The following is a 115,343-nucleotide window of genomic DNA, read 5'->3' on the forward strand; positions in this document are numbered from 1 at the left end:
GGGACTTAAGTCTCAGCTTGAGACCCTAGCCTTATAGGCTAAGTGCAAACCACCCGTTTGACGGGTGGTTTGTGATTCCGTTATTCCGACGCTTTCACGCTTACTGTTCCGCTCCAGACCGTCTCGCGAACAGTCTTGTTCACGCGTTTTCCATTTCCGCTTGCAGTCCTTAAAATCAGCGAGTAATTTTTTCCCTCGCTCACGCCGTCCGGCGGATAGAACTCAAGAAGAGATGGCGTGTTCGTCCCGATGTTCGTAACTTTGAGCCACTCGCTTTCATCTGCCGGATAAGAGCCGTTTTCGCCCTGCTCGGCAAAGAAAATTCCGATTTTGCTTTCGCTTTCATCTTTTCCGGCGATTTTTAGCCTGCGCCCCGTAAGACGAACCGCTTTTCCTTTGTAGCAAGTGCCGTCGGTCAAATAGCCGAAACGCTCCTCAAAGCCCGTCGTGATTGCGGATTCCGACTTTTCCTTGATTGCCTCTCCAACTTGAACCGCCCCAATCTCCGAAAGAAGCTCGTCAGACGCGCTGAATGCAACAGAGACCGAAGGAATTTCCGCCGCCGTAGGATTCTCGCCTTCGATGCTCCCCGTTACTTTCAGATACAAGACTCCGAGATTGAAGAGATTCACCGCGTAGCCCTTTCGTTTGCTTTCCTTGCTTTTACAATATTATCGTTTTGTCAATATTTTCTAATTTTGGGCAGACACCCTGCCCCAAAATTCTTTGTAAGGAGGTCTGCCCAGCACACGGCAGGTGTGCTGACAAGCTCTTGTCAGGGGGTGTTACAAAGACACGTCAGGCAGCCTGATGTGTACACGCAGGTTTATGTTTCAAATAAAGCTCAATAAACAAATCAAAACCACCGGCTCAGCCGGTGGTTTGTTCTGCGGGTATAACCCTTTGTTACCGGCCAGCGCTATAGCGCACTGAAACGACTGCCATGCGCACCACTTTTTCTGGCAGCTGCTAAAGCAGCCTCTTTTTCGAGCAGGCTTATTGCCTGGCTATTTTTTTTACTTGCCGCCTTTCGCCGGCTCACCCGTAAACGGGTCAAACAGTTCTTTCATTTCTAACTGTTCTAATGCCTTGTCCTCCATCAATTGATTCCTGATATACTTTTCTATCGCAGTTTTATTTCTTCCTACCGTGTCAACGAAATATCCCCGGCACCAAAACTGCCGGTTTCCATATTTGTATTTTAAATTTCCAAACCTATCGAATATCATAAGGCTGCTTTTTCCTTTTAGATACCCCATTATACTTGATATGCTGTATTTGGGCGGGATACTTACGGGCATGTGTATGTGGTCGGGACAGCATTCCGCCTCAATGATTTCCACACCTTTCCGTTCGCATAGATCTCTTAGTATTTTTCCTACTTCCCTTTTTATTTTTCCGTAAATTATCTGTCGCCTATACTTTGGCGCAAACACTACATGATATTTGCAATTCCATTTAGTATGGGCTAAACTTTGTTCATCCATTTGAACCTCCTGATTTTTCGTAATGCTTCTTGGCAGTCGCACTATGAATATTAGAAGGTTCTTTTTTCTGTGTATAGCTAAAGCTTTCTGAACCTCCAGCCGAGCTGGAGGTTTTCTTTCATACAAAAAAAACTGCCCTCTATTTCTAAAGGGCAGCCGTTTTATTTTAGCCTCATTTTTCAAAGTCGCCTCTAAAAGTTTTTGTTTTCAGAGGCACTCCAAAATTACTTGTTGTTTGTGATGAGCAGTGTCTTTGAGTCCAGCTTGAGTGTTGTTTCAATATCTGTGTTCTTGCCCATTTTTAGAATGCTCAGCTGAGTTACAGAATTCTTTGATGAAAGGTGAATCACAGCGGAGAAGTATGGAAGCAGTGCTTTTGGAGCTGAATCTTCAAGCTTGTCGCCTGCTGAAGTTGAGCTGAACCAGATTTTTGTCTTTGTTGCCTTTGCGTAGCTTGCGACTGTCTGCAAGTCTGCTTCCTTTACTTTTGAAAAATCAACATCATCGATAACAACTCCTGCAACTGCTGTTCCGCCAGCCTTGAGAGCGTTCAATGTGTTTACAACTTTTTCCAGGCTGATGTTGTCCTGGTTGAAATTCAAAATTGTTCTGTTGCGGAGAATCTGCTCCTTTACATCAGCGGCGTTTGCGATTGCCTTTTTCTTTGAAATTTCGTTGTAGATTCCGTCATACCAAGAAATTACGTTTTCGCTGTGCTGGTTGAATGAAACGTGGACAAGCTGCTTTCCGTTAAGAAGCGTGTCCATTCCAAACTGAACAAGCACAGAAGTTTTTCCAAGTCCCTTTTTTGCTGTAACAAGTCCTAGCTCTCCAGCCTTGAGTCCTCCGTTTGCCGCTTCGTCAAAAATGCGGATTGGGCTTCTTTCATATAATTCCTGCTTTGCCATAATGCTGCCTCCTGAATTTTTAGCTTGATTTTTTTAACTTTTGCAGAAAGTTTTGCGCTTCAAGATATTTTGTTTTGCAAAAAGTTCTGTGTCCGTTTGAATAAGTATAGCACATAAATTTTATTTTACAATAAAAAAATCTCCAGCAAAAGAAAATTCTTTCACTGGAGATTCTGCGGTCAAACTAGGCTTTTATAATTTTATTTTGCCTGTCCAGCCTTTTTCTTTTCTGCATAAGCCTTGATAAGCTCGTCGGCAACTGCATTTGGAACTTTGCTGTATTTTTCAAATTCCATTGTGAATTCTGCTTTTCCCTGTGTAGAAGAGCGGAGAATTGTTGAGAATCCGAACATTTCAGAAAGAGGAACTTCTGCGTTTACAGTTGAGTTTCCGTTTTCATCAGAAGAATCGATGATAACACCGCGTCTCTGGTTGATAAGTCCGAACATATTTCCCTGGAATTCTGTAGGTCCTGCAATCTGAACTTTCATGATTGGCTCAAGGATTGCTGGTTTTGCCTTTGCGTATCCTTCACGGAATGCGCCGATAGCAGCAGTCTGGAATGCGATGTCTGAAGAGTCAACCGGGTGGTACTGACCATCGTTGATTGTGCATCTTACGCCAACAACTGGTGCTCCAATGAGAGAGCCTTTTTCCATTGCTTTCTTGAAACCTTTGTCGCAAGAAGGAATGTATTCGTTTGGAATTGCTCCACCTTTGATTGAGTCAACAAACTCGTAGTCTTTTTCTGAAATTGGCTCCATGAAACCGGCAACGCGTCCGTACTGTCCTGAACCACCAGTCTGCTTTTTGTGAGTGTAGTTGAAGTCAGCGCGCTGTGTGATAGACTCGCGGTATGCAACTTCTGGCTGAGAAACTGTAACTTCGCATTTGTATTCACGTTTCATGCGCTCAACGTAAACTGCAAGGTGAAGCTCGCCCATTCCCTTGATGATTGTCTGGTTTGATTCAGGGTCAACATAAGTCTGGAATGTCGGGTCTTCCTTTGTAAAGCGGTTGAGAGCTTTTGACATATTCGCAGCGTCCTGCTTGTTTACAGGAGTGATTGCTTCTGAAATAACAGGCTCTGGAACGAACATAGAAGTCATTGCAATGTTGAGTCCGCCGCCGCAGAATGTGTCTCCTGATGCGCAGTCAACACCGAACAACGCGATGATGTCGCCTGGCTGACCTTCATTGATGTCTTCCATTGCTGCTGCGTTCATGCGGACAATGCGTCCAACCTTGAACTTTTTCTTTGCGCGTGTATTGTAAAGTTCATCGCCTTTTGTGATTTTTCCCTGATAAATGCGGACATAAGTAAGCTGGCCGTACTGACCATCGTCAAGTTTGAATGCGAGTGCAACACAAGGCTTGTTTTCAACATTGAAAAGCTCAACCTGCTCTTCATTCTTGTCAAGGTCAAGACCGTAGTTGTGAACTTCTGTCGGGTTAGGAAGATAGCGTACAACACCGTCAAGAACTGGCTGAATACCTTTGTTCATGTGCGCAGAACCGCAGAATACTGCTACGAAGTTTTCTTCAAGAGTTCCTTTGCGGATTGCGGCGATAATTTTTTCTTCTGGAATATCTTCTTTTTCTTCCATAAGATCTTCCATGAGCGAGTCGTCAAACATTGCGGCTGCTTCAAGAAGTTCTGCTCTCTTTTCTTTTGCCTGTTCTACAAGTTCTGCTGGAATTTCAGCAACGCGGATATCTTCACCGTCATGTCCTTCAAAATAGTAAGCCTTCATTGCGATGAGGTCTACAACGCCCTGAAGTTTGTCTTCAAGACCGATTGGAAGTTCTACCATGTATGCGTTTAATCCGAGCTTGTCGCGGAGCTGTGCGCATACACGAAGCGGATTTGCACCCTGGCGGTCGCATTTGTTTACGAAAGCGATGCGTGGAACATGGTAGCGTTTGAGCTGGCGGTCAACTGTGATTGACTGAGACTGAACACCTGCAACAGCGCAAAGAACAAGGATTGCTCCGTCAAGAACACGGAGTGAGCGTTCAACTTCAACTGTGAAGTCAACGTGGCCTGGAGTGTCGATAAGGTTGATTGTTGTGCCTTTCCAGTTTACCTGAGTCGCTGCTGACTGGATTGTGATTCCACGCTCGCGCTCCAAATCCATAGAATCCATTACAGCGCCTACACCGTCTTTGCCATGAACTTCATGGATCTGGTGAATCTTGTTGCAGTAGAACAAGATACGTTCTGATGTTGTTGTTTTACCAGAGTCAATGTGCGCACTGATACCGATATTACGTACTTTTGTAATATCAAAACCCATAGTGTATACCTCTCAAAAAAAAATTCGTGAGTCGGCAGAATACGAAATGCAAAGATTTCCGCATAATGCAATTAATTCAAGCAATTTTATTAAAAAATAGCGGTAAATTCAATAGGTCTTGGGCTGTTTTGAAGAAAGTTTAAAAATTTAATAGAAATGCTGTTTTTATGTTCCACTTAATCTTTCTGTTTCCGCCTTTAAAAACTGTAGTTGCTGAAGGACTGCATTTAAAGTCGCCTTCTTTTTCAGAAAATGAAAATCCGATTCCGGCTTGGCGCAGCATTGTTTTTTTAGGATAAACTGTGCTTGTGAATGAAAATGTGTTTTTCCCAGAGTCTTCTTTTTTATAGGAAAAAGTTGCGCTTGTAGATGAGCTTTTGAAATTTCTTGAAACCTTTATTTGCGCAGAATATTCTTTTTCGTTTTTTTCCGTGGAATAAATAAAAGCTGCGTTTGATGAAATTTTGAATTTTCCGCTTGAAACATTCAATGCTGTTTTTGCGCAGTATTCGTTGAAATCAGCTGGAAGTTTTTCGATTGTCTGTCTTTCCGCGGAATAAAAAAGAATTCCTGCGCTTGCTGAAGTTTTTCCGAACCAAAATGTGTACTGCGGATTTACTCCTGCTTGGGTTTTTATTCTGTTTTCAGTTTTGTCAGCGGTTATTAAAGATTCGTCTGCAATATAATAGAAAGAATGCAGCAAAAAATCGCCTAAAAGAATGAAATTTTGAAGCCTTGCCCAAAAGAAATTTCCGCCGAACGGGCTTTCGTGTATTCCTGCCGCTCCAGAAATTCTAAAATGCGGAAAAATAAAATTCAGTTCAGTTTCCGCCGCGCCCCGTTTTTCCGTAGAAAAAAATCTTTGCTTTTGAAACCAAGATGAAGTGTTTTCCCTTCCGTATTCAAAAAGTCCGCCTGAAAATGAAATGCTTGCGTTTGGAATGAATGGGGACGAAAATCTTTTGAAGGCAGACGCATAAAATTCCTTTGTTTCAAGAACAGAAAGTTGAATAGTTGGCAAAAATGAATTTTTGTTTCCTGGTGAAATTGAAATTGCCGCTGCCAGTGGAGTTTTCCCGGAAGTCCAGGAGGGTAGGCTTGGAGAAATTCCAGGTGCTAAAAGAGAAGGCTTTTTTAGCGCGCTCGGAACATAAAAATTTGGCTGCTTTAATCTTGAAATTCCCTGTGAAAAACGCAAGGTTCCTGCAAGAAAATCTGTGGCCGCGAATTTTGTTGCCGCTGAATATTTTATTCCGTAGCGGTATTTTTGCATCGCCTCAAATTCAGAAAACGAAGAGCTTGCAATGCCGTGAAAAGTTTCTGTTCCGATTCCTGCGACCCAAATGGCAGTCAGTCCGCGGAATTTTAACTTTGCGCCGGAATCATATTTCAGCGAAAAATTTTCTTTTCCGTCTTTTACAGGAAATTTTAAATTGTTCCCGGAATAAAATTCAATTTGCGCATGGCAAATACCTGCCGCCAAAATAATTGTTATAAAAGTGATTTTGTTTTTCATCACATTATTTATTTCTGAAAAAAATAATTTTCTGCATGGTTTTTGTGAAAAATAGAATTTATTTTGATAGAAAATTATGACATTTTTTGCGTTTTTGTGTTTTTTCGCTTGAATAACATTGAAAAATTTTATATACTCTGCGCTATATTTTATATCATCAGCATGTCAGATTGCAGCCGCTTCTTAGGCTTTGCCAGGTAAAAAGGAAAATCAAGTAAAAAAAGATATTTTCAAGCGGTTCCGGTCTTTCATGTAAGGAAAAGGGAATCGTTTATGGAAGATTTAGAAAACAAAATTAATGGGATTACTATGCCCGCAGAGGATTCGCAGGTTTCTGTGGAAAATTCAAATGAATCATCAAATGAGCCTGAGACAATTTCATTTGCAGACTTGGGACTTGATGAAATCACTCTTGCCGCTATTGAGAAAAAAGGATTTAAAGTTCCTTCACCAATTCAGGTTTTGGCAATTCCACGTCTTTTGAATGGAGATGCAAACGTTATTGCGAAGGCTCGCACTGGAACTGGAAAAACTGCCGCTTTTGGACTTCCGCTTGTTCAGGATTTGCGTGAAGAAAGCGACCATGTCCGCGCAATAATTCTTGAGCCTACACGCGAGCTTGCCATGCAGACTGCGACTGAAATGGCTTCGTTTGCAACTGGAAAATATCCGCGCACTGCTGTTGTTTACGGCGGAGCTTCGATGGGCGAGCAGATGAGAGCTTTGCGCCGCGGAGTTGAAATTGTTGTTGGAACTCCGGGACGTGTTCAGGATTTGATTGACCGCGGTGTTCTTGACATCAGCAAAATCGATTACTTTATTCTTGATGAAGGCGATGAAATGCTTGACATGGGATTCATCGAGGATATTGAAAATATTTTTGAATGCGCAAATCAGGATTGCCGTGTTCTTTTGTTCAGCGCGACAGTTCCAAAAGAAATTTTGAAAATTGCCCAGCGTTTTATGGGCGAGTATGAAATCGTTGAAGAAGAAGGCTTTGAAGAAGAGCCGCTTTTGATTGAGCAAAAATATTGGGTTGTTCGCGAAAGTGAAAAAGTCGAGGCTTTGGTTCGCCTTATCGATATTTCGCCGGATTTCTTCGGACTTGTTTTTGTTCAGAGAAAATCTGATGCTGACTATGTTTCAAAGTCGCTTGATGAGCGCGGATATGAAGCCGCCGCATTGCACGGAGATATTCCTCAGGGACAGCGTGAAAAAATTCTTGCAAGATTCCGTTCAAAGAAAACAAGAATTCTTGTTGCGACTGATGTTGCCGCGCGTGGAATTGATATTGAAGGCGTAACTCACGTTGTAAACTACGAGCTTCCTTTTGATGGTCCGACTTATGTTCACCGCATTGGACGTACTGGACGCGCCGGAGCTGCTGGAATGGCGGTTACTTTTGTAAAGCCGGAAGAAACTCGCAGACGTCTTAATTATCTTATCAACACTGTAAAGAAAAGTTCCAAGGGCGAAATTGTTGAAGACAAAGTTCCTTCAATAGAAGAAGTTCTTGAAGCAAAAAAGAGCCGCCTGTTTTCTGATATTAAAAACAAGCTTGGTCTTAATCAGGAAAAAACTGAATCTCAGACTGAAAGTGAAACTGATTCTGTTTCCGCGGATGAAAATGCTGAAAACAATATTTCCGCAGAGCCAAAAGTTCCTCACTTAAGAAAAGGCGATCCTATTTTTGACAAGCTTGCGGAAGAACTTTGCAACGGTCAGAATCCAGAGGAAGTTGTTGCTTCACTGCTTGCGGTTTCTTACGGCGGAATGCTGAACAAAAACCGCTACGGAAAAATCAATACTTATTCTGTTGAAAAGGGACGCGACAGAGACCGTGGCGGACGCCGTGAACGCGACCGTGGTTCAAGAAGAGGCGGAGATGTTTTTGTTGGCGACGACCAGCTTAGGCTTTATGTTCAGATGGGCTGGGACGATGGCTACAATCCAAGAAAAATTGCGGATTTCTTCCATGATTTGCTTGGTGTTCCGGGGCGCAAAGTTGATGCCATTGATATGGCTGACAAATTCTGTCTTCTTTCTTTGCCGGCTGACGACGGAAGAAGAGCCATTGAGCTTTCCGAGCGCGACCGTTCATTGCCGCACATGCACCTTGACACAAAAGTTACTGGCGGCGGACTTGGCGAGCGCGATTCATTTGGACGCGACCGTGGCTCAAGAAGAGGCGGAAGAGACAGAGGACGGGACCGCGACCGTGGATTTGGACGCGACAGAGACTTTGGCGGACGGCGCGAACGTGATAGAGACAGAGGATTCCGCGGAGGTTCTCATGCAAGAGCTGGAGTTCACACTGCTACACAGAGAAGCGGTTCATCTTCATTCTTCAAGAGATCTGACGCTCAGGAATACTAATTTTTAAGTTTAGATAAGAACGCTGCTAGAAATGGCGGCGTTTTTTTTATTCTAGTCGCATTGACTTCAATGCTGTTCATCAATAAAATAAAGAAATGTACGAAATAAAAGATTCAAAGCCGTTTGATACTGACGAAGAAGATTTTGATACTGTAATGGCTAGTGACATTTCATTTACAGGAAATATACGTTTTTCAAAGCCGTTTATGATAAAAGGAAAAATGAACGGAACAATCGAAGCTTCAAGCGATTTGCTTATCGATACAAATGCGGAAGTCAATGCTGACATTTCAACAGAGCGAGTTCTTGTCCGCGGAAAAGTTGTGGGAAATATAAATGGAAAAAAACTTGTTTATGTTGCTTCAACTGGTTCTGTAATTGGCGACATTTCTTCTGCGCAGGTTGTGCTTGAGCCGGGCTCTGTTTTTTCTGGAAAATGCTCAATGTCTGGAATGTAATTTTTCAAGTTGAATTTTCAAGGTGCTGATATGAATAAGAAAAATTGTTTTGCATTTATTATATTTTTTGTTTTTGTTTCCGCAGTTTTTTCGCAAGCCTCTCGTCCTGATGCCCTTAAGCTTTACCGTGAAGGAAAGTACAAGGATGCGGTTGCTGTCTGTGAAGTTGAAATTTCAAACAATCCGAACAACATGGATTCTTATGCGGTTTTGTGCTGGTCTTTGGTTGGAAACAAGCAGTACAGGGAAGCTGAGCTTAGAGCTACAGAAGCGCGCAAAATAAATTCCTATGATATTCGCTTGATGGAAGTTCTTGGCGAGGCAAAATTTTATCTTGGAAAAAACAATGAAGCGCTTGATATGTTTCAGCGTTATGTTGCGAATTCTTCGGAAACTGCGGCGCGGCTTGGAACTGCATATTATTACATGGGCGAAATTTATGTCCGCCAGACAAAATATGAGCACGCGGACATTTCTTTTAGCGCGGCCGTAAAATATGAGCCGACCTATAGCGCGCATTGGTGGACAAGACTTGGCTACGCGCGTGAAATGTGCGGCGACTTTAAAAATGCCGTTACAGCTTATGACAGAGCGCTTGGCTTGAATTCCCAGAATTACGACGCTGTCCGCGGAAAAAAAAGATGTCAGGATCGTCTTTAGTTTTTAGCTGATGAAAAATATTATTCATTTTGAAACTCTAGGCTGCAGGCTTAATCAGGACGAAACGGAAGGAGCCGCGCGTTCTTTTTCTGATGCTGGTTTTGCCTGTGAGCTGAATCCTGTTTCATCTGGAACAAATCCTTCTCAAGATGTAATTTTAAGCGTGATAAATACCTGCACGGTTACAGGCAAGGCTGAACAAAAAGCCCGGCGCATAATCAGGCTGCTTCTTGAAAAATTTTTTGATTCTCCTTTGATTGTTACCGGCTGCTATGCGGAGCTTGCTGATTCAGAAATAACTTCGATTTCCAAAAATAGAATTGTAATTGTTCCCGGCACAAAAAAATTTATTTTAAAGGAAATTGCCGTTGCAATGAATGGCGGCGAGCTTGATTTTAAAAGCGGAAAATTCAATTTTGAAAATCTAAAATCCTTTGTTAGCAAAAAAATTTTTTCATTTGAGAAAATCGATTCTGCAAAAAAAATTCCAATGGCGGTGAATCCGTTTGTTTTGTATACGCCTGTTTTTGAAAAGCATAGCCGGGCGACTTTGAAGATTCAAGACGGATGCAATAATTCATGCTCGTTCTGTAGAATTCATTTTGCCCGCGGAACTTCTGTTTCTCTTGAGCCTGAAAAAATTCTTGAGCGCGCAAAGGAAATTGAAAATTTAGGTTCTTCAGAAATTGTGCTTACAGGCGTTAACTTGAGCCAGTACGCAGGAAAATCAAATGACGGCGCAATTTTTGATTTTAAAGATTTGCTTTCATTTTTACTTTCTAATACAAAAAAAGTTAAATTTAGAATTTCTTCTTTTTATCCGCAGCATATAACAAAAGAGCTTTGTTCAGTTTTGTCTGACAAAAGAGTTCAGCCGTTTTTTCATTTGAGCATTCAGTCTGGAAGCGATTCTATTTTAAATTCCATGCGCCGGCCTTACAAACGTGAGCAAGTTGAAAATGCGGTTCAGCTTCTTAGAGAATGCAAAATGAATCCGTTTATTTCTTGTGATATAATCGCAGGATTTCCCGGAGAAACGGAAGATGATTTTGAGCGGACAAAGTCATTATGCAAGAAAATGAATTTCGCTTGGATTCACGCTTTTCCTTTTTCTGCAAGACCCGGAACATTGGCATTTTCTATGACTCCAAAAATTCCAGAGCGGATAAAAAATGAGCGCGTAAAGTGGCTTACTGAAATTGCTGTTTCTGGAAAAATTTCTTATATAAATTCTTTTAAAGAAAAAACTGTTGAAGCGACTGTTGAAAAAAAAGTTTTGCAGAAATCAGACGGAAAAAATATTTTTCATGCCGTTACCGAAAATTTTCTTCATGCTGAATTTGAATCTGAAAAAAAACTGGAAGCCGGAAGCGTTGTTCTGCTGAAAATAATTTCCGTGCTTGAAGACAGCATAAAATACGGAAGGGAAGAAGAGTGTTCCGCGGAATTTTTAAAATAAAAATGGACGCAATGGATTTTACCAAAGCGTCCGTTGTTTTTAATTTTAGAATTTGCAGTTTACACCAACATTTATAAAGCTGTTGTCTTTCCATTCGTAGAATTCGCTGTCTTCATCTTTGCAATGGATGTACATTCCGCTTAAAGTCAGTGTTAAATTTCCGTTTGGCTTGTATGCGATTTTAGGCTGAACAACAAGGTCGCCGCGTTCGATTCCCCAAAGCGCAGTAACTTCCGGCGCGATTTTATCATTCATCCAAGAATCTGTAATGTTTACGACAAGCTTGTTGTTTGTGTATCCAGTTTTGTCGTAGTCAACATCGTATGACTTTAATGCTGATTTCATTATGCCGTAACTAGAAAATCCTTCCGCGTCATCAATTTTGTCGCCTTTGAAAATGTAAGTTCCAGTTTCCTGAATGTTGATATTTATGTTGTTTACAGGAATGTCCACATCAAAGCCTGCAAGCCATGCGATGCTGTTGTTGTGAACCCAAGGATTGTCGCCTGCAACATCGTCAGTCAAATTGTAGGCAAGCTCGCCGCGCAAGTTGAATCTTCCAAGCACGGTCGCCGCTTCAAGTCCGAATGTCTGCTTCCAGTCATATTCAAGTGAAGGCATTGTTGTTTTTCCGCTTAGAATTGTTGCGCTTAAATCTGCGGAAGGCTGTTTGTAATGTCCGTAATAATAGCTTGCGCCCCAGTCGAATGAACCGAATGTGCCTGTGAGCCTAAGACCTGCTTGTGTGTACTTTAATTTTTGCGTGTCCGGGTACAAGTCGTCTTGGTCGAATTGCGCAGCTGCCATAAGTCCTGCTGTTCCGCTCGCTGCCCAGTTTGAAGCTATTTCAGTTACTGAATTTTTCAATTCAGTGTATGCGGCTGGCGTCCAAATTCCGTCTGTTGCGAATCTGTCTTTTTCCATGTACGGAGTCCAGATTCCTTCCAAGCGCAAATCATTTTTTTCAAAAGAATAAATTGCGCGGAACATCGGCGTGCTGAGCCTGCGGTCAATGTATTCTGGAACAATGAAGTCAGTGTAATCGTCCGCATTGAAATTATCCAGAACATGAAGCTTGTCGCCTTTTCCCCAGATAACTTTCATTTTTCCCGCTTCAAGTTTCAGCTTTCCAAAATATCCGCGGATTGTAAGCTCGTCAATTACGTCCTGTGGATAATCTTTAATTGCGCTTTCGTCAAATTTCAGCTGAATGTCCGCATCAACATTTGAGCCTGAAAAATTGATTCCAAGTTTTGCAGATGGAGTTGCGGTAACAGGAAAATCTGAAATTGAGTCGTAGTCTGAATCTTTCTGGCCTTCGTATTCCGGCTTGTCAAGATACATTCTGCCCTGAAGTTCTCCTTCGCCGCTGAATGTAATTGAAGGACTTGAGCCTCCGCCAAAACCGTCAGTGTCGTCAGAGAAACTTCCCCAGTCATCAAAATCCTGTGCAAATGCAAATGAACAGAAAATCATCGCAAGCGCAAAAATTTTGTTTTTCATATAAAGAAACTCCTTTGTTTTGCTTTTAGAATTTTCCTGTGTTTAAGAAGTCTTGTGTAAAGATTCTGTCTGGAAGAACTGACTTTACATCAACTTTATGAACTTTTATGGAAGTTGAATGTTTTGTCTGAACATTTTCCATTTTGTTTTCCATTGGAATATTGAAGCCGTCAACATTTTCAATTTTGAAAACAGTAAGAGTTTTTATGAGTTTTCCGTTTTTGTCAAAAAGCTCTGTGTAAACAGGATAGTCTGTTGCTTTGTCAACCCAAACCATTCTGTAGCTGTACTGGCTTGACTTTGGATCAATCGGTGTGTTTTTTACAACTTCGCAATTGAAACCGTTCTTTGTTTCTTCCTTTACGAATTCGTGAGTGTCTTCTTCCATTTCGCGTGTGGAAAGGTCATCGTAAGTTGCGTCAGTTCCCATGAAAGATTTTGAGCCTTCGCTTGAATTTACACGTCTTGTATTTTTCAATGCAGGAAGATAAATCCATTTGTCATCTGGCGCGCCTTTATTTTCAATCTGAAGAAATCTTGTGTCCTTTATGTTTGCCGGCGATTTGAAATCCATGACTGCGCTTGTTATGTCATTTTTGTTGCGTCCGTACTGAAGAACATTACGCTGCTCTGTGTTTCCGTTTTTGTCTGTTAAAAGCATTACAACTTGAGAGCGGCTGTAGTCTGGTTTTGCGACATCATGTGTTCTCTGCATGATTTCATCTCCGCGAGCATCTGCAAACGCTGCGAAAGTTCCTGCTGCAAGTGCTGCTGCCAATGTAAGTGTTTTAAATGTAAGTTTCATTTTTATCCTCCATGTTTTTCCCGGAAAAAATCCGGGATTTTTTTTATTTGTTTTCAGTTTTTTCTTTTGGGCGCATAAATTTCGGATCTGTTAGATTCAAAATTCCTGGAATAATTGTCATTGCAAGGAAGCTTGAAGTAAACATTACGATTGCAACAAGAATTCCAATGTAGCGCAAAACTATAAACTTTGAAAGTGTAAGAACAAGGAATCCAAGTCCTACTGCAAGCGCGTTTGTAAGAATTCCGCGTCCGCTCTTTCTGAAAGTTTCCTTTAGAACTTCAACGACATTTTCTGTTTTCGTCCTTTCTTCTCTATAGGTTGTCATAAAGTGAATTGTGTAGTCAATACCAACACCGACTGCAACCGAAGCTATAATGCTTGTAATGAAGTCAAGGTTGATTTCGCAGAATCCCATTGTCATGTAGTTAAGAAGAATGCTGAACGCAAGGGGAATTGCTCCCAGAAGTCCTGCCCAGCAAGATTTGAATGAAATTGCAATAATCAGGAATACAGAGAACAACGAAAGCGCAAGGCTTGTGATTTGGCTTGAAACAATCATGCTTGTCATTCTGTGTTCCATCTGCGCTGAACCAGTTGCTTCGAGAGTGTAGCCTTCAGGGAAATGTTCTGCGGCGTAGCTTTTTGCATCTGCAATTATGATTCCGCTTTCCTCTGATGAATGGCTTCTAAGCTGGCAAGTTATGCGCATTTCCTTTGGATTCATGTCATCGTCGATAAATCTGTCAAGTGAGCCGCTTAAAAGTGTGAGATAGTTTTCAACAACATTTTTCAGTTCTTCACGAGCCGCAACTGGATACTTTGAAGTGTCGTAAGGAATTTCATAGTATGCAGTTCCGTTGTAGTTAACCTGTTTCATAAGCTGGTTAACAATATCTTCTACGGAAGCATATTGTCCGCCTGCTTCAACATAAGCCTTGTTCAAAAGCTCAAGAACTTGCTTTGTTGTCATTGAAGTTTCAAGCTGCTCGCTGTAAGCAATGTTCGGGTCTACAAAATCCTGAGCAGGAGAAGCTTGCGTTTCTGAATCATCTGTTCCCCAGTCTGACCAGTCGTCAGAAGATGAAGAACTGTCTGTTCCAAAATCAGAGCCCCAGTCGTCCCATCCGTCAGAAAATCCGCTTGAAGAAGAATCTGATGATTCGCTTGAAGAAACTGGCTGTGCTCCAGGAACGTGCCAAACTTGGTTTATGCGTTTTATAAATGTTGTGAAAGAAACAATTTTTCCAATGTTCTCATGGTTTGCCGCAAGATAATGCTCCATGTTGTCAACTGCTTTCAAAAGTTCCGGATTTGAAATGTCTCCTTTTTCCTGTCCTTGAATTACAAAGAAGAGGCAGTTTGAACCGGCGTATTGTTGATCGATGTGGTCAACATCTTTTCTGAAGTCGCAGTTCTTTGGGAAGTAGTTGATTAACGCAGTGTCAATTTTTAGAACTCTGAGTCCAGTGAATGAAAGAACAATTATGATAATTGAAGTAAGAACAAGCCGTGGAACAGAGCCGCAGAAAAATTTGTAGATTGAATAAAGCGTGTCGCCGCTAGCTTCTGCTTCTGTTTTTCCGCCGCGCTGAATTTTTGCCAGCTCAAGACGGCGTTTTGCTTTTTCCATTTTTGCTTTTACTTTTGCAGTGAGTTTGTCGATATTGCGTTCTCTTTTTACAGCTTTTCTGTAATCCTTCAAAAGAAGAACTGCGGGAATAAATGTTATAGAAAGAAGAAGCGAAAGTGAAACTCCAACTGCTGTGAATACTGCAAAGCTATGCAAAGGTCCGAGCGGGCTTGTTATAAGTGAAATGAAGCCTACGATTGTTGTAACTCCAGCAAGCAAAACTGCAACGATAACTTCATTCAAGCCAGAGAAAACGCACTCTTCATATTTTTCTTTTGTCATTTCACCTTCAACACTGTTGATTGCAATGTAGTAATGCGAAAGAACATGGATTCCGTATGCAGAGCCGACCGCAATTAACGAAACTGGAATTACGCTTGAAATCAGAGTGAAAGTTATTCCAAAGAATCCCATCATTCCAACGGAAATTATTGTTGAAAGCAAAACCGTGCACAAAGGAAGAAGCATTCCAGTTACAGTTTTAAAGCTCATGTAAAGAGAAAGAAGAACAACAACAATTACAAGCGGAATCAAAACCAACAAGTCTGAAATCATAAACTGCTTTGATTCTTCTGAAAGAACAGGTTCGCCTACAAATTTCACATTCAGATGATGTCCGTCTGTTTCTTCATTTACAATTTGCTTTACTTTCGCAAGAACTTTTTGCTGTCTCATAATGTCAGTTCCGAGTTTTCTGACTTGAGCTTTTAATTCTTTTATGTTCAATTTTGTCTGTGCGATTTCCGCATTGATTTCTGTTTTGTCGTCCGCAGTTTTTGCCTGCTCTATAAGTTCTGCAAGTTTAGCCTGATTTTCTTCCAGTGAAAGGGTTTCATCGCTTTTTGGACGAAGTGAAATTTGCATTTGAAATCCAGTGCTGTCGTCGTTCACGATTACGCGGTTGTACATATCGTGCCATTCAGCAAGCCGTGATTTCAGCTGGAAAATATCTTCGTCAGTTCCTGTGTATGTGTCTGGAATAAGTTGTGTTGCTGATATTGAGCCATTTTCATCGCAGACATAATCGATGTGTGTAACAGAATCTATGTCTTCAACTTCAGGCAATTCAAGAGTTCTGTCAGTGATTTTTCTTACAACATCAATGTATTCTGGAGTAAGTATTGTTGTTCCGCTTTTTGTTTCTAATGTGATTCCAATAGAAAGCATGCTTCCGAATTCATCTTCGGTTTTTGTAAGCAAATCATAAGATGCATCTTTTTGCGGGAAGAATGAACGAAGCGAATTTTCAAGGGCCAAATTCTTTAAGAAGAATCCTAAGAATCCTGTGAGCAGCAACGTGGCTACAATTATTGCCCAAGGATGCCTAAAAAAAGTTTTTAGAAATTTCTTTTTCATAAAATAATCCTTTCCTGAATAATGTTCAAAAGATTAAACCTATTGATATATAAATATAATGTTTTTTTTATAAAATGCAATAGGTTTTGTAAAAAAAATGTCAAAAAGTTTAATTACTTAAACTTATTGACATTTTATGAATTTAAACTATATTATTTAATAATACTTGAAAAAATGCGAGGTTCTGCAGATGGGAATAAGCAAGTCCGAATTAAAAAAAATACATGAAATGCTCAATAAATGCGGACCTCTTTTTATAGCTCTTGGAGATGAAGTTCGCCAAAAGCTTATTCTTGACATAGCTGATGCCGGCGAAGAAGGAATAAGCGTAATGGATTTAACTTCAAAGTCAAATCTTTCGCGCCCTGCGATTTCGCATCATTTAAAAATTTTAAAGGATTCTGGATTTGTAAAAACAATAAAACGCGGCACTTGGGTTTTCTACAAAATTTCCATTTCAGAAAATTTTGCAGAAATTGACAAGCTTGTAAATGAAAGCCTCAGAATAATAGAAAAAGTAAGAAAAGAGCAGGCTGAATGATTTTTAGTTCAGACCGTCCACAATTTGAATTCCTGAGCTTGCTCCGATTCTGTTTGCTCCAGCCGAAATAAAATCCAACGCTTCCTGCGTAGAATGAATTCCGCCGCTTGCTTTTACGCCCATTTCATTTCCTACAGTTTTTCTCATCAGCTCAACAGCATGGATTGTTGCTCCGTTCGGCTTTTTCATTGAAAATCCTGTGGAGGTTTTTACAAAATCAAATCCTGCGTTTTTTGCGCAAATGCAAGACTGAATTATTTCATCGTCATCCAAAAGCGTTGTTTCTAAAATCAGCTTTGTTAAAACTTTTCCTTTGCGCGGAAGTCCGTCTTTTTCTGCAAACATCGAAGCTTCTTGAACGCTCTTTGTTAAAAATGAAAGTTGCTGTGTAAGCTCGTTCCATTTTTTGCTTTTTACAAGATTCAAATCGATTACAAAGTCAAGCTCGTCTGCGCCGTTTGTAATTGCAATGTCTGCCTGCGACATTTTTGATTCTGTTCCTCCGGCTCCAAGTGGAAAATCTATTACAGTGCAAACTTTTGTTTGCGAGCCTGAAAGAATTTTTGCCGCAGTTGAAACAAAAACTGGATTTATGCAGACGCTTGCAAATCCGTATTCTTTTGCTTGCTGGCAGAATTTTTCAACTTGTTCTTCTGTGGCTTCCGGCGAAAGAAGAGTCTGGTCTATAAATTTTGCAAGTTCCTGTTTTGTCATTTCAAAGTCCTCCAAATAAGTTTGTTGTCTATGATTTCGCAGGCGATTTGTCCTTCGTGCTCAAGGCAAGAAAGATATGAACGCAACGTTGTACCGATTAAATAAAACGGAACAACTTTCATTTTTATTGATGAATAGTCGGCGATTGCTTTTAAAAGTTCTTCCGTTGTTTTGAATCCTTCTTTTATTTTTTTTAAAATTAGAGATTCAAATTCGTAAGTAACCATTATGTTTATTTCTGCAAACGCGTTTATTGTTGCGAATGTGCATTTTGAGCCGTGGCCTGGAATATAAAAATCAGATTTTATCGATGCGATTTTTCTTACTGATTTTCTGAAATCTTTTTGGTTGCATAAAAACGGAATCCAAGTTTTTTTTAAAAGTTCAATTCCGAAGAAACTGTCGCCAAGAAAAAAACTTCTTATTCCGTCTGACTTGTCCTGAACTAAAATTCCAATCTGGTCAAAAAAATGTCCCGGAAGAAAATAAAATGAAATAAAAACATCGTCAAGCTCGATTTTTTCTTCCGTTAAAATTCTGTCTGTGAAAATTGGTTCTGGCGGCGTGAACTGCGGAATATCAAATTCTTTTAGCGAAACTCCGCCGCAGTAAATTGCTCCGATTATCGCGGGAACTTCCATTATTCTCGCGGATTCAGCCGAAGCCCAGATTTGAATTCCTAAATTTTTTTTCAGATATAAAGAGCCGCCGCAATGGTCAGCGTGTGAATGTGTCTGGATTACAGCTTTGATTTTTTTTTCAGGAAAGAGAGATGAAAGTGTTTCAGCAATGAGTTTTCCGTCTTCTTCTGACTGCCCTGAGTCAATAAGAAAAATTTCGTCATTGCTGAAAACAACTCCAATATTTGTGGAGTGGCAGAACATTCCAACGTTAGCTGAAAGTTTTACAAATGATTTTTCATTTATAGCCATTGTTTTGCCAGCTCCAATTTTTGTTAAACTTCAGCGGCCTCAATAGATTTTACAGTGTAATCATATTTGTGGTCGTTGATTGTAAACGCTCTTTGCTCTCCGTTTTTCATATCAAGAAGATTGTTTCCGAGCGGTGAAAGATAAGAAATTATTCCTTCATCAACATTTGATTCCCACGGACCAAGAATTGTATAAACAACTTCATTGTTTTCAATGTTGTTATGCAATGTAACTTTTGTTCCGAATGAAACAATCGATGTTGTGGCTGTTGTAGGATCGAATACAACTGCGCGCGAAAGTTCTTCCTTGAGTTTTGAAAGCTGAACGTTGAGACGGTGCTGAGCTTCTTTTGCCGCGATGTATTCAGCATTTTCCTTAAGGTCGCCTTTTTCTTTTGCTTCGCCGATTTCAGCAGCAACTTTTGGAAGCTGAACTTTTTCAATGTCTTCAGCAAGCGAGCGTTTGACTTCGAGCATTTTTGCAGTAACCAAAAGTCCTTTTGGAGCTTCCTGCTTGATTTCTGCTTCCTGGAATTTGAAGTCTGGATATTTTTTCAAGATTCCGTTTCTTAAAGCGGCTTTGTATTGCAGCTCAAGGTCGGAAAGGTCGCTGACCATTGTGTACATTCTTGTAATAACATCAGTTGAATTTGCAAGCATGTACTCAAGCATCGGATTCTTGTCTTCATTCAGTTTGTTTCCAAAGAGAAGGGCAGTGGCTTCTTTTATTGTCTTTGTGTTTTCAACTGTGTTTACGTGATTGTTTTTTTCACGGTTGCAGACTGAAATTATGTTGACCAAAGTTACAAGCTGCTTTTCCTCTGAAATTTTCGCTTCAACGAACCATTCTTCTGTTTTGCATTTAGAAATAAAATAGTTTACAGCATTTCTGTTGCTTCTGTAGTCGTTGAAAATATCCTGAACAAGGCGGACAGCTTTTTCTTTTTTTCCAGCTGAAATAATTTCCGCGATAAGATTTTTATCAAGCACAGTCGGGAACAGGAATGTGTACTGAGAATCCCAGTCCGGAAGCATTTTGATATTCGCAAGGAACATTTTCTTGAGATGAGTATTTTTTGTGTCCTTGAGTTTTGTGTACATTTCGCGCGGATTTTCAATTTCTGAATAAAGCTCGGCGAATGTGAACTTTGCAGGATTTTCAAGCGCAGAAATTCTTTTTACGATTTCCTGAACAACAAGATAAGACGCCACAATATGCTCGTCTACCGAAGTGAATGCTTTGAGATAGTTTGCAAAGTAGCTGAACATTTCAGAGAACTGGTCGTCAGAAGGATCTTCAATTGCTTCAAGATAACGAGCCATTATATCGATTCTCGGGAAGAATTCCTTGTTTGCCTTGAATTCATTTGCAAGACGCTCTGACTTGCTGAGTTCCCTGTCGCGAACTGTGTAGAAATTCGCATCGTTTGGATTTACGCAGAACGGAGCTTCCGCAAGAATTTTCTGAGCCTTTGCGTGCCAGCTTGTCCATTCGCTTGAACCTTTTGTTTTTCCGTCTTTATCCTTAACTGCGTCTTTCAAAATTGAAGGAACAAGTTCCGCCTTGATGTGCTTTTCGTCGCAGTTATTATTGTAGCTTTTGATTATTGTTTTTAAAGTCCATGGAATGTCTGACTTTACTTTTTTTACAAGTTCTTCATGCTTTACAGTTTTCTTGTAGACTTTGATGTGGTCTTTTGCAAGAGGCTGAAGCGCGCTGACTGCCATTTTCAAAGACATTGTATGAACGCCGGTTTTCTTTCCGAAGTTGATTGTAAGAATGTCGCCTTCAACTTTTGAAATAATTCCAACGCCCCAAGTTCTGTGGTAAACATAATTTTTTGCGTCGAATGCAATATGCTTTTCAAAGTCATTGATTGCTTCAAAAACATTGCGGAACGACTGATTCAAATTTGAAGATTTGATGTAGTCTTCAAGATGCGAATGGTCTGCGTATTTTCCTCGGAAACATTCTGTGATTTCCTTGCGCGCCCAGGAATCCTTGCTGTCGATTTCAAGAATAAGCTTTAGAATGCTGATTGCTGTGTCCCATTTTGCGGTTTCCTTGTAATATGCGTAAAGTTCCTGCATGAGAATTGCTGACTTGTCTTCGCTGATTGTCTTTGCAATTTTGCGCTGAACCAGCATAAAGAAATCAAGTTCTTCTGGAATATAAGAAACAAGAATTGACCATATAGCTTTTGCAGATCCGATGTTTTTTGCGGCGACAAAGCGGAGCAATGCCTTTTTATAGTAATTTATTGCGGCTTCTCTGTTTCCCTGAGAGTCGTAGCGTTCAGCAAGAACACGCGCCATTTCTGCTTCTTCAAAGTCAAGCTTTACAATTTTCTCATAAAGTTCCCAGAGCCTGTCATCATTTGAAGCCTTGTAGTAATCCGCAAGTTTTCTTAGGGCAAGCTTGTTCTGCGGATCGTCTTCAAGAATAGAATTGCAAAGATATTCAACGAGAGATTCCTTGTGGTTCTTTTCAAAAATATCAAAAAGCGCGTAAAGGGAGCTTGTGTCTACGGAACCTGTGCGCATTGCAATCATGCCTGAAAGATAAAGGGCTACAATGCTGTCTTTTGTGTGCGCAAGCTGCTCATCGCAGATGTCCTTGATGGCGTACTCACAGTTCTGGTTTCTACATTCGTCAAGGACTTTTTCAAGTTCTTCGATGTTGTTCTTGGTGAAGTTTGTAATTCCCGCTCGTGTCCATGTTTCTGCCTTCAGCATTTCGCGGACAGAATTTTCAAGTTCTTCAGACATAATGTTTGCTCCTAGTTTTTTATAAACTTCTCTGCTTTTTCAGAGGTTTCCAAATCTGTATAAATTATGAATCTCAGGATCAAGAATTTTCATCTTGAGCATGACTTCCGAAATACTGCTTGACTTTTCTTTTGACGAAATATAGTAATCTATAAGCCAAAAATAAAGGTTCAAGAGCCTTGGTTTTATAACTTCCTTGTTGCTTCCGGGATCTTTCATTTCGCTTTCCCTTGCAAAAATTTCCTGCCGCAGATGAATTACTTCCTGCGCTCTTAAAAGCCTTTTTACGGTAAAAACCTCAAGTATAACTCCGTAAACTGCAACCCATTCCTGTAACGCTTCGCCTGTATAGCCAATTTCTTCGACTTTATTTATAAGAGCCTTTATCATTGGCGAGTCTAGGAAAAAAAAGTCTATTTTTTTCGCATCTATGTAGAAAGCTTCCCTAAAAAGCATTTTTGCATTTTTTGTTTCCCCGCAAAGCGCATAGCAGTCGGCAACTTCCGCAACAATGGCTGCCTGCCCGGAAAGAGTTCCGTTTGCTTCCTTTAAAAAGTTAAGGGCGACTTCATAAGAACCCAGTTTTTTGTAGCAAAGCCCGGTTTTTCTTAAAATTTCAGACTTGAGCCTGCTGTCTTTTTCGTCCGCCGCCTTGCTGTAGCATTCCAGTGCGAGCGAAAAAATTCCCTTTTTAAAAGAATAAATTGTTCTTTCGTACTTTTCGCTTTTTTTCCCGGTTATAAAGACAAACTGCTTCCATTGATTCAAAAGAGTTTCGCCCTGTTCAAAACTGGAAAGGCTGGGAATTGAATTCAGCGTGTCAATCCAGAATCCGCAGCATTTTATTGCAAAAACAATGCTTTCGTCGTCCAGATCGATGGTCAGCGCGTCTTTGAGCAGTTCCGAAGCTTCTGAAATATTGCAAATTTCAATGAGTTTGAATGCATTGCAGAGCGCGTTTTCCGACTGAATACCCATAAGATTCAATTATATATATTTGAAAGATTTAGTCAATGTGATTTTCTGCAAAAGGGGGTATTATTTATAATGGTTTTTTAATATGTTTGTCAATAGTTTTGTGCCTCATAGTTTAAAAGTTTTAGATTTTTTTTGTTTTGCCTGAATTTTTGTTCTTGAAAATTTCAATTGATAAATAATTGGAATTTATTTATCATGGCTTTATGAAAAAAAACAGCCGATTTCTTTCACCGTCGCTCCTTTCCGCGGATTTTTCAGATTTGAATTCTGCATTTAAATTTATAGAAGAAAAGGGCAGTTCCTTTGTTCACGTTGATGTGATGGACGGACATTTTGTGCCGCAGGTTTCTTATGGTCAGCCTGTAATCAGTTCAATCCGAAAATGCACAAAGCTTCCGTTTGACGTTCATCTTATGATTGAGCGCCCGGAAAATTCAATTGTTTCCTATATAGAGGCTGGCGCGGACATTGTTACATTTCATATAGAAGCAACTTGCCATGCGGATCGATGTGTTCAGCTTATTCATAACGCCGGAAAAAAAGCTGGAATCGCATTGTGTCCGGCAACTCCCTTGAGCGCGGTTGAAGAGCTTTTGCCTTTTGTTGACCTTGTGCTTGTTATGTCTGTGAATCCGGGGTGGGGCGGACAAAAACTTATTCCATATACTATTGAAAAAATCAGAAAACTTGCCGATATACAGAGAGAGAAAAACTTTAAATATCTTATTTCTGTAGATGGCGGCATAAATCAAGAAACCTTGGAGGATGTCCTTGAAGCGGGAACAGATATTGTTGTTTCCGGCTCGTCATTTTTCAGGGGGAATTTAGAATGGAAATAAAAAAACGCTTTGTGCTGGCTTTTCTTGTTTTGACTTTTGCGCTTCCGTTTGCATTTAGCCAGAAAACTTCATCAGGTGAAAGCGCGGCGGATTCTTTTGTTCAAGGACTTATTTGCTATAAAGACAAAGCTTGGACTGACGCTTCTGTATTTTTGAGGCAGGCTGCGGATTCAGAGGAATATTCAACGGATTCAACTTGGTTTATGGTCATTATGAGCCTTGTTTATTCTGAAGATTTTTCATCTGCTGTGAATGCCTGCGATTATTTTATTTCCGCTTTTCCAGAAAGCTCTTTGCTTCCTGCAGTTGAATATCAGCGTGGAAGAGCGTTGCATAGCATCGGACAGAATGACAGCGCGGTAATGGCACTTGGAAGTTTCTGCAATGAATATCCAGAAAGCAAAATGTATTCTTCTGCATTGTACTGGATTGCCGAGTGTTTTTATGAAGACTACGATTACGAAACAGCCCGCTCTTTGTATGAAAGAATTGTTTCAGAATATCCAGACAGCGCAAAATGCGGTGATGCGGAATTCAAGCTTTACCTTATAACACAGCGCGACCGTGAACAGAAGCTTCTGTATCTTTTGAAAATGACTGGCGAAGAATATCTTAGCAGCAAGGAAAACTATGAGCGCGAACTTAGAACTATGCAGTCGGAAGATATTGCCGAGCTGAAAAAACAGCTTAGAATTGCAAACAGCAGAATCAGGGAACTTGAAGAAAATGCTTCAGCAAGTTTGCCTTCTGCTTCAAATGTCCGCGCGGAAAATTCAAATGAAGGAATTCCAGTTTCTTCCGGCGGAATTGAAGATGAGGAAATGTATTCTCTAAAAGAAAAAGCCGCTTTGATTCAAAAACTTCTTGATGAAAAATATGGGGGAAAGTAATGAAAAAAATTTTATTTGCTTTTGCTTTTTTTGCCGCTTCTGTTTTTACTTTGAATGCTCAGAATGAAGATCTTTCTTTTGTAATGCAAAAAGATTCTTTGGACAAAAAAGAAATTCCTTCATATTCGGTAGAAAAAAATATTGTAATTGACAAGGACGAAATTCGGCTTTCGCTTGACAGCACGACTGGAGCTTTTTCTCTTTACGCGCTTCCTGAAAAAGGCCGTGAAATTGCGCTTCTTTCAAGCTACGATTCAGGCTCGGCATCTTTTTTTGCTCTTAAAGCTGGAAGAAAAGAATACAAGCTTGCCCGCGGAACTGGAATAAAAACAGAATGCCGCAGAACTCCTTTGGGCGCGCAGATGGCTTATTTGATTCCGAATGTTGCCCAAGTTGTTGTTGACTTTAGTTTCCTTCCGTCGATTCCGAATTCCACAAGAACCGACATGCTGCGTGTTACCGTTTACACAATCAACCTTGGAAAAAATATTCAGTCGTTTGCTCTGAAAGGCGTGTTTGACACTGTGCTTGGCGAAAATACTTCAGCGCATTTTTCTACAGCGGCTAGAAGCAAAGTCAATTCTGAAACTTTGTTTACAGATATGTCTGACGATTTGTGGATTCGCTCTAGCAATGCAAAAGCGGCGGTTCAGTTTCTTCTTGAAGGAGCCGGAATAAGCAAGCCTTGCAATGTTGTTCTTGCGAATAAAGAGAATCTTGTAAATTCTTCCGGCTGGCTTCCTTCTGTTCAGCATGGAAAAAGCTTTACTTCTGTTTTGTCGTACAATAATTCTGCGCTTTGCATAAACTGGGACACTGCGTATCTTGATCCGCTGAAAACTTCTGCTGTGGGATTTTTTATTTCAGTTGCAACAGACGGAGAACTTCCGGCCGGAAAAAAATTCCTTTCAGATTTAGCGAATGGAAAAACAATGCTTGGAATTTATTCAAAAGTTGAAGTTCCGACAACAGACGTTGCTCCAGCTCCAACTCCACTTACTCCTCAGGAAGCCGGACTTTCAGAAAAAGAAATTCACGACTATACAAAAAATGGAACGCCTTTTGTTGAAGTTACAGAAGAGCAGCTTGATCCTGAATATATTCAGAATTTGCTTGACCACATAGCTTCTCTTTCAAATGATGTTGACAAGGAAGAACTTGCCCGGCTTAATTTAGAGCTAGATTCAATTCTTGCAAAACTTGGAGTTGAAAGATAAATGGGACGTTCCAATCTGGACACAGCAAAACATCTCATAAAGCGCCGCAAATTTGATCTTGCAATAAATATTCTTGAATCTTACGAGGATGTTTATGAAGGTGATTTTGAATATTACCTAGCGTTGGGAATTGCTTATTTGTATGCTGATGTTCCAGGAAAAGCTTCTCAGAATTTTAGAAGCGCGCGTGAAATCAAAATAAAAAACACACAGCTTCTTTTGGGACAGGCGGTTATTTTTCTTAGGCACGGAGAAACCGATAGGGCGCTTGAGTATTATCTTGAAGTTCTTGATATTGATCCAAGAAATTCGATTGCGCGCTCAGCAATGGAATTTATCAGGCTTTACGGGGACTATACGACAATCTGCAAATGGGTTGATTCCGGCGACATAAAAAAATTCTATCCGCCGCTTGGAATGAATCCGGACATTATAAGAAACTGCGTTCTTGCGGGGCTTTTGGCAGGAATTGTTTGTTCTGTGCTTGTGGTTTATGAGCCTTGGAAAAAGTTTAACAAGCCGCTCACTGAATTTGATTCAAAGTTTTCGCTTTCTACGGAAGAAATAAAAAATCCGCTTCAGATAAATATTTCTGAAAAAGATTTTACTGTTAAGCTTGAAAAAAATCAGGTTGCGTCTGTTTTTAATTCTGCAAAAAAATATTTTGGTGAAGGCAGGGACAATGCCGCGCAGGTTGAACTTAATAAAATTCTAAACAGCAATGCGGCTTCTTCAATCAAGCAAAAATCTTTGGAGATGTCGGAGCTTTTAAAAGAGCCTTCATTTAGTTCTCTAAAGGACAATTATTCTTATCTTGAAGTAAAGGAAAATCCGCTGCTTTATCAGAACTGCTATGTGATTTGGGACGGCACTGCTGTAAATGAATATCAAAAAAGCGACGGTTCCTGGGGCTGTATGCTTTTAGTGAATTATATTCCGGCTGAAGAAAAACGCTCTTCAATTGGAACTGTAAAAGTTGTTTTTGAAAAAGCTCCAACGCCGCCAGTTGATATGGAAAAGCCAGTTCGCTTTCTTGCTAAAATAAAAATTGAAAATGGAGAACTGTATCTTTTGGGCTGCGGAATTTATCAGCAGTTAAAAGGCAGGACGCTTGGAGAGTCTTAAAGTTCAGCTGAAAAAAAATTAGTTTGCGTTGCAGACTTTTATTCATCCGTTGTTTCGGATAATTTTTGTTAAGGAATTTATATGAAAGAATTTTTACCCTATGACAGTGTTAGAATCGATGCGTTGAAACTTGCTCATAAGATTTATCAGCAGGATAAATTTGTTCCTGATGTAATTTATACTTCTTTGCGTGGCGGCGCGTACATGGCGAACGTAATCAGTGAGTATTACAAAGTCGCTTTGAAAAATCACAAGCCTGTTTTGTATGCCGCTGTTGTTGCAAGAAGCTACACTGATGTTTCCCAGCATTCCGCAGTTAGAATTGACGGCTGGACTTATTCCCCGGATTATCTTCGTGCCGGAGATAAAATCATGCTCGTTGATGATATTTTTGATTCAGGAAGAACTTTGAATTATTTGGTTGGAATTCTTTTGGAAAGAGGAGTTCCGCGTGAAAATATAAAGATTGTTGTGCATGATTATAAAGTGTACAAATGGAAGGAGCAGCTTCCGATTCAGCCTGACTATTGGTGCAGGAAATTTGAAATTTCAAATCCAGAAGAAAACACTTGGATAAACTACAATAGCCACGAACTTGTTGGGCTTACACATGAAGAGCTTGAGGAAAATTTTTATAAGCCTTACCCTGATTTGCGTGAAGTTTTAGAACCGATTTTTAAGGATGAATAAATTCCATGAATGAAATGCGATTGTCTGTAAAAAAATTTATAAGTATTCTTTTGCTTTTTACTTTTAGCAAGCTCTTTGCTTTTGAAGAAAAAAATATCTTGAGCCCGATTTCTGGAACTTGGAAAAATAAGCAGGCTCTTGTTTTAAATTTGGAAAAAGGCACTGACGTTTATTATTCTTTTACAGGTAGCGATCCTTATGTTTCTGGATTTTCTTATGATTCTCCTGTTCTCATTGACCAGACTGGAGATATAACTTTGAAAATTGCATCGATTGCTCAAAACGGCGAAAGAAAAGATTTTACAATTGAATACAATGTCGAAGAAAATTCAGGAGTTGAATACAGCATTCAGTCAAAAGAATTTATAAATTCAATAAATCAAAATCCTACCGTTCCTTACATTTCCGGAACTGATTTTTTTATTCCCTCTGAATTTTTGTATTCTCTTGAAAATTCCAAATCTCCATATTTAAAGTCAAAGCTTTTTCTTTCAAGCAAAAATTCTGTAGAGCGTTTTGTTCCTTGTTTTGCTGTTGATTTTACAGGAAACAATTTTTTTCATTTTGTAATTCAAGTTCTTCCTGCTGAAAAAACTGCTGATTCAAAAGCTGACAATGTTCCGTTTGAAATTTCAGAGTGGAATAATTTTTCTTTTAAAGATAAAAATTTCATTTACAGAATTGATGATGAAAACTGGAAGTCTCCATCGGAGCCAAGTTTTATTGACAGAAATATTGCTCATAAAATTTCTTGGCAGCCAGTTGAATTTTATCCCGGAAATAAAATTTTTGAATACGAGCTTCCGGCAAAACCTTTGGTTCTTTCTAAAAAAGACAAAAATGGTGTTGTTGAATTTTTTATAGATGGAAATGAAAATTTCACATTTGAAAAAAAATCTTCTTTTGCTTATGCCGATGCGTTTAAAAATGAAGATGTAAAAAGTTCTGCTTGCTTTAAAATTTTTTACAATGGAAATTATCAGGGAACAATTGATGCTGATTTTTCTATAGACAGACTTCCGCCAGAACCTCCGGAAATTTTTTCATCATCTGTAGGAAAACTTACAAGAACAAAATCGTTTTTCAGAATTTCAAGTGAGCCAGGTGCTAAAATTTTTTATGCTTTAAGCAAGCCTTTTGAAATGCCAGACGGATTTGTAGAAAGCGCGCAGGCTGAATTTGAAAAGATAAAACCTAATAATTTTTCTTTGTATAATGGCAATGAAATATTTCTCAAGTCATCAGATAAAAATGCGGTGTTTTATAAAGTGTGTGCATATTCTGTTGATGCGTCTGGAAATAAAAGCGAAGTTTCAGAAAAGAAAATAATCATTGATGAAACAAACTATTATCTTTTTGCAAATTCGCAAAATGAAATTCAAGACGGCTCTTATGATAATCCGTTTAAATCTTTTGAGCAGCTTGTTTCAGTTTTGAAGTCTTCAAATAAAAAAATTAGATTTCATATTTATGGAAATGTTGAAATTCCTAACAGCGAATTTTTAATTTCCAAAGATTGTACTTTTATAGGGCATGATTCCAGTTTAAGTTTTAAGGAAAATTCTGCTGTTAAAATTTTAAATGCAAATGTTGAATTTGAAAATCTGATTATCGAGAAAAAATCTCAATCTGAAAGTTCACCGCTTATTTTTGCAAAAAATTCTTCTGTCGGAATTTCTAACTGTGAGTTTTCCGCAGTGTTCTTGAAAAAAGGCGCTTTGCTTGATTTGGAAAATTCAAAAGCTCAGATTGAAAATTCCGGATTTACAATTCAGGCTGATTCTTACGCTTGCGGAATTTCTTCTGAAAATTCAAATGTTGTTTGCAAAAATTCAAGATTCACATCAGTTGCGGAATCTTGCTTCAATGTGAAAATTTCAGGCGGAACTTGTTCTTTCTCTGATTCGTCATTTTCTTTGATTGGAACTTTTGGACGTGGAATTCAAATTCTCAATTCAAATGCTTCAATTGTTCAAAATGAATTTAACGCAAGGCTTTCTGATTCAACTAAAAAAAGTTCTCCAATTTGGAGCAATGTAAATTCTGTTGCATCAGAAAAAAATATTCAAAAAGGATTTTAAGCTTTATGGATTTTCTTGTTGGAATCGATGAGGCGGGGAGAGGTCCTTTGGCTGGTCCTGTTACGGCTGGCTGCGTTGTCTTGCCTTTTGATTTTCCTGTGGAAATTTTAAACGACAGCAAAAAACTTTCTGAAAAAAAACGTGAAGCTGCATTTGATGTTATAAGAGAAAAATCTTGCTGGGGAATCGGAATTGTCAGCGAAAAAATAATTGACGAGATAAATATTCTTCAGGCTGATTTTAAGGCAATGAAAATTGCTTTTGATATGATGATGATGAAACTTCCTGCCTGGTGCGAAAAAAATAAATTTGATTTTAAGCAATGCAAAAATTTCATGCAAATAATTGTCGATGGAAACATGCTTCCTTTTGCTGATAAAAATCTTGATATAAAAGCAGTTGTAAAAGCTGATTCAAAATTTCCTTGTGTTATGGCGGCAAGCATTCTGGCAAAAGTTCAGCGTGATAAAATTATGATTGATTATGATAAACTCTATCCGGAGTATGGGTATGCAAAGCACAAAGGCTATCCAACTCCTGCGCACAAAGAAATTTGCCGCCGTTTAGGACCGTCTCCCATTCAGCGGCTTTCGTTCAAATATTAGTATTCTGTTTTTTCAGCATCAGGCTGTCTTTTTGAAACAACATGAAGTCTGCCTGAAATTTCCTTGCGTTCTGCTCTTCTTTCTGAAACCAAGCGGCTTTCGCCTTTTCTGCGGTAAACTTTTTTTGCTGGCTTTTCTTCTGACATTCCGCCTGCTGCATATTTTGCTTCTTTTGCGGCTTTTTTCTCTGCACGGAGCTTTGCGCGTTCCTTTTGAATTTTTTCAACAGCTCTCAAAGATTCATCCATTCCGCCCAAAAAACTTTTCATGTCATCTGCAAAAACAACAATGTCGCGTCTTTCGTCTTGTCCGTCCTTTATTTTGCTTTCAACAATCTGAAGAAAAACATCTCCATTGCGGTTTTCTTTTACGTTGAAATAATACGAACGCTTGTCCAAGTTTACCTGATTTGTAAAAAGTTCTCCACGAATTCCCATAATGTCCTTCCCTAAAAATTTAGTTTGCTTTTTTTGCATCAAAAAAGATGCAGGATATGACTTCTCAAACTCTACAGCATTTTAAAATTTATTGCAAGCATCTCCATTACAAAAACTGGCTGCAAATATTTTTCAGTTCTTCAATCAGCTCGTTCATGCTTTCTTCTTCAGTTGAAAATCCAAAGCTGAATCTTACCGCGCTTTCTTTTTCTTTCGGGCTTAACTGCATTGTGTCAAGAACTGGCCGGCCTTTGTGCGAAGATGAACACGCGCTTCCTGTTGAAATAAAAAATCCTTTTTCGCTTAATGCGCGCTCCATGACTTGTCCCGGAATTCCGGGGAATGCGGCTTGCACAACCCAAGGAGAAAAGTTTGCTGCAAATTTTTCATCTTCACGGCAATGCGGAATTATAACGCAGCCTTTTATTTCTTTTAGTTTCTTTATGAAATTTGCTGTAAGAATTTTCTGCTGTTCAAATCTTTTTTCTGCGGAAGAGTTTCTTTCTGAAATAAAATATTTTTCAAGGCAAAGTGAAAATGCTTCTGCGCCAAAAAGATTTTCAGTTCCGCTTCTTACAGTTTTTTCCTGCCCGCCGCCTTTCAAAAACGAATTCAATTCTTTTGCAAGATAAAGAATTCCGATTCCTCTTGGTCCGCCGATTTTGTGCGCGCTGAATGAAGCCGAATCAATTCCGCTTGCTTTTAAATTCAATGGAATTTTTCCTGCGGCCTGAACGCAGTCAACGTGAAAAAATGGTTTTCGTTTTCCTTTTGTTTTTTCTTCAATAATTTTTGCGATTTCGTAAATAGGCTGAATTGCGCCAGTTTCATTGTTTACCGCCATTACTGAAACAAACGCCGTGTCTTCTTGTAGCGCATCCGCAATGCTTTGTGCGCAAACAATTCCGTTTTTATCTGGATTTACATTTATAACTTTCCAGCCGCAGTTTTGCATTGATTTTGACATTTCCCGCAAAGCCGGATGCTCAATGGAACTTAGCACAACGCTTCCTTTTTGAGGTCGGCTCAAGACAGAAAGAAGCGCAAGATGATCTCCTTCTGTTCCGCCGGAAGTGAAAAAAATATTTTCTGCATTTACGCCTAAAGCTTGGGCTGCTCTTTTTCTTGCGTTTTCCAATGCGTCTTTTGCGTCAGTTCCGGCTTTGTGAATGCTCGAAGGATTTCCCCAATGCTCCATAGAATATTTTAAAGCCTTGGTTAAAATTTCTTCATCATTTGGAGCGGTTGCGGCCCAGTCAAAATAATGCTTTGCTGAAATCATTTTAAAACCTCAAGAATCTCGTTGTCCTGAACTTCTGTTATCAATGTGGATTGCGCAGCTTTTTGAAGAATAACTTTTACGCAGCTTCCAGAATTTTTTTTGTCTTTGTGCATTGCGGAAACTAAAGCAAGCGTCGCGTTTGGAATGTCTTTTATAATCTGCGGAATCGGCTCTGTGCAGAATCCGTAGTCAAAAAGAATTGATTTGCATTCCTTTGCAAATTCAGCTGTGCAAAGTTTTTTGTTTAAAGAAAGATTCAGTGCTCTTCCAATTCCCCAGGCAACTGCTTCTCCGTGGCTTATTTTTCCAAGTCCTGCCACAGTTTCAAGCGCGTGTCCAAAAGTGTGTCCGTAATTTAAATATGCGCGGATTCCTTTTTCCTTAAAATCTTCATGCACGGTTTTTGCTTTTGCTTTTGCGCAGATTGCAATTATTTTTTGCAGAACTTCTTCGTTGCGACTCATAACTTTTTCTTTTTGCGTTTTTAAAATTTCTGTCAATTCTGGAGAAAAAAGAAAAGCTGTTTTTACAACTTCGCCAAGCCCTGAAATAAATTCATTCTGCGGAAGGCTTTGTATGAATGAGCTCCAAATATGAATTTTTTTTGCAGGATAAAAAGCTCCAATCATGTTTTTGTAGCTGTCAAAGTCGCAGCCGGTTTTTCCGCCAATCGAAGCGTCAACATCAGAAAGCAAAGTTGTCGGAACAAACTCAACGTCAACTCCACGCTTGAACATTGAAGCTGCAAAGCCTGTCATGTCGCTTAAAACTCCGCCTCCAATTGCAACAAAAAGGCAGTTCCTGTTGAAGTTCGAGTTTAAAGCTGCTCTTACAATTTCAAGGACATTTTCTATTGTCTTGAATTTTTCTCCTGCGCCGAGAATGCAAAGCGTGTCGTTTCCTTTTTTGAAAACAGAAGGAATTTTTATGTTGCTTGCATTTTCATCTGTAAAATGTGAAATAAAATCTGCGCATAAAGGAGCGATGTTTGTGTCAGTAACGAAGAGCCTGTTGCGTTTGTTTTCCGCAGAAAAATAAAGGCTGCATAGGTCATTTTTTCCACTGTAAAAAAGAATGTCAGTTTTATCAAAGCCTGAATTTTCAGGAAAAAAAAGTTCAAAACTATCTATCGGTGAAATATTCATTGCTACAGTTTACTGCATTTTGTAAATGGAAGCAAACCCCATTGAAATTTTGAAAACGATTTTGCAGAAAGTCATTCCCGTGCCATTCATTTGAATTTCACAGGAATGAAATAGAGTTGATTGAAAATTACTTTGTGAATTCCAAAAGAGTTTTTCCGTCTTTTGAGCGGAGCGTAAGTGTGTTTCCAGAGAGCGAATAAGTTGCAGTCTGATCTAGGTTGATATAAAACTGCTGCTCAAGTTCCTGCGCTTCTTTGCTTCCCGAAGCCATCAAAGTTGAAGCTCCAAGCGTGAACGAAAGTTTTTTCGACGCCTCATCAAGAGCGTAATCCATTGTGTAATAGTTTACGCCTGAAAAACCAGAAGCTTTGTTTTCTTCATTAAAGGTGAGTGTAGGAAGTTCTGCTTTTTCTGTGCCTATGCTTTGAACTCCGCCATTTTTTAAAATTGCGGCTAATGTCCAAGTTGCATCTTTTATAGAAGCCTTTGCAAAAACAAGCTCGGAATTTTCTGTTGAATTATAAATGTACAAAAGAATTTTTCCGTCCTGAGTTTTTGTTTTCCAGCTGTCAGCTCCCACTGCGGAATTTAAAAAGAGCCTTTCAAATTCCATGTCCTCTTTGCTTCCCATCATTTTTGTGGAAATAAATCCCGGCTCTGCGATAAGTTTTTTTCCGTTTGCTTTGTAAAGTCCAGAGAAAGAATTTACGCCGGAAAATCCAGAAACTTTAATGTTCAAGTTTTCATCTTGCAAAAGAGAAATTGTGGCGCATGAAAAGTCCACTTGCTTTTCTCCAATTTTGTACTGAACAAGATTCCAGTCGCCTTCAATTTGCTTTGCGTCTTTTGATTTGCAGCCAAAAAAAGCCAGCATTGCAAATGACATGACTGCCGTAAAAAGTTTAATTTTTTTCATTTTTATTTTGCCCCTTTCTCTATTTTATAAATTTCAAGCGAATCTGCAAGTGTCTGAATCTGCTCAACGGATTTGTTCGCGAGGCTTGAAACTTCCTTGAGCTGCGTGTTTATGGCAAGCGCGCTTTCTGAAATTGCGTCTACGCTCGACACAAGTTCCGTCGTGCGCTGCGTAACTTTTTCCATTGCGGAGGCGATGTTCGAAGTGTCCTTTTCCATGTCAGAAAATCCGCCGGAAACCGAAGCTGAGCCGGAAGACAAAGCCTTGAGCTTTTCCGCGACCGAAATATTCAGCGCGCTTTCGTTTTCAATTATGCCAGACATTTCCTTGAAGTCCGAGTCAACCGCGGAAACCTGCTTCACGATGTCCGAGAAAATCTGGCTTGTAACTTCGGAAACTTCCACAACACGCTGAACCGAGTCGATGATTCCGCCGATAACTTTCGCAACGTTTTCCGACTGCGCGTGAGTTTTTTCAGAGAGCTTTCTGATTTCCTGGGCAACAACTGCAAATCCGTCGCCAGCCTTTCCCGCATGAGCCGCCTCAATCGCCGCGTTCATGGCAAGAAGATTCGTCTGGTCTGAAATTGAAGAAATCATCTTGTTTGTCTCAAGAAGTTTTTTTGTGTCGTTTGAAATCTGCTGAACAGTCTCCGAAACCTGCTTGATGTGCAAGTTGCCCTTTTCCGAGGCGGAAGAAAGAAGCCCCATGTTCTCAACCGTGAACTTCCTGATTTTGTCAACCGACTCGACCGAATCCAGAAGCTGCTTTATCTGCTCGCCGGATTCCTCGATGTCTGAAATCTGCGTCCTGATTATGCTTCCGAATCCTTTGAGCCTTTCCGTTGTCTTTTCAATCGTGTCGGACGCGCTATGAATCATTTCCTGCTGCTCCGAAACCGAATTCTTCATTCCGTCAAGCTCAGCGACAATCGCCGCGGACTTTTCTTTTCCCGAGTCGAATTTTTTCTGCTGAAGATTGTTTGTGTCGTGAACGTAGTCCGCCTTTTCCGTAATTCCGTTTATGAGAGAATTTACAGTCGCCGTGATATGCGAGAGACTTCCCGCAAGGCTTCCGATTTCATCTTTTTTCTTGTAGCTGAATTTCTCTGTGAAGTCTCCGTCCGCGATTTTGTTCATGGATTCCCTAAGCTTTAAGAGCGGCTTTAGAATCAGCGAGATGAAAAGCGTGTACAGGCAGGAGACAACGAGCATTCCGATTATGAACATCGCAAGCATTACGACAAGTGAATTTTCCGTGGCGATGCTAGAAGAAACATCCATGCGGCGCACAAGATACCAGTCAAGAATTTTCACGTAGCAAAGTCCGTATTCCGCGTCTCCAAGGCTGAATGTGTAAACTTGTCCGTTCTTGTAGTTTTCAAGTGAGCCTTCTATTTTTTCGTAAAGTCCGCCGAGTTGATTCTTTACCAGTGCCTTCTGGCTTACAAGCGACTTGTCTTCTGCCCCAGTAATTTCACCAAGGCTGTTGAAGAAGAAAAGCTGTCCGTTTCCGCCTCCGCTTACAGTCTTGTAAACAGACTCAAGAAACGAATCCAAAATAATTCCTGTTCCGACTACACCAACTGGCTTTTTGTCCGCAGAAAAAACAGGTGCATTCACCCAGAGGCAAGTCTCATCCACGTCCGGATTGTAGTTTATGTTGAAGTTATATGATTCGGTCTCGTAAAGAGTCATGTTGTACCAGTAGCTTTCTGGCTTTTTGGGATCAAGTGTGTAGGAATATTTGTCTCCAAAGTAGAAAAAATGATCGGTGTCGTTTATCCAAAAATTTATGCCGGAAGAAAAAGCTTTTCCGTAGGCCGCCATCTCGTCAAAGGCAGGCTTTTGCAAGCTCTTGTCGGTCGCATTCCGAAAATAATTTGAAATTACAGGCGAATGCGCCATTTGAAGGGCTAGAGTAATGTCCTTGTTCACCGAAGACTCAAGCATGAGCTGGTCAATGCTAAGTTCCGTTTGAATTCCCTGCGAAATATTCTTTCGTCCGATTTTGTTCTTTGCAATGCCATAAGTAAAAAGTGAAATAAAACAGATTAAAAGGAAAAATACAGACGAAAACAGAAGAGTTTTTTTCATTAAAGACATGGCGGCCTCCAATTTATTATAAATTATACATTAGAATTTTTTTATTTCAACTTAAAAATCTTTTTTTATCAAAAATTTTTCCAAATGAAATTTTTATGCTGAACGATTGCCGGGCTTTGAAAATCTTTTGAATTTGCTCTATATTTTGTATGAAAAAAAACATAAAGCGAGGTTATATTATGGAAGAAAACGAAGAAAATGTGCTTTCAGAAGCGGAACAGTTCAGAAACCGCGTTATTTTAAAGGCGGCGCGCATAGAAAAAGTGGAGCAGCATCCGGGCGGAAGTCTTCTATATATACTCACATTGAACGACGGAGACGAAGAGCCTAGGCAGATTGTAAGCTCCATTGTGCCTTTTTATAAACCTGAAGAGCTTTTGGGAAAAACAATCGTAATTGTTTACAATTTGAAGCCTGCAAATTTCCGCGGAGTCAGAAGCAACGGAATGCTACTTGCGGCGTCTGATCCGAATGTTACAGACCACGAAACTTGCGAAGTTCTTTTTGCGCCTCAGTTTGAGCCGGGAACTATTCTTGAGCCAGAAGGATTTGAAGCTCCAACTGAAAAATATTGCTATGTAAAGCCGGATAAGTTTTTTTCGTTCAAGCTCTATACAAAAGACGGTTTTGTTGAAATCGACGGAAAGAAAATCGGCGCGGACGGAAAGTTTGTTGAATCCAAAGTTTACAAAAACGGCTCTGTCGGCTGAAAAAACTGATTTTCTTTAAAGAATTTGTTTGACTTCTGTAGTTTTTGAATTTATAATTGTTGCATAACATAAACCCTTAGGAGGCCAAAATTGGCAAAGGTAGAATTAAAAGGAATCGGTAAGATTTACGACGGAAATGTTCAGGCTGTAGAAAACGCCAACATTGTTATTGAAGACCGCGACTTCTGTGTATTCGTAGGTCCGTCTGGATGTGGAAAGTCAACAACTCTCCGCATGGTTGCAGGTTTGGAAGAAATTTCTGAAGGCGAGCTTCTTATTGACGGCGAGCTTATGAACGATGTTCCGCCAAAAGACAGAAACATTGCGATGGTTTTCCAGAACTATGCTCTTTATCCTCACATGACAGTATATGACAACATGGCATTCGGACTTAAGATCCGCAAAATGGACAAAGGTGAAATTAAACGCCGTGTTGATGAAGCTGCAAATATTCTTGGTCTTACACAGTACTTGGACCGCAAGCCAAAGGCTCTTTCTGGTGGACAGAGACAGCGTGTTGCAGTAGGACGCGCAATTGTCCGCAATCCTAAAGTATTCTTGTTTGACGAGCCTCTTTCTAACCTTGATGCAAAACTCCGTGTTACAATGCGTGGAGAAATCGCAGGTTTGCACCAGAGACTTAATGCTACAATGATTTATGTTACTCACGACCAGATTGAAGCTATGACAATGGGTACAAAAATTGTTGTTATGAAAGACGGCCACGTACAGCAGATTGGTGAGCCACTCTATTTGTACAATCACCCAATCAATAAATTTGTTGCAGGATTTATTGGAACTCCTCCAATGAACTTCCTTTCTGTTACAATCAAGAAAGAAGGCGACAAGATTGTTGCTGATGAAGGCACCTTCACAGTTGTTCCAACAGCAGAACAGCAGGCTTCTCTTAAAGACTATGTAGGCAAAGAAGTTTACTTCGGTGTACGCCCAGAAGACCTTGTTTATTCAGAAGCACCAGCTGCAGAAAACAATATGCAGATGAAAGTTTCTAACAAAGAGCCTCTTGGCGCAGAAACACATCTCTTCCTTTCTACAAAGACACAGAGCATTGTTGCACGTGTACAGGCTTCTTCTAAGGGAGACTTCAAGATTGGCGAAACTGTAAACTTTAAGCCGGCAATGGAAAGATGCAAGTTCTTTGCTAAGAATCCAGAAGATCAAAGCAAGGAAATCAACATCTGTGAAGCAGACAAAATTTCTGCTCCATGGCTCAAGAACGCTATCACAGGCGAAGTTGGCTATAAAGTAGCAATCGGTTCTGAAATCAGAAAATAATTCACGCTTTTCAAGTTTGCTTAGGCTGACTTGAAAACTTGTAGCCTTGGACACCGCTAGAGCAATTCTGGCGGTGTTTTTTTGTCATTATAGAATCAGCCGCAACAATCTTTATTGTAATTGCTTTTTTTTTATTGTAAACTTTCAGCATGATAAAAGCTAACTCACTTGTTATATATAAAAATACTGCTGCTGTTGTCCTTTCTGTTGCTGAAAATAATAAGTTTTCTATAAAATTCCAGTCTGTTCCCGCCACTGCCACAAAGCCCGCTGTTTATGATACTCAAAACGTCCGCGCAAAGGATATTCTTTTGCTGAATGAAGGTCCGGTTTCTTCCCTTGAATCTGTTTTGAAATTCGCTGCGGAAAAATGTCCTTCAGCTTCTGATATTTACAATCTTGAGCAGGCAAATGAGATTTTTCTTCAGATAAAAGACTGCTATGAACTTTTGTCGGGCGAAGCTTCCGGGGAAATTTATCCTTTTAGTGAATTGGTTTCGCTTTTTAGAGGCGAGGTGAAAGCTGACGAGGCTTGGGGACTTTACTGCGCTTTAAAGAATACAGTTTATTTTAGCCAGGTTTTAAAGGAGCAGCTGGACGGAAAAATTGCGTTTACTGTCCGCCCTCAGCAAGAAATTGATTCCCTTGTAAAAAAAGCCGGTGAAAAAGAAAAAGAAGCCGAACTGCGTGCAGAATTTATTCAGCGATTAAAAACCGGAAAGCTTTTGCCGGAAGATTCTGTTTTTATGGGCGATGTGGAAGCTCTTGCGCTTGGAAAAACAGACAAAAGCCGCACAATGCACGATGCCGGCTTAAAGGAAACTCCAGAGCGTGCGCACAAACTTTTGCTTGATACAGGACTTTGGGACATTACACGCAATCCGTATCCTTTGCGCTGGGGACTTTCCACAAAGTCAGCATCAGATTCACTTGATTCTCCGCCGGAAGAAGAGAGGCTTGAGCTTGACTGTGTTTCTTATGCAATTGACAATGCTTGGTCAACTGACCCGGATGATGCTGTTGCCTTTGACGGAAAATATCTTTGGATTCATATTGCAGATCCAGCGTCTACAGTTCAGCCAGATTCGCCAATTGATAAAAATGCACGCGCAAGAGGGGCAACTCTTTATATTCCAGAGGGTGCTGCAAGAATGCTGTGCGAAAGCTGTCTTGAAGATTATGCGCTTGGACTAAAGGAAAAAAGCCGTGCCTTGTCTTTTAGAATTCTTCTTGATGAAAATGGTGCAATTGAAGATTGTTCTGTTTTTAAGACACTTGTAAAAGTAAAACGTCTTTCTTATGAGCAGGCTGACGAGCTTATGGAAAGTGAAGAATTAAAGCCTCTTTTTTCTATCGCATGGAAAAATGTGGAACGCCGCAAAAAGTCCGGGGCTGTTCAGATTTCAATGCCGGAAGTTCACATTTCAGTTGAGCCTGAAACAAAAAAGGTTTCAATAGAACCTATTATTCATCCTAAAAGCTCAGAAATGATTCGCGAAATGATGCTTTTGGCTGGAGAAGGAGCTGCAAAATTCGCATTCAAGAATCAGATTCCGTTTCCGTTTGTAAGCCAGGAAGCTCCTGTAATTCCAGATGATATTCCGGAAGGGCTTGCAGGTCAGTTCAGGCTTAGAAGATGTATGAGAAAAAGGTCTGTCGGTGTAACTCCTGGAATGCACTGCGCTTTGGGGCTTAATATGTACAGTCAGGTTACAAGTCCTTTGCGCCGCTACGGAGACTTGATTGCGCATATTCAGCTGCGGGCTTTCTTGGATAAAAGGGAGCTTTTGGACAAGGACACAATGCTTATGCGTATTTCAGAAGGAGATGCCGGAGCGCAGGCGGCTCACAAAGCTGAACGCAAAAGCAATATGCACTGGACTCTTGTTTATCTTTTGCAGAATCCCGGCTGGACAGGTGAGGCTGTCTGCGTTGACAAAGGAATGAAGTTTCCGCTGTTTTCAATTCCTTTTCTTGCAATTGAAACTTTTATGCCGTGTCCTGAAAAAACTGAGCTTAATGACGTGGTGAAAATAAAGGTAAAGAAAATTGAACTTACTGAGCAGCAGGTTGAATTCGAAATTATAAATTAAATTTTTCTACACAAAAATATTGAGGTATATATAAATGAAAGATTTTCAGAATGGAATCGAAACGAAATGCATTCATTCGGGATATGAGCCAAAAAACGGCGAGCCTAGAATGATTCCTATTGTTCAAAGCACAACTTTTAAGTATGACACAAGCGAAGCAATGGGAAAACTTTTTGACCTTGAGGCTTCAGGCTATTTTTACAGCAGGCTTCAGAATCCTACAAATGATTATGTGGCTTCGAAAATTGCTGCTCTTGAAGGCGGAACTGCCGCTATGCTCACTTCTTCCGGCCAGGCTGCAAACTTCTTTGCGGTTTTCAATATTGCAAGCGCGGGCGACCATGTCGTTGTTTCTTCTACAATTTACGGCGGAACTTTCAACTTGTTCAATGTTACAATGCGTAAAATGGGAATTGATTTTACTTTTTTAGATCCAGAATGTTCAGACGAGGATCTTAATGCGGCTTTTAAACCGAACACAAAAGCTGTTTTCGGCGAGACAATTGCGAATCCGGCTTTGATTGTTTTTGACATCGAGCGTTTTGCAAAAGCGGCGCACAGCCACGGAGTTCCGCTTATCGTAGACAATACTTTTGCAACTCCAGTGAATTGCCGTCCGTTTGAATGGGGCGCAGACATTGTAACTCATTCCACAACAAAATATATGGACGGACACGATGCGACTATTGGCGGCGCAATTGTTGATTCAGGCAAATTTGACTGGCTTGCAAATGCCCAGAAGTTTCCAGGACTTTGCACTCCAGATGAAAGCTATCACGGCGTGGTTTACGCAAAAAAATTTGGAAAAGAAGGCGCGTTTATTACAAAGGCAACAGTTCAGCTTATGAGAGACTTTGGCTCTGTTCAGTCCCCGATGAATGCTTACTTTTTAAATCTTGGACTTGAATCCTTGCCGCTTCGTGTTGCCCGCCACTGCGAAAATGCCTTGAAAGTTGCAGAATTTCTTCAGTTGCATAAAAATGTTTCTTGGGTGAACTATCCCGGATTAAAAGGAAACAAATATTACGAGCTTGCAAAAAAATATATGCCGAACGGAACTTGCGGAGTTATTTCTTTTGGAGTGAAAGGCGGAAGGCAGGCTGCTGAAAAATTCATGTCGAACCTTAAGCTTGCGATGATTGCAACGCACGTTGCGGACTGCAGGACTTGTGTTCTTCACCCTGCAAGTTCAACTCACAGGCAGATGTCGGACGAAGAGCTGAAGGCGGCGGGCGTTTTGCCGGACATGGTAAGACTTTCTGTCGGCGTTGAAAATGTAAACGATATAATTGCTGATTTAACACAGGCACTGGAGGTTTAAAATGCCGCATATTACAGTTCAAATGTTTCCCGGAAGAAATGACGAAATCAAGAAGAATCTTGCAGAAAAACTTGCAAAAGTAGCGAGCGAGGAGCTTGGCAGGGGAATCGAGCATTTTTCTGTTTCTGTAGAAGACATTCCGCAGGACGAATGGAAAACTCGTGTTTTTGACAAGATTGTAGACCCGGACAACGAAACTGTTTTTGTAAAGCCTGGCTATACAATGTAGCCGGATATAAAAATGTTTTTGTTGACAGTATCAGTTTTGCATGATATATTTTCTACTATGAAAAACACAACCCGTTGGGCAGTAATTATCAATATCTCATCGTTGGCTTACCTTTACTTTAGCTTTTATTGGTTTTCTCGTGCCTTGCGGAAGTTTCGCTAGATAATAGCGAGCATTGTGTTTGCCGTATAACTGGTAAAATAATGGAGCCTTCCGCAGTGGAAGGCTCTTTTTTTTGCCCGGCAGTTTTAATCTTGGAGGTTTTTGTATGATAGTGATTTTAAAGAAAGGCGCATCAGAGCCGGCAATCAATGAATTTGTTGAAGAAGTTAAGCAGAAAGGTCTTGGCGTTCATATTTCAACTGGAGTAGACAAGACTATTATTGGTCTTTTGGGCGACACTTCAAAACTTGTTCCAGAGGATTTTCTTGCAAATGATATAGTTGAAACTGCGGAGCGTGTCAGCGCGCCGTACAAAATGGCAAGCCGTTCATTCCACCCGGAAAACACAGTTGTCTGCATCGGAGCAGGACAGAGCGGCGTTATTGAATGTAAAATTGGAGACGGAAAAACTGTTCCTGTAATCGCAGGTCCTTGCGCAGTTGAAACTGAAGGTCAGATTATGGATGCGGCGTTTGCTGTAAAAAAAGCCGGAGCAAGAATTTTACGTGGCGGTGCATACAAGCCAAGAACTTCACCTTATAGTTTTCAGGGACTTGGAAAAGAAGGTATAAAGCTTCTTGAAAAAGCAAAGAAAGAAACTGGGCTTCCAATCTGTACTGAACTTATGGCAATCAGCGAACTTAAGAATTTTGAAAATGTTGACTTGATTCAGGTTGGAGCAAGAAACTTTCAGAACTTTGATCTTTTGAAGGAACTTGGAAAATTCAACAAGCCTGTTTTGCTCAAGCGCGGTCTTTCTGGAACAATCAACGAGCTTTTGATGAGCGCGGAATATATAATGGCCAACGGAAACGAAAATGTCATTCTTTGCGAACGCGGAATCAGAACTTATGACGGCTACACACGCAACTGCCTTGACGTGAGCGCAGTTCCTTATCTTCATAAAGTTTCCCACTTGCCGGTTGTAATTGACCCAAGCCATGCCTGCGGAATCAGATGGATGGTTGGAACTCTTGCCCAGTCTGCTGTTGCCGCTGGTGCTGACGGACTTGAAATTGAAGTTCACTGTTGCCCTGAAAAAGCCTGGAGCGATGCAAGCCAGCAGCTTCCGCCTAGCCAGTTTGAAGAGCTTATGGTTAAGCTTGGAAAATACGCGGCTGTTGAAGGAAAAACTATGTAAAAAAAATGCCGGATGCTTCGTAAGAAAAATGAAGTTCCGGCAGCTCAACAATAGAAGGATTTCAAATTGAAAAATTTATCAGACTTGACTTATGGAATTGTTGGATTCGGACTTATGGGCGGTTCTCTTGGAAAGGCAATCAGGGAAAATGTGCTTTCAGTTTCTTCTGCCAGCGGAAAAATTTTTGCTGCGGACATAAACGAAGCTTCCCTTTCCTTGGCGAGAGAGCAGCACATTGCGGATGAAACTTTTCTCATCAGCGAAGTTGACTCTATGCTTTGCCAGTGCGACTTTGTTTTTGTGTGCCTTTATCCTCATGCGACTTTGGAATTTTTAATTCAGCACAAAAACGATTTTAAGTCTGGCTCAATTGTAACGGATATAAGCGGAGTCAAGTCTGAAATATTTTCGCATTTGAATGAAATTCTTTCCGGCGGATTTGATTTTATTCCGGGGCATCCGATGGCTGGCAGCGAAAAGGAAGGCTACGCAAATTCCTGTGGTTCAATTTTTAAAGATCATAACTACATTTTAATGCCGCTCAAGCAGAACAAGAGCGAAAATCTGGAGCTTTTTAAGCAGCTTATTTCACTTATGGGATTTACCCGGATTGTAGAAACTGACGCTTTTGTTCATGACCATAAAATTGCGTTTACTTCCCAGCTTTGCCATGTTATTGCGAGCGCGCTTGTTGACAGTGCGGAAGATTCCAAGATAACGGCTTTTGGCGGCGGAAGCTTTGAGGACTTAACTAGAATCGCCATGATTAATGCGCCTTTGTGGACGGAACTTTTTCTTGCAAATAAAAAAGAGCTTCTGCTTCACATTGAAAACTTTGAAAAATCCCTGAACGAACTAAAGGGCTTTATAGAAAAAAGCGACGCTTCTTCCTTGAAGTCTTACCTTGAAAATGTCCGTGAAAAGCGCATTTCCATGAGCCGCATAGAAGTAAAAGTGTAAAGTTTAAAAGCAAATTTGATACAGCCTCTTTACTTCTGAAGCAGTTTGAAAACTCCATCGTCTGGATTGAATTCAACTCCTTCGTAATCACTTTCTTTTGGAAAAGTTCCTTTAAGAAAATAGCAATCAAGAAGATGAATGTAATATTTTGCAACGTTGTCAGTGCTGTTTTTTTCCGCAAGTGAAGAAAATAGTTCTTTTGCTTTTGTGTAGTTTCTTTTATTAAATTCAGCCATTGCATTTTCCCAGCTCTGCATATAATCAAGAAGTTCGGGAGAGGCAAGCGATTTTTCTTCAATCAGTTCATAAAGTCCAATCGGTGTGTTGATGTTTACAACCCGCACACGGTCAAGGGAACGCACAACAAATCTGTCGCCAAGCAATTCTTTTGTGCTTTGGCTTATAAGAATTCCGTTTGTGTGATACTGCTTGTTGACACCTTCAAGTCGGGACGCAAGATTTACATTGTTGCCCATCATTGTATAATTCTTTTTCTTTTCTGAGCCAAAATAGCCTGCAATCATTTCACCTGAATTAATTCCGATTCTAGTGAAAATTGTCTTGCTGTTTGCCACAAGAGTTTTAAATGCAGAATACAAGGATTCTTCCATCCATGAAGGCTTAGGATTTTGCGAATATCGGATAATATCTTGATTCATTACTTGTTCTGCCTTTTTCATTTTTATTGCGGCGGCACACGCGTGAACTGCATGGTCTTGCATTGCAACTGGCGCGCCGACAAGAGCAACAATCGCATCTCCTTCGTATTTATCAACAGTTCCTTTTTCATCAATTATGATGTCAGACATTTTTGTAAGATAAAAGTTTAGAAGGCAGCCAAGCTCTTTTGCTGTGAGCAGCTCGCTAAAGGATGAAAACTTTTGAATGTCTGTAAAAATCGCCGACATTTCAAATTCTTTTCCGCCCAATGTAAACGAAGAAGAGTCATTTATAATTTGATTGACAACATCTTTTGAAAGGCACTGGCTGAACGCAGAACGGATAAAGCGTTTTTGCTTTCCTTCTACAGACAAGCTTACAACAACACTTGCCATTTCTGAAATAACAAAAGCGAACAAAGGCGCAATCATTAAAATCCAAATTCCGTTGTTGAACAAAATTACAGGCACAAGAATTGAAACTGCAATTCCAGCAAATATTCCTGCTGAAATAAAAAATGCAGAAAACCGCGGAGAAATTTTTTCACTTATGACAGCAAACAAAGACGCAAAGAATGCCAGCGCAACCAGCCATAAAAGAGAAATGCAGAATGGAACTTTTTTTATAAAGCTTTCTGTAAGGTAATTGTCCAAAGTTGTAATATGAATTCCAACTCCAGGGTAAACTTGTGAAACCGGCGTTGAGCAAATGTCAAAAAGTCCCGGAGCATAATATGCGCAGAAAATATAAAGGTCATTAAAATCTTCTGGAGACAAAACGCCTTCCTTTCCTTGCAGCCAAAGTTCATGGCTTTCAAGAATATCTTTTGCGCTGTATGGAAAATAATCGTCTATGGATTTTGTAAAACGCAAAAGGGCAGTGTTGTTGCCTACTACAGGAATAGAAGAGAAGTCAGGAGTTTCTTCATTTAAGAAAAGAGGTGCAAGTCCGAGCGTTGGATATTCAGTTCCATTAAATGTGTCAAAAAGGCGAGTGCGGCGGATAATATCATCGCTGTCTTTTGCGCTTGTAATGTTTCCTAGAAGGGCGGCATTGTCATTGATTGGCTTTACAGGCATTAAAGTTTTTCCGTAGTCATCTGCGGAATAAAAAAATGTCTGTATAACTTTTTTGCTTTTTGCCTCTGCCACGCCCAAAGCAATGTCATCTTCCTCTCCATATACAGAAGGCTCTGTGTAAAGAATATCGAATGTGATTGCCTTAGGATTTCCGGCTGAAATAAAATCAATCATTCTTCCATAAGCTTCTCTAGGCCAAGGCCATGACCAGTTGTATTTTTCTTTTGCCCAGTCAATGCTTTCTTGGTCAACAATAATCAGACATATTTCTTCGCAAGGCTGTTTGTATTTTGCCGCGTTTATCATGCGAAGGTCATAGGACTTGTTTTCAAAAGCATTGAATAATCCTGAAAAATGAAAAACTAAAGTTATCAGAATGCTTGAAAGGGCAATGATTATGGCTCTTGTCCAAAGCTTATGTTTTTGGTTCATGTTATTTTATTCCTGCTAAAGCGTTTTCAAATCTTGACTGGCGGACATCTCTACTGATTCCTGTAAAAGTAAAATTTTTAAGAACCTTTTGCACGCTGTTGATTCTGGTTTCTGGCTTTGGATGAGTTTTTCCCCAGCCTGAATCTTCTCCGCTGCTTTTTGTTTTGAGCATTTTCAGGACATCAGTCAAGGCGTTTGGATCATAGCCTGCATCTGCCATAAGCGAAACTGCTTTCTCGTCAGCTTTGAATTCCTGGCCTTTTGTGTATCCAGTTTCTGTAATGACATTCATCATTGAAATGCTGGAACTGGTAAGAAAATCCGCGGACTGCTTTTCCTCTTGATTAAGATTTGAAAACTGCTTTGTGTAGTTTTTTGCCATCATTGCGGAATTTGAAATTGCTTCTGTTGTTCTTACAGTCTTGATTGCTGTGGTTGCGTGCTTAAGCTGGATGTGCGCAATTTCATGTGCAATGATTGCCGCGACTTCATCTTCTGAATTGCAGCATTTCAAAATTCCTGTTGTAATAAAAATGTGCCCGCCGCTTGTAGACAGTGCATTGATTTCATCCGAGTCAAGAATCGCAACGCAGTAATCCTTGTAGATTTTTGGCGTGTCGGAATTCATTGTGATTGCTTTGCAAATTTTATTAACATAAGCAGTTGCTTTTGGAGATGCCGTGTAAAGCTTGTATTCTGTAAGAACATTGGATGCAACAGTTCTTCCGATAAAATATGAGTCCTGCGTTGTAATAGGCTCTGTTGCCCTGTCTATTGATTCAACTGTGCTGCTAGCTTGCTCAAGTGTTTTCTTTATATCCTGAGTTTTTTGAACAGCGGAATTGACTTTGTTTAATGCGCCAAAAATATCAGCGGAAAATGCGGCTAAAGAAACTGATGAAAAAATGCAAACACACAAAATTTTTTTTGATAGCTTTTTCATTATTCTTCACCTCCGGCATTGAGCTGGCCTTCTTTTATAAAAGCAATGGCATCTTTTTCTGAACAGGCATTTGCTTCAATTTTATCAACTTGTGCATACGAAATTTCATTTGCCTGGCTGTAAACTTTTTCAAAAGCCTTGTCCATTCCTTTTCCTGCAAGCCCAAGCTCTTTTGCATTTGCTGAAGTTTTTCCGCTGGTATTTACAATCAGCTTTTTTGCTGTTAAAGACGAATTTGGAAGCCAGCCTTCAATTTTTCCATCCTCAGATGAAATGAAAGACCATGATTTTCCTTTTGAAGTAACTTTGACTTTATCGCCAAGCTTTAAAGTTCCTGCGCTGGACGCAAACTGGGATGCCTTGACTCTGACAATCGCTGAATCCACCTGCACATACTGCGGCTTTGGCTCTGCGGCAAATGCAGAAGAAATATTCAGCGCCATAACTGATAAAAAAATAACTTTGATTTTACTCATGCCCAAAGTATAGCATTGTAACTGCTTGTGTTAAATAGTAAAGATGAGAAAATTTGTATGTACCTGCATTATGGAGCGGTCTTTATTGAATTAAAATACAAATCGTCGGGGCAGATGTCCTGTCCGTTTGCCCATTCGATGTTGAATCCGTTTGGACGCACGGTCTTAAAGTAGGAAAGATTTTTCAGTTCACCGAACCAGGATCCTTTAATGTACGGTTTTACATCAAAAAGCCTTGTTTCTCCGTTGTCAAATCTTAAATTGAGTTTATAGTCATTTTCAGGAGTTACGTTTATTACTGTTGGTCTTAGCATATTCAGCCTCGCTATTTTAACGGATCAATTTTGAAGAACTGCTCGCCTTCGTCAAGAAGCCGCCAGTTTGCCTGCAAGTCTTCCTTGTGAATTTCAATCCATGCCTCAACAAGTTTTTTCTTTGCGGCTGGAATTTTCCCTTCGAGTTGCTCTCCTTCCAGTGAGAACACGGATTCATCATCACCGCAAATGACGTGGATATGCGGAACATGATGCTTTCCACCATGCTCACTTTGCATTCTGATTATAATTCCATAAAACATTGAGATTACAGGCATTTTTGATTCCTCCTTGCTGTAAATATAGCACAGTTTTACCGGTTTTGCGTCAATTTCTCGTACATCCCGAACAGCCGTGCCACAATTTCACTTTCGCTCAAGTTCAGCGGAAAGCCGTACGCCTGAAGGACAGCGTGGTCGTTTTCCTTGTGGGCTTTGCGGAGGTCTGCTGGCATAAAGGTTTCGTCGTAAAGGTCGGCAAGCGAGCAGTCCGGGTATTTTTCTCTTGTGTCCAGAATTTGCTTTGCGGTCTTTTCGATTTTGTCTGCCTGAGCCTGCGTGCAGTGCGGAAGAACATCACACGGATTCGGAACGCCTGACGGTGTTTCTGGTTTTTCCTTGCTGGCGGTTCGGGCATTGAACTTGCCGAAATGACCAGCGGTGGCTTCGACAGGCTTAGCCGCCTGACATTCTGGCGTTACAAACGGGAACGTGTTATAGACGAGCTCTTTTGAGTAACGGTAATCGCTTTTTAGGCGGCCGCAGACTGCGCGCATCCATGCCATGTGGACGTTGCTTGTGATAACGCCGAAATGGAAGAGCGTCGCGTATGGCACAATCTGCACGGCATCGCTTGAAATATTGCCGGATTTCAAGAATCCTACAGGAACATAAAAGCGCCTTTCGGATGAGACTCGCGGAACTATCAGAAAATCCGCCCCTTCTGGCTGCGTAATCTGCGCGAACTGTTCCGGCACTTTGGCGTATCCGTTTGTCGTCTTTGCCTTGGATGAAAGCCTGAACTCGCGCACCGCCGAGACTTTTTCCGAAAGAATCCTGCTTTTTCTGAGCTCCGCCGGGCTTGCGCCTTTTAGCCACAGACACCAGCGTTTCTTGTTGTTGATGAATTCCTCCGCGCCGATATACGGATGAAGATACTTTTCAAGCGCAGGCTCTTTTTTCAGAATTTCTGCGTGTTCTTCCTCGCTTATCACAAAGTTTCCGCCGTCGCGCGGCTGGTTTCCGAAATTCATCTTTGGAACATCGCAGAGAGTCTCCTTGCGGGCTTCTACAAATGAATTTCCGCCCTCGAATAGATACGGACTGATGTTTTTTGCCTGCACGCGTTTTCCGTCGCTTTCGAATATGAGCTTCTGCTGACGGTCAAAGCAGGAGAATCCGACAATCACGCAGTGAACCGCCGCCATGTCGGAGCTTTCGCTTTTCCATTTGAACGTCTGGTACGCGAAGTTTATTTTTACGTGCAGATTGTTCAAAAGCACGTTCCAGAGAATCGGCACCTGCGAGCCTTGGCAGATTGAATTTGTGGAGACAAACGCGGCTTCTGTGTTTGTACGTTGAATCAGGAGCGCGGCTTTTTTGTACCAGCCTGTAACATAGTCCAAATCCTGAACGTCCTTTATGCCGCCGAAGATTTCTTCTATCTCCTTTTTCTGTCCACTTCCCTGCGCCATCATTCTTGCTCCCACGAACGGCGGATTTCCCATGATGTAGTCGTAATAGTGCGCGCTTCCGTCAACATGCGTCGTGATTCCGGCGAAAAGTCCGTCGGCTGGCTGCTCGCCTCCGTCTGCCGGCTTTAGCGTCGCCCAGTCCATTCTAAGCGCGTTTCCCTCTACGATGAATGCGTTCGTGGTGAGCGGCAGAAAGTCTATCGTCTGCCCCATGATTTTTTCGGTCTCGTTAATCATCTGGCTTTCGGCAATCCATAGCGCGGTCTTTGCGACTGTTACGGCAAAGTCGTTTATCTCGATTCCGAAGAACTGGCTGATTTTCACGTGGATGAACTCGTCGAATCCGAACACGCGCTCGCCTTTGTTCAGAAGCGAGATTATTTTGTTTTCAAGCCGACGCAGAGAGAGAAATGTCTCCGTCAGAAAGTTTCCGCTTCCGCAAGCCGGATCAAGGAACGTGAGCGAGCCGAGCTTTTTCTGGAACGCGAACAGCTTTTCCTTCTGTGATTTTGAGAGCGTCTTGTTTCCGCAGATTTCCTCGAATTCCCTGTTTAATGAGTCCATAAACAGCGGGTCGATTACCTTGTGGATATTTTCAATGCTCGTGTAGTGCATTCCGCCCTTGCGCCGCGTTTCCGGGTTCAATGTGCTTTCAAAAACCGCGCCGAAAATCGTCGGGCTTATCTCGCTCCAGTTGAATGCGGCGCAGTCGTTGCAGAGAACGTCAACAATTTCCTGTGTGAAGTTTGGAATCTCGATTTTCTCGTCTTTGAAAAGCCCGCCGTTCACATAAGGAAACGGATTCAGCGATGTGTCGTATTTGTCGCGTTCTTCAATTTTTGTGTCCAGCGCCTTGAAAAGGTTTATGAGCGCGAGCCTTACATTCTGTAGATTGAACGAGCGCAGGTAGTCCTCGAACGCGGTGCGTATTGCAAAAAGTCCCGCGTCCTCGGTGTAGAAGCAGAACACAAGACGCACGCAGAGAATGTTGAGCGAGCGCGCCTGGTCAGCCGTCAATTCGCCGTTCTCGCCTTGCGGAATGAACTCTTTTATAAGCGCGTCGTACATTTTTCCGACAAGCTTTCCTGCGGCAAGGCTGATTTCCTCCTCGCGCCTTATGTTCTCGTTTTTTCTGTTGATTAAGAATTCAAGTCGGTAGAAGTCTTTTTCCAAATCTTTGAGGAAAATCACTTCCGGCGGATTCTGCGGATTTTCCATGTCGTACACGTTGAATTCCGCAAAGTTGCAAACAACAATCCAGCGGGGCTTCTCGCTTGCCTTCATGTCGTTCACGTAGCGTTTTGCCTGCTCGTAAGGCGTAAGAAGCGTTCCGTCCGACTGCTCATAGGCTTTTTTCAGGTCGATTTTTATGCCTTTTTGTTCTATTAAAACTTTCGTTTCGGGAATATACGCGTCAATGTAGTTTGTGTGCGAGAGCTTCACGCGTTTTTCAAATTCAATATATGAGGCCGGATTTCTGATTCCGAGCACTTCGCCTAGAAGCTCAATCCAGAATCTTTGTGTCTCCTGCTTCTCATCTCCCTTGCCGAGCCATTGAGCTGCGAACTTTTTTGCCGCCGCCTGCATTTCATTCTGAGTCATAGGAGCATTATAGCATGAAAAACAGGAGAATGTATTTCTATTCTAAAGGATTTTAGAATTATATATAAATGTAAAAAAAACACATATTTACAGTACCGGCATAGTGGTACTGACAGTCCACAGTGTTACGTATAGGCAGTCGGCAGACTTGTCGACTGCCTATACTCATATCTTCCGATTGCCAGTACGCATACTTGCCGACAGTCAGTACACATATTTGCTGACAGCTTGTCTGCATTGCTTATAGTCAATCTGTATGCGACATTCATATATAGTCTATCTGTATACTGCGTAGACAGCCTGTATTTGGTATGCATATATAAGTTATCTGTAATGCTGTACATAGACTGTATAGCTACCCCATGTACAGTCTGTCAGTGATATTCTTTATACCTTATGCAGATGTTCTGCTATTGCCTTAAAGAACATTGTTCTATAGCTTATGTAGATAATGATACATAGTCTATGTGCATTATTCTCTATAGCTTGTTGACATAAATTGCTATAGTTTATGTATAAAATTGTCGATAGCCTGTCAGTAAGCTCGTATTTGCATTTTGCCTGTATTCAGTTTATAATAAAAAACTCTGGAGTAAACATGAATAAAGATTTTGAGGTTCTTGATAAAGTAATTGGCCGCGTGCCTGATTTTCCCAAAAAAGGCGTTTTGTTTTATGATATAACTGGAGTTCTTCGCCATCCAGAAGCATTCCGCTATACAATTGAGCGTATGGTGGAACTTTACAAGGATAAAAATATTGACGCTGTTGCTGGAATTGAGTCGCGCGGATTTGTATTTGCTGCTCCTTTTGCTCAGGCTATGGGAATTCCTCTTGTTTTGATTCGTAAAAAGGGAAAGCTTCCCGGAAAAACATATACTTGCAAATATGAACTTGAATACGGTTCTGCTGAAATTGAAGTCCACACTGCCGACATTTCAAAAGGTCAGAATATTCTTTTGGTTGACGACCTTATTGCAACCGGCGGAACTTTAAAGGCTGCTGCGAATTTGATAGAGCAGGGCGGAGCTAAGGCAACTGATGTCTTTGGTGTTATAGGGCTTCCTTTCTTGAATTACCAGAAAAAGCTTGAAGGTCTTAACGTTACAACTCTTGTAAATTATCAGTCTGAATAAGTCTTTGTTCTGCCGATTATATGATTTTTGTATCGTTTTATAAAAATTTATGTTATAATTCTAAGTATGAGTACACATATTAATGCAAAAGAAGGAGACATTGCAGAGGCAGTTTTGCTTCCGGGTGATCCTCTTAGAGCTAAATTTATTGCTGAAAATTTCTTGCAGGATGCCAAGTGCTATAATGAAGTCCGCGGAATGTATGGATTTACAGGGCTTTATAATGGAAAAAGAGTTTCTGTTCAGGGAACTGGAATGGGGCAGCCTTCGCTTTCTATTTATGTAAATGAGCTTTTTCAGTTTTATAATGTGCAGAAAGCTGTGCGTGTTGGAACTTGCGGGGCTGTGCAAAAAGATATTGCGCTTAGGGATGTTATTCTTGCTGAAGGCGCGTGTTCAGATTCCGGGCTGAATACAATGAGGTTCAACGGACTTCATTTTGCTCCTGTTGCAGACTTTGAGCTTCTTACAAAGGCTTATTCTGCTGCTGAAAAAATCGGCATAAAACCGAATGTGGGGCTTTGTGTTTCAAGCGATATGTTTTACGATCCAAAGGAAAACTGGAAGCTTTGGGCAGAATATGGAGTCATGGGCGTAGAAATGGAAGCCGCGGAGCTTTATACGCTTGCTGCGAAATTCAAGAGAAAGGCATTGGCTGTTCTTACTGTTAGCGACCATATTCTTCTGGGCGGCGAAACTTCCGCAGAGGAACGTCAGGTTACTTTTACAAACATGATGAAAATTGCGCTAGAAGCTGTTACTGCATAGTTTTTTATAAAACAAAATGTCATGGAAATGTAAGTTATAAATGTCATTGTCGTACTTAATACGACAATCTCTAAATGATTGCAACAGATTATCGGGTCAAGCCCGATAATGACAAAATAAAAACTAAAAAATTTAATTTAACGGGAGAATGAGAAATGAAACCTGTATTGTTGGTTCTTGCAGCTGGAATGGGAAGCCGTTACGGTGGAGTTAAGCAGATTGATTCTGTAGGTCAGCATGGCGAGTGTCTTTTGGACTTTGCGACTTTTGACGCTAAAAAAAGCGGCTTTGGAAAAGTTGTATTTGTAATCCGTCCTGACATTGAAAAAGACTTTAGGGAGCGGCTTTTTGACAGAGTTGCCCGTAACTTTGACGCGGAATATGTTTTTCAGACACATGATTCTCTTTTGACTGCTAGCGAAGCAGAAAAATCTTCTGCGCGTAAAAAGCCTTGGGGAACAATTCATGCTGTTCTTTGCGCTGAAGAAAAAATAAATGCTCCTTTTGCTGTAATAAATAGCGATGACTATTACGGCAGAGAGGCATTTGCAACTTTGGGAAAATATCTTGCGTCTATAAGTCCTGATTCTCCTGAACACGCAATGGTTGGCTATATTCTTGGAAATACCATGAGCAAAAGCGGTTCAGTTAGCCGTGGAGTTTGTTCTGTAAAGGATGGCTACCTTGAGTCGATTGTTGAAAATACAAAAATCAGCTACAAAGGCGACGGAATTATAAGCGAGCTCGACGGCAAGGAAATTCCATTCACAGGAAAAGAATGGGTAAGCATGAATTTCTTTGGATTCAGCTTGAAGGCTTTTGAGCGGTTTCATAAATATTGGGATGATTTTAAAGCTTCTTCAATTGGTGAGCTTAAGGCGGAAGCTTTATTGCCGGTTGCTGCTAGCGACATTGTAAAGAACCATGAAGGCAGCATAAAATTCTTTACTTCTTCTGAAAAGTGGTTTGGAATGACTTATCCAGAGGACCGCGAGATTGTAAAGCAAGAAATTGCAAAGAAAATTGAAAGCGGATATTATCCTGCAAAACTTTGGGAGCATTAAATGAAAAAACTGAACGCTATAAAGTCTGAAAAAATTTGGGGCTATGAAAACTGGATTGCTTCCACTCATAAAAATGGATTTCAAAAAGATTTCTTTGAGATGTGCGGCGGCGATTATCCTCTTTTGGTGAAAGTTATTCAAGCCGACAAGACTTTGAGCGTTCAGGTTCACCCTGATGATGAAAAAGCTGCTCTTTATGAGCATTGCCGTGGAAAAACTGAATGCTGGTATGTTCTTTCAGCAAAGGAAGATACAGAACTTGTCTACGGACTGAATGGAGTTTATAGCGCGAGCGAGCTTAGAAAGGCTATCGAGGCGAATTCTTTGCAGGATTGCCTGCGCTATGAAAAAGTTAAGGCAGGAGATTTTATTTATATTCCGGCCGGAACTGTCCATGCAATCTGCGGCGGCTTGCGTCTTTTGGAAGTTCAGCAGTCAAGCGATATTACTTACAGATTGTACGACTGGGGTCGCGGAAGAGAGTGCCATGTGGAAAAAGGAATTGCCTGCATAAAAGACAGCAGCGTAAGAAAAATTGCGCCTTTCCCTGGAGCTTTTTCTTGTCCGTATTTTTCTCTTGAGGAAATCAATGTTGATGGTTTTTATTCTTCAAAAATAGAAAATGCCAGCGGCAAAAAAAATCCCCATGATATAGTTCTTGGCTTTGTAATTGAAGGAAGCGGAACTGTAAACGGACTTCCTGCAAATGCTGAAGATATTTTTGCATTTGAGCCTGGAGAGTCCGTTGAAATAAAAGGCTGCTTAAAGCTTATGAAAATTTCTGCAAAGTAGCTTTTTAATTTTAGTCTTGTGCTTGGCTTTGATAATTTTTTAGCCACTCTTTAAGCGGAATTGTCCAGTCATCGAAGTTATGGCTTTCTTCAATTAAATTTTTGTACATTTCTTTTATGTAGTTTGTGATTTCTTTTGAGTCGGATTTTTCAACATAAATAGAATCTTTAAACATCGAGTCTATAAAATCAATGGACATTTCTTCTGTTAAAAGTTCTGGCGCAGTTTTTGTTACCATGTATATTGCCGCGAAAATGCAGTTTACGCTATGCTGCTTCATGTACAAAACTGATTCTGCAATTTCTATTCCATGAGTATAAAGCTCGCTGTTCCATTGCTCTTTTTCTGGTTCTGTAAATTCTTCACGTTCAAAAAGCATTTTATAAAATCCGATTGTAAGAACAACAATTGCAATATGCAGACTTGGCACGCAAAGATAATGCGGATCCCAAAACTGAATGCCTTTTGACGCTTTTGTTGTTGGCTTTGGTCGCGCTGTTGTTGTAAGGCAATGCGAATAAATTTTATATGCTTCCTTGTAAAGCATAATCATATAGCGGACATATTCCGCGCTGAGCTTGATTCCTTCAAAACTTCCGTAGCGTTTCATTGTCATGCACATAGGACGAATCCAGTAGTTTACAAAATCAAGATAGCATTGTGCGAATTCCGGCTTGAATGGAATTTTTGAATCCAGCTTGTGGTCTACTCTTTTTACTGGAATGTGTATTATGTGGAATTTTTCAAGATACTGAACTATAAAGAATTTTTGTATTACATTTAAAATAAAAACTGCAAAATATTTAAGGCCTGTCCAGTGAAAAATGAACATTGCATAAGCGTACAAAACATTAAAGCTTTTTAAAGTTTTTCCTAGAGTTTTTTTGATTTTCTTTTGATTTGGCTTTTTTGCATTTTTAATTTTGAATTTATATTTTAGATTTTCTTCTTTCATTTTCCAAAAACTTCCTTTGCTGCTGATACTGTTTCCATTGCGTCCTTTGCATAGAAGTCAGCTCCGATTTTTTTTGCATAATCTGGTGTTAAAACTGCGCCTCCTACTACAATTTTACATTCCAAATTATTTTCTTTTAACGCTTTATGGAGCTGGTTTATTGTTTCTTCCATATTAGCGACCGTTGTAGTCATTAGCGCGCTTAAACCTACAAGCTGGATTTTGTTTTCTATAACTGTTTTTACAACTGTTTCTGCCGGAACATTTTTTCCTAAGTCGATTACTTTGTATCCATAGTTTTCAAGCATTGCTTTGACGATGTTCTTTCCAATATCATGAATGTCGCCAAAGACAGTTGCAATTGCTATAGTTCCTTTTTCTTCCTGCTCTTTTCCTGAAGCTGCAAGAGTTTCTTTTATTTTAAGAAATGAATTTCCCACGGTTTCTGCGCTAAGCAAAAGCTGCGGAAGGAATTTCTTTCCAGTTTCAAAGTCCTTTCCTACATTGTCAAGGGCTGGAACTATGCAGTTATCGATTATTTTTACAGGCGCGTTTTTTTTAAGAAGCTTGGCTGTTGCGTCTGCCGCCTTGTCCTTGAATCCTTTTTCAATTATCTGTATAAGCTCCTTTTCTTCCGCGTTTTTTTCTGTGTCGATTGTTTCAGTTAAATTTTTTTTTTCAGCTTCCTTTTTAGGAGAGGCGATTGGCGTTCCGTTTATCTGAATGGAAATTGTTCCGTCATTAACTGCATCCGAAAGAATTTTCTGCCGTGCTTTTTCAGTTGTAGGATCAAGGGTTCCTGTGTAAGTCTGAATGTAGTCAAGGCAGTTTTCATCAAAGCATCCAAGTGCTCTGTAAGCTCTGTAAGTGTCCATCATCGGAACGCTTGCCGGGTTTATAATTGCTGCGCTAAGCCCTGCTTCAAGTGCAAGCATAAAAAATCTTGAGTTTATAATATCTCTTCTTGGAAGTCCAAAGGAAATGTTGGAAACTCCAAGAACAAACTGAATTCCTTCTTTTCCGAATTTTTCTTTTAAGATTCTGATTGCTTTTACAGTTTCAAGCGATGCCTTTTGTTCTGAACTTACAGTCAGTGTGAGCGTGTCAATAAAAATGTCTCTTACAGGTATTTCGTATTTGGCGGCTTCCTGAATTATTTTTTCAGCGACTTTTACTCTTCCTTCCGCAGTCGGGGAAATTCCGTCTTCATCTATGCAAAGCGCAACAACAGCTCCGCCGTAATGTTTTATTAGCGGAAAAACTTTGTCCATGACTTCTTGCTTTCCGTTGACGCTGTTTACAAGAGCTTTTCCGTTGTAATACCGCAATGCATGTTCCAGAACATCGTTTTCGCTTGAGTCAAGCTGCAACGGCGTATTGAATATTTTTTGAATTGACTTTACAGCTTGAAGCATCATTTCTTTTTCATTTATTCCAGGAAGTCCAACATTTACATCAAGAATATGCGCACCTGAATTTATCTGGCTGTCTGCTTCGTCAATGATGAACTGCATATCGTTGTTCTGGAGCGCTTCCTTGCATTTCTTTTTTCCAGTTGGATTTATGCGCTCGCCGATAATTACAGGTCCTGCCGTTCCGCCTGCCTGAACAGTTTTGTTGTAGGAACAGATAAATGACTGAAACTTTTCTTTGGTTGCTTTCAGTTTTTTTTCTGAAAGTTTTTCTGCCATTGCTTTTATATGGTCTGGTGTAGTTCCGCAGCAGCCTCCAAAAATTGAAACTCCAGACTCAAGGATTTTTTCCTGCGCATTTGTAAATTCTTCTGGAGTTACCTTGAATACGTCTTTTCCGTTTATAACTTCCGGGAGTCCTGCGTTTGGCTGGGAAAGAATTGGAATGTGTGAATATTTGCAGAATTGATTTGCAAGCTCAATGTCTTCTTCAAGGCTTCCGCCGCAATTAAAACCAAGAACATCAACGTGCAGAGATTCAAGATAAGTTACGCAAGTAAGAACATCCGCGCCTGTTAAGGTTCTAAAATTAGGCTGAAACGTCATTGTTGCTATAACAGGAAGACTTGTATTTTCTTTGATTGCAAGGACTGCGGCTTTTACTTCATAAAGGTCGCTCATCGTTTCGATTATTGCAAGATCCGCGCCTGATTTTTCTGCGGCAATTGCAGCTGCCTTGTATGAGTTGTATGCTTCGTCAAATGTAAGAGGTCCGTTTGGCTCAAGAAGTTTTCCAATCTGGCCTGAATCCCATGCGGTAAAGCAAATTATGTTTTCGTTTTGTTTTTTGCATTCAGCGATTGCTTCTTTTACTAGAGCAATTCCTTTTTCAATAAATTCTTGCGCTGAATGAGAAGCGTTTTCAAGTTTGATAGGATTTGCTCCGAAAGTGTTTGTGGTGCAAATGTTGCTTCCGGCAAGTATATATTTTTTGTGAATTTCCTTTATTGCTTCTGAATTGTAAAAATTCAAATCTTCTGGAATGGAGTAGGAAAGCCCTGAAATTTTTTGAATCATTGTTCCCATTCCGCCGTCAAAGAAAACAGGCTCGCGTTTTTGTATTTTATTAAATAGAAAATTTTTAAATTCGCTCAAGACAAACTCCTTTTGCTAGCTGTTCATTGCGGAAATAATTTTATCAACGTTTTTGTAAATTTCTTGGGCAACAGAAGGCTTGTTCATTGTGTAAATATGAATGCCTCTTACTCCGTTTGAAATAAGGTCTATAATCTGGTCTGTTGCGTAAGCGATTCCTGCCTGGCGCATTGCCTCTGGATTTTCAGAAAAGCGGTCGCAAATTGAAAGGAGTTTTGCCGGAATATACGCAGATGAAAGTTTTACCATTTTTGAAACTTGATTGCTGTTTGTAATCGGCATAATTCCTGCAAAAACTGGAACATGAATTCCTTTTGACTGGATTTGGTAGAGATAGCTGTAGAGCATATTGTTGTCAAAAAACATTTGTGTTGTAAGAAAGTCAACGCCTGCATCTATTTTATATTTTAGGTTGTCTATATCTTCTTGCCTGTTATGGCTTTCCGGGTGTCCTTCTGGATAGCAAGCTCCTCCAACGCAAAAGCCTTCGTCCTTTAAAATCTTTGCAAGAACATTTGCGTGCTCAAGTTCTTTGGTCAGCGGATTTGTCATTCCCTGCGGAATATCTCCGCGCAATGCAAGGACATTTTCAATTCCATTTTTCTTCATTTGAGAAATTATATTTTTAGCTTCGTCAATTGTATTTCCAACGCAAGTAAGGTGCGCAAGTGCTGGTGTTCCAAATGATAAAATCTTGGAGGCTATTTCAACTGTGTTTTCTCTGGTTGTTCCTCCGGCTCCATAAGTTACGCTTATAAAATCAGGATTCAGATTGCAAAGCTCCTTTGCCGCGTTAACTGTATTTTCAAAATTTGCCTGCTGCTTTGGCGGAAAAACTTCAAATGATAGAAGCGTCTTTTTTTGTTCAAGAATTTTAGATATTGTCATTTGATTCCTCGGTTTTCTATTCTATAGAATTGCGCTTGCCTTTTCAATTTCATCAAGGCGTTTTAATTTTTCATCATCGATTTTTATAAACAAGTTTTTTTCCTGCGTCGGAATAACAAGCCCTTTTGGTCCGTTTTTTGCCCGGCGCAAGAACTTTACCTGAGTATAGTATAGGTCTGCCTGTTTATTTTTTCTTGCTTTTGAATGATAGACTGCAAGGTTTCCTGCGTAAAGAAGAATTTCAAGAGGAATGGTTTTATTTTTTTGCGCTTTTATAAAAACATATCCGCCGGCGTAATCTCTTGTGTGAAGCCACATATCTTGGCCTTTTACAGTGTGCCTTAAAAGCTCGTCATTTTCAAAAGAATTTCTTCCAACAATTATTGTCCAGCCATCAATTTCATAATGAAGTCCCGGATGCTTTTTTTGAATCTGCTGTTTGGGTTTTGTGTCGTGCCTAAGAAGCTGTTCTATTTTTAAAGTATTTTTTTCTGAAATTATCCGGTTGTATTCTTCGTCTAGCGAAACGATTGCTTTTTTTGCAAGCTCAATGTCATGCTCAAGAGACTCTGTTCCAGATACGGCTTTTTTATATTGCTCATAGTAAGACGCGGCATTTTCCTGCGGACTTAGTTTTTCGTTCAGTCTTATGTGAATTTGTTCGCCTGTGTTGTAGTCCGTGCAATCCAAGTAAGAGCCTTTTATTTGACTTGCGAACGAAAGAATTAAGTCTCCTATGTGTTTTAGTTTTTCTGCATTTTCAAATTCTGATTTCTTTTCTATAAGATGCTGAAGCGCATTTTCCATTTTGCTTCTTTTTACATTGTACCATTTTTCAGCTTGAATAAGGAGATTTTCTCTTGAAAGTTTTCCAGCGCATTCTGTGTAATATAGATTGATTTTTTCATTGAACGAAAGATTTTCTTTGCCTTTAAAAAAATCATTATCGTCAAATGTTCTTATAGGAAATTTTTGAAGTGAAAGTTCTTTTTCTTCTTCAGTTGGAATTTTTTCTTGCGGAGCAAAATATCCGCCTGTGATTTCGCATTTTGCTGGCCTGCGGTACAAGCAGTCAAGAATTTTTCCATTTTCATCTGTTACGATAATATTTGTCGCATTTGACCAAAGCCGGGCATAAATAAAAAGTCTGTCTTTCCAAGTTGAAACATCGAATTTTACGATTCTGTCAAGTCCTAGCTGTTTGCATGAGTTGATTCTCATTCCTTGAACGTGCGATTTTAAAAACTCATTGAATCTTAAAGGCTTTTCATTTTTTGGAGATTTTGAATTCGTTTTGTTTATTCTGCATGACTGCGGCGATGTGCAAATTACAATATTGAAAGGTTCTGCTTTTCCGACAATTTTAAATGAAACTGTGTCGTAACCCGGTTGGATTATTTCTTGTATAAAAGAGCCTTCAAGGTTGAGTTCGCTCAATATTAAATTTATTTCATTGCAGTTTAAGGACATTTTGCAAAGTATATCAGATTTAAAATGGATAGTGAATTGGTATTTAAAAAGTTAGTAGCTTTTCATTTCCATTGATTTTAAATCGTCTATAACTTTGTTAAGTCTTTTTAGTTCCCTGTCTAAAGTTTTTTTGTAATCTAAAGAGCCTGAATTTATACGTTCACGTTCATCTTCCCAGTTTTGAAGTCCTGTTAAAAATAAGAATTTGAATTTCCCAACGTTTGCTTTTTCAGCCCAAAGAGAAGCTTCCTGCCAGTAAATGTATCCTGCTTCATAGCAAGTTTTTGCTTTTTCAAGATTGCGCAAATATTCATCTTTCCAAGGAGCATCGTAAAAATACGCGGCGTTTTTATCGTAAATTCGTCCAAGCCGCAAGTGCTGTTCTATTAATTTTAAATTCAAGTGCATCTGAAAAAGATAACGGTATTTTTCCCATTGAAGCTCATTTTCAATTTTTGTGTATGCGTACAGCGGATTGCAAAAATCTGCTTTAACTGCTTTTTCCAGCCAGTAAATATTTTCGATGCAGTCATCTGGTTGCTGCTGATAATGAACGTGGTAAAGCTTGTAAAAATCTTCTTTATATTTAACCATATAAGCGTCTGATTTTTCTGCTGAAAAAAGAAGCGCGATGAGAAGCAAAAATAAAATTCTGGTTGCTTTAAAAAAAGACTTTTCCACCTTTTGAATATCGGAGAAAATTCCTGTTGTTTTTAGAATATTTTGTAAATTGAATTTATTTCTTTTTCAATTTGCTGGCTGATTTTTTCCTTGTCAAGTGTTGCGTCTATGCGGACTATTTTCATTCCTTTGCCGATTTCTGTTCCGTTGTATTCCGCAAGAACTTTTGCGTATTCTTCTTTTGTCTTTTTTAGGAAATCTATTTTTTCATAAATTTCTCTTTGTCCTCTTGATGAAATTCTTTTTAGTGAAATTTCTGGGTCGATGTCAAAAAAGAATAGAAGGCGCGGCAATGGAAAAAATTTATTCAGTGTCCGTGGAATTTCTGGCGAGCAATCTATGCTTTGGTATGCTAGGCTTGAAAATAGATAGCGGTCGCTCACAACGATTTTTCCTTTTCCGCAGGCGGATTTTATTCCTGTAATTAGTTTGTTTTCTTCTATTATATAGTTTCCATTTATATGTTCATTTCTATCTGCGGCAAAAATATAGGCGGCTGTTTCGTTTGTAACTTGAATTTCACCCTTGAGCATTTTCCGAAGAAATTTTCCAGTTTCTGAAGATGTTGGTTCTGCTGTAAATAAAAAATCCGGTGCTTTTGATTTTAAAATTTCAAGTTGAGTTGTTGTTCCTGCTCCGTCAATTCCTTCGAATACAATAAAATTTTCTAAGACCATGTTAAACAGCTCCGTTGCCTAAATTCGGGCATTTCCTCAAATAATGTTTTCTGTTAAAATATAAGCGAGATTTTTTATGAAATCCAAAGTGTTAAAGACAAGCATTGGCATTTTTATTTTTCTCTTGATAGCTGCGTCTTTTGTTGCTGCGATGAAACCTGTTTATAGCAAAGTTGACGGAGCAATCAGAAGCTATGAGAAAAAAGTTGTGCTGGAGCTTGAAAAAAATACTGGCATGAAAATTTCATACAAATCTTTGTCGCCGTCCATTTTATCAAAAATCTGCATAAAAGGTATAGAGGTTTTGGATTCAAAAAGCGGACAGCAAATTATTTTTGTAAATAAAATTTATGTTCATTTCAGTTTGCCAAAAATCTTAAAAGGTGATTTTGAAAATGATTTTGAAAAACTTTTGGTAAAAGACGCTTCTGTAAATATTATCAGTAAAAAAAATTCTGCAAAAACTGTTTCGCAAGAAAATGGTTCAGCTGAAAATTCTTTTGAAAAAATTGAATCCTTGGTAAAAAAAATTGCCTTCATTCTTCCTTTTGATGTTCAGGTAAAAAATTTTAAATTAAATTTTACTGCGGAAAATAAAAGTTTTTCTTTGGTATTAAAAAATTTTTATTTTGGAAAAAATGAAAATTCTATTGACGCTTGGTTAAAATCCGAAGGAAACTTTTTGTTTTATTCTGGTGAAAAAAGTTTTGGCGCGGCTTTTGCTTTGAACGGAAGGATTTTAAATTCTATTTCTGGAAGTTCCTGCACTGTAAAACTTGACAATTATTCTAAGGCTGACGTTTCGCTTCGGAAATTTGAATTGCTTGCGGCTTATAAAAGTCCCAAGATTGAAATATTTTCTGTGCGTGAAGTTTTTCCTTTTTCCGCGATGCTTTCCTTTGATGTTAGTTCAAAAAAAATTTTAGCAAAGTTAAAGTCGAATTCTTTTGATCCGCTTAAAGTTGTTAGAACTCAAAAACTTCATCCTGTTGTGAATTTTTTTAAGGGAACTATTTTTTCAACTGATTCAGAATTTTCATTTGATTTAAATTCGCTAAAATATAATTGGAAATCAAAAACTTTTTTTTCATTGCCCAGGCGTTTTTCAAAAGATACGCAGACTTTAAATGTTGAAGCTTCAGGAAATAACACTGATATAAATGTAAAAAAAATTTCTGCGTCCGGCGGAATTGTGCAAGGAACTTTTGAAGGTTCTTTTTATATTCCAAAGCTTCAACCTTCTGGATATTTGAATCTTGAACATTATGCTTTTTCTAATGGAAATAAAATTTCTGGTGAGATTTTTTTTGAGCCGCGAAAAGACAAGGGCTTTGATTTTTTTATTCCGCAATTGTATTTTGGAGATTACAGTTGCTTCACGGCTTTTCAAGGATATTCGTCGCTTGGAACGTCTATTGAGCTTGCATTTGAAGCTAGCGATTATTCGCATCTTGAATACGGTGAGCCAGGAACTATAAATGCGAGTGGAAGTCTTCAGCTTGGAAAAAATATGTACTTGCAGGCTTCTGCTGAATTAAAAAATTTCTTTGTTGAAACAGGCGTTAAGACTGGAGCTTTTTTTACAGAAAAAAATGGAAAGAATGTTTTAAACAAAGTTGTTGAAATTTCCGAGCCTTATATTTCAAACGTTGAAGCTTACTTTGCCACAGATTTTAAAGATTACAATTACAATTCTCCGCTTGCAATTTTTGCCAACACAAAAAAAGATAAAGAAGTTTTGCTTTTGTCTGTTGATGGCACAGGCGGAAAAACTGGAACTTCTGTTCAAGTAAGCAAAGCTGATTTGATTTATGGAAAAAATTCATTGAGTGCATCCGGCGGACTTGATGTGGAATTTCCAAAACACCAGATGACATTTTCTTCAGACTTTAGTTTTAACTCGATTCCTTATGCGTTTAATGGACTTTTTGTTTTTGGAGACTGGCTGAATATTTCAGGCGATTACGGACTTGATGTTGCTGTTGACTTTAAAAATTTTATCGACGGCTCTTTGCGTTTTAAGGATTTGCCTGTTTCCGTAAAAGATTTTACGGTTGCATTTTCTTTGGATTCTAATTTTTCAGTTTTGTCAAAAGATGACTGGAACTTTTTTATTGAAAATTTTTCCGCTTCTGAACTTTCTGGAAAATTCCGTTTGAATCCGGAACTTGCTATAAAAGGCGAGGTGAATGAAAAAAGCTTTCTTGCTTCTAGCGTTGTTTACAAAGATTCTTTTGCGCAGCTGGAAGGCGAGGGCTATGCTTTTTGGAATATAAATGAAAAAATTTTTGACAGCTCAACTTTGTCTGTTCAGCTGAAAGATTCAAAAAGTTCTGAAAAAATTTCTTTTCAAGCTGAGCTTACAAATCCTACGAGAGAAATTTTTTCAATAGATAATTTAAAACGCAACTTTTATTTTTCAGCCGGAGCAAAAGTCGAGTCGTTTCCTTTTAGCCGTTTTCTTTTAAGGCAAAATGAAAATAATGTTTTAAATGCGGAACTGTCTGCAAGCGGAACTTTTGAAAATCCGTATTTGTCTGCAAAATTAATAGATTCTTCTGTTCTGCTTGGCGGTTCGAATTTGACGGCATCGGCAGAAGCTTCTTTAATAGAAAATATTTTTACAATTTCAAGCGCGGACATTTCATGGAAAAATTTTCAGATAGATTCAGTTTCTTCAAATATTGACTTTGAAACTTTTTCTGGAACTGCTTCATTAAAAGCCAAGGCTCATGCTGGAGAAAAGAGAATTGAAACGGGAATCGAACTTGCGCTTTCAAATCTTTCTGAAAATCCAGAAGGCTTTTTCCCGGAAGCCTATTCAGTTGAAACAATTTTTGCTTCAGTTGAAAGCGAGCTTGTTACAGATTTTGTTCCGTTTAAATTTTCTGTAATCCGTTCTCCGGGAAGATTCGATATTGTTACTGACGAAAATCTCGGCGCGTTTGGAGAAATTCTTGATGATGGAAAAATCAGTTTTTCTGTTGGCAAAGACAAGCCGCTTCATTTTGATTTGAACGGAAACATAAAAAAACAAATTGTTGATCTTGATTTTGAAAATATTTTCTGGGACGTTTCAAGATGCGCCCGCATTTTTAATTCAAAACTTTTTTCTATTTATTCTGCGATTGTTGAAGGAAATTTAAATTTGTCTGGAGTCATCACAGATCCTGATCTAGACGGACGATTTGTTGTTTCTGATGTTGACTTTAATCTTCCGCAGTTTGTTCCAGAGCATTTTACAACTGCCGAAATGAATGTTGATTTTTCGCAGGAAGAAATTTCAATTCCAGAAACAAACTTTAAAATCAAAGACGGAATTCTTGCGGCGAATGCGGTCGTTTCCTTGGACAGATTGTCGCTTGGAACTCTTGAGCTGAACCTTGCGACTTTGGAAGACGAGGATATTCCAATCGACTCAAAAGTTTCATACTTTAGAATAAAAGGCTACACTTCTGTTGACGCTTCTCTTGTCATGGAAGATCGTTCTGTAAGTTTGAATGGTTCTGTCGGCTTGCGGAATGCTGAACTTTCAGTTTCCATGAACGCCTCTGATTTTACTCAAAAGAAAAAGCCCGCCGCGTCAAACGACATTGACTTTTCAATAAACTTGGATTTGATGATTGGAAAAAAAGTTCAGATTGCGATAAATCCGCTGGTTAGAAGTCTTGTTGCTCCGTCAACTCCGATTTCTGTAAACGCTGATACAGCGACTGGACTTTGGGGAATAAAAGGCGACATTGTTTTGCGCGGAGGAGAAGTTTCGTATTTAAGCCGGAACTTTTATCTTAAGCAAGGTCAGCTGATTTTGGATGAAACCCAGAATAAATTTGATCCTGTTATAACTGTCCGCGCGGAAACTCGTGAGCACGATACAAACGGCGATCCTGTTACAATTACGCTTTCCGCAATTTCGCAGAATATTTCAAGATTCAATGCGGTTCTTTCTTCCAGTCCTGCGAAGTCAGAAAATGAAATTATGGAAATTTTGGGGCAGATTGCTTCAGGCGATGCGTCTTCTGTCGGAAACTTTCTTGTTGCTGCAGGCGACTATGGAGTTCAAGTTACGCTTCTTAGAAAAATTGAAAGTGCATTGCGTGATTTGAGTAATTTTGATATATTTTCTGTCAGAACCACTATCCTGCAGAATTCAATTATGCAGGGACTCAATATGAACAGAGCTTCTGATAATAATTCTATAATTGGTAACTTATTTGACAATTCGACTGTTTATATTGGTAAATACTTCGGCGATGACATTTATGCTGATGCTTTGCTGCATTGGACTTATGACAAGACTAAAGTTGATTCTGGCGGAACTTCGGGCAGCGGTCTTGTTTTTCAGCCGGAAATCGGTTTGGAATTTGAAGCGCCTTTTGCCAACATAAGATGGAATTTTGCTCCTGACTTGGGTGAACTCCAGCAATCGTGGACACAGGCAACTTCTATTACACTGTCATGGCGTGTATCATTCTAACGATATAGAGGATTTTATTTTATGCGCGTTAAGAACACTTTTTTTGTGTTTGCTGTTTTTTGTGTTGCGGCTATTTTTTCTGCTGCTCCTGTTTTTTCTCAGACAGATTCGGAAGATTGGTTTTACGGAAAGCCTATAAAAAATATAGTTTTTGACAATTTGAAAAATGTAAAGCAAAGCGACTTGGACGGCGTTACAAGCAGTTTTATAAGCAAGCCGTTTTCTGATGATTTAATCAGCGAGCTTTATGACAGAGTTTTTTCCCTTGAATATTTTGACGATGTTGAAATCAAAGCTGCAAAAAATACCGACAACGGCAAAACCGTAAATCTTATATTGAGTGTTGTTGAGCGTCCTGTCGTTATAAAATTAAATTTTGATGGAAACAGATATATTCATGATGCTGATTTAAAGTCAAAAATTTCCTTAAAGGCAAAAGACATTTTTGTAGAAAGCAAAGTTCTTGAAGACGAAAGAGCCATCAGGAATTATTATATTGAAAAAGGCTATACAAAAATTTCTGTAGAATCTTCTTTTGAAATGCGCGATGACGGAGCTTATGTTACTTTTAAAATCAAGGAAGGCCGTCAGACTGTTGTAAAAAGCATTGGCTTTGCCGGAAATCAAGTTGTTTCCTCAAAAACTCTTAAAGGAAAAATTTCATTAAAGGAAGCCGGACTTTTTAAGAAAGGGTCATTTCAGGAATCGTCTTTGTCTGCGGATTCAAGGGCGATTGTTGCTTATTATCAGAACCGCGGATATGCAGATGCGAAAGTTGTAAATATTGATCAAAAAACTTCATACAATGAACAAAAGAACCGCGAGGAAATTGAAATAACTTTTGAGATTCAGGAAGGAATTCAGTACAACTTCGGCGGAATTACTTTTGACGGAAACCATGTTTTTACAACTGAAGAACTTGAAAATCTCGTTACCCTGAAAACTGGCGCGGTTTACAACGAAACAAAATTTCAAGAAACAAGAATGAATATTCAGAACTTGTATTATGAAAATGGCTACACTTCAAACAGATTTGCAACTGACATAAACAAAGATGCGGAATCCAAAGTTATTTCATATACAATCAGAATTCAGGAAAATCCGCGGAGCCACATTGAAAATATCATTATAAAAGGAAATGAAAAAACAAAGGATTTTGTTATCCGCCGTGAAATTCCAATTGAAGAAGGCGATATTTTTTCAAATGCAAAAATTTCAAACGGAATGAGAAACCTTTACAATCTTCAGTATTTTTCTGCGGTTTCCCCGGAAGTTCTTCAAGGCTCAGAAGAAAATCTTGTTGATATTGTTTTCACTGTGGAAGAGCAGAGCACGACTTCGCTTGACTTTGGATTTACATTCAGCGGAGTTTCAGACCCTGGAGAAATTCCGATTGCGCTTACTGCAAGAATTCAGGATTCAAATATTTTTGGCGAAGGAAAACTTGCTTCTGTTGGAACAACGCTTTCCACAAACGAGCAGTCAGTTTCTTTGAGCTACGGTCAGAGCTGGCTTTTCAACAAACCTATAAGCACAAATGTTTCGCTTAGCTATTCTCATTCAAACAATTATGCTTTAAGAGACAAAATTCTTCCGAGCGGCGATATTGACAATGATTACTATTATATGCAGTATGAGCAGAATCAGTTTAGCCTTGGACTTTCTTTAGGACATCGCTGGACTCCGAACTTTGCAATTCTTACACTTTCTGGCGGCGTTACGAGCAGCCTTATTAACAATCTTTACGATGATTCGCTTTGGATTCCTTATGATACTTCAATAAGCCAGTATTCGGATAACTGGGAACCGCGCAATTCTATCTGGACTTCATTTTCTATGGACGGAAGAAATATTTCCTGGGATCCTTCAAGCGGATGGTTTGCAAGCCAGCGTCTTTCTTGGTACGGACTTATGCACGAAGGATTTTTGCCTTTTGCGCCTGACTGGGGAGAAACTGAATTCTATTTGCGCACAGACACAAAAGCTGAAAAATATTTTACTCTTGTAAATAAACCGATAACAGACAGCTGGGCATTGAAGCTTGTTCTTATGGGATATTCTGGGCTTTCGTTCCAGTTCTCGGCTTTGGATTCAACAATAAAAAAGAACAACCAGCTTTATATAGACGGAATGTTCAATGGACGCGGCTGGACAATTTACAATTCAGACAAAGGCCGCGGAAAAGCTTTGTGGTGCAACTCGCTTGAACTTAGAATGCCTGTGATTCCGGGAATTTTCTCGCTTGACCTTTGGGGCGATGCAGTTGCAATTACAGATGAGCCTTATCAGTTCTTTAATTTAAAAGAAGAAGACTGGTACTTTAGTTTTGGTCCGAGCTTTAGATTTTCTATTCAGCAGTTTCCTTTGCGCCTTTTGTTTGCAAACACATTTAAAATCAAAGATGGTTCTCCTGTGTTCACGGATCAGGACGGAGACGGAGATTACAATTGGAGAAAGAACTGGAATTTTGTTCTTTCATTCAGCATGACAAACCGCTAGTTTTTTACGCTTGAAATTTAAAATTAATTGGAGTTTTTATGAAAGTTTTTTTTACAAAAAAAATTGCTGTTTTTGCTTTGCTTGGAATTTTTTCAGCGGCATTTTCGTTCGCGCAGCAGATTACAAAATTCGCTGTTGTAGATACTTCAAAAGTGTATCAGGCATATTTTAGAAATTCAGCTCCTGTAAGAAATTACGAAAATAAAAAAGAAGAATTTAAAAGAGAAATCGACCGGCTTGTTGCAGAGCTTCAGCGTTTGAATGATCAGAAAATAGAATTTGAGCGCAAAGGCAATGACACGGAAGCTATGAAAATTGAAGCGCAGATTACAAAGAAATCAGATTTTATAAATGAATATACAAATGCAAAAAACACTGAGCTTGAGTCCTTAAAAAAATCGCTTCAGGAAAACAACAGCTTCTACAAAAAACTTTATGACACACTTGCGCGCGTTGCGGAAACTGGCGGCTACAGTATGATTTTAAATCTTCAGGAATCAAACGCAATTTTGTGGTACAGTTCTTCTGTTGATATTACAGATCAAGTTATTTCGCAGCTTGGACTTATGTGATTTTATAAAAATGGAAACCTGCCTTTGAATTTTCATTCAGGCAATGGTCTGAAATTTGGAGCAAAAAATGGCAGAAGAAACCCCGGTTATCACTCAGTATCTTGGAATAAAAAAACAGCACCCGAATGATGTTTTGTTTTTCAGGCTAGGGGATTTTTATGAAATGTTTAATGAAGATGCTGTTGAAGTTTCGCGGCTTTTAAATCTTACATTGACGCATAAAGGCGACAATCCCATGTGCGGCATTCCGTATCATTCTGCAAAAGGTTATATCGCACGGCTTCTTCGGATGGGAAAAAAAGTTGCGGTTGCAGAGCAGGTTGGCGAAGTTGCAAAACGCGGACTTACAGAGCGCAAGGTTGTTGAAGTTGTAACGCCGGGAACTGCCGTTGAAAGCGAATATCTTGACGGCGGCTCAAATAATTTTCTTGCTTCCATTTTTATTTCCGGCGGATTTGCAGGACTTGCTTACATTGATGTAACGACTGGAGAATTTCGGGCTACGAAATTTCCCGAATCTAAATTTGCAGAAAATGTTTCCAAAGAGCTTGGAAGGTGCAGCCCAAAAGAAATAATTCTTCCAGAAAGTTTAAAAAGCAACAAAGAAATTCAAACTATTCTTGAAACAATTTCGGTTGCGTCTGTTTCCTGGTATCCGGACTGGCACTTCAATGCTGAAAAAAATTATGAGCATCTTGTAAAACAATTTAAAGTTGCGAATTTAAATTCATTTTCACTTACAAAAGAAAGTCCAGAAGTTCCTCCAGCGGGATTTCTTCTTGATTATATAGAAAAAACTACGAATGCGCCTGTTTCGCATATTTCAGGAATTTCAGTTTATCAGGATTCGCAGTTTGTGATAATTGATGATTCTTCGCGCCGAAATCTTGAAATCACTTTTAATTTGCGCGACGGAACTTCTAGCTATACTTTGCTCGAATCTGTGAGCAATACAAAAACTGCAATGGGAAGCCGCCTTTTGCGCTCCTGGCTTTCTTTTCCGCTTACAAATGAAAACGAAATAAATTCAAGACAGAACCACGTTGAGCTTTTTGTAAAAGACAGAAATTTGCTTCATTGTGTGCGTGAAAATCTTGACGGAATTCTTGACGTTGAGCGGCTGGCTGGAAGAATTGCGATGGACAGGGCTCATGCAAAAGATTTGCAGGCTTTAAAAGCAAGTCTAAAATTTTGGCTTAAGTCGCAGGCGATTTTGGAACGCTACGATTTTTCTATGCCTGAAAAAGATTCCGCGCAAAAAATTATTGACTTAATAGAAAATTCAATTGCGGAAGATCCTGCAACAGTTTTTACGGAAGGACGGATTATAAAAGACGGCTGGTCGGAAGAACTTGATTACTGGAAAAAAGTGCGAAATGATTTTAACGGAATTCTTGAAGAATACATTGAATCAGAAAAAGAAAAAACTGGAATTCAAAATTTAAAAATAAAAAGCACTGGCAACCTTGGATATTTTATAGAAGTTACAAAAGGCAAGCTTGACAAAATTCCGCCGCATTTTATTATGCGCAGAACGCTTTTAAATGCCGAACGTTATACAACTGAAAAACTTCAGGAGCTTGAAAATTCGTTAAACGAATCCGGCGCAAAAATTCTTGAGCTTGAACACAATCTTTTTATTGAAGTTAGAAATGAATTGAAAAAATATATTCCGTATCTTCAGCAGGCTGCAAAAAAAATCGCTTACGTGGATGTTGTCTGTTCTTTCGCGGAATCGGCAATTCTTTATAATTGGAACCGTCCGCACATTTTGTCAGACAGCTTGGAATTTTCTGTAAAAAACGGAAGGCATCCTGTTGTTGAGCGTCATCTTCCTGCCGGTGAATTTGTTCCGAATGATGTTTCTCTTTGCGGCTCTGAGCCTGAAAATTCCGCGTCGTTTGCTTTGATTACAGGTCCGAACATGGCGGGAAAAAGCACATTTTTGCGTCAGAATGCTCTGATTGCGCTTCTTGCCCAGACTGGAAGTTTTGTTCCGGCTGATGAAGCGAAGATAGGAATTGTTGACAGAATCTTTTGCCGTGTTGGAGCCAGCGATAATCTTGCGCGCGGAGAATCAACTTTTCTTGTTGAAATGACGGAAACTGCAAGAATACTTCGTTCCGCAACAAAAAATTCTCTTGTTATAATGGACGAAGTTGGTCGGGGAACTAGCACGGAAGATGGGCTTTCAATTGCCTGGGCTGTAAGCGAATATCTTTTAAATACATTGAAGTGCAAGACTTTTTTTGCAACGCATTATCATGAGCTTACAAGGCTTGAGCATAAGTCTTTGAAGCGGCTTTGCATGGCTGTTGCGGAAAACGGCAGCGATATTGTTTTCCTTAGAAAAGTTGTTGAAGGCTCAAGTGAAAACAGCTACGGAATTCATGTTGCCCGGCTTGCAGGAATTCCAAAATCCGTCATTGAGCGCGCAGGAAAAATCTTGGAAAAAATTCAAGGCGATGCGTCCGTTATAATTCCCGAAACTGAAACAGAAGAAGTTTCAAAAACAAAAGTTGAAATTTTTTCAGGCTCGTTGTTTTCCGAAGAAGAGCTTGTTCTTGACGAAATTCTTTCTTGCGACATTGACAACATGACTCCAATGGCGGCGTTGCAAAATATTTTACGATGGAAAAAAAGTCTGGCTGAAAAATAAATTTTTTTTGCGAAAACTGCATTTTTTTTATTTTCCGGGTAATCATATATTGATGACTTTTAGAAAATTTACAATTTATGATTTTAAGCGTTTTGCGATGCTTGCTTTGAATTTCATGTTTGGAAATGGAAAATGCTGCGTCTGCGGAAATTCCACTTTCAATGGAAAAATTTGCATTTCGTGTTCGAAAAAACTTTATGATGAAGCGGAAAATTCTCATTGCGAAAAATGCCGTATCTGCGGAAAATCTTTAATCAGCGAAGATGAAATCTGCATGTCTTGCCGTGAAGAGCGCATTCTGAAAAATTCAGACAAAGTTGTTCCTGTTTTTCCATACAGGCTTTGGGCAAAAACTCTTTTGTTCGAATGGAAAATGCAGAACCAAAGAAGCCTTTCGCTTTTCTTTGCTGAAATTTGCAATTCAGTGATTAAAAAAAGAATTTCAGAAAATATTTTCATTGTTCCTGTTCCGCCTCGTCCTGGAAAAATAAAATCAAGAGGCTGGGATCAAATTGAAGAGCTTTCTGAAATTTTAAAAGTAAAATTTGGCTATAAAGTTTTAAAGTTTTTGGAGCGCACGGAAAAAATTCAGCAGAAAAAACTGGACAGAAAAAAACGCTTGTCTTCAAAAGGAAAAATTTATACAGAATCAAAACTTTTAAAGCGTCTTTGCTCTGAAAATTCTTTGCCAGAACAAGTGCTTTTGATTGACGATGTTTTGACAACAGGCGTTACTGTCGAAAGTTGCTGTGAGATTTTGAAAAATGCCGGAATTTCAAAAGTAGACGTTTTGTCTTTATTTGTGGTAGACTAGAATTGTTTTATGAATTAAAATAATAGAAGCATTAGCTTTAAAATCTTTATGGATTCATGGGAGAAATCTATGGCAGATGAAGATACATTGTTGCAGCTTGTAACTTTTCAGCTTGGAGATGAGCTTTATGGTGTGGACATTATGGATGTCAAGGAAATCGTTAAGATTCAAAATGTGCGTCCTATTCCGAATGCTCCTTTTTATGTTGAAGGTATTATAAATTTGCGCGGAGAAGTCATTCCCATAATAAATCTGCATAAAAGATTTTATATCAAGAAAATGGCGAAGGCTTCAGATGACGAAATCGGCGAGGATGAAGGCGGATTTATTATTCTTGATATTGAAGGAAATAAAATCGGAATTATTATAGATAGAATTGCGCGTGTTGTTCCTGTTCAAGGTGATGAAATCAAGCCGCCGCCACAGATGCTCAGCGGAATTGGCACTGAATATATTCACGGTGTAGTTCGTCAGGAAAATAATTATCTTATTATTCTTGATACACGCAGATTGTTCAGCGCAAAGGAACTTCAGAAAATTCTTGAGCCGGAAGCTGTCTGATTTCTGTTCATGCTTGTTTTCTCAGAACATCTTCTCTTTTGTCCGTTTGTTATATTTTTATGCGGAAATGGAATTATTGTTTCTGTGAATATTTTGTTTTAAGGAATTTAAAATGATTCATACTTATAGTTCTACAATCCGCCGCAAAGAAATGGAAGCTGTTCTTACTTGCATGGTTGATGAAAAAATCGGACCTGGCGAAATGAACACAAGGCTTGTTCAGACTGCAAAAGAACTGATTGGATTTGACGGCGCAGTTGCTTTGAGAAGTCCGGCGATTGCATTGGAATACATTTTTAAAGCCTTGGATTTGCCAAAAGAAAGCGGAATTATTGTAAGCGCGCTTGCTCCGTCTTATCAGCTGCTTACTGCGGAAAAATTAGGATATAAAGTTCTTCCTGCTGACGTTTGCGAAGAAACCGGACTTGTAACAATTGAATCTGTTGAAAAGTGCATAAAAAATGGCGGTCGGCTTTTGATTTTAAATGAAACAATGGGAATCCTTCCTGAAATCAAATCATTTTTGGAACTTGGAATTCCTATCGTTGAAGATATTTCGCAATCGGTTTTTGCAACTTATCCTGCTGAAGAACAAACTGAAAAAAAAGAAGGCGAAGAACAAAAAGCCGCTGTAGGAAAAAAAGCCGGAATGTATGGTCTTTACGCTATTCTTGGAATGGAAGACCGGGACATTGTAACTTCTGGCGGTGGCGCGTTGCTTATAGCTCCAAATCGCCGTGAGTGGACAGTTTTAAAGCACATTACGGACGAAGCTCCTTCTACAGATATTTTGCCTGACATGAATGCGGCTTTGGCGCTTGTTGAGTTAAAAGAATTTTCACGGAATGAAAAAACGAGACGCGAGCTGTTTGCTTTGTTTTCAAGGGCTGTGATGTCTGGCCGGCATAAAACTTTTGTGCGTGCGGCGGAAGATGGCTCTACAATTTATTCATTTCCTTTAGTTTTAAATTCTGGATTTAAAGATGTGAAATCTTATGCGCAGAAAAAAAATATTGAAATTCGCCAGGCTTTTGAAAATTCTGTAATTGCTCTCAGGCAGGAAGAACTTTCTTCTGAATGCATCTGTGCGAATTCACTTTTGTTGCGCTGCGCATTGTTTCCGTTGTATCCTCGGCTGGGTCAAAAAGATGCGGCTCAGATTGTAAAGGTTTTATCTTCTTTGCCATGAAAAAATGTCTTATCATAGCTAATTCTTTTAAAGAAAATGCCGGACTTTTGGGAAATGAAATTTCAGCATTTTTGAAAAAAGAAAACATTGAAAATTCGCTTTTTTTATACGACGGAAAAGAAGTCCGCTCAAAAATTCTTGACATTGATTTTTCAGGCTATGATTTTGTTGTAACTTTGGGAGGCGACGGAACTGTTTTGTTTGCCTGCCGTGGATGCGCGCCTTTGGGAATTCCTGTTTTTCCGATAAATTTGGGAGAGTTTGGTTTTATTGCCGCAGTTCCAAAAGACAATTGGAAAAAAGAACTGGAACTTTTCTTAAAGGAAAAATGCTACATAAGCAGCCGCTCTCTCGTTCAATGTGAAGTTTTGAGAAATGGAAAAACCGTTTTCAGATGCTGCGGAATGAATGACTGCGTTATTTCAAGCTGTCCGTCTTCTCATCTTGTAAATTTAAATGTGGCTTACAATCACGCTCTTTTAGGGCCTTTTAAAACGAACGGAATAATTGTTTCAACTCCGACTGGTTCCACAGCTTATTCTGCTGCGGCTGGCGGACCGATTGTTGAGCCGGAACTTTCAGCCTTGGTCTTGACGCCGGTGAGCTCTTTCAGTTTGTCTGCGAGACCTTTGGTTTTTGGAGAAAAAGGCGAAATTGTAATAACTTTGATGAGCAGCCGTTCAGATGCTTCTTTGGCTTGCGATGGTCAGATTGATTTTGAGTTGAAAGAAGGCGATGTTTTGATTTTGAAAATACCAGAATTTCGGGCGAAGCTTATTTGTTCTACGCAGGAAAAATTTTTTTCAGCATTGCAGAGCAAACTAAACTGGTCAGGAGGTCCACGTGCTTGAAGAACTCGATATAAAAAATTTCGCTCTTATTGAAAGCGCGCACATCGAATTTGAAAAAGGCTTTACTGTTTTAAGCGGTGAAACTGGAGCCGGAAAATCAATCCTGATTGGAAGCCTTGCCTTTTTGCTCGGCGGAAAATCTGGCACAGAACAAATTCGCGCTGGCTGCCATGAAGCCCAAGTTTCCGGCGTATTTTTTCTTGAAAACAAAGAGACTTTTGTTTGGCTTGACGAGCACGGAATTGAATCCGAGGAAAACCGTATAATAATCCGGCGAGTTGTCCGTGACAATGGAAAATCTTCAGCTTGGATTGGCGGAACTCCTGTAACAAGAGCAGTCCTTTCTGAATTTTCCGCGTTTCTTGTTGACATTCACGGGCAACATGAGCAGCAGTCGCTTATGAAAGTTGCCGAGCACCGCCGTTATCTTGATATTTACGCTGGAATTGTCGGCGAAGTTTCGTCATTTACTTCAATTTATAATCAGCTTGTTGAAAAAAGAAAAATTCTTGAAAACTTAAACAGCAACGAATCTGAGAGAAATGCAAAAATCGATATGCTGAATTTTGCGGTTTCTGAAATTTCCGATGCGAAGTTAAAAGCTGGAGAAGACGAGGAGCTTGAATCCGAAGAAAACAGATTGTCGTCATTTGAAAAACTTTACGCTGATATTGAAGAAATAAATTCTGCTTTTGAAGGCGAAGGTGAAAACGGAATTATTTTCCTGCTGAAAAAAATCTGCGGAACTGCATCAAAAGCTTTGGATTCTGATAAATCCCTTGAATCTTTGGAAAGTCGGCTTCAGTCTGCGTTTTATGAAATTGACGACATTGCAGGCGAGTTTAGAAGATATGCAAGTTCACTCGTTTTTGATCCGGAGCGGCTTGAGCAAGTTCAGGAGCGACTTGAACTTATTTTTAGGCTGAAACAAAAATACACAGGACGAAATTCTTCTGTCGCAGACCTTCTTTCTTATGCGGAAAATGCTTCTAGGCAGCTTGAAGAGCTTGGCGGTTCAGCTTTGGATAAATCGGCTTTGGAAAAAGAAATTTCAGAGCTTGAAAAAAAAGTTTACGTTCTTGCAAAATCGCTTAGTGAAAAAAGAAAATCCGCTGCGGAAAAAATGTCGCTCGATGTTGAAAAAATTCTTTGCAGCCTTGGAATGAAAGACACAAAATTCCGCGTTGGACTTACTGAAAAAGAAGGAAATGCGGTTGAGCAAAAGTGCGGTCCTTACGGAATGGACAATATCGAATTTTTAATCAGCGCGAATCCCGGTTCTCCTTTGAATCCGCTTGCAAAAATTGCATCTGGCGGAGAACTTAGCCGTGTAATGCTTGCATTGAAGACAATTCTTTCAGATGGAGATTTGGCGGGAACTCTTGTTTTTGATGAAATTGATACTGGAATTGGCGGAGAAGTTGCGGTTTCAGTTGGAAGCCACATGAAGCTTCTTGCAGAAAAAAAGCAAATTCTTTGCATAACACATCTTGCGAGCATTGCCGTTTATGCCGATAATCAAATTAAGATTCAAAAAGGCGTGGAAGGAAATACAACTGCCTCGAATATTTTTGAAGTTTCCGGTGAGGAGCGTATAAAAGAAATTGCTAGAATGCTGTCTGGAGATTCAGATTCTTCCCAGTCGCTTGAACACGCAGCTGCCATGCTGCAAAAATTCGGAGGAAGGTAATGGCTATATCAGATGAGTTGCGAAAAGAATTTAATGAAAGAGTCCGCCCTATAAAAGAAAAAATCAACGATTGCCTAAAAAAAGAAAAGGATGAGTCATTTGCTCTTAGAAGTGCGAAAGATGGAATTGAAGAAAAGAAAATTTTTCTTTGCGAGGAAATGATTTACACGGCGACTTTGCAAATGAGCATAAACAGCATATCGCTTGAAATGCTTGAAACAAAAAACAACGACACTCTTAACGACGCCAGAAAATCAATTTACAAATCTATAATTTATCTTGAAGAACTTGTTACAAACATTGTTGACTGTCCGTTTTCTGATTTGGAAAGCCATTTAGCATCCGTTGCTTTTGTTCCAGTCGGAAGAAAACTTGACATTGTAAAAAAAATCGGGCTTGCGATTGATCTTCTTGTTGATGCTTTCGGCGAAAATTCGAAATGGAAAGAATCCTTTGTTGAAATGCGTGGCCGTCATGCTGTTGTCGCAAAAAATTTTATAGACATGAAGCAGGCTTGCAAAGATTATTTTGACCACAATTCTCCAGTTTACGAAACAACTGTAACTTATGTCAGGCTTTTGCGCAGCCTCTTGGACAAATCCGCGATGGAATACCGGGACCGTTACGAACTTGCTTCCCGGCGGCTTGACGATATGCGGATGGCGATAAATCTTCTTATTGCGAACAGAAGAATTGCAATGGCACTCGGCGACAACACAGAATCCGAAAATATAAGAAAAAAAGCGCTTGTCTGGAAAACAAAAATGGAAGCCGATGTAAAGGCCGGAAGTTCAAAATAATGAAAAAAGAATTTACGCTGAAAATTTTCGAAGCATTTTCTATTGAACGCTGGAATGATTTGGTTCGTCCTTTTGAAATAATCGAAATGGACAAGCACGCAGAAAAAACTGTCGTTGCGTACATAATTGCAAAATATGAAGAAAATCTAGGCGCAAAAATTGACTGGAATTGGCTGATTTACGCAAGCCTTTTTGATTTGCTCAGAAAAATTCAGCTTTGCGACATAAAAAGCCCTGTTCAGACTCTTATAAAAAATGAATATCCTGAAGAATACGCCCGCCTTAACGACTGGGTTTTGGAGCGTTACAAAGATTTAATTGACGATAAGGAACTTTATAAAAAATTCGAATTTTATTTGAAGGATTTAAGCAGTTTTTCCGCTGAAAAAAAAGAGCTTCCTCTTACTGTGAAAATTTTCCGGGCGGCGCATAAATATTCAACTTTACGTGAGCTTGAAATGATTTCTCCAGTGAACGAAACTGAGCGTCTGGATTCAATTCGTAAAGAACTCAATGCCGACTTGCAAAAATATCTTGATTTGCGCGGACTTCAGCTTTTGATTACAAAACAGAAGCCGTTTGAATTTTTAATGCGGATTGAGCAGCTTCGTTTTCAGACAAGATGGAATCAGACTCCGAGAGTTCCGCGGACTTCAGTTCTTGGACATTGCTTTTTTGTTGCGATTTTGACTTTGCTTTTGTGCCGGGATTCTGGCGTGAAAATGTGCGCAAAACGTCTTTACAACAACTTTTTTTCCGGACTTTTTCATGATTTGCCGGAAAGCGTTACGCGCGATATAATTTCGCCTGTGAAAAGAGCGACCGACGGACTTCCTGCGATTGTAAAAGACATTGAAGATAAAATTGTTTCAAAAGAACTTGTTCCGTTTATGGAAAAATTTTATTGCGATGAAATACTTTATTTTACTAGCGATGAATTTATGAACAGGTGCGTTTTTGACGGATGCGTTCTTCCTGTAAGTTTTGAGGAGTTGAATTCCGCATTCAATGAAGACAAATACAATCCTGTGGACGGCCGCTTGGTTCGTGTTGCCGACCATTATTCTGCGTTGCTTGAAGCCGGACTTTCAATTCGCTACGGAATAACGAGTCAGCAGCTTACAGATGGAAAGGCAAATCTTTTGAAAGTTTATGATGACGGAAAAATTATCAATGGAATTGATGCGAAAAAACTATTTCACGAATTTATAGACTGAAAAAATATTTTGGTGTTGAAATAAAAAATTTTTTGTGCAAAAAAAGCATTGGCAAGACAATTGAAATCCAACCAATGCTTTTATAAATTTAACCTTTCATGTCAGCAGGATCTGAATCCTCTTCTATTTCTTCTTCATCATTGTAAAATCCATCGTCAAATCCGTGGATTCTGTTGTCGTATCCGTCTTCCGGCTCTTGATCGTCATAAGGCTCGTCGTAATTGTCAGATTCTTCTAGGAAATCATCCTCAAAATCATCTTCATATTCATCGTCTTCGAAATCGTCGTCAAAATTGTCATCAGACATTTCTTCTGAAAAATCATCGTCTTCATAAGAAAACCCAGTCATTGATGAAAATTCAACATCGTCGTCATTGAGCATTGCTATATCCCTTTTTGTAATTTAGTTTGCCGCTGACAAAGCCTCATGTAAAGAGTAAAATACTGTTTTGTTTTTGTCAATTGAATTTTATTTTTTTACAAAGAAACATACATAATTCGATTCTTCTTATTGACAAGAAATAAAATAAAACACTATAATATTTGTGTATGTCTGACAGTATAACTGTTTTAGCACCTGCGAAAATAAATCTTGGACTTGAAATTTTTCCAAAGCGTGCTGACGGTTATCACGAGTTGCATAGCATTTTTACAACAGTCGGTTTGTTTGATGAAATTTGCGTTTCTAAAACCGATGAAAAAAATACTTGCATAGTTGAGTCTTTTGGAATGGAGCTTCCAGAGCAAAACACAATAACTGCGGCGTACAAAGCTTTCTGCGTGCTGACTGGCATAGATTCGGGAGTTCATGTTTCAATTAAGAAAAGAATTCCTGCTGGCGGTGGATTGGGGGGCGGCTCAAGTGATGCTTCTTCTTTTATTCAATCCGTAAACAATCTATTTAAAGCTGGTCTTGGCACTGATTCTCTTTCTGCAATTGCAGGAAAAGTTGGAAGCGATGTTTTTTTCTTTACTTATGCACTTTCGGCGCAGGACGGAAAACGGTTCAGCAAGTTTGAGCCTTTTGCAGCTGTGGTTGAAGGTCGTGGAGAAAAAGTAAGGCAGATACAGCATAGAAATGATTTTTCTGTGCTTTTGATTTTTCCAAATGTCGGTGTTTCTACAAAAGATGCTTATGCTCTTGTGGATGAAACTCTTGATTTGGAAAACAGGCGGAATAAAATTTCACTTGAAGAAATTTACAATCAGCCTGTAAAAAACTGGAGCTTTAAAAATGACTTTACAGTTCCAGTTTCAAAAAAATACGCAGGAATTGCTGAAACTTTAGCTAAACTCAAGTCTTGCGGCGCGGATTTTGCTGACATGAGCGGCTCTGGTTCAACTGTGTTCGGCATTTTTGAAAAAAAAGAAACGGCTTTAAAAGCGAAAGTTCTTCTTGAAAAAGAATTCAATCTTGCGCTTTGTTTAGGCGGCTGATATAATAAAATGCAAGCTTTGCAGCTTGATGAAAGAAAATCAAAGGTGTTTTGCCTGCGGTTTTATAGATTTTTATTATAAAGAGGGAAGATTGTTATGCAGATTACAGATGTTCGGATCCGCAAAGTTGAAGGCGAAGGAAAGCTAAAGGCTTATGTTACTGTTACATTTGACGACTGCTTTGTTGTTCACAATGTAAAGATTATTGAAGGATCTTCTGGACTTTTTATTGCAATGCCAAGCCGTAAGACTGCAAATGGTGAGTACAAGGATGTTGCTCATCCAATCAGCCCGGACTTTCGCAATGCGATTCAGTCCAAAATTCTTGAAGAATATAATGCGGGGCATATAGAAACTGGTTCTTCTGAAGAATAAGTTTTTAGTCCACATATATTTTGGGACGTCGTCAAGTGGTAAGACAATGGCTTTTGGTGCCATCATTCCGCTGGTTCGAGTCCAGCCGTCCCAGTTTTATACATATTTTAAAATTTGTAAGGAGTTCTAAAAATGGAACAGTTTGTTATTAATGCAACTACACGCACGGAATCAGGAAAGAAATATGCAAAAAAACTTCGTGCGCAGGGAAAAATGCCGGCAGTTGCATACAATGAAAAAGGTGAATCATTTATGCTTGAAATTGATGCCAATGAATTTTCAAAAGCATGGAGATCAATTACAAAGACTACACTTGTCGTTTTGAAAATTGACGGTGTTGAAAACAAAGCATTTATAAAAGATACAGAATACGATATTAAGACTGACAAGTCTCTTCATGCTGACTTCCATATTGTAAGCGGTCAGAAGAAATTTGCTTTTGTTTACAAGATTCGTTATTCTGGAACAGCTGCTGGAGTTCTTAAAGGCGGATTCATGGTTAAGCACGTTCCTGAAATCAAAATAAAGGCTCTTCCACAGGATTTGCCTGAATTTATTTCAGCTGACGTTTCTAAGCTTGATATTGGACAGAAATTTACAATTGCTGATTTTAATCTTGGCGATAAAATTGAAGTTCTTTCTGATCCTGCAGCTCTTGTTGTTTCTATTGCACCTCCAAAAAAATAATCAGTTTTTAAAAATCGCATTATGAGATTTTTTTATTTCTGAATAGAATCCCTCTGTATTTTGCAGGGGGATTTTTTGTTGTGTTTTTCAAAATGGAATTTTTTTAAGTTTGACGAATATGGAATTTATTTTGGATTTTCAAGCTAGAGTTTTGGAAAATTTAAATTTGTGTCTTTCCGAGCTAAATACAAATCTTGATTCTTGCAATTGCGCCGGAGTTGCGGTTTCTGGCGGTGCCGATTCAATTTCGCTTCTTGTTGCTTTTAAAAAAGTTTTAAACATTCAGCTTAAAGTCGTTACCGTGAACCACAACATCAGAAGCAGCGAGGAAAGTTCCGCCGACGCCGATTATGTTGAGTCCGTTTGCCGTTCCCTTGGCGTAAAATGCGTTCGTTATGATGTGGCTCCGGGCGAAATTTTTTCTCTTGCAAAAAAACTTAAAACTTCTGTTGAAGATGCTGCTAGAAAAATTCGGTATGAAAAATTTTCAGATTTTATAGAAAGCGAAGGAATTTCTTTTTTGTGCCTTGCCCACAATAAAAACGATCAGATTGAAACTCTTGCCATGCGCTTTTTGCAAGGCTCTCCAAATCTTTGCGGAATTCCAATGACGCGGGAAAAATTTATTCGTCCGCTTTTAAATATTTCCAGAAGTGAAATTGAAAAATATCTTCAGTTGCAAAAAATAAATTTTAGAACTGACTGCACGAATTTTGACAATCAGATTTTCAGAAATAGAATCCGAAACAAACTCGTTCCTTTTTTGGACAATGAATTTTCCGGCTGGCAAAGTGCAGTTTTTTCTTTGGCTGAAAAAAGCCGCGCGGAAAATGAAGCTCTTTCTTTTTTTGCTGAACAGGAGCTTTTGAAAATTGACTGCAAATTTGAAAATAAAAAGTTTTCATTTGATGCTGAAAAATTTTCTTTACTTCCGCTTGCGATAAAAATCAGAATAATTTTTAAAGGAATAGATTTTGTAAAAGCTTCCGAAAGAATTCCTTACGCCTTTGTATCCAGTTTGGCTTTTGGATGTTTTGAAAATGCCGGCTGTTCAGAATGCGGCGGACTTGAATTTTCATTTTGCAACGGAAGGTTTTTAATTCAAAAGAAACGAAAAGTAGCGACAGAAAGCGGTTTTTTTGTTATAATAGAAAAAAATGGAATTTATCAGGCTGGAGAAATTTCTTTTGAAGTTTTTTCGCATGATAATGAAATTTTTTTAAGAACTGATTCGTCTGAGATTTGCTTGAAAAATTTGAAGTTTCCGTTTGTATTCAGAAGCAGGCAGCCGGACGATTTTGTGAAAAATGCAGACGGTTCTTTTAGGCAGGTTTCAAAAATTTTGGATGACTGGAAAACTGGAAAATTGAGAGATTCAATTCCGTTGATTCAAAATATTTGTCCGGAAAAAAATAATTCCGCTCAGGAAATTTGCTGTGTGTGGGGAAGTCTTTTTGGCTTTAAAAACTGGATTGTAAAATGAAAATGCAACAGGATAAAAAATTGAAATCGCTGCATCTTTTAAAAAGAATTTTATTTGTTTTTGCCTTTTTGAATTTTTTTGGTTTTTCTTTTGCTGAAAATGAAAATTCAAAACTTGCAAATAAAAAAACTGCTTTGCGTTGTCTGGAAACTGCTTCAAATTATATTTTTGAAAAAAACTGGGAAGCTGCAAAAAGTCAGGCTTGCTTTGGAATTGCGTACGATGATTCAATTTCGGACTTGTGGTATTTGTATGCTGTTTCTGAAAATGCCTTGGGAAAAACAAAAGCTGCGGTTCTTCCGTTGATTGAAAAAGCGATAAAAAATGACAGTTGGTCAAATTACAACCGCGACAATGCGCGCCTTTTATATGCGGACATTCTTTGCGATACTGGAAAAATGTCCGAAGCGTTAAAAGTTTTGGACAGCCAGCCGTTTTTGTATTCTTCTGATTCTGAATTGATTAGAATAAAATGCCTTTACAGATTGAAAGATTCTGCTTCTGTTTCTAAGGCTCGGAATAAAATTGACGGCGCAAGAAGAATTTATCCTTCTGACACAAGATTTCCGCTTGTGTTTTTTAAAAATGAAAATCCAAACGATTCAGATTCGACTGTAAAAAGGCTTGCCTCATTTTTTGTTTCACAGCTGGATTTTTATTTGCAGCGTGAACCTGAAAATTCAGAGCTTGAAATTTATTCCGCTTTGTTTTCTTCCGGCGAAAATAAAAATAGAATTTTAAAATCTTTCAATGCAAAAGGATTTAAAAATCCGCTTTATGCAAAAGAAGCTTTGAATGAAAATCTTATTGGCGAGCAGGAAGCAGTTGATTACATTTTTGACTTTGCAGATGAAAAAATTGACTATGAGATTTTTAAGGATTTTATTTTGCGGCTTTCTGAAAATGATTCTTGCGATAATGTAAAGCAGCGTCTCGAAGCTTTTTCTGGCTCATTTTCTTTTGACACTGATAAAGACGGAATTGAAAATTTAATTGTAAAATTTTCACGTGGGCGGTCGCAGGAAATTTCATTTGATAAAAATCAGGATGGCGAGCTTGAATGGAATGTTTTGTGCGATTTTGGAACTCCAGTTTCTGGATATTGCAAAGAAATGAAAATGAATTTTTCTTGGACAAATTTTCCGTATTTAAATTATGCGGAATTTCTTCAGGAAAAAATTCCTGTTGAAAAATTTAATTTTGTTCCAGAGACATTGAAGTGGACTCCAGTTTTGATTGAGCGTGATTCTGAAATTTCAGAAAAGCTTGGCTTTGACTTTTTTATTCCGACTGTAAAAAATGATGAGAAAAAATTAAATGTTGCGGAGCTTCTTGATTCTGCGTCTGATTTTGAAATTGCAACTTCTTCAAATGAAAAAATTCGGTTTGTTCTTTTAAATGGAAATATTCAGCAGGCGTTGTATTATTCAGCTGACGGAACGCTTTATGCTCAGGCGCACTTTGAAAATAATATTCCGGTTTTAAGAACTGTTGATTTTGATAAAGACGGAATTTTTGAAGCCACAGAATTTTATTCAGTTGATTCAGATAAAAAAATGAATTTCCATTCGCTTGAAGATGAGCGGCAGATTGTAAAAAATCTTTTTGGGCTTCCGTCTGAAAACGCAGAATTTTATCTTAGAATGATTCAGATTGACAGAGACAAAGATACGGTTCCTGATTTTACTGAAGAATATTTGGAGAACAACGGAAAAATTTCTTCTTGGGACACAGACGGAGATGGAAAATGGAATGTCCGCCATATTGTTTATCCAGACGGAATTTCTGAAGAGTCAATGTTCTACACGGTTCCAGAAAAAAATCTTGTTGTTGTAAGATTTGAAAATAATATTCCGCAAAAAGTAACGAATGGAAAAGAAGAATTTTTTGTTTATAAAGATGCTGATTCAAATTTTTACTGGCTCGTGAAAAATAATTCTTTCAGTCCTGAAAAATATTCTGCGCTGGCAAAAAATGCAAAATCGGAGCTTGACAAAAAAAATGTTCAAGGCTTTTCTATGATTACTGTTGAAAATGAAACGCAGTCGGTGCTTTGTATCCGCATTGAAAAATTTGACTTTGGAATTTTAGTAGAAAATGAAAATAAAAATTAAAAAATTTTTCAGCTTATTTTTTGTGATTGGTTGCGTTCTGCTTGTTTTTTCTTGCGGAACAATAAAAGGCGGCAGTGAAATTTTTGTTCCTGTTGATTACAGTGAAGAACGCGCAGTTGACATTGAAATCGAGCTTATTGAAAAACTTTCAAAAGAAAATGAAATAAAATCTTTGTGGCGCGCAAAACTTTTGTATGATAAAATTTCTTTAAATGAAAAATGCAAGCAGATTTTTGAGCAGACAACTAAAATTTGCGCGGAATCTTGCATTCGTGCTATAGATGAAGAAAAATATTTTGATGCGCTTGGATATTATTTGTCTTTGGAAGCGGCAGGATATTCCGAGCTTGATTCAATTCCAAAATCAAAAGCTGAACTGCAAACTTTGTCTTACAAAAATGTTCCGGGCGGTTCAGTTCCTTCAGTTTCAAATGCAAACGTTTCCGACATGATAAAAGGCACGGTAACTGTTTTTGTTGACAAGGGAATAAAAATTCAGCGCGGAATTGGCTATGCGGATGCTGTTTTGGGAAGCGGATTTTTTATTTCAAAAGACGGATACATTGTAACAAATCATCATGTTATTGAAGATATGGTTGACAAAAAATATGAAGGATTTTCAAGGCTCTATATAAAACTTGCGGAAGATCCAGACACAAGAATTCCTGCGAAAGTTGTTGGATATGACAAGACTTTGGATTTGGCTCTTTTAAAAACTGAAATCGATGCGCCTTACGTTTTTGCGCTTGGTTCTAGTAGCGACCTTTCAGTGGGCGATAAAGTTTATGCGATTGGCTCTCCGTTGGGACTTGAAAAAACTTTGACAAGCGGAATCATTTCTTCAACAGACAGGCAGCTTTTTTCGGCTGGAACTGTTTTTCAAGTTGATGCGGCTATTAACAGCGGAAATTCCGGCGGACCTTTGATTGATGAAAAGGGCAGAGTGCAGGCTGTTGTTTTTGCCGGAGTTCAGAATTTTCAAGGACTTAATTTTGCAATTCCAGTTGAGTATTTAAAAAATGAGCTTCCGTTTTTATTTAATGGAGGAGAGCGCGAGCATCCTTGGGTTGCTTCTTACGGAAAGACAAAACGGCTTCCTGGTTCGGGTGCAAAAAATGAAGGCGTTACAATTTTTTATGTTTTGCCGGGCGGAAGCGCAGATCGCGCAGGAATAAAAGAAGATGATGTTGTGATTTCCGTTAATGGCGAAAAAATAAATTCGCTTGCGGATTTGCAGATTGCGTTTATGAAGCAGCCTTCTGGAATTATAACGAAGCTTGGAATTTTATCTTCGGACGGAACTGAATCTGAAAAAATTGTTTACCTTGAAAAACGTCCGTCATCTCCGGGCTATGAATTTTTTAAGCATGATTCGCTTGAAAACTCTTTTTACCCGATGTTCGGAATGAAGATGGTAAGAGTTTCGCCTTCAAACAAAAAAAAGTATTCTATTGTAAAAATTATAAAGGGCTCTGTTGCTGATGAAACTGGATTCAGCGAAAATGATCCTATTGAGCTTCTTGGAATTGATTTCAGCCCGGAAAAAGAAGCCGCATACATAAAGCTTTACGCAAAAAAAAGAAAGAACGGCTATCTTGATGTGAGCCTCGGATTTTCAGCAGGATTGGACAGCCCGTATTATTTTTAAACTAAACTGAAAAAATAAAAAAAGGAATAAAAATGACAGAATTAAAGTATAAACGGAACTTTTGTATTACAGCGCACATTGATCATGGAAAATCAACTTTGGCAGATAGGCTTATTCAAAAAGCAAAAATTGTTGACGACCGCCAAATGAAAAATCAGATTCTTGACAACATGGATATTGAACGCGAGCGCGGAATTACAATAAAAAGCCAGGCCGTTACAATTCCGTACAAGGCAAAAGACGGACATGACTACGAGCTGAATTTTGTTGACACGCCGGGACACGTTGACTTTAGCTATGAAGTAAGCCGTGCGATTGCATCTTGTGAGGGCGCATTGCTTCTTATTGATGCAACTCAAGGCGTTGAAAGCCAGACAGTTAGCAACCTTTATATGGCGATGGAGCACGACCTGACGATTGTTCCTGTCATAAATAAAATCGATCTTGCAAGCGCGGATGTTGAATCTGTAAAAAAACAAATCGACCATGATTTAGGACTTGAATCTTCTGAAGCTCAGCTTGTCAGCGCAAAAACGGGAGAAGGAATTGACGACTTGCTTGAAGCCATTGTTACAAAGTTTCCGCCGCCAAAAGGTGATGTGAATGCGCCGCTTCAGGCTTTGATTTTCGACTGCCATTATGATGAGTACCGCGGTGTTATCGTGCATTTGAGAGTAATGGAAGGCCGTGTAAAAACTGGCGACATAATCCGCTTTATGAGCAACAACACTGATTACAAAGTAGAGCAGGTTGGAGTTTTCAAAATCAAATATGAAGAAACTGGAGTCCTTGAAGCTGGAGACGTTGGCTACATTATTGCCGGAATAAAAACTGTAAGCGATGTAAGCGTTGGCGACACTGTAACTCTTGCTTCAAAACCTGCCGCTTCCCCTTTGCCGGGATTCAAGGAAGTAAAGCCAGTTGTGTTCTCTTCGATTTACCCGATTGACTCAAATGATTACGAAGAACTCAAAGAGGCAATGGAAAAACTTAAGCTTAACGACGCTTCGCTTATTTATGAAAAGGACAATTCCCTTGCGCTTGGAAACGGCTTTAGATGCGGCTTTTTGGGATTGCTTCACTTGGAAATAATTCAGGAACGCCTTGAGCGGGATTTTGACCAGATTGTAATTTTTACTGCTCCAAGTGTAAAGTACAAAGTAAAGATTCCCGGCCACGAAGAAATTTTTGTAGACAATCCTGCTGACTATCCTGAAGGAAAAATCGAGTCGTCGCAAGAACCGTACATAAAAGCTTCAATAATAACTCCTGCCGAATATCTTGGCTCTATTATGGAACTTTGCCGTCTAAAGCGCGGAACGCAAAAAAATATGCAGTACCTTGACGAAAAGCGTGTTGAGCTTACTTATGAAATGCCGCTTTCCGAAGTTCTTTTTGACTTTTATGACAAGCTGAAATCTTACAGCCGCGGATATGCAAGCTTTGACTATGAAGTTATTGACTACCGTCCGACTGACTTGATAAAAATTGATATTCTAATAAATTCAAAGCCTGTTGACGCATTGGCTCAGCTTTGCTACAGACCGAGTGCTGTTGAGCGCGCAAAAGTTGTCTGTGAACGCTTAAAAGGAGAAATCGCTCGCCAGCAGTTCAAGGTTGCAATTCAAGGCGCAATCGGAAGCCAGATAATTGCAAGAGAAACTGTAAATCCTGTTAGAAAAGACGTTCTTGCAAAATGCTACGGCGGAGACGTAACTAGAAAACGCAAGCTTCTTGAAAAGCAAAAAGCCGGAAAAAAGAGAATGCTTATGGCCGGAAACGTGGAGCTTCCGCAGAGCGCATTCCTTGCTGTCTTAAAGGAAAAAGAAGACTCTTAAAAATTAAAGCGGCTTGTTTTCCCTCATGGCGATTTCAAGCTGCTTTATAAAAAAATCTGTTTCTGCCCTGATTCTTTTTAGAAACGACTGCTCCATTTTGAATGCGTAGCCATCTGGAAAATGCAAAAAAAGATATTCCCGTTCTTCTACAATTTTTTTTATCTGCTCGCTAAGAGAAATTTCTTCAGGCAAGTTGTTTCTAAAAGGAGACTTTTCTCCATCTGAAAGCAGGCTTCTAAGTTCTTCAAGTTTTCTTTTTTCCTTTTCACAGAAATTAAAAATATTTTTATGCGATTCGCATTTTGCTTTTTGCAGATTTCCTTTTGTTGTAAAAAGTTTGCTTTGAGGTATTCCAAGATTTATTCCTGTGCTTGAGCAGTCAAAAAGATTTTTTTCATTTTTAAACATCAACTTGAACTGCTGAGCGTACTGCAAAAGAATTTTTGTGCTGCATATTTTTTTTCCGTTTTTTGAAATGACAGTTTGCGCTGCCATGGAAAAAGATGCATCGTAGTTTTCAATAGGCAAAAGCCTGCTGGAATTTATAAGGTGTTGCTTTAAAGCCATAGTGCCTTTTGCGTGCGTTGTTCCTATGCTGTAGCTAAAATCCAAGCCTGCAACAAAAACTGGAACAGAAGAACTGCTTCTGAGCTTTAGCGCAATGTATGTTGCCGCAAGCCCAACAGAGCCCATCGGCTCAATAAAATTTTTAATGACATTTTCTTTCTTTAGATTATCAAAAAAAATTCCATCCGCATATTTTGTCGCAAACCAGATTATATTTCCGCCAAGAATTTTTGTGGCTTCTGGCCTTGCGCACAAATCTGCAAACAAAAGAATTTTTTTGTTTTTTGCACCTAAAAACGTTTTTTCAATTGCAAGCTGGCTTTCCATTGTAACAACTGCGTCCGGCGTTATGTTTCTTGCTAGCAGCGGAGATAAAGCAGCGTCAACTGCGATTATAAAAAAGTCGTTTGGAGAAAAACTTGAATACGGTAAAGTGTCCAGTCCTTCGCCTGCGCCCAAAACTAGCAACGGTTTTGAAACTGTTTTTGCAACATCTTCCAATGTTTTTGAATATTCAAGACGTGCAATGTTCCTTAAAAAGTTCTTGGAAAAAAGACGACCGAATTTTACAAGTGTGATTCTGTTTTTCCAGAATGTAGCGATTATTTCGCTTATTGCGTTGACTGTAAAATCAAACTTTTCTTTTGAAAAACTTACTCCCGCGCTAAAGTCGATTTTCAATGTGCGCTTTATGCTTCCGGCTTTGCAAATGTTTCTTACAAATAAATCTATTTTTTCGCCTTCATTTAACTTGAACAACGGAATGTCTGCGCTATTGTTTTGCATTGCAAGTTCAAAAAGATTCTCGTCATTTTCCAGCGCGATGATTTCACAATTTTCCGGCAGCAGTGATTTTAATTTTTCAATTCCGTACCAAAGAAGGGGAGAGCAGATTACAACAAGTGTTCCGCTTAAAAACTGCATTTTGTCTATGTTAGCTTCAATTGCCTTTGCAGGATTGTACTTTGAATATAAAAAGCGGCCTTTGTATTCTACTGTCTTTAAAACAGAAAAGCCCTGACCGGCACTTACCAGACGGGGCTTCTCCTGAACTGATTCGTTCAATTTATTTCCTGTTTTTGTTTTCGCTCATAAGCGTAATGTAAGTTGCAAAGAAATTGTCTACAACTTTTGGATTTGCAAAAAGAGCTGAATTTGCTGTGTTCAAGTCTGCGTTGCGGATTTCTGTTTCGCTTGCATCTTCCACTTCTTCAGTCTGAATACCTGTGCATTTAAGAACAAGAACATTTGAACCAAGAATAAACGGCGAGCTGATTTCATCCTGCTTTAAAGAAAATGCTGTCTTGTACGCAGCTTCATTTGAAGCGATTCTTGCGAGCGGTCCAGTTTCAGAAACAGAAGAATAAATGCTTGAGCTTCCATAGTTTACAGGAAAAGGCTGAACTTCTGTTTTTTCCACATTGAACTTTTTGCACGCGCTGTCAAAACTTGAAATGGCGGCTTCTGAAACAAAGTTTTCCGCAATCTCAAGAAAGTAGTTTTCAATGTAGCTTTTTTCATTTGAGTTTATGTAGCCAAGAACTGCATCCTGAACCGCGCTGTCTTCAAAGTTTGCCGCCGCTACAGAACCGTCGCACTTGAAAATTGAATATCCGCGTTTTGTTTTTATAACTGCGCTGATTTCATCTTTCTGAAGTTTTTCAAGCTCTGCAAGTGAATCCGCATTGTCAAGCATATTTTCAATTTGATAGCGGTATGCGCCGGCATTTTTTCCTTCCGCATCAGAATAATATTTCTGGGACTTTTCGCTTGCGGCATCTGCAAATGTAATTTCGTTTCCGTTTATCTGCTTCAAAAGAGCCTTTGCTTCCTGCTCATCGTCAACAGTAATTACAGAAAGGTCGTATTTGATGAATTTCTCAGCATTTTCTTTTCCGAATTTTACAGCTTCTTCTTTTGGAAAATTTGAAGTGCTGAATGCAACTGCGTCAAATGAATGTTTTTCCGCTCCCATTGAAGCAAGAAATTTCTTTTCCGCGCCGCTTCTTTTAAGTCCGTACAATTCAGTTCCGTTGAAAGAAACTTCGTTGTCAGTTCCGAACAAATCGTAGAAATAGCGTCTGTAAACAAGGCTTTCTTCGATGTCCTTTCTTAGTTTTTCAAGATCAACTGCGCTCGCCTGATTGTAAGCTTTCTGTGAGAATTTTCCTGTTGAAGGATCTGTGAATCTTTCAATTACGGCTCTGTTTACAGCTTCTTTTGGAACTATGTAGCCTGATTTTTTTACTGAATCAGTGAACGCCATGTTGATTACAGTCTGATAAAAAGCTTCTCTCATAATGCGGTAGTAGGAATTTTCATCAACTTTGTATCCGCCAGCCTGATATGACTGCGCAAGATTTGAAACTGTAATAAAGAACTTTGAACCCGGCTCGTAAGTTATGTTTTTTCCGTTGTAAGAACCGTAAGAGCTTACCTTCTGCTTGTTAAAAATTGACTGAAAAACTGCGCTTGCTCCAAAGGGAAGAAATACCAGCGCCGAAATTACAAGTATGATTACAGCTCCGATTTTTGAACTGTCTTTTTTTGTTTTCTGTTCAGTGATTTTGTTTTCTTGATCCATAAGAAGATTCATCCTTTTTATATATAAATAGAAGTGAAACTATTTTATCATTGTAAAATGCAAGTGTCAATGTAGAAACTTTTCTGCGCATTTTGTCTTTCAATACACAAAGTTTCAGTTTCATGCTATACTAAATTCATTCGGAGGAATTATGATTCAAAAAACATTGAAAGAGGCTCTTTCTAAAAACGAATATCCAGGACGCGGAATTATTGTAGGAAAATCCGCAGACGGAAATTATGCGGTTTCTGCATATTGGATTATGGGGAGAAGCGAAAACAGCCGCAATAGAATTTTTGTGGAAGACGGAAACGGAATCCGCACGCAGGCATTTGACCCTTCAAAACTTACAGACCCAAGCCTTATAATTTATGCGCCTGTAAAAGTTCTTGGCTCAAAGACAATTGTAACAAACGGCGACCAGACAGACACAGTTTACGACGGACTTAAAAACGGACTTAGCTTTGAAAAATCCTTGCAGTCAAGAAAGTTTGAGCCTGATTCTCCGAATTTTACACCACGCATTTCAGCCTTGCTTGAAGTTGAAAACGGCAGTTTTAATTTTTCAATGTCGATTTTAAAAAGCGACTGCGGAAACGAATCTTCTGTAAACAGATACACTTTTGACTTTGAAAATCCGCGCGCAGGAATCGGCCGCTACATTCACACTTATATGCAGAACGGAAATCCTCTTCCTAGCTTTGAAGGCGAGCCTGAGATTTTGGAGCTGGACGGAACTTCTATAGAAGAAACTGCAAATTCAATTTGGGAAAACTTGAACGAAGACAACAAAGTTTCGCTTTTTGTGCGCTTTATTGAAATTGCGACAGGAAAAGTTCAGACAAAAATTATAAACAAAAACTAAGATAAATATTATTTCAGCGATTTCAAGAGGGCAAGAACTTTTTGGAACGCTGAATTTTCCTTTTTCATTTCTCTGGAACCTCTCGTGATGTTGCACAAAGACAAATTGTATTTTTTTGCAATTTCGCGCTGGGTTGTTCCTTCGTCAAGTTCCTTTACAAGGCTCCATCTCTTGGAAAAATCCTTCAATTCAGACTTTGTAAAAAGACAGCCGAAAAAATCAAATATAAGATTTTCGTCCTGAATTTTTGAAAGAAGCATACATATTTCTTTAATCTGATCGTTCTGGCTGTTTTTTGTTTCTGGCATTTTTACCTCTAAAAGAATGATAATCCAATTGCATTAAAAAAGCAAACTGTCTTTAAAATAAAAAGACCGGCTTTTACACCGGCCATGCCTTTTGGCATCCAGGCTCCAATGGGTGGGAGGGGATAAATTGAACACCTGGTAATTTATATATCGGAGCGCATTCCGTTTTTCTTGAATTGTTTTTTTACTGTTTAAATATTTGTTGAATTTGCGGCTTTATTCGTCTGTTTCTTCAATATTTGCGTCAATGTTTACAGAAATGTTGTAGCTTCGTCCGTCCAATGCGGAAACTGTCTTTGTTATTTCGTAGTCGCCCACAATGAATTTTACGGTGTGGTCGCCGCACGTTGTGTAGAACTGTTCTACTGGAGCTGTGTATTCGTCATTGTCGAATGTTATTTTTGTGCCTTCAGGCGCAATGAGTCTGATTATCGGCTTTATTTCCCTAAGCGAAATTTCAATATTTGAAGTCTTTGCCTGCTCAACGCTCACTGTTCGCACTTCATTGCGGTAAAAGTCGCTTACAATGTTTACGTTATGGCTTCCTGCTGGAACAAGAATGTCTTTTTTTCCAAGCTCCGACTGCTTTCCGTCAACAAAAACAGTGAATTCTTTTGCTTCTTCGTTTTCTGGAGAATTTATGGCAAGCGAAATTTTTCCTTCATTTGAAAGAATCGGATATGCGCACACGCTGAATTTTGACTTTGAAATGGAATCGCTTGAGCCTTTCATCGCAAGCTGAAGCCTGAAGAACAAAAATCCGTCGGCATTTGCAGGAATCATCTGCGCCGTGTACGAATATGCGTCGCTTTTTATTGAACTGTTTTTATTGGTTGGAACTTTTATATTAAAACTTAAACTTTCGCCGAACGTTCCGACTTCCGCCCTTGTTCCGTTGTAGTCAATCAGCTTGGCGTCTGGAGCTGGAGAAATTCCTGAATACAAAGACCAGGCAACGGAATCCCGCCACTCAGCGACTATTTTTGGAACTTTTATTGAAATTTCAATTCCTTCTATAAAGGTTTTGTCTTCCGGAAGTTTTATTACAACCGCATCGTTTACGCCGGCTTCAACTGATTTTTTTTCAAAAAGTGAATCGATTGCAATTAAATTTGTCTTGCGCACACGGAAAGGCTCGGCGTTTAGCAGAAAAATTCCGCAGAAAGCCAAAAGCATCAAAGAGAAAACTTTTTTGTTTTTTCTGCCAATGCAAGATTTCATGTTGATATTATAATCTTAAATCTTCTATATTTCTAGTGTAATTTCTTTTATTTTAAGTATTTTCCGGGATTTAATGAAGAGCCGTTCTGCTTTATTTCAAAGTGAAGGTGCGGACCTGTTGAAAGTCCTGTTGTTCCGACTTTGCCGATTTTCTGCCCTGTTGAAACTGCTTCTCCTTCTTCAACTAGGATTTCTGAAAGATGTGCATAGGTGCTTTCCATTCCGCCTGCGTGGGAAATTATGATATAGTTTCCGTAGATTCTGTTTCCTCTTTCCACGGATTTTACAGTTCCAGTCTTGCAGGCAAATACAGTTGTTCCCGCCGGAGCTGCAAGGTCAATTCCTTTGTGAAACTGCCATCTGCCTGTTATGGGGCTTTGTCTTTTTCCGTAGTCGGAAGTCAAAATGCTTTTTTCTAGCGGCATGGACATTCCGGGATTTAAAAAATACGCCCGTTCAGCTGGACTGAATCTTTCTCCGGGAATAAAATAGAAAATTCTTGAGTTTATTTTGTACTGCTCAAAAGCTCCCTGCGAAATTTTTTCTTTATGCTCGTTTGCAAGTAGAAATTCAATGGAAGTGGCAGGAGATTCCGGGATAAAAAGTCCGTTCGCGGAAGGAAGAGTTATTGTTTTGCCTTCAAGAAGCTCGCCGCTGTTTTCTATGGAATTTGCGGTTGACAAAGTTTCCTGCCAGATGCTGCACCTTGCCGCCACGGTAAAAATTGTGTCGCCTTTTTTTGCTTTGTATGAATAGAAAGTCGGAACGCTTGTGTTTGACTTGAAAAAATCTTTCTGGCATTGCTGGACTTCCTGCTGGTACTGGGAAAAAAGAAAGTCGCGCGATTCCAAGGACGGAATTTGCGGAAAACTTTGCGCCCATACACAAAAAAGTGAAAAAAATGTTCCTGCGATAAAAAAAAGTTTTTTCTTCATAAAAAAAGCTGCTCAAGAAAATATTCCTGAACAGCCTTGTTCTTTAACAGCTTGTGGCTGTTACTCTTCTGAGATTGCTCCAACTGGACATACAGAAGCGCATGATCCGCAGCTTACGCAGTTGTCAGCATTAATCTGACGCTTGTCGTTTACTTCGCTGATTGCTTCTGAAGGGCATTCGCCTTCGCATGCTCCGCAGTTGATGCAGTCCGATGAAATTTTGTAAGCCATAAAATACCTCGGTTTGTGTGTGTGGAAAACTTCTATTAATACAGAAATCTTCTAAAAAAATAATACTTGAAATTTTCTAAAAAGGCAAGTTTTGTTTTTTTTATTCAAAAATTTTCAAAAGTACTTGACAAATCCCGGGGGGGGTACAATAAGCGTTGCTGAATTTTTTTCAGCGGAATCCATTTTAAGGGTAAGCCTATGAAAAAGATTACTAAGATTTTGTCTATACTTGCGGTTTTTGCTTTGGCATTTTCGTTTGCAGGATGCAGCAGTGGAGATAATGACAGCAGTTCAGATGATGTAACAATTAGCGGTTCAGGTTCGGGAGGAACTTCAAGCAGGATACCAGAAGACTTTGTGAAAATTCCTGCTGTGTCAATTACAGGAACAGAAACTTGGACTCCAGAATCAGAAGTGTTTATAAGCGGACGTAAACTTGAAATTTCTTCATTCTATATGAGCGATCATGAGATAACAAGGGCTGAATACAAGTCAATTGTTGGACAAATCTATCCTAATTATGTAATTATGTTCGATAAGGACGGTAACGAGCTTGCAGACAATGAAGCAGGAAACAACCCTGTAACTATCAACTGGTACGATGCTATTGTCTATTGCAATAAACGTTCAATAAAAGAAAATTTAACGCCTTGCTATACGATAAGTGGTTCAAAAAATCCTAGTGATTGGGGAAATGTGCCGACTTCAAACGATAGCACCTGGGCTGCTGTAACATGCGATTTTACTGCGAACGGCTACCGCCTTCCGACCGAAGCAGAATGGGAATGGGCAGCTCGCGGAGGTGAAAGCTACAAATATGCCGGCGGTGATACTATTAATGATGTTGCATGGTGTACAGGAAATACTTACGGAACAAGAGATGTAAAAACAAAGAAAGCCAACGGCTATGGACTTTATGATATGACAGGAAATGTTAATGAATGGTGCTGGGACTTCCATGATTATACTATATCAATTGATACTCCTGCCACAGGTAAATCGTCCGGTTTTATTCCTGGCACTGTTCCTATGCGTTGTCTTCGTGGTGGCGGCTGGCATGAAGCAATAGACAGTTTCTATTATATTTATGATCGGCAACGTTACTATCCGTATTATCGTGATGAGACTGACAATGCTGACTACGGTTTCCGCGTTGTTCGTACTGCAAAATAGCATTCTGCATCATGCCCTTGCGTGTGCACTTCAAATAGTCTAACATATTATTGGTACCACCACCTGACAAATGCTTGCAAGACCTCCTTGTGTGTTCATGTCAGGCGTCATTGCAAAGGATTTTTGTCAGACCCCCTAACAAAAGTCCTTTGTCTTTTTTCTCCCACTTTAAAACTATTTTTTTTTATGGTATATTTTCAAGGAATTTTTTAAATTCAGTGCATAAAATTAAAAAAAATGTATATAAAGTTATAAAATCTTAAATAGAAAGTTTTGAACTTTTGTTTCCGCTGCTTTCTGTTTAAGATTTTATTCCTGCTGTTATATTGGAGAAAAAAATGGCTAAGACAGAAGAAAAGTTTCCGGTTGAAATGTCGGAAAAACTAAAGGCCTTGGAAGCTGCAAGGCTTCAGATTGAAAAGCAGTTTGGAACAGGCTCTTTGATGAAGCTTGGAACAAAAACAGACACTGCTTCTATTGACGTTGTTCCTTCAGGCTCAATCTTGCTTGACGAAGCTCTTGGAATCGGAGGCTATCCGCGTGGACGTGTAATTGAAATGTACGGTCCTGAAAGTTCTGGAAAAACTACTCTTGCGCTTCATGCTGTTGCTGAGGCTCAAAAACTTGGCGGAATTGCGGCTTTTATTGACGCTGAGCACGCTTTAGACCCTGTTTATGCCAAAAATCTTGGTGTGAACATTGACGAGCTTTGGGTGAGCCAGCCGGATACAGGTGAGCAGGCTCTTGAAATTTGCGAAAACCTTGTGCGTTCTGGCGCAGTTGACATAATTGTTGTGGATTCAGTTGCCGCCCTTACTCCTCAAAAAGAAATTGAAGGCGAGATGGGAGATTCCGTCATGGGGCTTCAGGCTCGTCTTATGAGCCAGGCTCTTAGAAAACTTACCGCTATTGTCGGAAAGAGCAAGTGCATTGTGGTCTTTATAAACCAGATTCGCATGAAAATTGGCGTTATGTTTGGAAACCCTGAAACTACAACAGGCGGAAATGCGCTGAAATTCTATTCTTCCATTCGTCTTGAAATCCGCAGAATTGAATCAATTGACGGCAAGGGCGAAGAAGATGCTGTAGGAAACCGCGTGCGTGTAAAAATTGTAAAGAACAAAGTTGCGCCGCCTTTCCGCAAAGTTGAGCTTGATATTTACTTCGGAAAAGGAATTTCTTCTGCCGCATCTATTTTGGACTCTTCTGTAAAGCACGGGCTTATAGACAAGCGCGGTGCCTGGTACACAAAAGGAGACGAAAAAGTCGGTCAGGGAAAGGAAAACGCGGTTGCTTATATAGAAAATAATCCGGCATTTAAAATGGAGCTTGAAAATACTCTGCGTGAAAAGATTTTCCCCGGACAGGTTTTACGCACCAAAGAAGGCGAAGTTGTAACAAAAGAGCAGATTCTTCAGTACGAAAAGGAAATGCGGGCAAAAGGCGTTGGGACTGGCTCTATTGCTGAATCTCCTGCAAAAGAAGAAAAATCAGCTGAAAAAGCTCCTGTTGCTCCTGCCACAGAAGAAAAGCCTGCGAAAACGACAAAGTCAAAGGCAGCAAGCCTTGCAAAAGCCGCTTCGGAAGACAAGCCTGTTCCAGACGAGCTTTTCTAGGTTTTATGGAACGTGTTGTTTTGGGGCTTGGCTCTAATAAAAGTTTCGGGGCGTTTTCTTCCTTTGAGCTTTTAAAAAGAGCCTGCTCTTGCCTTGCAGATTTTATACATGAGCTTAAAGTTTCTTCTATATATAGAACTGCGGCTATGTATGTCTGCGAGCAAGATGATTTTTATAATATGGTTGCCGTTGGAAATTTCAGCGGAACTCCTGATTCTCTTCTTGAAAAAATCCATTCAATTGAACAGAAATTCGGACGCGACAGAAGCCTTGAATTTAGAAACGGCCCGCGCTCCTTGGACATTGACATAGAACTTTTTGGAAATCAAACTGTAAAAAAAGAAAATCTTGTGATTCCGCATGAGCGTCTTTTAGAAAGAGCGTTTGTTCTTGCGCCTTTTCTTGAAGTTTTGCAAAAAAATGCCGATGTTAATAAAGCGGACATAGAATTCTACGGAAAAAAACTGGAGCTTTTAAAGGATCAGCGGGTAGAAATGTATTGTCCGTTTTAAAAATATTGCTTCGGAGCGCAAAATGGAACAAGAACGGACAGTTTGCCATAGAAAATTCATGGCAGGAACATTTGAAGGACCTCTTGACCTTTTATGGAGCCTTATCCGCGAAAATAAAATAAATATCTATGACATTCCGATTGCGGAAATTACAGAGCAGTTTCAGGACTACCTTGACTATGCTGTGGAGCTTGACTTGCAGGATTTGAGCGAATTCTATCTTTGGGCTGCAAAGCTTGCGTGCATAAAGAGCCGCCTTCTTCTGCCTGTTGAAGTCCGCTACGATGACGATGAAAGCATGGAAGATCCACGTGAAGAGCTTGTTGAGCAGCTTATTGAATATCAGCGTTTTAAAAAGCTTTCTGTTTTAATGGAAGAGCAGGAAGAGCAGAGCGAATGGAGTTTTGAACGTAAGAAAATAGAAAGAACGCTTCCGTTTGACGAAGATGATTCCCAGTGGAAAAAAATGGACACTTGGGCTTTGCTTCAGGATATGCAGAAGATTTTTAGGAATCTTACAAATGTGAATCCGGACGAGCGTCTTTTGAACATGGGCGAGGATATTGTTCCGAATGAAAAAATCGCCTTGATAAACGAGCTTCTGGAAAAGAAAAGTGAATGTATGTTTACAGACTTGATAACCAGAAAAGGCAACGAACTTGACGTGATTTGCGCTTTTATGGCGATTCTTGAAGCGGTAAAATTGAATTTAGTTGAAATATATCAAAATAAAATGTTTGGAGATATAAAAATATGCAGGAAGCAGAAAGCGGCATGATTTCAGAGGAAAAAAAAGAAGTAAATGAAAATATAGAGGCTTCAGAAGATACTTTGGATGAAGCTGAAAACGACCTTGAAAAACGCCGAGCAGAGTTAAATCTTGATACAGAAACTGCGCTTTTGGAAACTGTTCTTTTTCTGGAAAGCGAGCCTCAGAGTGTTGAAAATCTTTCAAAGATAACAAAAATGGCTCCTAATGTAATTGAAGAATGCATTGAGCGTTTAAAAGAAAAATATTCAAATGCGGATTCAGGAATTGAGCTTTCTATGATTATCGGAGGCTGGACTCTTACGCCAAAAAGAGAATGCTTTGACTTTGTGAAAGAGCGGTATGGAAAAAAGAATGAAGGCAGATTGAGCCGCGCCGCTATTGAAACTTTGTCGATAATTGCTTACAGTCAGCCTATAACGCGAGCGGAAATCGAAAGCATCCGCCATGTAAATGTTGACAACATGATGCGTGTTTTGCTTGACAGAAAATTTATAAAGGAAGTCGGAAAAAAAGATATTCCCGGAAAACCTGTCATGTACGGCACAACAAAAGAGTTCCTTGAATTCTTCCATTTGCAGAGCATTGCCGATTTGCCGCAACTTGACGAAAAAGAAAGCGAGAGGTTCGAACTTGCCCGTTAATAATTCAAAAGATAGAAAAGAAGACGTTATGCGCCTTCAGCAGTACATGGCGAAATGCGGTGTTGCAAGCCGCCGTGCCAGCGAAGTGATTATCTGCGCCGGACGTGTTACCGTAAATGGAACTGTCGTAACAGAGCTTGGAACTAAAGTCAGCGCGCAAGACAAAGTCTGTGTAGATGAAAAAGAAATCCATCTTGAAGAAAAAAAGCGTTATGTTCTTTTAAATAAGCCTTCTGGATATGTTTGTTCCGCAAGCGATGAAAAAGGCCGTCCTGTTGCTGCTGATTTGCTTAAAGAAGCTTATTCGGAGCGTCTTTACAATGTGGGCAGGCTTGATATGTTTTCAAGCGGTCTTATCATTTTTACAAATGACGGAGACTTTGCCGCGAAACTTTCCCATCCTTCCGCGGAACTTGAAAAAGAATACATTGTAGACACAAGCCTTCCTATGCCGCGTTTCCTTGCAGATGATTTTATGGACGGAATCAGAATCGACGGAGTTTTCTACCGCTGCAAAGATGCCCGCGAGCTAAATTCGCATAGAATGAGAATTGTTCTTGTTGAAGGAAAAAACCGCGAAATCCGCCGTGTGTTTGAAAAATATGAAGTTGGAATAAAAAGCCTTATGCGCATAAGAATTGGCTGCGTTGGAGTCGGAGAACTTCAGTTTGGACAGTTCAGGGATTTGACTCAAGACGAAGTTAAAGCCCTTCTTAGACTTTGCAAAAATTAAAAAAAGAGGTTGTTATGGTTGTTGCTATAGACGGTCCTGCAGGAACAGGAAAAAGCACAGTTGCTGGAAAAGTTGCAAAAGACTTGAATCTTACATATTTGAACAGCGGAAGTTTTTACCGCGCGCTTACACTTGCTTTGCTTGATTCCGGGATAAATCTTGACGATGAAAAATCCGTGGTTGACTTTGCAAAAAAACAGAAGCTTGACTATGTGAATGCAAGGCTGATTCTGAACGGAAAAGACGTTGACGATTTGCTTCATCAGGACAAGGTTGACGCGAATGTTTCAAAAGTTTCTTCTTTTGTTGAGCTTCGGCATTTTGTAAATTCAAGAATGAGGCAGATTGTAAAAAGTCTTAGCATAATTTGCGAGGGCAGGGACATGACAACTGTTGTGTTTCCCGACGCGGAATTCAAGTTTTACCTTGATGCCAGCATTGATGTTCAGGCAAAGAGGCGTTTTGATCAGAGAGTCAGCGGACTTTCACTTGAAGAAATAAAAGCCGCCATAATCAAGCGTGATGAAATGGACAGAAACAAAGCTGAAGGCTCGCTAAAAAAAGCAAAAGACGCATTCTATATTGACACTTCTGACTTGACCATAAATGATGTTTGTGCGATAATTGAAAGCAAAATAAAATCAAAAGGGTTTGCTATGGAAAAGGAAGTGGAAAAGAATGGTGCCCAGGGCTCCGACAACATTTACACACAATTAGAAGCATCTATTAATAACATGGAGCCGGTTGAAGACGGTGCCAATGTAAAGGCTACTGTTGTTCAAGTTACAGATGATATTGTATTCGTTGACGTAAACTGCAAGTCAGAAGGAAAAATTCCTGTATCTGAATTTGCTGGCAATCTTCCAAAAGAGGGAGATGTAATTACAGTATATCTCGTAAGCCAGTTTGGAAAAAACGGTCCTGTTGTTTCAAAGCAGAAGGCCGATGAAAAACGCCTTTGGGAAGAACTCAAAGTTGCTGCTGAACAGAAAACTCCTGTAGAAGGTGTTATTTCTTCTGTTACAAAAGGCGGATATATGGTTAATCTTGGCGGTGGAATTTCAGCATTCCTTCCAATCAGCCAGGCAGATGCTCAGAAAGTTGAAAAAGAAGACAAGCTTATCGGCGTAAAGTCTAAGTTCTATGTTGAGCGTCTTTATAGCAACGGCAAGCGCAATGTTGTTGTAAACCGCCGCAAATATCTTGAAGAGCAGATTAACGAAAACCGCGATAAATTCTTTGAGACTGTAAAGATTGGCGACACTGTAAAAGGTGTTGTAAAGTCATTCACAAGTTTCGGCGCGTTTATTGATCTTGGTGGATTTGACGGTCTTCTTCATATCAATGACATGAGCTGGGGACACGTAACTCGTCCAAAGGATTTTGTAAAAAAAGGCCAGGAAATTGAACTTAAGGTTATCCGCCTTGATCCGGAGGGAAAGAGAATCAACCTTTCTCTTAAGCATTTTACAGAAGATCCGTGGGTTCACTTTGAAGAAAAGTACCATGTAAATGATATTGTAAAGGGAAAAGTTACAAAAGTTCCTGATTTCGGCGCATTCATTGAGCTTGAAGAGGGAATTGAAGGTCTTGCCCATATTTCTGAATTCAGCTGGACAAAGAAAATCAACAAACCGTCTGACATGGTAAAAGAAGGCGATGAAGTTGAATGCATGATTCTTGGCTATGACATTCAGGGCGGACGCGTTTCTCTTGGTCTTAAGCAAGTTACAGAAAATCCTTGGGATTCAATTGCTGACAAATATCCTGTTGGAACAAAGGTTTCTGGAAAAGTTGTAAAGATTGCAAACAGCGGTGCATTTGTTCAGCTTGAAGAAGGCATTGATGCTTTCCTTGCTGGCGAAGATCTTTCTTGGACAAAGAAAATCAAGCATCCTGGAAGCGAAATCAAAGTTGACCAGCCTTTGGATGTTGTTGTTTTGGACTGCGATCCGGAAAACCACAGGATTCGTGTTGGTGTAAAGCAGCTTACAGACAATCCTTGGAAGGCTTTTGCTGAGGAATATAGAGTTGGCGGAACTCTTGAGGGCGAAGTTACTTCTATCAATGACTTTGGAATCTTTGTAAAAGCTCCTAATGGAATTGAAGGTCTTGTTAATAAAGCAAACCTTAGCGATGACCGTGATGTTCCGTTTGAGGAAGCTGTAAAGAAATACAATGTTGGCGATAAAGTTAACGTTTATGTTGTTTCAATTGATGTGGACAAAGAGCGCGTTGCTTTCTCTGTAAAAGAATACAAGAGAGCTCAGGATCGTGCTGAAATTTCACAGTATATGTCTTCTAGCAATGATGACAGAGCTTACACAATTGGCGACAGCGTAAAGAGCCACGCAGAGTAAAAAACAAAATCAATGAGTGGAAACAGTTTGATTTCTTTAGACAGGCTAAAGTCACTCATTGAAATCAATACACGCATAAATTTAAATTATGCAGATCCAGATACATTGCTGGTTTCAATTTTGGAATCAGCAATGCTTATGGTCAAATGTGAAGCCGCATCTCTTCTTCTTGTGCGGAAAGAAATCAATTCACTGGAATTTTATATCAGTCTTGGTCCTAAAAATTCCGAAGTTAAAAAAATCCTTGTTGAAAAAGAATCAATCGCTGGCTGGGTTGCGGAAAATTGCCAGTCGGTCATTATCAACGATGTAAACAGTGATCCGCGTTTTAATTCCACAGTTCAAAACACAACAAAATATGTTACAAGAAACATGATTGCTTTTCCTATGAGCGTGAAAGGTGATTGCGTTGGTGTTATTGAGCTGATTAATAAGGAAAATAACGGCGACTTCACTGCTGACGACCTTGAAATTCTTGAGCTTTTGGGTGAACAGGCGGCTGTTGCTTACCAAAATGCCTTACGCTACAGGAAAAATAAAGTTCAGCTTAATGCGCTTCAGTATGTAGTTGACGCCGGCAAAGATTACCATCCTTTTATTGCGCGAAATCCTCTTGTTCTTTCGTTAATTGAAAACATAAAGCGTGCTTCTGCGATTAATTCTTCTGTCTTGATTACCGGTGAAAGCGGAGTCGGCAAGGAGCTTTTTGCAGAGCAGATTCATCTTTTGAGCAACAGAAAAAACAAGCCGTTTGTCCGCGTGAGCTGCGCTTCATTAAGTCCGTCTTTGCTTGAGTCTGAATTCTTTGGACACGTGAAAGGCGCTTTTACCGATGCTGTTTCCGCAAGAAAAGGCCGGTTTGAAATGGCTGACGGCGGAACAATTTTTCTTGATGAGATTGGCGAGCTGCCTTTTGATTTGCAGGCTAAGCTTTTGCGTGTGATTCAGGAAAAAAAGTTTGAGCGTGTTGGCTCTTGCGACACGATTTCAGTTGATGTAAGAATCATTGCTGCAACAAACCGCGACTTGGAAGCAATGATAAAGGAAGGAACTTTTAGAAGCGACTTGTATTTTAGGCTGAATGTTCTTCCGATTGCAGTTCCGCCTTTGAGAGAACGCAGAGATGAGCTTGAAGATTTATGCGAATTCTTTTTGAATAAATTCAAGGCTGAAATACACAAGGAATTTCTTGGTTTTTCAGAAGCCGCAAAAAAAGCGATTTATTCTTATATGTGGCCGGGAAATATCCGCGAGCTAGAAAATACAATTGAGCGGGCCTGCATAATCGGGAATCCGCCTTTTATTCAGCTGAATGATTTGAGGCTTCCTGTGGATTCTGAAAATTTGCAGGAAAACACTGAAATTAAAAACTGCGCAGAAGAACTTTCGCTTATGAAAGACCGCAGTTTAAAGAACGCGCTTTCGGAATTTAAAAAACAATATGTTGAGCGAATTCTAAGGGAAACGAATTGGAATCAGACTGCCGCCGCAAAAATTCTTGATATTCAGCGCACTTATGTTTCAAAGCTTATTTCTGAGCTGAATATCCGCAGGACTTGATTTTCAGGTTTTGACAAAAAAAATGATATTCTATATAATAAAAAAATATTCGGAGTAAAAAATGTCTAAGGAAAAAAAAGCTACTGCAAATGTAAAAATTGAAGATTTCATTATTAAAAATAGAAAAATATTTCTTTGCGGTGTGGCTGTTTTAGTTGTTGCTGCTGTAGTTGTTTGCGCTGTGTTTGCAATTTCTGATTCAAATAAGAAAAAGGATCTTGCTGCTATTGATTCAATTGAATATTCTTATGTTTCAAAGTCCGGCGGAATTGAAGACGATGAAATTGCTTCTCGTCAGGCAAAAGCAGAAGAAGCTCTTGCTCCTTATCTTTCAAAAAAGAATGTTGCCGGCGTTCGTGCCAATATGCTTTACGCTGACATTGCCTTTGCAAAGAAAGATTTTTCAAAAGCTCTTGACTGTTATCTAAAGGCTGCGAATGCTTCTAAAAAGGCTTATACTTATGCAGAATGCATGTACAATGCAGGTGTTTGCGCAGAGGAGCTTTCCAAAAATGATGATGCTGTGGCTTATTATAAGGCTGCCGCAGATGACAAGGATTTTTACCTTGCTTCCCATGCGCTTTTTAATGCCGCAAGAGTTTCAGAACTTTCAGGAAATTATTCTAACGCCGCAGAGCTTTATCAAAAAACTGTTGATTCTTACAGTGGATATGAATGGGCAAACCTTTCTGAAAGCCGCCTTATTGATTTAAAGGCAAAAGGAAAAATTGACTAAAAATCATTATTCTTATAAAGAAAAAACTGGCGGTGTTTGTTTTGCAAAAAAATTAAAGACCGCCTTTTTTTTATTTGCCATGCTTTTTTTTGCCAGTTGCGGGCTTGATACTTTTTATTACCTTGAACCGCCAAAAACTGACGGACACACAACAAAATATACAAGCACTGATAGACCTCAGCTTTATTTTTCTTTTTTAACTAATGAAGAGGGCGACAATTCTGATTACGGCTCGTCCGATTTTTCTTTTCTTGGAACTGAAGTTTATTACAAAATTTATAATAACTATTCTGCAATGGTCAGCGCGCAAAGTTCTATTGATTCGCTGAACTCAAGCAGCGATGTTTCGGCGGCGGCAACAAATATTATAAATTCAAGAAATTACAAGACGCTTTTGTTTTCTTCCTATAACCAAACTCCTTTGATTCCAGAAAAAAATGATGACCGCTATGTTTATATCCGCCTGAATAGCATTAAATGGTCAGCTGAATATTCTGCCGTTGTCTGCTACGGAACTTCTGCAATGGAAAGCTATGTTTCTGGCTCAACCGGCGTAACTTTGATTGGAAAGCCTTTGCGCAATGTGAGTTCCGGCTCAGGCTACGGATTTGACTTCAAGAAAACTGACAATGATAATCCGCTTCCGGTTTCAAGTGATGAAGATGTAAGCTGGTCAAGTTCCAGTTCCGAAGATGGCGTCTGGTATGTTGATATGTGGGCAGTTTCCGTAGGGCGGGATTCAAGCTATTCTCCGTCCTATAGCAAATTGCTTCACCTTGGCTCGATTTCAATAAGAGAAGAGTGGTACGATAACTAAGCTTATAAAATTTCGAGGATTTTATTTATAAATGCGCAGTTTTTTTCCAAGTCTTCTTTTAGCTTCCATGGCGGATTCATTATAAACATTCCGCTTCCGTAAAGATGAGAGCCGGATTCTGTTTTTGTTTCCTCTGGATTTTTCGTGATTAGTTCAACTTTAAAGCTTTCGCAAGGAGTTGTTCCTAGCTTGCAGAAGTCTTCAAGTTCTGTTAAAAGTTGTGAAGTTTCATTTTTCCGGCGGAGCAAAAGCGGATACCAAAGCGCAATTATTGCTGTGTTCCATTTTTTTCTTACAGTTTTTAATGCGTCGCAGATTTTTTTGTAGTCTTCTGCATCTTCGTAGCTTGGATCGCATAGAACAAGTCCGCGTTTTATTAGCGGCGGTGTGAGCGCACAAAGTGCCTTGTAGCTGTCTTCGTTGTGAATTATGACTTTGCGGCCTTTCATGTTGCTTTTTAAAGATTCAAGTGCTTGCGGATGTTTTTCTATAAAATGGAGGCTGTCTTTTTCTCTTGAATAAAGGCGCTCAAGTTCCGGGCTTCCTGCGTATTTTTTTTCTTCAAGATAAGGAGATTCGCGCTCGATGTATTCTTTTAGTCCGTGCGGAAATTCCTGCGAAGTCCGTTTGTAAAATCTGTATATTTTTTCTATTCCGTCTTTCGCTTCGTTTGTCTTTAAAATCCGCTCGTCATCAAGGCTGAAGATTCCGGCTCCTGAATGGCTGTCGATTATTGTAAAAGGCTTTTCTTTTTTGCAAAGGGAATCCAAAATCAGGCAAAGGCAAGTGTGCTTTAAAACGTCTGCAAGGTTTCCTGCGTGATATTCGTGCTGATAGCTTAGCATTTTTCAATTTCCTTTATCCAAATCTGTGCGCTTGCATCGCTAGGCATTCTCCAGTCTCCTCTTGGCGAAAGATTTACTGTTCCAACTTTTGCTCCGTCCGGCATACAACTTCTTTTGAACTGCTGGCTGAAAAACCGTTTGTAGAAATTCTTGAGCCATTTTAAGATGATTTCTTTTGTGTATATTGTTTTTGTCGCCTTATCTTCTTTTCCAAGAAAAGCTTTTTGCGCAAGAAAATAAATTTTCCGCGGAGAAAATCCCCAGCGCAAAACATAGTAAAGGAAAAAATCATGAAGCTCGTAAGGACCTACAATTTCTTCTGTTTTCTGGCTTATTTTTCCTTCTGAAGGCGGAAGAAGCTCCGGGCTTACAGGAGTTGCAAGAATATCATTTAAAACATCAGAAAGATTTTTGTTTCCTTTTTCAAATGCTTCGTCAGCGAACCAAGAAACAAGATGGCGGACTAAAGTTTTTGGAATGCTGGAATTTACGCCGTACATGCTCATCTGGTCGCCGTTGTAAGTGCACCAGCCAAGCGCAAGTTCGCTTAAATCTCCAGTTCCGATTACAATTCCATTGCACTTGTTTGCAAAATCCATAAGAACTTGAGTGCGCTCGCGTGCCTGGCAATTTTCGTAAGTTACATCGTGCGTGTTTATGTCTTGCCCTATATCCTTAAAATGCTGAATCACAGCGTCTTTGATATTGATTTCTTTTAACGTTGTTCCCATTTCTTTTGCAAGCAGGCAGGCATTGTTGAAAGTTCTGTCTGTTGTTCCGAATGCGGGCATTGTTATGGAAAAAATTTTTTCTCTTGAAATATTGCATTTGTCAAAAGCTCTTGCGCATGCTAAAAGCGCCAAAGTTGAATCCAGTCCGCCGCTAAGTCCTATGACTGCTCCCTGCGCATGAATGTGCCTTAGCCTTTTTGCAAGTCCTTCTGACTGCATTTCAATTATTGAAAAACATCTTTCTTTTCTTTTTTGAATGTTAGAAGGAACAAATGGATGAAGCGCAATTTTTTCATAAAGCTGTTCGTCTATGTTGTCGGCAAAAACTTCTTGCTGAAGTCCGCTTACAAAAATTGTCTTGTATTCAGATTTTGCAAAGGTTGTGCTTCTTGAAAAAGTTGTGGACTTGATTCTGTCTTGCGTGAGTTTTTCCAAGTCGATGTCCGCTATAAGAAATTCCTGCGTGTTTTCAAAAAGTGCGGATTCAGCTTTTATTGCACCGTTTGCTGCGATAATGCTGTGCCCGCTAAAAATCATATCGGTGGAACTTTCGTCGTGGCTTGCGTTTGCGTAAATGTACGCGCTTACGGTTTTTGCGGAATGACCTGCCACAAGCGTTCGTCTGTATTCTGCTTTTCCGGCAACTTCATTGCTTGCGCTTAAATTTGCAATTATCGTAGCTCCGTTTAAAGCGTGCCTTGTTGAAGGTGAAAACGGAACCCACAAATCCTCGCAAAGTTCCGCGGCGATTTTTATAGAAGAATCATTTTCGTCCTGAATAAAAATATCTGTGCCAAACGGAATGTCTTCCAAGCCTTTGCAAAGTGAAATTTGTTTTACGGTGTTTTCAGAAAATGAAGCAAACCAGCGGCTTTCATAGAATTCAGAATAATTTGGAATAAAGGATTTTGGAATTAAAGCAAGAACTTTTCCTTTGTAAACAAAAGCTGCGCAGTTGAATCTTTCTGAATCCAGTTCAACAGGAAGTCCGACGCAAAAAAGAACATTGCAGTTTTTTGTTTCCGTGCAAATATTTTTTAGGGCGATATAGCATTCTTCCTGAAGAGTTTTTTGTGCGAATAAATCGGCGCAAGTGTAGGCGCATATAGAAAGTTCCGGGAATACGAGAAGCTTTATTTTTTTGTCGCTGGCTTTTTTTACAAGTTCAATTATCTGCTTAGAGTTGAAGTCGCAGTCCGCCACAGAAAGTGAAGGTGAAACGCTTGCAACTCTGAAAAATCCGTAGTTCATAAATCGATTATACGAATTATCCGCAGAAAATTCAATTTTTTTATGTGTAGCAGGCGAGAATGTCGTCCTGACTGTTTTTAAGAAGTTCTATTACATCCGGCCGGAATGCGTCTTTGTCTTCCAAAATTGTGTTCATTGCCATGTTGAATTCGGCTGCGCTTATTTCTTCCGCGGAAAAAAAGTTTATGCAGAATTCTATTGCGATTGCGCACATCTGGGTATAGATGTTGTTGATGCTGCTTTTTAGTCCGTGAGGCATTCCTCTTCCGTCGTAGCGTTCGTGGTGGTGCATGCAGATGTCAGAGCAGACTTTCACAAAATATGCGACACTTGGAGAGCTGTTCACACCAACAAAATCCGCTCCTGCAATTGTGTGCGTTTCTGGAATGTCATCGATTTCTGACTGGGAATAAACCTTGAATTTTTCGTGGCTTACAATCATTCTGCCTATGTCGTAAAAATATGCCGCGCGGCTGATTATTTCAATTCCTTCCGGCGTAAGATCTTTTGGAGCTTTTGTTGCAAAATAATTTTCAAGCATGATATGCACAATTTCACTTACGTGAATGTAAAGGTCGTCGTTCTTTTTTTCAGCTTTGAGATAAGTTAGATAAACACGGCGAAGCTTGTCCGCATAAAGAATTGTCGCCTTGAGTTCTTTGTCTGAAACTGTTCCTTTTAGCATTGAATCGGCAAGAACTTTTTTTGCGAATATTGATTTCAGTTTTGAAAGAATCTGCTCGCTGTCATAAGGCTTCTTGAAAAATCCTGACGCTCCGAAATTTGCGGCTCTTATAATGTTGTCTTTTTTGGCTTCTGAAGAAATGAGCAGAATCACCATTCCCGAATGCCTTGACTTGTCTAGCAAACTGAGCACTTCAAATCCGCTTAGCCCGGGCATGTTTATGTCAATAATCAGTCCGTCAATTTTTAACGCCGGATTGTTTAGAACATCAAGCGCCGCATATCCTGAATCTGCTTCAATTACATTGTAGAAACTTGCCAGTATATTTTTTAAAACCGCTCTGTCAATTTCAGAATCATCAACTATTAAAATCGTTGTCATCTCTTGCTCCAGTTGCTGAATTTAAAAACCGCTGAAACTGAATTTTTAAATATCACCAAACAATTATATCATATCATCTTGAAATGTAAAGAAAGAAACTTTTGGAAAAATACTTTGCCTTGACATCTGGTGTGTATTTTTTTAAAATACTGAAAAAATTTCGCGTTTATTTTTGGAAATCTATATGCTTGAAAAAATGAGAAACATTGGCATCATGGCTCATATTGATGCTGGAAAAACAACCACAACAGAAAGAATTCTTTATTATTCTGGAAAAATTCATAAAATCGGTGAAATTGATGACGGCGCGGCTACAATGGATTTTATGAAGCAGGAACAGGAGCGTGGAATTACAATCGCTTCGGCTGCAATCACAACAGAATGGAAAGGCTACAAAATAAATATCATTGACACTCCGGGCCACGTTGATTTTACTGCGGAAGTTGAACGTTCTTTGCGTGTTCTCGACGGAGCTGTTGCCGTCATTTGTGCTGTTGGATGGGTTCAGCCTCAAACTGAAACTGTCTGGAAGCAGGCAGATGAATTTCATGTTCCGCGCATTTGCTTTGTAAACAAAATGGACAGAGTCGGCGCAGACTTCTTTGGTGCAATGGAAGATGTCCGCAAAAAATTCGGTTGCGAGCCTGTTGCCCTTGAAATTCCTATGGGAAGCGGGCAGGACTTTGAAGGCGTTATAGATCTTCTTAAAATGAAAGAAATCCGATGGGACGCAGAAACTGAAGGCGAAAAATTTGCAGAATCAGAAATCAGCGATGAATACAAAGAACTTGCCCAGGAATGGCGTGAAAAACTTGTTGATGTAGTCGCTTCAAATGACGAAGAACTTACAGACCTTTATATAGAAGGCAAAGAAATTTCTGTTGAGCAGCTTATGTCTGCGTTGCGCAAAGCTACAATTAACAGAACTCTTGTTCCGTTCCTTTGCGGTTCAAGCCGGCACAATCAGGGAGTTCAGCCTCTCATTGATGCGATTGTCGCTTATCTTCCTTCGCCAGATGAAGTTCCTCCAGCTGAAGGAATTCATGTAAAGAAAAATGAAGAGGAAAAAGTTCTTGTAAAATGCGATCCTGATTCAAAAACTCCCGCTGGCCTTGTGTTTAAAATTCAGTATGACCGCGAGGCAGGAATTCTTTGCTTTGTGAGAATGTACTCTGGAAAAATCTCAACTGGAACACAGGTTTACAATGTTGGCAAAAAAAAGCGCGAGCGTGTAAATAGAATTCTCCGTGTGAATGCGAACCGAATGGAGCAGATGGACAGCGTAAGCGCGGGCGACATTGCAGTTTTTGTCGGCTTGAAATTTGCGCAGACTGGAGATACTTTGGGAAGCGAAGGAATGCCTATTCTTCTTGAAAGCGTGAAATTCCCGGAGCCGGTTATTTCAATTGCAATTGAGCCTGAAACGATGGGCGACCGTGCGAAGCTTCAGGAAACTCTTGAAATTCTTAGCCGCGAAGATCCCACGTTTACTTTCCGTGATGACGAAGAAACTGGGCAGCTTGTTATTTCTGGAATGGGCGAGCTTCACCTTGATGTTCTTGTTACTCGAATCAGAGACGACTTTAAAGTTCAGTGCAGAGTTGGTTCTCCGCAGGTTACTTACAGAGAGTCAATTTCTACTTCCGCCGATTATAAGGAAGAGTTCAGCAAAGTTCTTGCCGGAAAAGAAAATGCGGCTTGCCTCACGATTCATATTGAGCCAAGAGAAACTGGCGCTGGAAATTCTTATACTTGCGCAGTGCATGACAATTCAATTCCAAAAGAAATTTATGAAGCGATTGAACAGAGCATCGAAAGTTGCTTTGCTTCTGGAATACGAATGGGTTATCCTTGCACAGACATCGCGGTTTCTGTAACTGATATAAAATACGATGAGCTTACAGCTTCTACTTTTGCATTTGAAGCCGCCGCTGCCGAAGCGTTTGATAAAGCGTGCGAGTCCGCAACTCCTGAACTGCTTGAGCCTGTAATGGAAGTTGACATTGAATGTCCTTCTGAATTTGTTGGGGACGCAATGAGCCAGATTACGCAGCGTGGCGGAATGATTGTGAGCATGGATGAAAAGTCAGGCGAAAATGTAATTCATGCAAAAGCTCCAATGGCGAAAATGTTCGGCTTTTCAACAAACCTTCGCTCTGTAACACAAGGAAGAGCAAGTTTCGGAATGGTGTTCAGCCACTTCCAAGTAAAGGCGTAAATTCTTGGAGGACGCTTGAGCAAGATTGTTTACTGCGTTACTGCTTTGGCGGAAACATCTCCTCAGGCTGTTCCTCTTGGCACCGCTTGCATTGCTTCCGCTGTAAAAAACAGTCCGCTTACAAAAAATATTTTTGAAGTCCGCTTGGCTTCTTTTTCTCTTGAAGGTGAAAGTTCCTCTAAAATTGAATCTGAAATTTTTTCCTGCGCTGAAAATCTTTTTGCAGTTTGCTTTAGCGTTTTTGTGTGGAACAGAACGCAGCTTGAAAGTTTGTCGCAAAAAATAAAGGAAAAAATTCCTTCTGCAATTCTTATTGCTGGAGGTCCTGAAGTTACAGCATCTCCTCTTTCATTTAAAAATTTTGACTGGACTGTTTGCGGTGAAGGCGAAGAGTCTGTTCCGCAGCTTTTAAATAAACTTTTTAATTCTGAAAATAAAAACGAAAATTTTGAAATTCAAGGTGTTTATAAAAAAGGTGAAAAGAAAAATTCCTTGTGCCGAAGTTTTCCTCCGTTATTGCAAAATTTATCTTCACCGTGGCTTGATGGAACTTTGAATCCTTCTGATTATTGTGGCGCGTTGTGGGAACTTGCACGTGGCTGTCCTTTTAAATGTTCGTATTGCTATGAAAGCAAAGGCGAAAAAAAAGTTCAGTATTTTTCAATGGAGCGCATAGAACGTGAACTTGAATTTTTTGCTGAAAAAAAAGTGCCGCAAGTTTTTGTTCTTGATCCGACTTACAATGCGAATAAAAAACGCGCGCTGGAAATTCTTCAGCTTATAAAAAGAAAATCGCCTGAGACATTTTTTAGCTTTGAAGCCCGCGCAGAATTTATTGACAAGGAACTTGCCAAGGCGTTTGCTTCTATTCCGTGCAGCCTTCAGTTTGGACTTCAAAGTATGCATAAAGAAGTTCTTGCTCTACTGAACAGGAGCTTTGATAAAAAAACATTTGTAAAAAATATCGGCATTCTAAACCGAGAAGGAGTTGTGTTTGGCTTCGATTTGATTTTCGGACTTCCTGGCGACACTTTTTCTGGATTCAAACAGAGCGTGGATTTTGCGCTTTCTCTTTATCCGAATAATCTTGAACTTTTTTGTCTTAGCGTTTTGCCGGGAACAGATTTGCATGACAAGGCCGCATCTCTTGGTCTTGTGTGGCAGCAAGAACCGCCTTACAATGTTTTAAAAACAAAAATGTTTTCACAGCAAGACATTGAAAGAGCAAGAAAATTTTCTTTTGCTGCCGATATTTTTTACAACAAAGGCAGAGCCGTTCCTTGGTTCAATTTGATTTTATTTCCGCTTCATGTAAAGCCTTCTGTTTTCCTTGAAAATTTTTCGCGTTTTTTGGAGCTGAAAGAAAATGCGGACTTTTCATTTTCTGCAATTCAAAAACTTCAGCTTGAATTTGTTTTGTCGCAATATAAAAACCGGCATCTTGAAAAAATGATTCTAGTTGCTTCTGATATAATCGTTTTGAATAATGCGCTGAGCCTTTTTACTGCGGAAGGAAAAGAGTCTTGTGTTGAACTTCATTATCATCCTGACGATTTGATGAGCGGCTACGACATTGCGTTTTTATCTGAAAACTGCGGAAAGTTTAAAAATAGAACAAAAGTTTTCGGCGGAAAAAATGGCGCGGACTGGAAAGTTGTAAAATAAAAATGTTTTAACTTTTATGTTTGAAAGTAATATTTAAAATAAAAAAAGACACTTGAAAACCAAGTGCCTTCTACTGAGCTACTCGTGATTCGAACACGAGACCCACGCCTTAAAAGGGCGTTGCTCTACCTACTGAGCTAGTAGCCCATCCGTTTTTCAACGTGATTAGTATAATATACTCTAAAACAAATTTGGTCAAGAGCATTTTACTGTTTTTTCAAAATATTTCTAGCAAAAATTTTCCCCTTGACACAGTTTGAGTTTTCTTTTTTACTTTTATTAGTTATATGAATGGACTTGTTTTAGACGGAAGTAAAAATGTTTTTCAGGTTGAATGCGATGACGGTTTTGTCCGCGAATGTTCTTTAAAAGGAAAAATCTTAAAAGACGGAAAAGGCTATTACAATCCGCTTGCGCCGGGCGACATTGTCATTTTGGACGACGATTCGCTTGAAGATGAAAAAGGTCTTATTAAAAATCTTGTTCCCCGCAAAAATGAATTTGTCCGCTGGAACGTAAAAAAAAGGCAGCCACAGGTTCTTGCTTCAAACTTGGATTATCTTCTGATTGTTACAACTCCAGATGAGCCTCCGTTTAAGCCGCGTTTTATTGACCGTGCGCTTGTTCAGGCTGACTTTCAAAAAATAACTCCAGTGATTGTCTGCAATAAATATGAGCTTCCGCAGTCGGATGAATTTAAAGAGCGGATTTTGAACTGGGAAGAAATGGGCTACAAGATAATCCGTTCAAGCGCAAAAACTGGCGAAGGAATTGAAGAACTTGCAAATTTCATTGAAAATAAAACTTGCGCCTTTGTTGGCAAAAGCGGCGTTGGAAAAAGTTCGATAATAAATGTTCTTGATAACAATGTTGTTTTAAAAACTGGAAGCCTTTCTAAAAAATACGGCAAGGGAACTCACACAACAACAAAAGGCACTCTGATTCATCTTCAGCTGAACGAAGCTCTTATGGGCGGAAGAAAAGATGCGGTCGCAAATATAATCGATACTCCGGGCGTAAAAACTTTTTTGCTGCATGGAATTTCCGCGGAAAACCTTGCGCTTTATTACAAAGAATTTTTTCCGTTTATTGGAAAATGCAGTTTTGGAATGAGCTGTTCGCATATAAAAGAAAAAGGCTGTGCAATTTGCAAAGCTGTTGAGGAAGGAAAAATTTCGAAGGCGCGCTACGAAA

The 115,343-nt window shown here is 39.4% G+C and carries 94 protein-coding genes and 2 tRNA genes (1 of these 96 running past the window's edge); 56 read left to right on the forward strand and 40 right to left on the reverse strand.

Annotated features, from left to right (window positions below; genetic code table 11):
* Positions 1 to 80: 80 nt before the first annotated feature.
* From Q0H92_RS02895 to Q0H92_RS02915, 5 genes are all read right to left on the reverse strand, one after another.
* The gene (locus Q0H92_RS02895) at positions 81 to 632 is read right to left on the reverse strand and encodes a DUF4469 domain-containing protein (RefSeq protein WP_296011713.1); all 552 of its coding nucleotides are present in this window, start codon (positions 630 to 632) and stop codon (positions 81 to 83) included.
* Between the two features lie 384 nt (positions 633 to 1,016).
* A complete protein-coding gene (tnpA, locus tag Q0H92_RS02900; protein WP_296012526.1) occupies positions 1,017 to 1,487 on the reverse strand; it encodes an IS200/IS605 family transposase in 471 nt (156 codons plus the stop codon).
* A gap of 224 nt (positions 1,488 to 1,711) precedes the next feature.
* Complete coding sequence (locus Q0H92_RS02905; RefSeq protein ID WP_013702056.1) at positions 1,712 to 2,395, reverse strand: ATPase domain-containing protein; 684 nt, start codon at positions 2,393 to 2,395, stop codon at positions 1,712 to 1,714.
* A gap of 200 nt (positions 2,396 to 2,595) precedes the next feature.
* On the reverse strand, positions 2,596 to 4,692 hold the full coding sequence (fusA, locus tag Q0H92_RS02910) for an elongation factor G (protein WP_295798349.1): 2,097 nt from the start codon (positions 4,690 to 4,692) through the stop codon (positions 2,596 to 2,598).
* Between the two features lie 139 nt (positions 4,693 to 4,831).
* Positions 4,832 to 6,208 carry a hypothetical protein gene (locus Q0H92_RS02915; protein WP_296011716.1) on the reverse strand — a complete coding sequence of 459 codons (1,377 nt, stop codon included), beginning with the start codon at positions 6,206 to 6,208 and terminating at the stop codon, positions 4,832 to 4,834.
* A gap of 273 nt (positions 6,209 to 6,481) precedes the next feature.
* Between Q0H92_RS02915 and Q0H92_RS02920 the strand changes: the two genes are divergently transcribed.
* From Q0H92_RS02920 to mtaB, 4 genes are all read left to right on the forward strand, one after another.
* A complete protein-coding gene (locus tag Q0H92_RS02920; protein ID WP_296011719.1) occupies positions 6,482 to 8,584 on the forward strand; it encodes a DEAD/DEAH box helicase in 2,103 nt (700 codons plus the stop codon).
* A gap of 95 nt (positions 8,585 to 8,679) precedes the next feature.
* Positions 8,680 to 9,042 (forward strand): polymer-forming cytoskeletal protein, encoded by a 363-nt coding sequence (locus Q0H92_RS02925; protein WP_294012673.1) that lies wholly within the window; start codon positions 8,680 to 8,682, stop codon positions 9,040 to 9,042.
* 30 nt (positions 9,043 to 9,072) lie between these two features.
* Positions 9,073 to 9,702: a tetratricopeptide repeat protein gene (locus Q0H92_RS02930; protein ID WP_296011726.1), complete on the forward strand. Its 630-nt coding sequence runs from the start codon at positions 9,073 to 9,075 to the stop codon at positions 9,700 to 9,702.
* Positions 9,703 to 9,712: 10 nt separating this feature from the next.
* Positions 9,713 to 11,161 (forward strand): tRNA (N(6)-L-threonylcarbamoyladenosine(37)-C(2))-methylthiotransferase MtaB, encoded by a 1,449-nt coding sequence (gene mtaB / locus Q0H92_RS02935; protein ID WP_296011729.1) that lies wholly within the window; start codon positions 9,713 to 9,715, stop codon positions 11,159 to 11,161.
* A gap of 45 nt (positions 11,162 to 11,206) precedes the next feature.
* Here mtaB and Q0H92_RS02940 read toward each other — a convergent pair whose 3' ends face one another.
* The 3 genes from Q0H92_RS02940 to Q0H92_RS02950 are packed head-to-tail and all read right to left on the reverse strand — an operon-like array spanning position 11,207 to position 16,458.
* On the reverse strand, positions 11,207 to 12,664 hold the full coding sequence (locus Q0H92_RS02940) for a DUF1302 family protein (RefSeq protein WP_296011731.1): 1,458 nt from the start codon (positions 12,662 to 12,664) through the stop codon (positions 11,207 to 11,209).
* 25 nt (positions 12,665 to 12,689) lie between these two features.
* Entirely contained in the window at positions 12,690 to 13,469 is a 780-nt protein-coding gene (locus Q0H92_RS02945; RefSeq protein WP_296011734.1) for an outer membrane lipoprotein-sorting protein, read from the reverse strand.
* 43 nt (positions 13,470 to 13,512) lie between these two features.
* Entirely contained in the window at positions 13,513 to 16,458 is a 2,946-nt protein-coding gene (locus Q0H92_RS02950) for an MMPL family transporter (protein ID WP_296011736.1), read from the reverse strand.
* Positions 16,459 to 16,624: 166 nt separating this feature from the next.
* Between Q0H92_RS02950 and Q0H92_RS02955 the strand changes: the two genes are divergently transcribed.
* Positions 16,625 to 16,999 carry a metalloregulator ArsR/SmtB family transcription factor gene (locus Q0H92_RS02955; protein WP_296011740.1) on the forward strand — a complete coding sequence of 125 codons (375 nt, stop codon included), beginning with the start codon at positions 16,625 to 16,627 and terminating at the stop codon, positions 16,997 to 16,999.
* A gap of 3 nt (positions 17,000 to 17,002) precedes the next feature.
* On the opposite strand, the gene deoC is transcribed toward Q0H92_RS02955, so the two are convergent.
* The 4 genes from deoC to Q0H92_RS02975 are packed head-to-tail and all read right to left on the reverse strand — an operon-like array spanning position 17,003 to position 22,391.
* Entirely contained in the window at positions 17,003 to 17,713 is a 711-nt protein-coding gene (gene deoC / locus Q0H92_RS02960) for a deoxyribose-phosphate aldolase (protein ID WP_296011744.1), read from the reverse strand.
* Complete coding sequence (locus Q0H92_RS02965) at positions 17,710 to 18,645, reverse strand: MBL fold metallo-hydrolase (protein WP_296011747.1); 936 nt, start codon at positions 18,643 to 18,645, stop codon at positions 17,710 to 17,712. The genes deoC and Q0H92_RS02965 overlap by 4 nt, the downstream gene beginning before the upstream one ends.
* Before the next feature lie 23 nt (positions 18,646 to 18,668).
* Positions 18,669 to 21,413: a transcription elongation factor GreA gene (greA, locus tag Q0H92_RS02970; RefSeq protein ID WP_296011750.1), complete on the reverse strand. Its 2,745-nt coding sequence runs from the start codon at positions 21,411 to 21,413 to the stop codon at positions 18,669 to 18,671.
* A gap of 39 nt (positions 21,414 to 21,452) precedes the next feature.
* Positions 21,453 to 22,391, reverse strand: a complete 939-nt coding sequence (locus Q0H92_RS02975; RefSeq protein ID WP_296011753.1) for a hypothetical protein — start codon at positions 22,389 to 22,391, stop codon at positions 21,453 to 21,455.
* A 203-nt stretch (positions 22,392 to 22,594) separates the two neighbouring features.
* Here Q0H92_RS02975 and rpe point away from each other — a divergent pair, with 203 nt between their 5' ends.
* From rpe to Q0H92_RS03010, 7 genes are all read left to right on the forward strand, one after another.
* Positions 22,595 to 23,230, forward strand: a complete 636-nt coding sequence (rpe, locus tag Q0H92_RS02980; RefSeq protein WP_296011756.1) for a ribulose-phosphate 3-epimerase — start codon at positions 22,595 to 22,597, stop codon at positions 23,228 to 23,230.
* Positions 23,221 to 24,120: a tetratricopeptide repeat protein gene (locus Q0H92_RS02985; RefSeq protein ID WP_296011759.1), complete on the forward strand. Its 900-nt coding sequence runs from the start codon at positions 23,221 to 23,223 to the stop codon at positions 24,118 to 24,120. The genes rpe and Q0H92_RS02985 overlap by 10 nt, the downstream gene beginning before the upstream one ends.
* On the forward strand, positions 24,120 to 25,337 hold the full coding sequence (locus Q0H92_RS02990) for a hypothetical protein (protein WP_296011762.1): 1,218 nt from the start codon (positions 24,120 to 24,122) through the stop codon (positions 25,335 to 25,337). The genes Q0H92_RS02985 and Q0H92_RS02990 overlap by 1 nt, the downstream gene beginning before the upstream one ends.
* A complete protein-coding gene (locus tag Q0H92_RS02995) occupies positions 25,338 to 26,462 on the forward strand; it encodes a hypothetical protein (RefSeq protein ID WP_296011764.1) in 1,125 nt (374 codons plus the stop codon).
* 81 nt (positions 26,463 to 26,543) lie between these two features.
* The gene (locus tag Q0H92_RS03000) at positions 26,544 to 27,152 is read left to right on the forward strand and encodes a phosphoribosyltransferase family protein (protein ID WP_295796901.1); all 609 of its coding nucleotides are present in this window, start codon (positions 26,544 to 26,546) and stop codon (positions 27,150 to 27,152) included.
* Between the two features lie 5 nt (positions 27,153 to 27,157).
* Entirely contained in the window at positions 27,158 to 29,233 is a 2,076-nt protein-coding gene (locus Q0H92_RS03005; protein WP_296011769.1) for a chitobiase/beta-hexosaminidase C-terminal domain-containing protein, read from the forward strand.
* Positions 29,234 to 29,238: 5 nt separating this feature from the next.
* Positions 29,239 to 29,838 (forward strand): ribonuclease HII, encoded by a 600-nt coding sequence (locus tag Q0H92_RS03010; RefSeq protein WP_296011772.1) that lies wholly within the window; start codon positions 29,239 to 29,241, stop codon positions 29,836 to 29,838.
* Here the strand turns inward: Q0H92_RS03010 and Q0H92_RS03015 are convergent.
* The 5 genes from Q0H92_RS03015 to Q0H92_RS03035 form a co-directional block, all read right to left on the reverse strand.
* Complete coding sequence (locus Q0H92_RS03015) at positions 29,835 to 30,275, reverse strand: DUF3276 family protein (protein WP_273354283.1); 441 nt, start codon at positions 30,273 to 30,275, stop codon at positions 29,835 to 29,837. The two genes, Q0H92_RS03010 and Q0H92_RS03015, sit on opposite strands and share 4 nt — an antisense overlap.
* 106 nt (positions 30,276 to 30,381) lie before the next feature.
* Positions 30,382 to 31,557 carry a cysteine desulfurase family protein gene (locus Q0H92_RS03020; protein WP_296011781.1) on the reverse strand — a complete coding sequence of 392 codons (1,176 nt, stop codon included), beginning with the start codon at positions 31,555 to 31,557 and terminating at the stop codon, positions 30,382 to 30,384.
* The gene (locus Q0H92_RS03025; RefSeq protein WP_296011784.1) at positions 31,554 to 32,702 is read right to left on the reverse strand and encodes a 3-dehydroquinate synthase family protein; all 1,149 of its coding nucleotides are present in this window, start codon (positions 32,700 to 32,702) and stop codon (positions 31,554 to 31,556) included. Before Q0H92_RS03025 ends, Q0H92_RS03020 begins: the two co-directional genes overlap by 4 nt.
* Before the next feature lie 127 nt (positions 32,703 to 32,829).
* Positions 32,830 to 33,618 carry an META domain-containing protein gene (locus Q0H92_RS03030; RefSeq protein ID WP_296011787.1) on the reverse strand — a complete coding sequence of 263 codons (789 nt, stop codon included), beginning with the start codon at positions 33,616 to 33,618 and terminating at the stop codon, positions 32,830 to 32,832.
* 2 nt (positions 33,619 to 33,620) lie between these two features.
* Positions 33,621 to 35,723 (reverse strand): methyl-accepting chemotaxis protein, encoded by a 2,103-nt coding sequence (locus Q0H92_RS03035; RefSeq protein WP_296011790.1) that lies wholly within the window; start codon positions 35,721 to 35,723, stop codon positions 33,621 to 33,623.
* 179 nt (positions 35,724 to 35,902) lie between these two features.
* On the opposite strand from Q0H92_RS03035, the gene Q0H92_RS03040 reads away from it, so the two are divergent.
* The 7 genes from Q0H92_RS03040 to Q0H92_RS03070 all read left to right on the forward strand — a co-directional run bounded on the left by Q0H92_RS03040 (position 35,903) and on the right by Q0H92_RS03070 (position 43,635).
* Positions 35,903 to 36,433, forward strand: a complete 531-nt coding sequence (locus Q0H92_RS03040; protein WP_296011793.1) for a hypothetical protein — start codon at positions 35,903 to 35,905, stop codon at positions 36,431 to 36,433.
* 90 nt (positions 36,434 to 36,523) lie between these two features.
* Positions 36,524 to 37,729 (forward strand): ABC transporter ATP-binding protein, encoded by a 1,206-nt coding sequence (locus tag Q0H92_RS03045; protein WP_288566939.1) that lies wholly within the window; start codon positions 36,524 to 36,526, stop codon positions 37,727 to 37,729.
* A 149-nt stretch (positions 37,730 to 37,878) separates the two neighbouring features.
* The gene (locus Q0H92_RS03050) at positions 37,879 to 39,822 is read left to right on the forward strand and encodes an RNB domain-containing ribonuclease (RefSeq protein ID WP_296011796.1); all 1,944 of its coding nucleotides are present in this window, start codon (positions 37,879 to 37,881) and stop codon (positions 39,820 to 39,822) included.
* 34 nt (positions 39,823 to 39,856) lie between these two features.
* Positions 39,857 to 41,143, forward strand: a complete 1,287-nt coding sequence (locus tag Q0H92_RS03055) for an O-acetylhomoserine aminocarboxypropyltransferase/cysteine synthase (RefSeq protein WP_296011798.1) — start codon at positions 39,857 to 39,859, stop codon at positions 41,141 to 41,143.
* Position 41,144: 1 nt separating this feature from the next.
* Complete coding sequence (locus Q0H92_RS03060) at positions 41,145 to 41,372, forward strand: tautomerase family protein (protein ID WP_296011803.1); 228 nt, start codon at positions 41,145 to 41,147, stop codon at positions 41,370 to 41,372.
* Positions 41,373 to 41,640: 268 nt separating this feature from the next.
* Positions 41,641 to 42,675 carry a 3-deoxy-7-phosphoheptulonate synthase gene (gene aroF, locus Q0H92_RS03065; protein ID WP_296011806.1) on the forward strand — a complete coding sequence of 345 codons (1,035 nt, stop codon included), beginning with the start codon at positions 41,641 to 41,643 and terminating at the stop codon, positions 42,673 to 42,675.
* 66 nt (positions 42,676 to 42,741) lie between these two features.
* Positions 42,742 to 43,635, forward strand: a complete 894-nt coding sequence (locus Q0H92_RS03070; protein ID WP_296011809.1) for a prephenate dehydrogenase — start codon at positions 42,742 to 42,744, stop codon at positions 43,633 to 43,635.
* Between the two features lie 29 nt (positions 43,636 to 43,664).
* Here the strand turns inward: Q0H92_RS03070 and Q0H92_RS03075 are convergent, their stop codons facing one another.
* The 6 genes from Q0H92_RS03075 to Q0H92_RS03100 form a co-directional block, all read right to left on the reverse strand.
* Positions 43,665 to 45,806, reverse strand: a complete 2,142-nt coding sequence (locus tag Q0H92_RS03075; RefSeq protein ID WP_296011812.1) for a CHASE2 domain-containing protein — start codon at positions 45,804 to 45,806, stop codon at positions 43,665 to 43,667.
* Position 45,807: 1 nt separating this feature from the next.
* Entirely contained in the window at positions 45,808 to 46,749 is a 942-nt protein-coding gene (locus Q0H92_RS03080; protein WP_296011815.1) for a M48 family metallopeptidase, read from the reverse strand.
* Positions 46,749 to 47,225, reverse strand: a complete 477-nt coding sequence (locus tag Q0H92_RS03085; RefSeq protein WP_296011817.1) for an SH3 domain-containing protein — start codon at positions 47,223 to 47,225, stop codon at positions 46,749 to 46,751. Before Q0H92_RS03085 ends, Q0H92_RS03080 begins: the two co-directional genes overlap by 1 nt.
* 68 nt (positions 47,226 to 47,293) lie before the next feature.
* On the reverse strand, positions 47,294 to 47,539 hold the full coding sequence (locus tag Q0H92_RS03090; protein WP_296011818.1) for a DUF2442 domain-containing protein: 246 nt from the start codon (positions 47,537 to 47,539) through the stop codon (positions 47,294 to 47,296).
* A gap of 11 nt (positions 47,540 to 47,550) precedes the next feature.
* Positions 47,551 to 47,817 carry a DUF4160 domain-containing protein gene (locus tag Q0H92_RS03095; protein WP_296011820.1) on the reverse strand — a complete coding sequence of 89 codons (267 nt, stop codon included), beginning with the start codon at positions 47,815 to 47,817 and terminating at the stop codon, positions 47,551 to 47,553.
* A gap of 35 nt (positions 47,818 to 47,852) precedes the next feature.
* Positions 47,853 to 50,834: a DNA methyltransferase gene (locus Q0H92_RS03100; protein WP_296011821.1), complete on the reverse strand. Its 2,982-nt coding sequence runs from the start codon at positions 50,832 to 50,834 to the stop codon at positions 47,853 to 47,855.
* A gap of 598 nt (positions 50,835 to 51,432) precedes the next feature.
* Between Q0H92_RS03100 and Q0H92_RS03105 the strand changes: the two genes are divergently transcribed.
* From Q0H92_RS03105 to Q0H92_RS03120, 4 genes are all read left to right on the forward strand, one after another.
* Positions 51,433 to 51,969 (forward strand): adenine phosphoribosyltransferase, encoded by a 537-nt coding sequence (locus tag Q0H92_RS03105; RefSeq protein ID WP_296011822.1) that lies wholly within the window; start codon positions 51,433 to 51,435, stop codon positions 51,967 to 51,969.
* Between the two features lie 66 nt (positions 51,970 to 52,035).
* Entirely contained in the window at positions 52,036 to 52,737 is a 702-nt protein-coding gene (gene deoD, locus Q0H92_RS03110; protein ID WP_296011826.1) for a purine-nucleoside phosphorylase, read from the forward strand.
* 155 nt (positions 52,738 to 52,892) lie between these two features.
* Entirely contained in the window at positions 52,893 to 53,801 is a 909-nt protein-coding gene (locus Q0H92_RS03115) for a hypothetical protein (protein WP_296011828.1), read from the forward strand.
* A complete protein-coding gene (locus tag Q0H92_RS03120; protein ID WP_296011830.1) occupies positions 53,802 to 54,593 on the forward strand; it encodes a type I phosphomannose isomerase catalytic subunit in 792 nt (263 codons plus the stop codon). It abuts the gene before it with no gap.
* Positions 54,594 to 54,603: 10 nt separating this feature from the next.
* Here Q0H92_RS03120 and Q0H92_RS03125 read toward each other — a convergent pair whose 3' ends face one another.
* Genes Q0H92_RS03125 through tmk form a run of 6 tightly spaced genes read right to left on the reverse strand, consistent with a single transcriptional unit; the run spans position 54,604 to position 61,831 of the window.
* Positions 54,604 to 55,548, reverse strand: coding sequence for a hypothetical protein (locus tag Q0H92_RS03125; RefSeq protein WP_296011833.1), 945 nt, complete (start codon positions 55,546 to 55,548; stop codon positions 54,604 to 54,606).
* Entirely contained in the window at positions 55,545 to 58,115 is a 2,571-nt protein-coding gene (locus Q0H92_RS03130) for a homocysteine S-methyltransferase family protein (RefSeq protein ID WP_296011836.1), read from the reverse strand. The genes Q0H92_RS03125 and Q0H92_RS03130 overlap by 4 nt, the downstream gene beginning before the upstream one ends.
* Positions 58,116 to 58,130: 15 nt before the next feature.
* Positions 58,131 to 59,003: a methylenetetrahydrofolate reductase [NAD(P)H] gene (metF, locus tag Q0H92_RS03135; RefSeq protein ID WP_296011840.1), complete on the reverse strand. Its 873-nt coding sequence runs from the start codon at positions 59,001 to 59,003 to the stop codon at positions 58,131 to 58,133.
* Positions 59,004 to 59,024: 21 nt separating this feature from the next.
* Positions 59,025 to 60,473, reverse strand: coding sequence for an NFACT family protein (locus tag Q0H92_RS03140; protein ID WP_296011843.1), 1,449 nt, complete (start codon positions 60,471 to 60,473; stop codon positions 59,025 to 59,027).
* 51 nt (positions 60,474 to 60,524) lie between these two features.
* Positions 60,525 to 61,154, reverse strand: a complete 630-nt coding sequence (locus Q0H92_RS03145) for a hypothetical protein (RefSeq protein ID WP_296011845.1) — start codon at positions 61,152 to 61,154, stop codon at positions 60,525 to 60,527.
* A 32-nt stretch (positions 61,155 to 61,186) separates the two neighbouring features.
* A complete protein-coding gene (gene tmk, locus Q0H92_RS03150) occupies positions 61,187 to 61,831 on the reverse strand; it encodes a dTMP kinase (RefSeq protein ID WP_296011848.1) in 645 nt (214 codons plus the stop codon).
* A gap of 76 nt (positions 61,832 to 61,907) precedes the next feature.
* Here tmk and Q0H92_RS03155 point away from each other — a divergent pair, with 76 nt between their 5' ends.
* From Q0H92_RS03155 to Q0H92_RS03205, 11 genes are all read left to right on the forward strand, one after another.
* On the forward strand, positions 61,908 to 66,308 hold the full coding sequence (locus tag Q0H92_RS03155) for a hypothetical protein (RefSeq protein WP_296011851.1): 4,401 nt from the start codon (positions 61,908 to 61,910) through the stop codon (positions 66,306 to 66,308).
* Positions 66,309 to 66,329: 21 nt separating this feature from the next.
* Complete coding sequence (gene bamA / locus Q0H92_RS03160; RefSeq protein WP_296011854.1) at positions 66,330 to 68,807, forward strand: outer membrane protein assembly factor BamA; 2,478 nt, start codon at positions 66,330 to 66,332, stop codon at positions 68,805 to 68,807.
* A gap of 38 nt (positions 68,808 to 68,845) precedes the next feature.
* A complete protein-coding gene (locus Q0H92_RS03165) occupies positions 68,846 to 69,379 on the forward strand; it encodes an OmpH family outer membrane protein (RefSeq protein WP_296011855.1) in 534 nt (177 codons plus the stop codon).
* 67 nt (positions 69,380 to 69,446) lie between these two features.
* Positions 69,447 to 72,038, forward strand: a complete 2,592-nt coding sequence (gene mutS, locus Q0H92_RS03170; protein WP_296011858.1) for a DNA mismatch repair protein MutS — start codon at positions 69,447 to 69,449, stop codon at positions 72,036 to 72,038.
* 52 nt (positions 72,039 to 72,090) lie between these two features.
* The gene (locus Q0H92_RS03175) at positions 72,091 to 72,852 is read left to right on the forward strand and encodes a hypothetical protein (RefSeq protein ID WP_296011861.1); all 762 of its coding nucleotides are present in this window, start codon (positions 72,091 to 72,093) and stop codon (positions 72,850 to 72,852) included.
* A 69-nt stretch (positions 72,853 to 72,921) separates the two neighbouring features.
* A complete protein-coding gene (locus Q0H92_RS03180) occupies positions 72,922 to 73,413 on the forward strand; it encodes a chemotaxis protein CheW (RefSeq protein ID WP_288506683.1) in 492 nt (163 codons plus the stop codon).
* A 112-nt stretch (positions 73,414 to 73,525) separates the two neighbouring features.
* The gene (locus Q0H92_RS03185; RefSeq protein WP_296011862.1) at positions 73,526 to 74,602 is read left to right on the forward strand and encodes a DegT/DnrJ/EryC1/StrS family aminotransferase; all 1,077 of its coding nucleotides are present in this window, start codon (positions 73,526 to 73,528) and stop codon (positions 74,600 to 74,602) included.
* Positions 74,599 to 75,453: an NAD(+)/NADH kinase gene (locus tag Q0H92_RS03190; protein WP_296011865.1), complete on the forward strand. Its 855-nt coding sequence runs from the start codon at positions 74,599 to 74,601 to the stop codon at positions 75,451 to 75,453. The genes Q0H92_RS03185 and Q0H92_RS03190 overlap by 4 nt, the downstream gene beginning before the upstream one ends.
* Positions 75,446 to 77,143 (forward strand): DNA repair protein RecN, encoded by a 1,698-nt coding sequence (gene recN / locus Q0H92_RS03195; RefSeq protein ID WP_296011868.1) that lies wholly within the window; start codon positions 75,446 to 75,448, stop codon positions 77,141 to 77,143. Before Q0H92_RS03190 ends, recN begins: the two co-directional genes overlap by 8 nt.
* Positions 77,143 to 77,943 carry a hypothetical protein gene (locus Q0H92_RS03200; protein ID WP_296011870.1) on the forward strand — a complete coding sequence of 267 codons (801 nt, stop codon included), beginning with the start codon at positions 77,143 to 77,145 and terminating at the stop codon, positions 77,941 to 77,943. The genes recN and Q0H92_RS03200 overlap by 1 nt, the downstream gene beginning before the upstream one ends.
* Positions 77,943 to 79,160: an HD domain-containing protein gene (locus Q0H92_RS03205; RefSeq protein ID WP_296011872.1), complete on the forward strand. Its 1,218-nt coding sequence runs from the start codon at positions 77,943 to 77,945 to the stop codon at positions 79,158 to 79,160. Before Q0H92_RS03200 ends, Q0H92_RS03205 begins: the two co-directional genes overlap by 1 nt.
* An 88-nt stretch (positions 79,161 to 79,248) precedes the next feature.
* On the opposite strand, the gene Q0H92_RS03210 is transcribed toward Q0H92_RS03205, so the two are convergent.
* On the reverse strand, positions 79,249 to 79,542 hold the full coding sequence (locus Q0H92_RS03210; RefSeq protein WP_013701999.1) for a hypothetical protein: 294 nt from the start codon (positions 79,540 to 79,542) through the stop codon (positions 79,249 to 79,251).
* Positions 79,543 to 79,709: 167 nt separating this feature from the next.
* On the opposite strand from Q0H92_RS03210, the gene ispE reads away from it, so the two are divergent.
* The 8 genes from ispE to lepA all read left to right on the forward strand — a co-directional run bounded on the left by ispE (position 79,710) and on the right by lepA (position 88,742).
* Entirely contained in the window at positions 79,710 to 80,597 is an 888-nt protein-coding gene (gene ispE / locus Q0H92_RS03215; RefSeq protein WP_296011874.1) for a 4-(cytidine 5'-diphospho)-2-C-methyl-D-erythritol kinase, read from the forward strand.
* A gap of 96 nt (positions 80,598 to 80,693) precedes the next feature.
* The gene (spoVG, locus tag Q0H92_RS03220; RefSeq protein WP_013701997.1) at positions 80,694 to 80,972 is read left to right on the forward strand and encodes a septation regulator SpoVG; all 279 of its coding nucleotides are present in this window, start codon (positions 80,694 to 80,696) and stop codon (positions 80,970 to 80,972) included.
* A 21-nt stretch (positions 80,973 to 80,993) separates the two neighbouring features.
* Positions 80,994 to 81,066: transfer RNA gene (locus Q0H92_RS03225), tRNA-Gln, on the forward strand.
* Positions 81,067 to 81,104: 38 nt separating this feature from the next.
* Entirely contained in the window at positions 81,105 to 81,659 is a 555-nt protein-coding gene (locus tag Q0H92_RS03230) for a 50S ribosomal protein L25 (RefSeq protein WP_296011877.1), read from the forward strand.
* Between the two features lie 118 nt (positions 81,660 to 81,777).
* On the forward strand, positions 81,778 to 83,142 hold the full coding sequence (gene tilS, locus Q0H92_RS03235; protein WP_296011879.1) for a tRNA lysidine(34) synthetase TilS: 1,365 nt from the start codon (positions 81,778 to 81,780) through the stop codon (positions 83,140 to 83,142).
* Positions 83,139 to 85,256, forward strand: a complete 2,118-nt coding sequence (locus Q0H92_RS03240; RefSeq protein ID WP_296011882.1) for a hypothetical protein — start codon at positions 83,139 to 83,141, stop codon at positions 85,254 to 85,256. The genes tilS and Q0H92_RS03240 overlap by 4 nt, the downstream gene beginning before the upstream one ends.
* Positions 85,240 to 86,904 (forward strand): S1C family serine protease, encoded by a 1,665-nt coding sequence (locus Q0H92_RS03245; protein WP_296011885.1) that lies wholly within the window; start codon positions 85,240 to 85,242, stop codon positions 86,902 to 86,904. Before Q0H92_RS03240 ends, Q0H92_RS03245 begins: the two co-directional genes overlap by 17 nt.
* A 32-nt stretch (positions 86,905 to 86,936) precedes the next feature.
* On the forward strand, positions 86,937 to 88,742 hold the full coding sequence (gene lepA / locus Q0H92_RS03250; RefSeq protein ID WP_296011887.1) for a translation elongation factor 4: 1,806 nt from the start codon (positions 86,937 to 86,939) through the stop codon (positions 88,740 to 88,742).
* A 3-nt stretch (positions 88,743 to 88,745) separates the two neighbouring features.
* Here the strand turns inward: lepA and Q0H92_RS03255 are convergent, their stop codons facing one another.
* The gene (locus tag Q0H92_RS03255) at positions 88,746 to 90,374 is read right to left on the reverse strand and encodes a 6-hydroxymethylpterin diphosphokinase MptE-like protein (protein ID WP_296011889.1); all 1,629 of its coding nucleotides are present in this window, start codon (positions 90,372 to 90,374) and stop codon (positions 88,746 to 88,748) included.
* 1 nt (position 90,375) lies between these two features.
* Positions 90,376 to 91,893 (reverse strand): peptidylprolyl isomerase, encoded by a 1,518-nt coding sequence (locus Q0H92_RS03260; protein WP_296011890.1) that lies wholly within the window; start codon positions 91,891 to 91,893, stop codon positions 90,376 to 90,378.
* Positions 91,894 to 92,044: 151 nt separating this feature from the next.
* Here Q0H92_RS03260 and Q0H92_RS03265 point away from each other — a divergent pair, with 151 nt between their 5' ends.
* Positions 92,045 to 92,758 (forward strand): IMP cyclohydrolase, encoded by a 714-nt coding sequence (locus Q0H92_RS03265; protein WP_296011893.1) that lies wholly within the window; start codon positions 92,045 to 92,047, stop codon positions 92,756 to 92,758.
* Positions 92,759 to 92,766: 8 nt separating this feature from the next.
* Here Q0H92_RS03265 and Q0H92_RS03270 read toward each other — a convergent pair whose 3' ends face one another.
* The 4 genes from Q0H92_RS03270 to Q0H92_RS03285 form a co-directional block, all read right to left on the reverse strand.
* The gene (locus Q0H92_RS03270) at positions 92,767 to 93,066 is read right to left on the reverse strand and encodes a Trp family transcriptional regulator (RefSeq protein ID WP_276779177.1); all 300 of its coding nucleotides are present in this window, start codon (positions 93,064 to 93,066) and stop codon (positions 92,767 to 92,769) included.
* Positions 93,067 to 93,282: 216 nt separating this feature from the next.
* Complete coding sequence (locus tag Q0H92_RS03275) at positions 93,283 to 94,287, reverse strand: hypothetical protein (protein WP_296011900.1); 1,005 nt, start codon at positions 94,285 to 94,287, stop codon at positions 93,283 to 93,285.
* Positions 94,288 to 94,334: 47 nt separating this feature from the next.
* Entirely contained in the window at positions 94,335 to 95,222 is an 888-nt protein-coding gene (locus Q0H92_RS03280; protein WP_296011902.1) for a M23 family metallopeptidase, read from the reverse strand.
* A 60-nt stretch (positions 95,223 to 95,282) separates the two neighbouring features.
* Entirely contained in the window at positions 95,283 to 95,453 is a 171-nt protein-coding gene (locus tag Q0H92_RS03285) for a 4Fe-4S binding protein (protein ID WP_013701985.1), read from the reverse strand.
* A 198-nt stretch (positions 95,454 to 95,651) separates the two neighbouring features.
* On the opposite strand from Q0H92_RS03285, the gene Q0H92_RS03290 reads away from it, so the two are divergent.
* From Q0H92_RS03290 to Q0H92_RS03335, 10 genes are all read left to right on the forward strand, one after another.
* Positions 95,652 to 96,626, forward strand: coding sequence for an SUMF1/EgtB/PvdO family nonheme iron enzyme (locus Q0H92_RS03290; protein ID WP_296011907.1), 975 nt, complete (start codon positions 95,652 to 95,654; stop codon positions 96,624 to 96,626).
* Positions 96,627 to 96,964: 338 nt separating this feature from the next.
* A complete protein-coding gene (gene recA / locus Q0H92_RS03295; protein WP_296011910.1) occupies positions 96,965 to 98,242 on the forward strand; it encodes a recombinase RecA in 1,278 nt (425 codons plus the stop codon).
* A 5-nt stretch (positions 98,243 to 98,247) separates the two neighbouring features.
* Positions 98,248 to 98,754, forward strand: coding sequence for a 2-amino-4-hydroxy-6-hydroxymethyldihydropteridine diphosphokinase (folK, locus tag Q0H92_RS03300; protein ID WP_296011913.1), 507 nt, complete (start codon positions 98,248 to 98,250; stop codon positions 98,752 to 98,754).
* Positions 98,755 to 98,776: 22 nt separating this feature from the next.
* Entirely contained in the window at positions 98,777 to 99,532 is a 756-nt protein-coding gene (locus tag Q0H92_RS03305; protein ID WP_296011916.1) for a segregation/condensation protein A, read from the forward strand.
* Entirely contained in the window at positions 99,508 to 100,167 is a 660-nt protein-coding gene (gene scpB, locus Q0H92_RS03310) for an SMC-Scp complex subunit ScpB (RefSeq protein WP_296011919.1), read from the forward strand. Before Q0H92_RS03305 ends, scpB begins: the two co-directional genes overlap by 25 nt.
* A gap of 28 nt (positions 100,168 to 100,195) precedes the next feature.
* Positions 100,196 to 100,900, forward strand: coding sequence for a pseudouridine synthase (locus Q0H92_RS03315; protein WP_296012528.1), 705 nt, complete (start codon positions 100,196 to 100,198; stop codon positions 100,898 to 100,900).
* A gap of 14 nt (positions 100,901 to 100,914) precedes the next feature.
* Positions 100,915 to 103,260 carry a 30S ribosomal protein S1 gene (gene rpsA / locus Q0H92_RS03320; RefSeq protein ID WP_296011922.1) on the forward strand — a complete coding sequence of 782 codons (2,346 nt, stop codon included), beginning with the start codon at positions 100,915 to 100,917 and terminating at the stop codon, positions 103,258 to 103,260.
* Between the two features lie 12 nt (positions 103,261 to 103,272).
* Positions 103,273 to 104,820 carry a sigma-54-dependent Fis family transcriptional regulator gene (locus Q0H92_RS03325; protein WP_296011926.1) on the forward strand — a complete coding sequence of 516 codons (1,548 nt, stop codon included), beginning with the start codon at positions 103,273 to 103,275 and terminating at the stop codon, positions 104,818 to 104,820.
* Between the two features lie 61 nt (positions 104,821 to 104,881).
* A complete protein-coding gene (locus tag Q0H92_RS03330; protein WP_296011928.1) occupies positions 104,882 to 105,556 on the forward strand; it encodes a tetratricopeptide repeat protein in 675 nt (224 codons plus the stop codon).
* Between the two features lie 79 nt (positions 105,557 to 105,635).
* Positions 105,636 to 106,373, forward strand: a complete 738-nt coding sequence (locus Q0H92_RS03335) for a hypothetical protein (protein ID WP_296011930.1) — start codon at positions 105,636 to 105,638, stop codon at positions 106,371 to 106,373.
* A gap of 2 nt (positions 106,374 to 106,375) precedes the next feature.
* Here Q0H92_RS03335 and rlmJ read toward each other — a convergent pair whose 3' ends face one another.
* The 3 genes from rlmJ to Q0H92_RS03350 are packed head-to-tail and all read right to left on the reverse strand — an operon-like array spanning position 106,376 to position 110,266.
* Positions 106,376 to 107,218: a 23S rRNA (adenine(2030)-N(6))-methyltransferase RlmJ gene (rlmJ, locus tag Q0H92_RS03340; protein WP_296011933.1), complete on the reverse strand. Its 843-nt coding sequence runs from the start codon at positions 107,216 to 107,218 to the stop codon at positions 106,376 to 106,378.
* Positions 107,212 to 109,200, reverse strand: coding sequence for an NAD(+) synthase (locus tag Q0H92_RS03345; RefSeq protein WP_296011938.1), 1,989 nt, complete (start codon positions 109,198 to 109,200; stop codon positions 107,212 to 107,214). Before Q0H92_RS03345 ends, rlmJ begins: the two co-directional genes overlap by 7 nt.
* Positions 109,201 to 109,240: 40 nt before the next feature.
* Positions 109,241 to 110,266, reverse strand: coding sequence for a response regulator (locus tag Q0H92_RS03350; RefSeq protein ID WP_296011941.1), 1,026 nt, complete (start codon positions 110,264 to 110,266; stop codon positions 109,241 to 109,243).
* Positions 110,267 to 110,450: 184 nt separating this feature from the next.
* Here Q0H92_RS03350 and fusA (Q0H92_RS03355) point away from each other — a divergent pair, with 184 nt between their 5' ends.
* A complete protein-coding gene (gene fusA, locus Q0H92_RS03355) occupies positions 110,451 to 112,484 on the forward strand; it encodes an elongation factor G (protein ID WP_296011942.1) in 2,034 nt (677 codons plus the stop codon).
* Between the two features lie 15 nt (positions 112,485 to 112,499).
* Entirely contained in the window at positions 112,500 to 114,149 is a 1,650-nt protein-coding gene (locus tag Q0H92_RS03360) for a B12-binding domain-containing radical SAM protein (protein WP_296011947.1), read from the forward strand.
* Between the two features lie 74 nt (positions 114,150 to 114,223).
* On the opposite strand, the gene Q0H92_RS03365 is transcribed toward Q0H92_RS03360, so the two are convergent.
* A tRNA-Lys gene (locus tag Q0H92_RS03365) sits at positions 114,224 to 114,296 on the reverse strand.
* A gap of 140 nt (positions 114,297 to 114,436) precedes the next feature.
* Between Q0H92_RS03365 and rsgA the strand changes: the two genes are divergently transcribed.
* Positions 114,437 to 115,343, forward strand: the 5' portion of a protein-coding gene (gene rsgA / locus Q0H92_RS03370; protein WP_296011950.1) for a ribosome small subunit-dependent GTPase A. The gene runs 50 nt beyond the window's last position; the window shows 907 of its 957 coding nt (coding positions 1-907); the start codon lies at positions 114,437 to 114,439; its stop codon lies off the right edge, out of view.

Origin of the sequence: uncultured Treponema sp. (genome assembly GCF_934725225.1) — a bacterium.
Taxonomy (GTDB): Bacteria; Spirochaetota; Spirochaetia; order Treponematales; family Treponemataceae; genus Treponema_D.

Coding starts and splice junctions, on each gene's coding strand:
- Q0H92_RS03140 (WP_296011843.1), bottom strand. CDS start 60,473: ATGTCCTTAAACTGCAATGAAATAAATTTAATATTGAGCGAACTCAAC.
- Q0H92_RS02915 (WP_296011716.1), bottom strand. CDS start 6,208: ATGAAAAACAAAATCACTTTTATAACAATTATTTTGGCGGCAGGTATT.
- folK (WP_296011913.1), top strand. CDS start 98,248: ATGGAACGTGTTGTTTTGGGGCTTGGCTCTAATAAAAGTTTCGGGGCG.
- deoD (WP_296011826.1), top strand. CDS start 52,036: ATGAGTACACATATTAATGCAAAAGAAGGAGACATTGCAGAGGCAGTT.
- Q0H92_RS03230 (WP_296011877.1), top strand. CDS start 81,105: ATGGAACAGTTTGTTATTAATGCAACTACACGCACGGAATCAGGAAAG.
- Q0H92_RS03275 (WP_296011900.1), bottom strand. CDS start 94,287: ATGAAATCTTGCATTGGCAGAAAAAACAAAAAAGTTTTCTCTTTGATG.
- Q0H92_RS03240 (WP_296011882.1), top strand. CDS start 83,139: ATGAAAATGCAACAGGATAAAAAATTGAAATCGCTGCATCTTTTAAAA.
- Q0H92_RS03180 (WP_288506683.1), top strand. CDS start 72,922: ATGGCAGATGAAGATACATTGTTGCAGCTTGTAACTTTTCAGCTTGGA.
- Q0H92_RS03155 (WP_296011851.1), top strand. CDS start 61,908: ATGAAATCCAAAGTGTTAAAGACAAGCATTGGCATTTTTATTTTTCTC.
- Q0H92_RS02975 (WP_296011753.1), bottom strand. CDS start 22,391: ATGGGTATTCAGTCGGAAAACGCGCTCTGCAATGCATTCAAACTCATT.
- Q0H92_RS03025 (WP_296011784.1), bottom strand. CDS start 32,702: ATGAATATTTCACCGATAGATAGTTTTGAACTTTTTTTTCCTGAAAAT.
- tilS (WP_296011879.1), top strand. CDS start 81,778: ATGGAATTTATTTTGGATTTTCAAGCTAGAGTTTTGGAAAATTTAAAT.
- Q0H92_RS03330 (WP_296011928.1), top strand. CDS start 104,882: ATGTCTAAGGAAAAAAAAGCTACTGCAAATGTAAAAATTGAAGATTTC.
- Q0H92_RS03105 (WP_296011822.1), top strand. CDS start 51,433: ATGAATAAAGATTTTGAGGTTCTTGATAAAGTAATTGGCCGCGTGCCT.
- mutS (WP_296011858.1), top strand. CDS start 69,447: ATGGCAGAAGAAACCCCGGTTATCACTCAGTATCTTGGAATAAAAAAA.
- Q0H92_RS02905 (WP_013702056.1), bottom strand. CDS start 2,395: ATGGCAAAGCAGGAATTATATGAAAGAAGCCCAATCCGCATTTTTGAC.
- Q0H92_RS03305 (WP_296011916.1), top strand. CDS start 98,777: ATGGAACAAGAACGGACAGTTTGCCATAGAAAATTCATGGCAGGAACA.
- rpe (WP_296011756.1), top strand. CDS start 22,595: ATGAAAAAAAACAGCCGATTTCTTTCACCGTCGCTCCTTTCCGCGGAT.
- Q0H92_RS03335 (WP_296011930.1), top strand. CDS start 105,636: ATGCTTTTTTTTGCCAGTTGCGGGCTTGATACTTTTTATTACCTTGAA.
- Q0H92_RS03010 (WP_296011772.1), top strand. CDS start 29,239: ATGGATTTTCTTGTTGGAATCGATGAGGCGGGGAGAGGTCCTTTGGCT.
- Q0H92_RS03000 (WP_295796901.1), top strand. CDS start 26,544: ATGAAAGAATTTTTACCCTATGACAGTGTTAGAATCGATGCGTTGAAA.
- scpB (WP_296011919.1), top strand. CDS start 99,508: ATGCAGGAAGCAGAAAGCGGCATGATTTCAGAGGAAAAAAAAGAAGTA.
- Q0H92_RS03100 (WP_296011821.1), bottom strand. CDS start 50,834: ATGACTCAGAATGAAATGCAGGCGGCGGCAAAAAAGTTCGCAGCTCAA.
- Q0H92_RS03090 (WP_296011818.1), bottom strand. CDS start 47,539: ATGCTAAGACCAACAGTAATAAACGTAACTCCTGAAAATGACTATAAA.
- Q0H92_RS02945 (WP_296011734.1), bottom strand. CDS start 13,469: ATGAAACTTACATTTAAAACACTTACATTGGCAGCAGCACTTGCAGCA.
- Q0H92_RS03015 (WP_273354283.1), bottom strand. CDS start 30,275: ATGGGAATTCGTGGAGAACTTTTTACAAATCAGGTAAACTTGGACAAG.
- rlmJ (WP_296011933.1), bottom strand. CDS start 107,218: ATGCTAAGCTATCAGCACGAATATCACGCAGGAAACCTTGCAGACGTT.
- aroF (WP_296011806.1), top strand. CDS start 41,641: ATGATAGTGATTTTAAAGAAAGGCGCATCAGAGCCGGCAATCAATGAA.
- greA (WP_296011750.1), bottom strand. CDS start 21,413: ATGTCTGAAGAACTTGAAAATTCTGTCCGCGAAATGCTGAAGGCAGAA.
- Q0H92_RS02940 (WP_296011731.1), bottom strand. CDS start 12,664: ATGAAAAACAAAATTTTTGCGCTTGCGATGATTTTCTGTTCATTTGCA.
- tnpA (WP_296012526.1), bottom strand. CDS start 1,487: ATGGATGAACAAAGTTTAGCCCATACTAAATGGAATTGCAAATATCAT.
- Q0H92_RS03115 (WP_296011828.1), top strand. CDS start 52,893: ATGAAACCTGTATTGTTGGTTCTTGCAGCTGGAATGGGAAGCCGTTAC.
- Q0H92_RS02990 (WP_296011762.1), top strand. CDS start 24,120: ATGAAAAAAATTTTATTTGCTTTTGCTTTTTTTGCCGCTTCTGTTTTT.
- rpsA (WP_296011922.1), top strand. CDS start 100,915: ATGGTTGTTGCTATAGACGGTCCTGCAGGAACAGGAAAAAGCACAGTT.
- Q0H92_RS03325 (WP_296011926.1), top strand. CDS start 103,273: ATGAGTGGAAACAGTTTGATTTCTTTAGACAGGCTAAAGTCACTCATT.
- Q0H92_RS02925 (WP_294012673.1), top strand. CDS start 8,680: ATGTACGAAATAAAAGATTCAAAGCCGTTTGATACTGACGAAGAAGAT.
- Q0H92_RS03190 (WP_296011865.1), top strand. CDS start 74,599: ATGAAAAAATGTCTTATCATAGCTAATTCTTTTAAAGAAAATGCCGGA.
- Q0H92_RS03080 (WP_296011815.1), bottom strand. CDS start 46,749: ATGAAAAAGCTATCAAAAAAAATTTTGTGTGTTTGCATTTTTTCATCA.
- deoC (WP_296011744.1), bottom strand. CDS start 17,713: ATGACAAAACAGGAACTTGCAAAATTTATAGACCAGACTCTTCTTTCG.
- lepA (WP_296011887.1), top strand. CDS start 86,937: ATGACAGAATTAAAGTATAAACGGAACTTTTGTATTACAGCGCACATT.
- metF (WP_296011840.1), bottom strand. CDS start 59,003: ATGACAATATCTAAAATTCTTGAACAAAAAAAGACGCTTCTATCATTT.
- Q0H92_RS03265 (WP_296011893.1), top strand. CDS start 92,045: ATGATTCAAAAAACATTGAAAGAGGCTCTTTCTAAAAACGAATATCCA.
- Q0H92_RS03175 (WP_296011861.1), top strand. CDS start 72,091: ATGACTTTTAGAAAATTTACAATTTATGATTTTAAGCGTTTTGCGATG.
- Q0H92_RS03035 (WP_296011790.1), bottom strand. CDS start 35,723: ATGTCTTTAATGAAAAAAACTCTTCTGTTTTCGTCTGTATTTTTCCTT.
- Q0H92_RS03285 (WP_013701985.1), bottom strand. CDS start 95,453: ATGGCTTACAAAATTTCATCGGACTGCATCAACTGCGGAGCATGCGAA.
- Q0H92_RS02950 (WP_296011736.1), bottom strand. CDS start 16,458: ATGAAAAAGAAATTTCTAAAAACTTTTTTTAGGCATCCTTGGGCAATA.
- ispE (WP_296011874.1), top strand. CDS start 79,710: ATGTCTGACAGTATAACTGTTTTAGCACCTGCGAAAATAAATCTTGGA.
- Q0H92_RS02995 (WP_296011764.1), top strand. CDS start 25,338: ATGGGACGTTCCAATCTGGACACAGCAAAACATCTCATAAAGCGCCGC.
- Q0H92_RS02920 (WP_296011719.1), top strand. CDS start 6,482: ATGGAAGATTTAGAAAACAAAATTAATGGGATTACTATGCCCGCAGAG.
- Q0H92_RS03205 (WP_296011872.1), top strand. CDS start 77,943: ATGAAAAAAGAATTTACGCTGAAAATTTTCGAAGCATTTTCTATTGAA.
- Q0H92_RS03030 (WP_296011787.1), bottom strand. CDS start 33,618: ATGAAAAAAATTAAACTTTTTACGGCAGTCATGTCATTTGCAATGCTG.
- Q0H92_RS03125 (WP_296011833.1), bottom strand. CDS start 55,548: ATGAAAGAAGAAAATCTAAAATATAAATTCAAAATTAAAAATGCAAAA.
- Q0H92_RS03185 (WP_296011862.1), top strand. CDS start 73,526: ATGATTCATACTTATAGTTCTACAATCCGCCGCAAAGAAATGGAAGCT.
- Q0H92_RS03245 (WP_296011885.1), top strand. CDS start 85,240: ATGAAAATAAAAATTAAAAAATTTTTCAGCTTATTTTTTGTGATTGGT.
- Q0H92_RS03345 (WP_296011938.1), bottom strand. CDS start 109,200: ATGAACTACGGATTTTTCAGAGTTGCAAGCGTTTCACCTTCACTTTCT.
- mtaB (WP_296011729.1), top strand. CDS start 9,713: ATGAAAAATATTATTCATTTTGAAACTCTAGGCTGCAGGCTTAATCAG.
- Q0H92_RS03050 (WP_296011796.1), top strand. CDS start 37,879: ATGATAAAAGCTAACTCACTTGTTATATATAAAAATACTGCTGCTGTT.
- Q0H92_RS03280 (WP_296011902.1), bottom strand. CDS start 95,222: ATGAAGAAAAAACTTTTTTTTATCGCAGGAACATTTTTTTCACTTTTT.
- Q0H92_RS03260 (WP_296011890.1), bottom strand. CDS start 91,893: ATGGATCAAGAAAACAAAATCACTGAACAGAAAACAAAAAAAGACAGT.
- tmk (WP_296011848.1), bottom strand. CDS start 61,831: ATGGTCTTAGAAAATTTTATTGTATTCGAAGGAATTGACGGAGCAGGA.
- Q0H92_RS03095 (WP_296011820.1), bottom strand. CDS start 47,817: ATGCCTGTAATCTCAATGTTTTATGGAATTATAATCAGAATGCAAAGT.
- Q0H92_RS03290 (WP_296011907.1), top strand. CDS start 95,652: ATGAAAAAGATTACTAAGATTTTGTCTATACTTGCGGTTTTTGCTTTG.
- Q0H92_RS03350 (WP_296011941.1), bottom strand. CDS start 110,266: ATGACAACGATTTTAATAGTTGATGATTCTGAAATTGACAGAGCGGTT.
- Q0H92_RS03005 (WP_296011769.1), top strand. CDS start 27,158: ATGAATGAAATGCGATTGTCTGTAAAAAAATTTATAAGTATTCTTTTG.
- Q0H92_RS03085 (WP_296011817.1), bottom strand. CDS start 47,225: ATGAGTAAAATCAAAGTTATTTTTTTATCAGTTATGGCGCTGAATATT.
- bamA (WP_296011854.1), top strand. CDS start 66,330: ATGCGCGTTAAGAACACTTTTTTTGTGTTTGCTGTTTTTTGTGTTGCG.
- Q0H92_RS03060 (WP_296011803.1), top strand. CDS start 41,145: ATGCCGCATATTACAGTTCAAATGTTTCCCGGAAGAAATGACGAAATC.
- fusA (WP_296011942.1), top strand. CDS start 110,451: ATGCTTGAAAAAATGAGAAACATTGGCATCATGGCTCATATTGATGCT.
- Q0H92_RS03020 (WP_296011781.1), bottom strand. CDS start 31,557: ATGATTTCAGCAAAGCATTATTTTGACTGGGCCGCAACCGCTCCAAAT.
- spoVG (WP_013701997.1), top strand. CDS start 80,694: ATGCAGATTACAGATGTTCGGATCCGCAAAGTTGAAGGCGAAGGAAAG.
- fusA (WP_295798349.1), bottom strand. CDS start 4,692: ATGGGTTTTGATATTACAAAAGTACGTAATATCGGTATCAGTGCGCAC.
- Q0H92_RS03040 (WP_296011793.1), top strand. CDS start 35,903: ATGGAAGAAAACGAAGAAAATGTGCTTTCAGAAGCGGAACAGTTCAGA.
- Q0H92_RS02965 (WP_296011747.1), bottom strand. CDS start 18,645: ATGGCTATAAATGAAAAATCATTTGTAAAACTTTCAGCTAACGTTGGA.
- Q0H92_RS03075 (WP_296011812.1), bottom strand. CDS start 45,806: ATGAACCAAAAACATAAGCTTTGGACAAGAGCCATAATCATTGCCCTT.
- Q0H92_RS02930 (WP_296011726.1), top strand. CDS start 9,073: ATGAATAAGAAAAATTGTTTTGCATTTATTATATTTTTTGTTTTTGTT.
- Q0H92_RS02985 (WP_296011759.1), top strand. CDS start 23,221: ATGGAAATAAAAAAACGCTTTGTGCTGGCTTTTCTTGTTTTGACTTTT.
- Q0H92_RS03120 (WP_296011830.1), top strand. CDS start 53,802: ATGAAAAAACTGAACGCTATAAAGTCTGAAAAAATTTGGGGCTATGAA.
- Q0H92_RS03315 (WP_296012528.1), top strand. CDS start 100,196: ATGCGCCTTCAGCAGTACATGGCGAAATGCGGTGTTGCAAGCCGCCGT.
- recA (WP_296011910.1), top strand. CDS start 96,965: ATGGCTAAGACAGAAGAAAAGTTTCCGGTTGAAATGTCGGAAAAACTA.
- Q0H92_RS03270 (WP_276779177.1), bottom strand. CDS start 93,066: ATGCCAGAAACAAAAAACAGCCAGAACGATCAGATTAAAGAAATATGT.
- Q0H92_RS03210 (WP_013701999.1), bottom strand. CDS start 79,542: ATGCTCAATGACGACGATGTTGAATTTTCATCAATGACTGGGTTTTCT.
- Q0H92_RS03200 (WP_296011870.1), top strand. CDS start 77,143: ATGGCTATATCAGATGAGTTGCGAAAAGAATTTAATGAAAGAGTCCGC.
- Q0H92_RS03055 (WP_296011798.1), top strand. CDS start 39,857: ATGAAAGATTTTCAGAATGGAATCGAAACGAAATGCATTCATTCGGGA.
- Q0H92_RS03165 (WP_296011855.1), top strand. CDS start 68,846: ATGAAAGTTTTTTTTACAAAAAAAATTGCTGTTTTTGCTTTGCTTGGA.